Genomic DNA, 82,954 nt, shown 5'->3' on the forward strand with positions numbered 1-82,954 from the left:
GGGTTCATTGTTGTTGTGACCTGCGTTGATAGTGGTGTTGTCGGGCTCGGTATTGGTGTTTTCGTCGCCAGAGTGACCAGCGGAGGGGGTCAGCGATGGCATGCAGTGGTGTGAGGACGAGGATCGTGAAGAGTTTGCGGAACTCGTTGACCGACAACCGGATCAGTCCAGGTTCTGAGGGTTGGGCCAGGCGTTCAGTGGCGGTATGCACGGCCAGGAAGGCGTGCGCAGCCATGACCAAGGTAATCCAGCGGTGCCAGGACGTCCACGTCCGCACTTGATGCTGATCCAGACCGGTCAGGCCTTTGCCGCTCTGGAACGATTCCTCGACCGTCCACCGCCGCCCGGCGACTCGGACGTACTGGTTCAGCGGCACCGGTGCCGGGCTGTAGCAGCGATAGAAGGCGAGCTCGCCGGAGCTATCGTTGCGCCGCACCAACACGTGACAGAGGCCAACATCGGGACGCTCGGTGGTCGCGATCAAGGCCCAGGAGTACCAGCGGTGTCCTTTGCTACCGGCGCCGGCAGACATCTTGTGCCAGGACCGCGGCGGTAGATTCTCAGCAAGGGCATCGACCCGGATCTTCCCGGCGGCTGTGGGGACCTGCCGATTGCATCCGACGGCCAGGACGTAGCCGATCTGTCTGTTGTGCAACGCTTTTCGTAGGTTCGGGTCTGCGCCGTACACTTCATCGCCAGCGACCCACGAGGCCGGAACGTCGGCGTCGAGGGCCGCCTCGACCAGCGTGGTTGCCAGGGCTGGTTTGGTAGCGAACTCGACCGTGTCAGGGACCCCGGCCTTGGTCCTTCGCTGCGGGTCGGTGGCCCAGGTGTGCTGCGGCAGGTACAGCGCTCGGTCGATCAGGGTGTGTCCGCGAGCGGCGGCGTAGGTCAGGTAGACCGCGACCTGACAGTTCTCCGTGCGTCCGGCGGTTCCGGTGTACTGGCGTTGTACCCCAACGGTGTTGGTGCCCTTCTTCAAGTCGCCGGTCTCATCAACGACAAGCACCGCATCAGGGTCGGCCAGGTGGTCGATGACATAGCTGCGAACGTCATCGCGGACCAGATCAGCGTCCCATTTAGCGCGGGACAGCAAGTGCTGCAGTCGGTCAGGGGTGCCATGGCCCGATAGTTCGGCGATAGTCCAGCAGTTCTTGGAACCTATATCGGCCAGCAAACCCAGCACCAGCGCACCGGCGTTGCGTCGTGCTTCGACCCGCGCGAACCGCGACGAGAACGACTCCAACAACCCATCCAGGCCCGCATGCCACCGCTCATGGTCTACCCTCAGTGCTGCGGTTGCCGCAGCTGATCTGGATGTCTTCACAAACTCGAGATCATGCCGCGGCAACCGCGCCTACCAGCGCAAACACGCCGAAACTACCTATCTACGGCTGTAGTACTAAGAAGTCATTTTTCCACTATTAGCGCGGAGGGTTCTTTCGCGCTATGCTGGCGGCCGATAGGCGGCCACTATGAATATGCTTGTTCGTGTTGGGTGCCGAATCCATCAATGAAAGTCTCGGAGCCATCACGAATGGAGCACAATGGCTAAGAAAGTTACGGTCACGCTGGTCGATGATGTCGACGACAGCAAGACGGCGGATGAGACCGTGGAGTTCGGCGTCGATGGCGTCACCTACGAGATTGATCTGTCCACCAAGAATGCGGACAAGCTACGCGATGACGTCGCCAAATGGGCTGAGCACGCCCGTCGTGTGAGCGGCCGCAAGCGCGCCAAGGGTCTCGCGACCAAGGCCTCGGTGGATCGTGAGCAGACGGCAGCTATCCGTGACTGGGCACGGCGCAGCGGCCATCAGGTGTCCTCACGTGGGCGTATAGCCGCCGGCATCGTGGATGCTTACAACGAGGCCCACTAACCCCGGCTTTTGACAACGGATGTAGTCCGAAGAAACGAGCGACCCGCGTAATCGGGTCGCTCGTTTTCTGTCTGAACGGTCGATCGATTGAATTGTAGATGGCGCGAAAGCTCAAACAATCGAAAACAAATATGACCGTCGCGATCATTTGTGCACCTGTGTTACAAGAATTGATTTCGCCTCTTTAAGAAAGTTCTCGTTTGAGGATCTTGCCCGCGGCATTGCGAGGGAACTCTTCGACGAAGACAACCGATCGGGGAATCTTGAAGTTCGCCAGTTTCTCGCGAGCATGAGAGATGACGGAACCCTCATCTATGGATGCGCCGGGCGCCGTCGTGACATATGCCCGTCCTACTTCGCCCAGCCGATCGTCGGGGATGCCGATTACTGCGACTTCGGTCACGCCATTGATTCGCGCGAGAACCTGCTCGACCTCGGCGGGATAGACGTTGAATCCACCGCAGATGTACATGTCTTTGAGTCGATCTGTGATCGTCAGGTTCCCTTTTGCATCAATTGTTCCGATATCCCCGGTGTGCAGCCAGCCGTCCGGGTCGATGGCCTCCGCGGTCGCCTGGGGATCGTCCAGGTATCCGGCCATCACCATCTTTCCGCGGGCGAGCACCTCACCGGCGTCTGAGAGCTTGAACTCCATGCCGGCGAACGCCCGGCCGCAGGTGTTCGCGACCGTCTCGTTGTCGTCATCCGGGGTGCAAGTGGAGACGAACCCACTGGTCTCGGTCAGCCCGTAGGCGGTGATCACCGTCTCGATACCCAGATCGTTCTGCATTCTCTCCACCAGGACCACCGGAACGATCGCTGCGCCGGTGACGGCGAGACGTAGTGATGACAGGTCGTGGTCGGCGCGGTCGGGGGCGTCGAGGATCGTCTGGAAGATCGTGGGCGCACCGGGGAACACGGTGGCATGTCGGGTTTCGATGAGGCGCATGGCCTCGGTGGGCGAGTACACCGCCAGCGGCACCATGGTCGTGCCCATGAGCGTGCACGGGAGGATGCCGGCTTTGTAGCCGAAGGTGTGGAAGTACGGATTGGCCATCAGGTAGGTGTCCTGCGGCCCCAGTCGGCCGTTCTGGGCCCATGCCCGCGCGCCGGCGATGGTCTGCTGGTGCTCGGCCAGGGCGCCCTTCGACTTCCCGGTGGTGCCGGAGGTGAAGAGCACGTCGGAGATGGCGGTGGGGCTCACCGCGGACGCCCGTGCCCGCGCCTCCGTGGCGTCGTGATCGATGACCGATGCCAGGAAGTCGTTCCAGTCGACGCCGACGGTGCCGCGTTGATCGTCGGCTTCGAGCCGGATCCGGACGGCCACCGACAGGTTTGTCTGGGTGTCGAGATCGCCGCCTGCGGCTTCGACGAGGCGGGCAAGACGATCGGTGCCCAGAAAGCTGCCCGCGACGACCAGGGCGGTGGCGTCGGTCCGCTGGATGATCTCGAGCGCCTCGGACGCGGTGTAGCGCGTGTTGAGGGGTACGACGGTCGCGCCCGCGACATGTACGCCGAGAGCTGCGATCGGCCAATGGAAGCTGTTCGGCGACCAGATCGCGACGCGGTCCCCGGTGTTGATCCCGTGCTCGATGAGCGCTGTCGCGAACGTGTGGACTGTGTCTTGCAGCTCCGACCAGGTCAGTTCGACCGTGTCGCCCCACTGGTCGTCGATGATCGCCCGCTGGTCGGGCCACAGTCGGGCCGCGCGCTGCAGGGCCGCAGGGGTAGTGGTGACGTCTTCGACGTCGAGGACGTCTGCTGAACGATCTGGGGTCGCGGACACGAATTCCTCCCGGTGTTCACACCTGTTCGAATATGCTGCTCCCGTCGTGGTCGACGAGGGTTCTGAAGCAAAAACCTAGCACTTGCTTGGGTGGTCTGACCGAGCAAGTGCTTGGTCGGTTATGGTGGTCGACATGACGGCGATCAACCTCGCTGACCGAGGCGTGGACCTGGCGCAATGGGATGGAACAACGGCAGACTTCGCCGATTCCGTCCGAACGTGGCTGGACCAACATCTGTCGGGAGAATTCGAGAATCTCAAGTCCCGCGGCGGCCCGGGTAGCGAGCACGAGTTCTTCGCCCGCAGGCTCGAGTGGGACCGGCTGCTGGCCGAGGCGGGCTGGACGTGCCTGGGCTGGCCGACGGAGTACGGCGGCCGGGGGGCCTCGATCGAGCAGCGGATCCTGTTTCATCAGGAGTACGCGAGATCCGGTGCTCCGGCGCGGGTCAGTCATGTCGGCGAGGAGCTACTCGGCCCGACCTTGATCGCATTCGGTACCGACGAACAGAAGCGCCGCTTTCTGCCCGGCATCAGGGACGTCGAAGAACTCTGGGCGCAGGGGTATTCCGAGCCGGGGGCCGGGTCCGACCTCGCGAACATCTCGACGACCGCGCGCCTGGACGGCGACAAGTGGGTCATCAACGGCCAGAAGGTGTGGACGTCGTTGGCCCACGTGGCGCAGTGGGCCTTTGTCCTGTGCCGTACCGAACCGGGCTCGAGCCGGCACCAGGGCCTCAGCTTCCTGCTCGTACCGCTGGATCAACCGGGCGTGACCGTCCGTCCCATCCAGCAACTCACCGGGACCTCGGAGTTCAACGAGGTCTTCTTCGACGACGCCACCACGGAGGCATCGCTCGTGGTCGGCGAGCCCGGCGAAGGCTGGAAGGTGGCCATGGGGCTGCTGCAGTTCGAGCGTGGCGTCTCCACCCTCGGCCAGCAGGTCGGTTTCTCCCGCGAGTTGGATCACGTCGTCGAGATGGCCAAGGCAAACGGCACCGCGAGCGATCCCGTCATCCGGGAACGGATCGCCCGGGCCTCGCTGGAGCTGCGCGTGATGCGGGCGCATGCCCAGCGGACGTTGGCGATCGTGGACACCGGGGGTTCCGGTGGTGAGGCCTCGGTGGCGAAGTTGTTGTGGGCCAACTGGCATCGCGACCTCGGGGAGCTGGCGATGGCTGTGCAGGGTGCACCGTCGCTGATCGCACCGGACGCCACCAGCGAAGGCGTGCCGAACGACATCCGCGATCCGGAGCACCTCGAACTGGACCTGTGGCAAAGACTGTTCCTCTTCACCCGCGCCGACACCATCTATGGCGGGTCCAACGAAGTGCAACGCAACATCATCGCCGAGCGGGTGCTCGGACTACCTCGAGAGGCACGATCGTGACCGTTTCCGAACATCGGCCCAGTCCATTGGCCACCGCCCCCGACGAGATACCGGGCCACGGCTTGCTGGCCGGGCGAAAGGTGGTCGTCACCGCCGCTGCCGGAACAGGGATCGGGTTCGCCTCCGCGCGAAGGGCATTGCTCGAGGGCGCCGACGTGCTCGTCAGCGACTGGCATGAGAGGCGGCTGGGCGAGACCGCAGAGAAACTGCACGCCGAGTTCGGTGACCAGGTGGTGGCCCAGGCGGTGTGCAACGTCCAGAAGACCGCCGACGTGAACGAGCTGATCGCGAGTGCGGCAGATCAACTCGGCCGCATCGACATCCTGATCAACAATGCCGGCCTCGGCGGCGAGACCCCGGTGGTGGACATGGACGACGACGAGTGGGACCGCGTCATCGACATCACCCTCAACGGGACGTTCCGCGCGACCAGGGCCGCGTTGCGGTACTTCCGCGACGCTCCGCATGGCGGTGTCATCGTGAACAATGCCTCGGTTCTGGGCTGGCGCGCCCAGCACAGTCAATCCCATTACGCGGCAGCGAAAGCCGGAGTGATGGCGCTGACCCGCTGCGCCGCGATCGAGGCCGCGGAGTACGGGGTGCGCATCAACGCCGTCGCCCCGTCGATCGCCCGGCATCCGTTCCTCGCGAAGGTGACCAGCGAAGAGTTGCTCGCCGACCTCGCCTCCCGCGAGGCCTACGGCCGGGCAGCCGAGGTGTGGGAGATCGCCGCCACCATCGCCATGCTGGCCAGTGACTACACCACCTACCTGACCGGCGAGGTCGTCTCGATCTCCAGTCAGCGCGCCTGACCACCCAGTAGCGACTACCCAGAAGAATCTCAAGGAGCACAGCATGTCTGCACCACAGGCCTACATCGTCGAAGCATTACGGACCCCGGTGGGCAAGCGCAACGGCTCTCTCGCCGGGGTACATCCGGCCGACCTGGGGGCCCACGTCATCAAAGCCGTGGTCGAGCGCACCGGCATCGACCCCATGGTCGTCGACGACGTGATCTTCGGTTGCGTCGACACCATCGGTGCGCAGGCGGGCAACATCGCCCGCACCGCCTGGCTCACTGCGGGTCTGCCGCTGGACATCCCGGGAACCACGGTTGATCGCCAGTGCGGATCATCGCAGCAGGCAATCCATTTCGCCGCGCAGGCCGTGATGAGTGGCACCCAGGACGTCGTGATCGCCGGTGGCCTGCAGAACATGAGCGCCATCCCCATCTCGGCCGCGATGCTCGCCGGTCGGGAATACGGCTACTCCACCCCGACCGCCGAGTCCCCGGGCTGGACCGAGAGGTTCGGTGACGCAGAGATCTCGCAGTTCGTCGGTGCCGACATGATGGCCAAGAAGTGGGACATCAGTCGCCTCGACATGGAGCAGTGGGCGCTGCAGTCACATCAGCGGGCTCGCCGGGCGATCGACGAGGGCCACTTCGCCGCGGAGACCGTGCCTCTGGGGGAGTGCGTCGTCGACGAATGTCCCCGCGAGACGACACTGGAGAAGATGGCCGGCCTGAAGGTGCTGGCCGAAGGGTCGCAGTTGACCGCCGCGGTGGCATCGCAGATCTGCGACGGTGCGTCGGCGACGTTGGTGGTGTCCGAGGCAGCGCTCAAGGCCTACAACCTCACCCCGCGGGCGCGCATCCACCACATCTCGGTGCGCGGCGACGATCCGGTGATGATGTTGTCCGCACCGATCCCGGCCACCAAGTACGCGCTCGAGAAGACGGGCCTGAGCATCGACGACATCGACGTCGTTGAGATCAATGAGGCCTTCGCACCCGTGGTCCTGGCCTGGCTGAAGGAGACCGGCGCAGATCCGGCGCGGGTCAACCCGAACGGCGGCGGTATCGCACTCGGCCATCCACTGGGTGCAACCGGCGCGAAGCTGTTCGCCACCCTGCTGCACGAACTCGAGCGCACCGGCGGCCGCTACGGCCTGCAGACGATGTGTGAGGGCGGCGGCACCGCCAACGTCACGATCATCGAGCGCCTTTAGAAGTTCCTCCGGAAATGGGGCCTTTTGGCGAACAAATGCCCAGGTGGGCTTCGCCAGAAGGCCCCATGATCGGGGGCGCGGAGACGCAGGTGGCGCGGTATGTGTGAGTTGGCGCATACTGGTTTGCGACATACTTGGAAAATCGTTCCAACGTTTCGCATGCGAACCAGAAGCACTTGGAGGTCCCCGCCATGACCAAACCCGCAGACGTGGCAAAGAAACAGGTCAGCGAGAACACATCCGCCGACACCCTGTCGTTGCAGGCGTTGCTCGACCTGCAGCGAGCGGCATTCCTCCGGGACGGGATCCCTGACGCCGAGACCCGCATCGATCGCATCGTCCGGCTGCAGGCGATGCTGCTCGACAATGCCGAGGAGATCTCGGAAGCGTTGACCGCGGACTTCGGGTCCCGACCCCGTGAACTGTCGATCGCCGCCGACGTCGCCGGTTGCATGATCGACCTCAATCATCAGAAGCGGCACGTGAAGAAGTGGATGCAGACGTCCACGCCCGGCAAGGTGTTGGCCAAGGCCGGTCTGCGCCAGGAGGTCCGCCACGACCCCAAGGGCGTCGTCGGCATCATGGGTCCGTGGAACTTCCCGCTGCAGCTCACCATCGTCCCGGCGGGATCCGCACTCGCCGCCGGCAACCGCGTCTTGATGCGGCCGTCCTCCGTCACCGCCAAGACCACAGCGGTGCTCGCGAAGCTCGCACCCCGATATTTCGATCTCGAAGAACTCGCGGTGCTGACCAGTGCGCACGGTGGAGGCTCTGACTTCGCGAAGCTCGAGGTCGATCACATGTTCTTCACCGGTTCGCCAGAGGTCGGTGCGTCGGTTGCTGCCGAAGCCGGTAAGAATCTGGTGCCGGTGACGCTCGAACTCGGCGGTAAGAACCCCGTGGTCGTCGACGCCGACGCCGATATCGAGAAGGCGGCCACCCGGGTCGCTGATGCCCGTCTGGTCAATGGCGGTCAGGTCTGCCTGTGCCCCGACTACGTGTGGGTGCCGGAGGCGAAAGTCGGCGAGTTCACCGACCGGGTGCTGGCCCGCTGGCGTGCGAATCTGCCTGCCATCAAAGATAATCCGCAGTTCACCGCGACAATCAACGACAAGAACTTCGACCGCATCGTCGACCTGATCGACGACGCGGAATCGCTGGGCGCCACGAAGCACCAGGTGATCCCGGCGGGGGAGAAGCTGCCCGACGCGCAGACCCGCAAGATCGCGCCGACGCTGCTGACCGGTGTGAAGGCCGGGATGAAGATCGAAGAGGACGAGGTGTTCGGTCCGGTCCTGACCGTGTACCCGTACCGCGATCTCGACGAGGCGATCGCCCACATCACCAGTCATCCGCACCCGCTGACGATGTACTGGTACGGCGAATACAACGAGCGGTTCAGCAAGCTCGCCGACTCGACCAGGTCCGGATCCATCAACGGCAACGACTTCGCGATCAACATGTTCGGTCCGGATCTGCCGTTCGGTGGTGTCGGGCGAAGTGGCATGGGCAGCTACCACGGCAAGTACGGGTTCGAGACGTTCTCCCACGCGCGCGCTGTCGCGTTCTCGACGATGGGAATGGCGGTGTCGGAGATGATGACCGCGCCGTTCACGCCGAAGGACGTCAAGACCACCAACGTTCAGATGAAGCTCTGGAAGTTCTTCAACAACCGCGCGCGCAAGAAGCTCGGCCACAAGTTCTGAGCCCCACCCGAAACAAACCCAGTCGCTCCGGGTACACCCAGCTGTTGCAGTAGCTGGGTTTGCCTGGGACGGCTGGGTTTGTGCGTAGCCGCCGAGACAAGCAAGCGCTTGCTAGGCTGGGCGGGTGGCATCGAGACGCAGCGAGACGACATCTGTAGGGCCGTCGAGTGAGGGTACCCGGGTCTCGCGGCGCGATGAACTGCTCGCCGTCGCGAGTGGGTTGTTCGCCGAACGTGGGCTGCGCACCACCACGGTCCGCGACATCGCCGACGCCGCCGGGATTCTGTCGGGAAGTCTCTATCACCACTTCGATTCCAAAGAGACGATGGTCGACGAGATTCTCCAGGGGTTTCTGGATTCACTGTTCGAGAGCTATCGGGAGGTCGTGGCAGCCGGCCTGCCCGCCCGGGAGACGCTGACCAGTTTGGTGACCGTCTCCTTCGAGAGCATCGACCGTGATCACTCGGCCGTGGCGATCTATCAGGACGAGGCGAAGCGGCTGTCCGGGCAGGACCGGTTCGCCTACATCCGCGAACGAAACGTCGAGTTCCGCGCCCTGTGGAGCGATGTACTCACTAGCGGTGTCGCGGATGGCAGTTTTCGCCGAGATCTCGACACCGAACTCGTTTACCGATTCATGCGCGACACCGTCTGGGTCGCGGTGCGCTGGTATCGGCCGGGCGGCGAGATGACTGCCCAGCAGGTTGCCGACCAGTATCTGAGCGTCGTCCTCGACGGCATCGTTCCCCGCTGACCGTTCCCGGTGGTGGCAAGGTGTGCCCATGATGTTGTTACGGGTGGTCTCGCCTGCCGAGCACACACAATCGATCGCAGACCTGCTCACCGACGACACCGCTGTCAGTAATGTTGCAGTTCATCGGGGCGTCTCGGTGAAGCCGGCGGGCGACATCATCGAGGCAGACATCGCACGAGAAGGTGTCAACGAGATCGTCGATGTCCTCTTGCGCATGGACATCCACAAGTCCGGGACCATCCAACTCGCCGATGTCCCGACGTGGATGTCCCAGAAAGGCTTCGAGGCCGATCTCGTCACGCCCGGGGCCAGCGCGGACGCCGTGGTCTGGAGTGAGGTCACCCAGACCGCGTACGAGGACTCGGAGTTCAACTGGACCTTCGTCAGCTTCATGTTCCTGGCCACGGTGCTGGTGGCCATCGCCATCCTGTTGAACTCGACGATCCTGCTCATCGGGGCGATGGTCCTCGGGCCCGAGTTCGGCGCGGTCGCCGCGCTCGGCGTGGCACTGGTGCGCCGCCGCGGCACACTGCTGCGACGGGCCGCAGCCACGCTCGCCGGAGGCTTCGCGATCGCCATCGCGGCCACCACCGTCCTGGCGCTCATCGCGCGGGCACTGGGGTGGATCACGGTGGTCGACGTCGTCGAATCCCGTCCGGACACCGAGTTCATCTACTCCCCGGACAAATGGTCGTTCATCGTCGCAGTGCTCGCCGGGGCCGCCGGCGTACTGTCCGTGACCTCGGCGAAGCTGGGCGGGCTGTCAGGGGTGTTCATCTCCGTGACGACGATTCCCGCGGCAGGCAACGTCGCGCTCGGTCTCGCCTTCGGGCTCAGGGACACCGTCGTGGGAAGTGCTCTGCAACTGCTGCTCAATCTCGCGGGTATGGCGGTGGCGGGTTGGCTGACCCTGGCGCTGCAGCAGGCGAGTTGGGGCCGGGCATCGGCGTATCGGGCCAGATTGCTCAGAAACCGTCCGACGCGAGGACGGCCTGACCTCTAGTCATGTCGGCAGACTGCTCACAGCTTCCCGAGGCGCTCCAACCGATTCCACGCCTGCGTCATGATCGACTGGATGAGGTCGTCGCAGCTCGGGAGGTCGTCGATCATGCCGACCACCTGACCCGAGGCGAGTACGCCTGCCTCGGTGTTGCCCTCGACCAGGCCGGCGCGCAGCAGCATCGGGGTGTTTCCGGCCATGATGATCTGCTGCCACGTGCGTTCGCCGGACTTGCGCATGGTGCGGCCGTCCTTGAGCATAGTCGACCACTTCATGCCGGTCAGTTGCTTGAACTTGTTGGCGTTGTTCGTCGCAGCTGCCAGAGCTGTTGCACTGTTGCCCGATTCGAGCTTGTCGACGAGTTCGGTCCGCAGTACCCGGTGCGGCATCCCGTCGACCTTCGTGGAGACGACGGTGTCACCGAGGCCGCGCGCGATGTACTCCTTCTTGACGGCGTCGGGCACCGCGCTGTCCGACGTCAACAGGAATCGGGTCCCCATCGCGACACCTTCGGCGCCGTAGGACAGGGCGGCGACGAGCCCACGCCCGTCGAAGAAACCGCCGGCAGCTACGACCGGAATGCCCTCTGGACCAAGCGCATCGAGGACGCTCGGCAGCAGCAGGGTGGTCGCGACCGGTCCGGTGTGGCCGCCGCCCTCACCGCCCTGGACGATCACCGCGTCCGCACCCCAGGAGGCGACCTTGACCGCGTGCTTCGCTGCCCCGATCGACGGGATGACGACGATGCCGTGGTCCTTCAGCTTGGCGATCAGCTCAGGCTTGGGCGCCAGTGCGAACGATGCGACCTTGACCTTTTCGCGGATCAGCAGATCGATACGTTCGGGTGCGTCGGTGGCATCGGCACGAAGATTGACGCCGAAGGGCTTGTCCGTCAACGTTTTCGTCTTTGCGATCGCCGTCTCGAGCTCGGGATACGTCATCGTGGCCGATGCCAGGATGCCCAGGCCACCGGCGTTCGACGTCGCCGAGGTCAGCGAGGGCCCCGAGACCCAGCCCATCCCGGTCTGCACGATCGGATACTTGATCCCGACCAACTCGGTGAAACGCGTGGCGAGCGCCGGCGCGGGTTGTGGGGTGGTCACTTGGTCGCCTCCACGGGCTTGACTTCCTTCTCCCGCAGGCCTTTCGGGTCGATGACCTCGCGGATGAGCCGGAGTTCCTCGGCCGAGGGAAGGCGGGTCACCCCGGCGGTGTCGAGGCCCGCGACCTCGAAGCCGGTGTTGTCCGCGACCTCGTCCGCCTCGACGCCCGGATGCAGGCTGAGCGCGCGCATCGTGTGGTCGGGACCCCCGAAATCGAAGACGCCGAGGTTGGTCACCACCCGGTAGATGTTCAGATACTTGTAGGCGGGGTTTTCCGGATCGACCTTGTCGTAGCCGACCCCGGACACCACGTCCACCACACCGCCGAACACCCGGGAGGAGTGCTTGGCGACCCAGTAGCTCGTCGGATGGTTGATGGTGTTCCCGGGCGCTCCGCGCGACCCGAACATCTGGCGCGTCGGTTGCTGTAGTGGACCGAAGGCCGACAGGTTCTGATTACCGTAGCGATCGATCTGGTTGGCGCCCATCACCACATGGCGGCGGCCGGAGGCGACGACGTCGAAGACTTTCCGGAACGGCATGTAACCTTCGATGGCTCCGGACTTTCCGACGGCGGGGGTGTCGGCGAAGATGAGGGCCTCGCCGTCGGTGATCAGCAGGCCGGGCTCTGTGGTCAAGCGCGCCAGCCGGACTCCGATCAGGGGTGTGGTGGCCATCGGTGACGCCATGGTCTCGCCCGCGCCTGCGAAGATCTCGGCGCACGCGATGACGCAGCTCTCTGCTCGGGTCACGTCTGCGGCCTGGGGTGCGCTCATTTTCCGGACTCCTTCGCGATGGTCGCCTGTTCGGTGGCCCATGTGCTGATCTCGCTCTGGTATTGCGCTTCGTCGACGGCGAGGAAGCGGTCGGAGAAGGCCTGCCATGCCTCGGGGGTCTTGGCCGACTCCGCGTAGAACCGCTGGAATGCCTCATCCCGGCCGTAGTCGCCTGCGAACGTGAAATGGGCACCGTTCGGGGTGTGCACCACGCGGTCGACGTTGAGCCGATTGAGCAACACCCGTTGCAGCGGCACCGATTCGATCAGTTCCTCGGTGGACACCAGACGGTCGGTCTCGAGATACCGACGCTGGGCGGCCCCACAGTAGAGGTCGTCGAAGTAGGGATCGATACCGGTGTAGGCGGCGTTGCCGTGCTTGTCGGCGAGGTCGAGGTGCACGAACGCGGCATCGAGGTTGAGTGCGGGCATCGCGATGAGGGTCTGATGGCGACCGTCTTCATCGGGATACGGCGAAGTGACCGTGGACAATTCGCCGTCCCAGAAGTTGGGGACGTCGGAGCCGAGGCCGGCGCGGATCGGCAGGAACGGCAGTCGGGCTGCGGCGGCTTCGAGTCCGCACTTGACCATGCCCTCGTCCATCTCGCGGACCGTGATCGCTCCGGAGGTGCGGGCAGCGGCGAACCACGGGTCGTAGAACGGTGGCGAGTCCAGCGACACGAACCCGTAGTAGGCCTTGCTGACCTTCCCGGCAGCACAGAGCAATCCGAGGTCGGGTCCGCCGTAGGTGACCACGGTCAGGTCCGTCACGGTCGACCGGGCGAGGGCTCTCACCAGAGCCATCGGCTTGCGGCGTGAACCCCAGCCGCCGATGCCGATGGTCATGCCGCTCTCGATTTCGCCGATGACGTCGCCGAGTGTGCTCGTCTTGTCCCTTGCCCCTGTCTTGTCCCTTGCCATTGTTATTTCGACCCTCCGCCGCTGTGTGAACTCTGTTGAGGTGAACTCGTTTTGGGCTTGCCGGTCTCGACGAAGGCGTCGCGGTGCTCGTCGGCGACGCCCGCGAGGTTGAGCTCGAATGTGAAGCCCTGCTCGAAGCGGTAGCTGGACTTCACGTCCACCGGATCGATGCCGTTGAACGCTTCCTTCGCGGCCCTGATGACCCGCGCGTCCTTGGCCGCGATCTTGCGGGCGATCTCCAGCGCCGCGTTGTCGAGCTCCTCGCGTGGGACCACCTTCTGAACCGAACCGAAGTGCTCGAGCTGCTGGGCGGTGACGTTCTGCGCGGTGTAGTACAGGGCGCGCATCGTGTGCTGAGGAACGAGTCGCGAAAGGTGGGTGGCTGCGCCGAGGGCGCCGCGATCGACCTCGGGGAGACCGAAGACCGCGTCGTCGGAGGCAACGATGATGTCGGCGTTTCCGACGAGGCCGACCCCGCCCCCGACGCAGAAGCCGTTGACCGCCGCGATGACCGGGACGGCGCAGTCGTACACCCCGGAAAAGGCGACGGCGCATCCGCGGTTGGCGGCGATGAGCGCCCCGTAGCCCTCGGTCGCCTGCATCTCCTTGATGTCGACGCCGGCGTTGAAGCCCCGGCCCTCGGCCCGCAGGATCACGACGTGGGTGTCGTTGGCGCGTCCGGCCGCGAGTATCGCCTCCCCCAATTCGAACCAGGCCGCCGACGGCAAGGCGTTGACCGGCGGAAAGTCGACCGTGACCGAGACGATCCCTGGCTCGACGGTGGATGTGGTGATGGGCATCGATGCTCCTCGCGTACCGTACGTCTGTAGACCAACCAAGCAATTGCTTGGTACCTTAACACCCTTGTGGTCATGACAGATGGGGCAGTGGATGGACTTGGGATTGTCAGGGCAGGTGGTGCTCGTGACCGGAGGCGTGCGCGGAGTGGGCGCGGGTATCAGTGCGGTCCTGACGAGTCTGGGCGCAACGGTGGTGGCGTGTGCCAGACGCCCCGCCGACGAAGGATCGCCGGCGCCCTATGCCGAGTTCGTCAGCTGCGACATCCGTGACGCAGACGCCGTGACCGCCATGACCGAGCAGGTGGTGGAGCAGCACGGCCGGCTCGACGGGGTCGTGAACAATGCCGGTGGTGCGCCGTTCGCCATGGCAGCGGATGCCTCACCGCGCTTTCATTCGAAGATCGTGGAACTCAACCTGCTCGCTCCGCTGATCATCGCGCAGGCTGCCAACAAGGTCATGCAGCAACAGGACTCCGGCGGCTCGATCGTCAACGTGTCCAGCATGTCCGGACGTAGGCCGTCGCCGGGAACCGCGGGTTACGGGGCCGCCAAAGCAGGGCTCGACTCGTTGACCGGGTCGCTGGCGGTGGAGTGGGCTCCGCGGGTACGGGTCAACTCCGTGGTCGCAGGTGCGGTACGCACCGAGCTCGCGGACATGTTCTACGGCGATGACGACGGCGTCGCAGCTGTGGCGCGGACCATCCCGATGGGGCGCCTGGCGCTCCCCGAAGACGTCGGCAATGCTGTGGCATTCTTGTTGTCCCCGTTGGCTTCCTACATGACCGGATCGACGATGGAAGTTCACGGTGGCGGCGAACGCCTTGCCTTCTGGGACGTCGGATCCAACGAGATCCCCAGCTGATCGGCGGGCTCAGAACTCAATGACGACATCGACAAACCGAAGGAGCTGATTTGATGAGTGGAATCGTGGCCGGCCGAGTGGTCATCGTGACCGGGGCGGGCCGGGGCATCGGCCGTGAGCACGCACTGGCCTTCGCGGCCGAGGGCGCCAAGGTCGTTGTGAACGACATCGGGGCCGGTCTGGACGGATCGAACACCGGCGAGAGTCCCGCCGAGCAGGTGGTGGCGGAGATCAAGGCAACGGGCGGCGAGGCCGTGGTCAACGGTGATGATGTCGCCAGCTGGGCCGGCGCCGAGAACCTGGTACGGACAGCAATTGATTCCTTTGGGGCGCTGGATATTCTGGTCAACAACGCCGGATTCCTCCGCGACAAGATGCTCGTCTCGATGAGTGAAGAGGACTGGGACAACGTGATCCGGGTCCACTTGAAGGGGCACTTCGCGACCTTGCGGCACGCAGCTGCATACTGGCGAGCCGAATCGAAGGCCGGCAATCCGCGGGAGGCGCGGGTGATCAACACGTCCTCGGGTGCGGGGCTGTACGGCTCTGTGGGACAAGGTAACTACTCCGCGGCGAAGGCCGCGATCGCGGAACTGACGATTCAGGCGGCAGCCGAGATGAAGGCATATGGTGTGACGGTGAACGCCATCGCCCCGTCGGCCCGGACCCGGATGACCACGAGTTCCGGTGACGCGATGGCCGCGCAGATGGCCGCACCTGAGGACGGCTCGTTCGACGCGATGGATCCGGCAAACGTCTCGCCCCTGGTCGTCTGGCTGGGCTCGGTCGAAGCGGGTTCGGTCAGCGGACGGGTCTTCGAGGTCGAGGGCGGCACCGTGTCGGTGACCGACGGTTGGCAGCGAAGCGTCAAACGCGACAAGGGTGCTCGGTGGGACCCTGCCGAACTGGGGCCTGTGGTCAAGGAGATCCTGGCCGAAGCCCCGACCCCGATGCCGGTGTACGGAGCACGATAGAGGCAGGCACGATAGAGGGCAGGCACGATAGAAGGGCGGGCGCGATGAGCACGGATACCGATCTGATCGCTGCGGCGAAGTCGTACGTCGACGCGCTCGTCAGCCACGACCCCGCGGCGGTCCCGTTCCATCCCGACTGCACGCGCATCGAGCTGGGCGTCAAGACCGGACGCAGTGGTGATCATCTGCGGCGCAGCCTTGCGAAGGGGCCGCAGTACCGGGTGATCCACACCGTCAGCGACTTCACCCCGCGGGTGGAAGGGCCGGTGGTGCACGTGACCTTCTATGTCCACGTGCAGCCGAAGCCGCTGGGATTGGCCGCGAAGGTGACCGAGAGCTTCGAGTTCGACGATGACGGCAGAATCGTCAAGATCATCGCGAAGTTCGGCATCCCGCGGCGCCGTACCCCCTAGCCCCCAGACGCTCCACAAATGCGAAGACGCGCCACCTGTTGGTGGCGCGTCTTCGTGTAAGTGAAGCGTATGGGTGTCAGGAACCGGGCGCGCGGATGACCAGGGGGACACCGGGGAAGTAGGCGGCCAGTTCGGACCTCGAACGACGCAGGGCTGAAGTGCCGTAGCCCTTCTTGCGGTGCTCGGGGGCGATCCAGATCCGAACGTGGACCTCACCGTCGGAGAGTTCGCCGAACACGAGTCCGATCTTGTCCGACCCTTCGGTGGCTACCAGCCAGACGGCCTCTTCGGCGTGCATCCGGCTGTTGGCGGCCGAGATCTCGTCGGCGATTCCCGAAGCGGGAGAACCGCTCCCGTCGCCGGCGGCACCCACGTCGGAGGTCCGCTTCTCGAAGATGTCGGCATCGGCGTCGGTGAACTGGCGCAGCGCGAGGGTTTCGGAGGTGCTGGCCGGGCGCTCGGTCTGCGTGAACGTCAGCTGTGAGTTGAGATCCTCGAGTTCGGCAGCATTCTCGCGCCGGGCCGTGACCGTCAAGCGGTCGAAGGGCATCCCCAGGACGGCCTCGGCACCGATCGCGGGGACCGAGAGCAGGGTGGCGATGGAGTTGATGGCCGACGCGCGGTCCTCGGCCTCGACGATCGCGTCGAGGACTTCGTGGCGTCGTTCGAAGGCGGCTTCGAGGGCGGCGGTGATGTCGCGGCGCGTCGCCGCACGGTCTGGAGCAGTCATGCAGCCGAGTCTATTGCGAATGCCTCCGAGTGGTCGGCTGACCCCGGTAAAGCTCACCCAACGGTCATCGGGTGGTTCTGCGACCCGACTCGAAACATCAGCGGAGTCGTTCCGTCCCACGTTTCGGCGGCCACCGAACCGGTGGCGCCCACGGGGATGGTCACCGACCCGTTGGTGCGGGCGACGTGGTCGGCGATGGTGTCGCTGCGTTTGACATCGACGTGCAGTGACACCGGGAGACCGATGCCCGTGAGCTACCCGGCCGCGCGTCCGACCGGACTGACCTGCTGCGCGCCGCTGGCGACCCGCCAGGACTGGCCGTACCGCTGGCCTGACCGCGGGTCGTCACGATTGTTGACGAAATACCAGTCCATCTGGGTCGCAGCCTCGGTCACCGTGAGCACCGCATAACCGTGCGCATCGGTGTCGACCCAGCGCAGGTGCCGGTTCACGTTGGTCAGTGCAGCTGCCGCGACGTTGCCCACCGTGTACTCCGGTGCCCCGACGAGATCGTCGACGTTGCTGGACGTCACCGAGGGCGTCACCAACTCGGTGCCTACCGTGCCGGCCCCCGGATAGTTCGCGGGGTCGTTCGGTAGGTTGCATGCGAACGACATGTGGATGTCGCCGGTGATGAAGACCGTGTTCTGGGTGTCGTTGTCGCGCAACGCCTGATAGAGACGCTGGCGGTCGGCGGTGTAGCCGTCCCACGGGTCCGAGCTGAGCGGGATGCCGGCCCTTGGCACGCCGAGCAGGTCGGTGAGCGCGGCGGTGGTGCGGGGTTCCAGCGGCGGGATGAGGATGGGGCTGATCATCACCGGGTTGCCGACGATCTTCCACCGCGTCGGCGAGGACACGACACCGTTGGTCAGCCAAGACATCTGGGCGGCACCGGTGATGGTGGCCGCGGGATTGTCGGCGGCGTTCGAGGTCGTGCCTGGTTGTTCGGTCCGATAGGTCCGCAGGTCCAGCATCGACAATTCGAGCAGGTTGCCATACCGCAACCTGCGGTAGAGGTGCCTGCCTCCGGCGTCGGGAACCGGGCGCACGGGCATCCACTCGTAGTAGGCCTGTTCCGCGGCGGCTTTGCGGGCAGGCCAATCGCCCTCGGCGGCACTGTGGTTCTCCGCGCCGGAGGCCCAGGCGTCGTTGGCGGCCTCGTGATCGTCCCAGGTGCAGATCCACGGCACGTCTCGGTGGGCCAACTGCAGATCGGGATCGGTTTTGTACTGGGCGTGCCGGATCCGGTAGTCCGCCACGGAGACGATCTCGTGCGCTGGGTCATGGCGTCGGACCGGACCGTTCTTTCCGGTGTATTCGCCGATTCCGTACTCGTAGATGTAGTCGCCGAGATGCACGATCGCGTCGAGGTTCGGCTGCGCGGCGAGGTGCCGGTACGCGCTGAAGTATCCGGCTTCCCAATTGGCGCAGGACACCACCCCGAACCGGACCTTGGCGACCTCTGCGGCGGTGTCGGGCGCGGTCTTCGTGCGCCCTACCGGCGAGACGGTTCCCGCAGCCGGGCCGTCGACGACGTGGAAGCGGAAGTGGTAGCCGGTGTTCGGGCTCAGTCCTCCGGCGTCCACCTTGACCGTGAGGTCTCGACCGGCGTCGGTGGTCGTGGTGCCCGACGACACCACCGACCCGAAGCCCGGATCGGTCGCCACTTCCCAGCGGATCGTCGTCGCGCTGCCGCGGCCTGATCCCGGGGTTGCATCGGCTGTCGGCGTCACGCGGGTCCACAGGATGACGCGATCAGGCAGTGGGTCGCCGGACGCGATCCCGTGGCGGAACACGTCCGCCGGAGGCGCGGCCGCAGCACTCCCGGCGTACACCGTTCCGAGGACGCCGACGGTGCCGATGGCGGCTCCGCCGAGGAACGCGCGACGTGACGGCTGGGTCCAGGATGGCTGTGGGACCGGCTCAGGGCGGGAGTTTGGATTCGATGTCATTGCGCATCGAATCCTGGCATACCTGGTGGCCTCGGGTGCACCGACCGGTGACCTTTGCGAAGAATTCTTGTCGTCGCTGCGATGAACTCTCCGCTCACCGGCCGGGCCCGTCGAGACCCTCGTTCAGCGCGGTTCGCAGATGATCACCGGAATCTTGCGGTCGGTCCATTCCTGGTACTGGTTGAAATCGGCGTAGACATCGACGAGTGCGGGCCACAGTCGTTCCCGCTCGGCGTCGTCGGCTTCGCGGGCCCGCATCACCGATGTCTTCTTGCCCTCCTGGATGCTCACATCGGGATTGGCGGTGATGTTGAGATACCACGCAGGATTGGACGCCATGCCACCCTGCGAGGCCACGACCACCACGTTCGCGCCGTCCCGGAGAAAGATCAGCGGCACGGTGCGCGGCTTGCCGGACTTACGGCCGATGGTGGTCAGGAGGATCACCGGCACCGGATCCTTGAACCCCGCCCCCACGCGCCACTTGGCGCCGACCTTGCCTCCGGTGAGTTTGTAGATCTTGGTGTTCGCCCGTGACGACAGCTTGACGATCGTGCTGACGGCCTTGGAGTTGAGGGCCTTGGGTGGTTCCTGGTTGGGCACCGGGCCTCAGATCCGCTCGATGATGGTGCCGCTCGAGAGCGCGCCGCCGGCGCACATCGTGATGAGGGCGGTCGATTTGTCCGACCGCTCCAGCTCGTGCAGCGCGGTGGTGATGAGCCGGGACCCGGTGGATCCCACGGGATGCCCGATGGCGATGGCGCCGCCGTTGACGTTGACTTTGTCCATGTCGGGATTATGCACCGAGGCCCACGACAGCAGCACGGAGGCGAACGCCTCGTTGACCTCGAACAGGTCGATGTCGGAGATGCTCATCCCGGACTTCGACAGCACGCGCTCGGTGGCCTGCACCGGTCCGTCCAGGTGGTAGTACGGTTCGGCGCCGACCAGTGCCTGCGAGACGAAACGGGCACGGGGCTTGAGGCCCAGCGCTTTCGCTTTGTCCTCGTCCATGATGAGAACGGCGGCGGCGCCGTCGGAGACCTGCGAGGAGGTACCCGCCGTGTGGATGCCACCGTCGATGACCGGACGGAGTTTGCCGAGCGACTCCAGGGTGGTGTCGCGCAGTCCCTGGTCGCGGTTCACGTCGAGGATGTTGCCGGTGAGCTCGCCCTCTTTGGTGCGTTCGGGGGCCTTCAGGGAGAACACCTCGCGGTCGAAACGGCCCTCGTCCCACGCCTGCTTCGCCAGCCGCTGACTGCGCTCACCGAGCCCGTCGACGTCCGCGCGGGTGATGCCGCGACGGGTCGCGATCCGCTCGGCCGCCTCGAACTGATTGGGCATGTCGATGTCCCAGGATTCGGGCCGCCGCAGCCCGGCGTTCTCGACCATGACGTTCGCACCCAGCGGCACGGTGGTCATGGACTCGACGCCGCAGGCGATGCCGGCGTCGATGGTGCCGGTCGCGATGAGGCCGGCGATCAGATGATTGGCTTGTTGGGCCGAACCGCACTGGCAGTCGATCGTGGTCGCGCCGGTCTGCCACGGCAGTCCCGCGTGGAGCCAAGCCGTACGGGTGATGTTGTTCGACTGTGCGCCCACCTGCATGACGCAGCCGCCGATTACCTGCTCGATTTCGGACGGGTCGATCTCGGCTCTTTCGATCACGGCCTTCTGTGCAGCGCCGAGAAGTTCAGCGGGATGAAGACCCGACAGCCACCCCGCTCGCTTGCCGATCGGAGTGCGGGTGGCCTCGACTATTACCGGTTTTCCCATGTCAATCCCTTCGAGTGCGTGGATGCCTGAATTCGAAACTAGAACAAGTTGCCAACTGGACACAAGTCCTATTGCAGCAGGTAGTAGCCATTGTTCAGCATTGTGCTCTACCATCGAACTAGAACACGTTCATGTCTAGCATTTAGGTGGTTGCAATGACGCAGGCCGAGAAGGTGTGCCCGTTCGCAGAGGGTTTCGATTTCACCAGCCCTGACCTGTTGGAACAAGGGATCCCGGTGACGGAATTCGCAGAGCTGCGGAAGACGTCGCCGGTCTGGTGGAACGCTCAAGCCGAGGGTAAAGGCGGTGGCTTCAACGACGGCGGTTATTGGGTCGTCAGCAAGCACGAGGATGTGCGTGCGATCTCGAAGAACAACGAGAACTGGTCCACCAACGAAAACGGTGTGATCATGCGGTTCGACGACGCGATGACGTCTGAGCAGCTCGACATCACCAAAGCTCTGCTGATCAACCATGACCCGCCCGAGCACACCCGCCTGCGCAAGCTGATCTCGAAGCTGTTCACGCCCAAGGCGGTGCATGCGATCGAAGAGAAGCTCGAGGACGCGGCACAGAAGATCGTCAAGGATGCCGCGGCAAAGGGCAACGGCGACTTCGTCGAAGACGTCGCGATCAACCTGCCGTTGATGGCGATCGCCGATCTGCTCGGCGTCCCTGAGGACGACCGCGAGAAGCTGTACCACTGGTCGAACAACATGATGAACGCGGACGATCCGGAGTTCAACGAGGTCGATGACGAATCCGGGCTGACCCCGGCCCAGCTGTCCTCGGCCGAGATCCTCGGATACGCGTACACGATGGCCGAGGAACGCAAGAAGTGTCCGGCCGACGACATCGTCACCGCACTCGTCAACGCGGACATCGACGGACAGTCGCTCGACGAGATCGAGTTCGGCTACTTCGTGATCCTGCTGACCGTCGCCGGCAACGAGACCACCCGTAACGCCATCAGCCACGGCATGAATGCGTTCCTCGACAACCCGGACCAGTGGGAGCTCTTCAAGCGTGATCGCCCGGCCACCACCGCGGACGAGATCGTCCGGTGGGCCACCCCGGTCAACGCTTTCCAGCGCACTGCCCGTCATGACCTGGTTCTCGGTGGCCAGGAGATCAAGAAGGGCCAGCGCGTCGGAATGTTCTATGGTTCGGCGAACTTCGACGAGGACGTCTTCGAGAAGCCGTTCGAGTTCAACATCCTGCGTGACCCGAACCCGCACGTCGGCTTCGGTGGCCACGGTGCCCACTACTGTGTCGGCGCCAACTTGGCCCGCATGGAGATCAACCTGATCTTCAACGCGATCGCCGATCACATGCCCGACATCACCAAGCTGGCCGAGCCCCGCCGGCTCCGGCACGGCTGGATCAACGGAGTCAAGGAACTGTCGGTCAACTACGGCAGCTAGACACACGAGAAAGCCCCCCGTCCGAAAGGATGGGGGGCTTCTTCGTGTCTCGAAAATGGTGGGTTTTGGTGAGCATCACCTGGGGAAATGCTCGCCAAAACCCACCAAGATCGGGGCTTGGGCTAGGCCTTGCGGACGGAGTTGATCGTCTTCTCGACTTCCCAGAACGCACGCAGCGCAGCGAGTTTGCCGTCGTCGTTCGCGCGGTAGGTGAACACCCCGCGGGCTTCGGAGATGTGGCCGTGGATATGGGTGATGATCTTGCCGATGTAGGCGACCTCGTTGCCGCAGATGATCTCTTCATCGAAGGCGAATTCGATCTGCTCGGTGGTCCCGATCGACAGGTCCCAGAAATCGCTGATGCGATCGTGCCCGGTGAACCCGATGCCTTCTTCGTCGAACATCGACGGGCCTACCGGGTCCTGGACGATGCCATCCTCGGCGAAGAGATTGACCCAGGCCGCCTTGTTCCGCGACCCGACGTATTCGCGGGACAGTCGTCCGGCGACGACCGCCGGGTTGTTTGCCCGGTCGATGTTCATGTAGGCGGGTTCTGCTTTGGTCATGTCAGTCCGATCAGTGGGTGGGTTTGTCGCCGGGTCAGTGGGTGGGTTTGTCACTGCCGACGAGCCACATCGAGAAGTACTGGGAGCCACCGCCGTAGGCGTGTCCAAGCGCCTTGCGGGCATCCTTGACCTGATGATCGCCCGCCTTGCCCTGCACCTGGATGGCGGCCTCGGCGAAGCGGATCATGCCGGAGGCGCCGATCGGGTTGGACGAGAGCACACCACCGGAGGCGTTGACCGGCAGTTTGCCGCCGATCGCGGTCTCGCCGGACTCGGTGAGTTTCCAGCCATCGCCTTCCGCCGCGAATCCCAGATTTTCCAGCCACATCGGCTCGAACCAGGAGAACGGAACGTAGATCTCCGCGGTGTCGATCTCCTCGAGCGGGTTGGAGATTCCGCCGGCCTTCCAGAGGGCGGCCGCGGCGTCGCGGCCGGCCTGTGGACTGACGGTGTCGCGGTGCGAGTAGGACAGTGGTTCGGTGCGCATCGCCGACGCGTGGATCCAGGCGACCGGAATCCCTTTGGCCACAGCATCGTCGGCGGTCTGCTCGTCCGCGATGACCACGGCGCAGGCACCGTCGGACGACGGGCAGGTCTCGTCGTAGCGGATCGGATCCCACAGCATCTTCGACTCCATCACGCTCTCCATGGTGATGTCGGGCTGATGCAGATGCGCAAGAGGATTGAGGGCACCGTTCTGGCGGTCCTTCGCGGCGACGATGGCGCCGATGTGATCGGGAGCGCCGGTCCGCCGGATGTAGGAGCGGATGTGCGGCGCGAAGAATCCACCGGCTCCGGCTCCGACCGGCATGGTGAACGGAACCGGGATCGACAACGCCCACATGGCATTCGACTCCGACTGCTTCTCCCACGCGATGGCGAGCACCCGCTGGTGGACTCCTGAGGTGACCAGGGAGGCGCCGACGTTGGCGGTGGACCCGCCGACGGAGCCGGCGGTGTGCACACGGATCATCCGCTTGCCTTCGGCGCCCAGCGACTGCGCCAGTGCGAGCTCGGGCATCATCGCGCCCTCGAAGAAGTCGGGCGCTTTGCCGATGACGATGGCGTCGATGTCGTCCATCGACACCTGGGCGTCGATGAGCGCCTTGTCGATGGCCTCGCGACACAGGCCGGCCATCGAGACATCACTGCGCTTGGCAACGTATTTGGTCTGACCGGTGCCGAGCACCGCCGCGCGATAACGCCCCATCAGTTCTTTCCTTCGCGTGATTCGGGCTTGCTTCCGGCAAGGGCGACAACCATGTTCTGCTGCAGGAGCGGACCGCTCGTGGCGTGGGCCAGCGCGGTGCCGGCATCGCCGTTCAGGATCGCGGTGGCGGCGAAGCCGATGCGCTCGAGTCCGGCGGAGAACAGTGGGTTGGCGGCCAGTGCGCCGCCCGACGGGTTGATGTTCACGGAATCATCCAGACCGAGTTCGGCTTTGAGGATCAGTTCCTGGTGCGTGTACGGCGCGTGCAACTCGGCGACGTCGAACTTGCGGTTGCTCCCGAGTGCGGTGTCGCCTGCGAGTTTCGTCGACGGGGACTTCGTCAGATCGCGGGCCCCGAAGTTGGGGGTGTCGATCCGATGGTCCCAGCCGGTGATCCACGCCGGGTTGGCGACGAGCTCGCGGGCCTTGTGCTCGCTGGCCAGGATGATCGCCGCTGCACCGTCGGTGTAGCGGCAGGTGTCATGGGCGCGAAGAGGATTGGCGACGTAGTCGTTCTTCAGCAGATCCTCTGCGGAGGAACCGGAGCCGCGCGCTGCCACCGCGGCCATGTCGGCCTCGGTCCAGGCGCCGGAGTCGATACCGGCGCGGGCCTGCAGCGCTGCCAGCGACCGGGCGTCCGGCCACAGCGGAGCGACGGTGATCGGATCGGTCTGCAGGGTGAGGACCTGATCGGTGTTCGACGCCGACGGCTTGCCGAACCCGTACGCGAGCGCGAGGTCGACCTCGCCGGTGGCGATCTTCACCCAGGCCTCGTAGAGCGCCCAGGCGGCGTCCATCTCGACGTGCGACTCGTTGATCGGCGGCACGGCGCCGATCGAGTCGATCGCCGAGATGAACGAGAAGGCGCGGCCGGCAAGGTAATCGGACGATCCGGAGCACCAGAAGTCGATGTCGGTGCGGACGATGCCGAGGTCGGCGTAGAGCTTCTGGAAGCAGGGGACCAGCATCTCGACACCGTTGGTGGTGCCCCAGGTCTGATCGACGTGCGGACTGTGTGCGAAGCCGATGACTGCGATCGGCGGTATCTCGCGATGGGTGCTGGTCACAGGTGATCCTTGTACGAGTCGTAGTCGGCGTCGGGTTCGCCCGACGGACGGAAGTGGCTGATGTTGCGCAGCGTGTGGTCCCACTCCTCGCGGGGCCGCCAGACCGCCTCGACCCGCATCCCCATGTTCACGTCTGCGGCCTCGACATCGAGGATCAGGTGCAGGAACGGGATATCGGAACCATCGAGCAGAACGTAGGCCGCGACGTACGGCGGCTTGATCTGCTGACCGAGGAAGGGCACGTTGACGATGCAGAACGTGGTGATGACGCCTTTGTCGGAGATCTCCACACGTTCCGCGGTCGGATGGCCGTCCGTGGGGTCGGCGCCGCGCGGCGGGAAGTAGACGGGGGCGTCGGGACCGGTGCGGCCGCCGTAGAGCCTGCCTTCTTTGAGACCCTGCAGGTACCAGGTCTCCTCGACCGAGGCGGTGTGGTCGATCGTCAGGCCCAGGGGAGTGGTGATCATGATGCCGTCGGTATCGGACGGCTCACCCGTCCTCGGTGCTGCGGGTTCGGGATCGTCGCCGAGGGCGAAGTGCGCGATGTCGTCGATGCGGCCGGTGCGTTCGGTCTTCCAGACCGCGTGGACGCGGGCTCCGGTGCTCAGGTCATCCGGACCATCGGCCGCAACCGCGTGCAGCAGGCTGGTGCCCGCGCCATCGAGCTCGATCAGGGCCCATCCGAACGGCTTTGAGAAGGGCTGACCCTCGATCGGCTCTGCCATCCAGCTCCACGACTTGACGGTGCCCACCTCGGACACCTCGACGAAGTCGTCGATCTGGGCGCGGGTGACGGGATCGAACTCGTCGGGAGGGACGTAGACGGTGCCGTCCGCGCTGCGTCCACCGATGATCTTGCCGTCGATCAGACCCTGGGCGAAGCGCCCTAGTACTGGTCCGAGCGACCGTGTGTAATCAAAGGCGTTGTGCAGTGGCGCGGACAGGACTGGATCGTCCGGGTCCTCGATCGGTGCGACTACGGCTGCGAATCCTGCGGATATCTGGCTGACGCTCACAGAATCGAGTAGAACAGGTTCTAGATTTGTTCGCAAGGACTTGATCGATCAGGAGGTCACGGGCGCATGAAGCTGGGTTTGCAATTGGGGTATTGGGGTGCCGCGCCGATACCTGACGCACCGGCGCTCATCGCGGCCGCAGAGGCCGCCGGCTACGACGCGGTGTTCACCGCTGAGTCGTGGGGATCGGATGCCTACACCCCGCTCGCCTGGTGGGGTTCGCAGACGTCCACGATCAAACTGGGGACCGGCATCGCCCAACTGTCGGCGCGGCCCCCGACGTCGGCGGCGATGCACGCATTGACACTCGACCATCTGTCCGGCGGACGGCACATCCTCGGATTGGGGGTCTCGGGCCCGCAGGTGGTCGAAGGTTGGTATGGCGAACCCTTCGCCAAGCCGCTTGCCCGTACCCGTGAATACGTTCAGGTGATCCGCGACGTGCTCGCCCGGGAAGGGCGCGTCACCAACGCCGGGCCGCACTATCCGTTGCCCTATCCCGCCGATGCCCCTGGGTCGACCGGCTTGGGCAAGTCGCTGAAGCCGATCACGCATCCGTTGCGGGCTGACCTGCCCATCTGGCTCGGTGCCGAGGGGCCCAAGAACGTTGCGCTCAGCGCCGAGATCGCCGACGGGTGGCTCGCGATCTACTACACCCCGAGGCTGTCGGACATGTACGAGGAATGGCTCGCCGAAGGCTTCGCCCGTGCCGGTGCGCGGCGTACCCGGGACACCTTCGAAGTCGCCGCCACGGTCCAGGTGGAGATCACCGACAACGTCGCCGCCGTCATCGACGCCTACCGTCCGTCGACCGCGCTATACGTCGGCGGGATGGGCGCCAAGGAACAGAACTTCCACGCCGAGGTCTACCGCCGGATGGGCTACGCCGACGTGGTCCAGGAGATCGGCGAGAAGTTCTTGTCGGGCCGCAAGGAAGAAGCCATCGCCGCGGTGCCCGACGAGATGGTTCTCGAGACCCTCATCGTCGGCGACGAGGAGTCGGTCCGCGGTCAGATCAAACGTTGGGAACAAGCGGGCGTCAGCATGCTGATGGTCACCACCCGAGACGTCGAGCAGATCACCCGTCTGGGCGCCCTCGTCTGAGTGAACATGTTCTAAATTGGCTCGCGCCCGCCTCGGTGCCCGACGCCCGTGTTCAAACATGGGCGTCGCGCTTTTTGGTGGGCGCGCGGTCACGCAACCCGTGAGTGCGAGAGCGCATGGCGGATACGGTTCGCGACCAGAAGCGGTGTGTCGAGATCCGTGGACGACCACCGAACGATCCGCCAGCCCTGCTCGACGATTCGGTCGGCGCGATACTTTTCTCGGAGCACCGATCGGACGTCATCGTTTTTGTACTTGACCACTCCGTCGGCCTCTCCGATCACCCGGTGCTCGACCCAGGCGAAATCGACGCGGGCGAGAAATCGTCCGTGATTGTCGAGGACCTCGTATTGGAGTGTGGGCATCGGAAGTCGGGCATCGTGCATCGACACTCGGCTTCGACTCTCCAGCGCTGATTCGCTCCGCGCGTCCATCATCTCGACGGCCCGCCGTGCTTTCGGATGGCCGGGGAAGCCGGCGATCACGTCGAGTTCGGCGAGCAACTCCGCGGGCGGTGCACAGTCCGCGGTGAAGTGCCGCGTCACCCGTCACAACTGCGGATGCGGTCGACGACAGACGCGCCAGGTCGACGATCGCGCGTGCTGGGCTGCTGACCAGGACACCGTTGATCCGCATCGAGGCGGTCCGGCGTGCGTCGCGGTGAATCCGGATGCGCTTGGAGTTCCGGGACCCGGTCCCGGAGTTGGTGGTCGGTTGAACGAGGTGAACGACCCGCGGATCCACGCCCCAGAGCGGTAATCCGTAGACCGCCGCCGCGGATTGCGCGCCGAGAACATAGTTGCCACCGAGTTTGCGCAACGTTGCCTTGCTGAGTTCGCCGTGGCGCGTCTCCATCGGCTCGTTCCACAACGCCGGACTCGCGTAGATGCCAGGCGCGAGGGACCTCATCGTGGCGAGAGTGAGGTCAACGCCGCCGAATACGCAGTCGCAGTCCTGATGGCATCAGGGTGAGGCGTTCGGTGATGGCCAATTCGTAGCCGGGATCGGCGGGTTCGAAGTCGTATCGCTGGAGCAGGCGAGCAAGGAGCAAGACGGATTCGTGGAGTGCGAATTGCCTGCCGATGCAGGCCCGTTCGCCGGTGCCGAAGGGTTTGTACGAATGGGCGGGTCGCTTCTTGACTTCGGCGGCAAGGAAGCGGTCGGGGTCGAAACGTGCGGGTTCGGTCCAGACAGCGGGGTCGCGATGCAACTTCGGCAAGTGCACGATGGCCCAATCGCCCGGCGCCATCTCGTATCTCCCGGCGACTGTGGTGGGCTCGATCGGTCCGCGGGAGAAACCCGGAGCGGTGGGCCACAGGCGTAATGATTCGTCGACGATGCGTCGGAGCAGGCGGAACTTGGCCACCTGCTCGAACGCCGGTTCCGCGTCTGCATCGAGGATCGAGTCGACCTCCGCATGGGCGCGAGCAAGTAGTTCTCTGTCCTGCGCCAGATGGTGTAGGGCGAATGACAGTGCACCAGAGGTCGTCTCATGTCCGGCAACGAGAAAGGTGAGGATCTGGTAGCCGATGTTGCCGTCATCGAGCACGTCGTGCTCCCGTGCGGCGTTCTGGGTGAGCATGATCGCCAAGAGGTCGGTCTCACCGCCATCCCCACGTCGGCGACGACCGGCGACCAGCTCTTCGAGCATCGTGTCGATGTAACGCTGGTGGCGGGCGTTCGCCCGGATCATCAACGCGGACAGTGCTCTCGCACCGGGAAGTCCCGAGAGACCTCCTGTGCGCTGGCCCGTCTTGAGTGCGGCGATCATCGCAGATACGAAAGCGTGTGGGGTGTCGCGTTCGAATGACCCGAGATCCTCACCGAACGCGGCCCGGCTGATGGTCTCCAGCGTCAGCCGCGTCATATCGGGTGCGACATCGATGACATCGCCGCGCCGTTCCCAGAAGGTGAAGAGTTCGGAGATCGCGTCGAGCATCAGCGGGTGGTAGTTCTGCATCGCCGACTTGGTGAAGGCAGGCATCAGGAGATCGTGCGCCAGTCGCCAATTGGGCTCGTCGGTCGCGGCGGTGAACAGCCCGTCGCCGGCGAAGGAACGCAGCGCCGCGACCCCCGGCGTCAGCACCTTCTCGAACCGGGACTCGTCGCAGAGCTCCGCCGCGATCTCGGCGCTGCCCGCGAACACGAATCGCTGCCGGAACGCCTGGAACTGCACAATCGGCCAGACCTCTTCGGGCCAGTCGAGCATGCTCAGGACCGGGCCGCCGATCTTGATCGAGCGGACGTCGCCGAGTAGGCGGAGCCGGCCGGGTGGGTGGGGGAACTGCTGTCCCCAGTTGTTCGGGCCGACGAGGTCACGCGGCGTGGGCAGCTCGGTGGTTGCGGCCATGACGCTCCTTATTGGAGTTGGGTTCAATAGCGATTGTGTGCCGCTATTGAACCTGTGTCAAGTAATATGGGATCGGTGGCCGCCCGTACTCGTCTGTCTCCCGAGGAACGCCGCAGGCAGTTGCTGGATCTGGGCGCTCAGCTCTTCGCGGACCAGCACTATGACGACGTCCACATAGAGCAAGTTGCCGAGCTGGCGGGAGTCTCCCGGGGCCTGCTGTATCACTACTTCCCGACCAAGCGTGCGTTCTTCGCCGAGCTCGTCAGGCGTGAGACCCAGGCGATGATGGCCGACTCGACCCCAGATCCTGCGTTGGGTGTCCTCGACCAACTCCGGCACGGCATCGACGTCTACCTCGCCAACTGCCTCACCAATCGGTATGGGGCACAAGCCATTTATCAGGGAGCCGCCAGTTCGGATCCCGACGTCCTCGCCATCATCGAAGAATCGACCCGAGTGCAGGAAGAACGCATCCTGGCCGCCCTCGATCCCGGTGGGTCGCACCCGCGGCTGCTGCAGATCGCCGTGCGCAGTTGGCTCGTCATGATCCGTACCGCCTGCCATACGTGGCTGTCCGATCCCGATGACGGAGTGGACGCCGTCGATCTTCGCCAGATGGCCGAGCACGCACTGCTGGGTGCCCTGTTCGGTTTGCCCGACGCCGCCCGGCCGGCGAACTTGGCTGTGTTGATCGATGACGCCGCACGACGCGGGCCGACTGATGGCTGACCGCGCCGATCGTGGCCAGAAGCTGGGCCGGGTGGTGGCCGGGCACGCGATGAGGTCCACGACGGCCAAATTGAGCGCGCCGCTGCGCAGTGATGCCGCAAATGCTCGCAAGCGCGACGACGCCATCCTGCGCTTCGCCGACGAACTCGTCACCGTGATCGGCAGCATGAAGGGCGCGGCGCTCAAGCTCGGTCAGATGTTGTCGATGTTCGACGTGGGTTTGAGCTCGCCGGCCACTCGGGCCGAGTTCGCGGCCCGGCTGGCACCGTTGTTCGACAGCGCGCCTGCCGTCGATGACGCCGTCATGTTGTCGATCCTCGATGCCCAGTTGGGCAAGGCGGCACGCGCGCGGCTCACGGTGACCCCGATTCCCATCGCGGCGGCGTCGATCGGGCAGGTCTATCGGGCCACCCTCGACGGCAACGAGGACGGGGGCGGCCGTGAGGTCGCGATCAAGATCCAGTACCCGGACATCGGTTCTGCCGTCCGGGCCGATCTGAAGAATCTGGCGTTGGTGGTGCGGCTCGGTCGCGGCAGGCTGCCCGGCGTCGACCTCGATCCGATCGTCGCCGAGGTCAGCAGGCGAGTGCTCGCAGAGCTCGACTATCGCACCGAGTTGGCCAATCACCTTCGGATGTATGACTTCTATCGCGACCATCCGAGCTGGCGGATACCCGAGCCGATCGCCGAACTGTCCACCGATCGGGTGCTGGTCACCGAATACCTCGACGGGATGAGCTTCGCCGAGGCCATCGATCTGCCTGTCGCGGAAAGGGATCGGATCGGTGAGGCCGTGTACCGCTTCTACTGCGGCGGTGTCTATGAACTCGGTGAGTTCTGCGCTGATCCGCACCCCGGCAATGTCCTCATCCTGCCGGACGGAAAGCTGGGCTTCCTCGACTTCGGTCTGTATCCCAGGATGGACCGTGGCGATATGGCATTGCAGCGCAACGCCTTCAGGGCCCTGATGGAGGGGCGTGATGCCGACGTCTACCAGATGATCGTCGAAGCCGGTTTCATCGCGGACCCGGCTGTGATGGGTATGGAGGACGCCGTCGGCTACATGCGAAGCGTGGCGGGGTGGCACCTGGTTCCGCAGCCGGTCACCATGACCGACGAACTCGCACGGCGGGTGTTCGCGTCCGCGGTGTTGCCCGGCTCGGGACATTTCGGGCAGATCCGTCAGCAGAACCTGCTCGACACCCACGCGTTCTCGCGCCGCACGGAGATGAGCGTGTGCGCCCTGCTCGGCCGGTTGCGTGCAACCGCGCCGTGGGGGGCGATCGCGCGAGAATGGCTCTACGAACCGCGGCCTGCCACGCCGATGGGTGAGTCGATTGCCCAATGGCGCCGTAAGAATGCGGGATAAACTCCGCCCGTCGGTCGTCGGCGCCGCAAAGGCTTCGATAGTGTTGACCGCGACGAGAGGTAGAGCATGACGTTGGTTGGAAATCGCCGTGGCAAGAAGGTTGCTGCAGTGGAAAAGGTTGTCGCAGGCGTGGCGTCGAAGAACCCGACAGTGATCGCGGTGAAAACCGCCGATTCGGTGCTCCCGAGGATCATCGGTGCGGGAATTGCCGGTACCGGAGTGGCGCATTTCGTCCGCCCCCAATTGTTCGAATCGATCACCAGGCCGGCTTTTCCAGAGAACACCCGGGAATGGATATATGCGAACGGGGCGACGGAAACCGTGATCGGGCTGGCGATTGCCAACCGGTCGACCAGATTGTTCGGGCTGGTTGGTCTGGTCGGCTACGTCGGCTTCCTGGGCAGCCGGATCGCCTCGGCCTGAACGCTCCCTGATGACAGACCAACCCCCCGCGCGCCGTCCCCGCGGCCGCCCCAAGGTCGAAGGTCTGGCTGACCAACGTCGCACCCAGATCATCGAGGCCGCGTTCGAGGTCCTGACCGAACGCGGCTACCACGGGACGTCCATCGCGGAGATCGCCCAGCAGGCCGGAATCGGCCAGGGCACCGTATACCGATACGTGAGCAGCAAACGAGAGTTGCTGGATCAGGTCTTCGACTGGGCGGTCGAACGCGCGTTCGCGACCGTGGACCCCAATGCGCTGCTGGCCGCCGACCCCGACTCCGCGCAGGACATGGTCACGCAGATCGGTGTCGTGAGCGAGCGGCTCTACGCGATGATCGACAAAGAGCCTGCGATGCTGAAGTTGATCGGGGTGCAAGCCAGCGCGATCGACAAGGAATTGAAGGCGCGCGTCGTGGGGCTCGAGGCGATGATCAACTCGATGGTCTCGCAGTCGCTGACCCGGGCGATCGACAAGGGCTGGCTCGAGCTGTCCGCCGAGCAGAAGCCGATCATCGCGCGATTGCTGATGATGATGGCGATGCCGGGTCTGGTCAGATCGATCATCTCGGACGATGATGCCGACAAGCGTGCGCAATTCGTCAGCGGCGCCAGCGACATCGCGTTCCATGGGTTGATGAAGCGCGGGGCGTAGAGACTGATGGCGCAACCCGTGGTCGGCTCAGGCGCAGGTCGGTCCGACACCAGGCGGACCCGGATTCGTCGTATCCAATTGCTCGACGCTGCTCTGGAGACGTTTGTCGAGTACGGCTACGGCGAGGTCGGCGTGGCAGAGATCGTCGCCCGCATCGGCTGCAGCCACGGCACGTTCTACAACTACTTCGACAACAAGCGAGACGCCCTCGACGCGCTGCTGTCCCGGGAGCTGTCCGAACTGGTCTCGGTGGCCGAGCTGCATCGACCACGTCCGCGGTCGGAATCGGAGTTCGTGGACGCCCTCGGCACGCTGGTCCGCAGGCTCGTCGAGTACGCGAACGAACGTCCGCATGTGCTGACGTTCCTCGCGATGGAGGCTCCGGGCATCGATGAGGCCGCGCTGAAGACCATGGTCGGCAGTTACGGCCAGCTCGGGCAGCTGTGCGGTCAGTACATCCGGTACGGGATCGAGGACGGGTACCTGCGCGAGGACATCAACGTCGAGTTCGCCGGCGAGGCCGTGGTCTCGTGCCTGATGGGTGCGGTCTTGCCACTCATCCTGGACAACACGGCACTCGTCGACGTGGACTCGACCGTTCAGACGGTGGTCGGATTCCTCTGTTACGGCACCAACGCGCAATAGCGGGAACCGGTTCGGTTGGCCAACCCGCGCTACTCCCCGGTGAAGACCGGGGTCTGCTTCTCCGCGAACGCCTTCGGGCCGATCTTGGCGTCTTTGCTCATGAACACCTTGGCGCCGAGGTCACCGTCGAGTTTGAAGGCGTCTTTCTCGTGCATGCCCTCGGTGTCGCGGATCGTCTTGAGGATCGCCTGGACGGCGACGGGTCCGTTGGCCGCGATCTGGGCGGCGAGTTCGAGTGCTTTGTCCAGTGCGGTCCCGTCGGGGACGACGTGGCCGATCAAGCCGTAGTCGAGTGCTTCGGTCGCGGTGATGTGACGTCCGGTCAGCAGAATCTCTGCGGCGACGGTGTACGGGATCTGTCGGACGAGGCGGACAGCTGAGCCGCCCAGCGGATAAAGGCCCCACTTGGCCTCGGACACACCGAACTTCGCGCTCTCGCCGGCCACCCGGATGTCGGTGCCCTGCAAGATCTCGGTACCGCCCGCGATCGCCGGGCCCTCGACTGCTGCGATCAGCGGCTTGGTCAGACGACGGCCCTTGAGGAGTGCGTCGAGGATGCTCGGATCGAATCCCTTGCTCTTGAAGGAGTCGCCGGGGGCGGACTTGTTCATGTTCTTGAGATCGGCTCCGGCGCAGAAATACCCGCCGGCGCCGGTCAAGATCGCAACCCGGATGTCGCTGTCGGAGTCGACCTGATCCCACGCGGTGTTCATGATCCCCAGCATCTCGCCGGAGAGTGCATTGCGCGCTTCGGGCCGGTTCATCGTCACGATCAGCGTGTGATCGCGCTTTTCGACGAGACAATGGGGGGCGGCATCAGACATTTTTGCTCCTGATTTTGACAGCACTCGGCGACCGGTGGCGCCTGTGACGTGTATCTCGCGGGGCCTTGCCATCAAACGGTAACACGTTCTAGTTTTGACGGTATGGCTTACAACATTGCCGACCTCATCGAGCATGCCGTCGACTTGATGGGCGACCGGATCGCGCTCGAAACCGACGGCCGACACGAGACGTACACCGAACTGGACCAGCGGGCCAACGGCCTCGCACACACCCTGCGGCGCCTGGGCGTCGAGCCCGGCGAGTCGGTGGGGTTGTACAGCAGGAACAACATCGAAGCCGTCGAATCCATGGTCGCGATCTTCAAGGCGCGCGCGGTGATGGTCAACGTCAATTTCCGCTACGTCGAGAGCGAACTCGAACACATCTTCACCGACTCCGACATGAAGGTGCTCATCGTCGAGCGCCAGTACGTGGGCAAGGTCGCGAACGTGTTGCCGAAAGCACCGAAGTTGACATCGGTGATCGTGGTGGAAGACGGCAGCGACCTCGACACGGCGGCTGTCGACGGGCTGCCGTACGAGCAGGCGATCGCCGACGGTGGCGCCGAACGCGACTTCGAGCCGCGGTCGAACGACGACGTGTACATGCTCTACACCGGTGGCACGACCGGCAATCCCAAAGGCGTTGTGTGGCGGCAGGAAGACGTCTTCCGGGTCCTCGGCGGTGGCATCGACTGGTACACCGGCGACCCCGTCACCGATGAATGGCACTTCGCGAAGACCGGCGCCGACGGCGGACAGCTGGTGCGCTTCCCGATCCCGCCGTTCATCCACGGTGGCTCACAGTGGGCGGTGTTCCAGGCCCTGTTCCAGGGCGGCAAGGCCATCGTGTACCCCGAGTTCGGCGCCCACCAGACCTGGGAGATCGTCGAGCGGCACAAGGTGAACGTCATCTTCATCACCGGTGATGCGATGGGTCGCCCGATGATCGACGCGCTCGAGGAGAAGGACTACGACATCAGCTCGGTGGTCTCGGTCGCGTCGTCCGCGGCGCTGTTCTCGGCGTCGGTGAAGGATCAATTCATCGAGAAGTTCCCCAACGCGATCATCATCGATGCCATCGGCTCGTCGGAGACGGGCTTCTCCGGTATGGGTGTCATCTCCAAGGAGACCTCGCACAGCGGCGGCGGCCCCCGGGTCAAAGCCGACCTGTCGACGGTCGTTCTCCGCGAGGACGGTTCGGTCATCGAGCCCGGCAAGGGCGAGGTCGGGATCCTGGCCCGCACCGGCCACATCCCGCTGCGCTACTACAACGACCCGGTCAAGACCGACAAGACGTTCAAGACGTACAACGGCATCCGCTACTCGATTCCCGGCGATCAGGCCCGCGTCGAGGACGACGGCACCGTCACGATGCTCGGCCGCGGTTCCGTCAGCATCAACTCCGGCGGCGAGAAGATCCACCCCGAAGAGGTGGAGTCGGCGCTCAAGGCACATCCGGATGTCTTCGACACCGTCGTGGTCGGGGTTCCCGACGAACGTTACGGACAGCGCGTTGCCGCGATCGTCGCCACCCGGGACGGACTGCGTCCCACCCTCGATGAGATCAATGCCGTTGCACGGCAGGACATCGCCGGCTACAAATGTCCGCGCTCGATCTGGTTCGTCGACGAGATCAAGCGGTCACCTGCCGGTAAACCCAACTATCGCTGGGGTGTCGAGATCGCCGAATCCCGGCCCGCCGACGAGACTCTCGCAACCGCGTCACGAAAGGCCTGACCCACATGCGTACCTCACTGTCCGACGAGTTCGGAATCGAATACCCCATCTTCGGATTCACGCCGTCCGAACACGTCGCCGCGGCGATCAGCCGGGCCGGCGGGCTCGGAGTGCTGGGCTGCGTCCGCTTCAACGAGGCCGACGAGCTCGACGCCACCCTGGATTGGATGCGCGAGAACACCGACGGGAAACCGTTCGGCGTCGACATCGTGATGCCGGCGAAGATCCCGACGGAAGGGTCGCAGGTCGATCTGGACTCGATGATCCCGCCGGAGCACCGGGCTTTCGTCGAGCGCACCCTCGACGATCTCGGCGTCCCACGGCTACCCGAAGGCGACCGCGTGAACGCAGGCGTCCTCGGCTGGCTGCATTCGGTGGCCCGCTCGCACGTGGACGTCGCGATGACCCACGCGGACAAGTACGGCCAGATCAAGCTGATCGCCAACGCGCTGGGGTCACCGCCGGACGACGTGATCGCGAATGTGCATGCGCACGGGATCAAGGTTGCCGCACTGGCGGGCGCAAAGGAGCACGCTCTGCGGCACGTCGCCGCCGGAGTCGATCTGGTCATCGCCCAGGGGTACGAGGCAGGAGGGCACACCGGGGAGGTGACGTCCATGATCCTGTGGCCCGAGATCGTCGACGCGGTTGGCGATGCGGCGCACGTGCTGGCAGCTGGAGGGGTCGGCAGCGGTCGTCAGATCGCTGCCGCGCTGGCACTGGGCGCTACGGGGGTCTGGATGGGCACGTACTGGCTGACGGCCGCCGAGTACCAGCTCGGGGTGCGGGGAGTCGGGCCTTCGGTCATCCAGCAGGCCATCCTGAACGCCACGTCGCGGGACACCGTGCGCCGGCGGATCTACTCCGGCAAGCCGGCTCGCCTGCTCAAGACCAAGTGGACCGACGCCTGGGACGCGGCGGGCGCCCCTGAGCCGTTGCCGATGCCGCTGCAGAACATCTTGGTCGCCGAGGCGCACGCGCGGATCTCCGCCGCCGACGACCCCGGTGTGGTCGCGATGCCGGCCGGTCAGATCGTCGGCCGGATGGACGCCATCACCCCGACCGAGGATCTCATCAAGGACCTGGTCAGCGAATACGACGTCGCGGTGGAGCGGATGCAAAAGGCTCGCTAGCCTCGCGGTATGGCGAGTGATCTGACACGGTTTCATGACGCGCAGGCGGCGGTGTACGACGACGTCACCGCCGAACTGCGCGCGGGACGCAAGCGTTCGCACTGGATGTGGTTCGTCTTTCCGCAGCTGGATGGCCTGGCACACAGTGGGACGGCCCGCCGGTATGCGATCAAAGATCTGGACGAGGCCCGAGAGTTTTTGGCGGACGACGTGCTCGGCGCCCGGCTCCGCGAGTGTGCCGGGCTCGTGGTCGACATCGATGGGTCGTCGGTCGAGGAGATCTTCGGGTACCCGGACAACCTGAAACTGCGGTCGTCGATGACACTGTTCGCCGCTGCCGCCGTCGATGATGCCGTGTTCGTCGCGGTGCTCGACAAGTACTTCGGCGGTCAAGGCGATGGCCGGACCCTGGAACTGCTCGAGTAGGGGAACTGCTCGGCTGAGGCCGGCACTTCTGCCGACGGCTGTGATCAGATATGGTCGCAGCCGTCGGCTTTTTCCAGCGCAGGAGGTAGGACCATGTCCGAGGGCGTCGATCTGGTGCTGTCCGAGCGGGTCCCGACCGAGGCAGGTGCCACGGTGGTGGTCACCCTCAACCGGCCTGATGCCCGAAACGCGTTGACCGGCACCCTGATCGTCCAACTGCGGGAGGCGCTCGCCGCTGCCGATGCCGACGACAGCGTCGGCGCCGTGGTGTTGACCGGCGCCGACCCCGCGTTCTGTGCGGGTGTCGATCTGCGGATGCTGGGTAGTGAGGGTGGCTGGGACGACGTCAACGTCCCCGGCGTGCCCACCGGGTTTCCCTGGGTGCTGCTGAGCAAGCCGATCATCGGTGCGATCAACGGCGCGACGGTCACCGGAGGATTGGAATTGGCCCTGGCCTGCGACATCCTCATCGCCTCGGACAAGGCCCGCTTCGCCGATACCCACGCTCGCGTCGCGATGGTGCCCGCCTGGGGTCTGACCGGACGGCTACCCGCTGCCGTCGGCTGGGGATTCGCCCGCCGGATGAGCTTGAGCGGCAATTTCGTCGATGCCGAGACGGCGCTGCGCGTCGGATTGGTCACCGAAGTGGTCGGGCACGCAGAACTGCTGCCGAGCGCCTTGGCGCTGGCCGCGGACATCGGGGGCAACAACCAACGCGCAGTCGGAGCGCTGCTGACCTCGTACCGAGAAGCGACACAGCATGGTCTCGGTCCCGAATTGGACACCGAGGCAGCGCATTCCGAGGCCTGGATGGCGGCCTTCGATCCCTCGCAGGTCGCAGCCGCGCGTGAGAAGGTCATGGATCGTGGCCGCAAGCAGATGAAGTGAGGATGCGATGAGCAGGTCGGGTAGCACCGCGCGGTTGTCGGCGCGCAAGCGCAGAGGCCAGGCGATCACGGTGCGAGACAAGGTGGTTGTCATCACCGGAGGTGGGCGGGGGATCGGCCTGGCCACCGCGGAGTTGTTGCAGCAGCGGGGCGCCAGGGTGGTTCTCGGGGACATCGATGACGAGGTCGTCGCGAAGGCCGCGGCCAACCTCGGTTGTGAGGGATACCCGCTCGATGTCACGAGTGAGGAATCGTTCGGAGAGTTTCTCGACCGGGTGGAGACCGAGTTCGGCCGCATCGACGTCTTGATCAACAACGCCGGGATCATGCCCACCGGACCGTTTCTCGACTTCCCGGACTCGGTGATCGCCCGCAACTTCGAGATCGACCTGCTCGGTGTCGTCCGGGGCAGCAAACTCGTGGCCCGTCGGATGGTCGAGCGCGGAGCGGGTCAGATCGTGAACGTGTCGTCGGTGGCCGGGCTGGTGCCGCTGCCGGGGTTGAGCATCTACAGCGCGGCCAAAGCCGGTGTCATCGCGTTCTCCGAAGCGCTCGACGGCGAGTTGAGTCCTGCGGGCGTCCGGGTGCTCGCGGTGATGCCGAACTTCACCAAGACCGGCCTGATCGACGGGTTGCAGACGACGGCCATCATGCCGCCGATCGAGCCCGACGACGTTGCCCGCCAGATCGTTCAGACGATCGAGACCAATCGCGATCGGGTCGTCATCCCGCGACAGAGCATGTCGGTGCTCGGCTGGATGGTGACGCCGCGGTTCCTCAAGAACATCTACGGCAAGCGATTCGGTTTCGACACCATGTTCATGGACTTCGACCGCGAGCAACGCGCCAAATACCTCGACCGGGTCACCCGCAGCTGACCCTGGCCCCCCGATAATGGGTCCTTTTGGCGAACAAAAGCCCAGGTGGGCGCCGCCAAAACGACCCATTTCCGGAGGGCTGGAGGCGATCAGGGGGTGATGTACTCCAGGGAGCGGTCGGTGCGGACCCATGTCGGTGGTGCGTCGTCGGCTGCGAGGGTTCGTTTGAGGATCTTGAACGTGTCGGTCCGTGGCAGGTCACTGACCACTCGCACCCGGCTCGGCCATTGTTTCGGTCCGAGATCGGTCTGTGCGGAGAGGAATTCGGTCAGCTCGGCTGCGGTGAGGTCGGGCGCGACGAGGGCGGCGGCCAGTTCGTCGCCGATGTCGGCGCGGACCCCGTAGACAGCGGCCATCGCGATGCCGGGATGGCGGAGCAACACCCGCTCGATGGGCCCGGTGCCCATGTTCTCCCCGTCGACGCGGACCCAATCCCCGAGACGTCCGGCGAAATAGACGTAGCCGTCGGCGTCGACGTATCCGAGGTCGCCGCTGTGGTAGATCCCGTCGCGCATGCGCTCGGCATCGGCCTCTGGATTGCGGTAGTAGCCGGTGAAGAGGCCGCCTCCTGAGCTGTTGACGATCTCGCCGACCGCCTCGTCGGCATTGATGAGCCGTCCGTGGTCATCGAACAGTGCTGTGGCGCAGGCCCTGCCGGTGACCGGATCGCGGATCTCGTTCGGCGGCGTCAGTGGGCCGAGCGCATCCGGGGGAGTGTCAGGAGTGCGGGCGATGGCGACGCCACCTTCGGTGGAGCCGAAACCGTCGACCACCCGGACGTCGAATCGCTTTGATACGGCGACGATGTCGGCGGCCGAGGCCTCGTTGCCGTACAGGATGCGCAGGGGATTGTCGGCGTCGTCGGGTCTGTCCGGGGTAGCCAGCACGTACGAGAGAGGCTTGCCGACGTAGTTCGCATAGGTCGCCCCGAACCGGCGGATGTCGTCGAAGAACGCACTGGCAGAGAACTTCCGGCGCAGAGCCACCGACGATCCGCCTGCGACCGCGACCATCCAGCCGGCGATGATCGCGTTGGAATGGAACAGCGGCATCGACAGGTAGACGACGTCACTCGGGCCCAACCCGAAACGTGTGGACAGCATCGCCCCGCTTGCTGCGAACTTGCGGTGACTGCACTGCACGGCTTTCGGGTCGCCGCTGGTACCGGAGGTGAAGATAAGCATGAGGAGCGCATCCGGATCGGTTGCGGCGAACTCGGGACGTTGCCCGGAATGGGGCGCCAGCAACTCGGCCCACTCCGGCCGGTCGACGTTCAACACGGTCACCCCCGGCAGGTCGACCCCGGCCAGCAGATCTGCTGTGGCGTCCTCCACCAGGACGATCTGGCAGTCGGCGGTGGCGATGTCGCCGGCGAGCGCCGCGCCCCGCCTGGTCGGGTTGAGTCCGACGACCACGAGGTCACCCAGGACGGCCGCGCCGAGCAGGTAGCTGAACTCGGGGATGTTGTCGAGAAGCAGTGCCATATGACGGGGCCTGTCGAGATCGACCAGTCGACGCAGCGCGGAAGCCCGACAGGCCGATAGCCGCAGATGGTCTCGCCAGCAGACGAATTCGTCCTCGAAATGAAGTCCGGCTCCGGTGACGTCCGTCAGCGGCTCGAGTAGTTCAGCGACAGTGGTCGGGCTCTGGACCATTCCTCAGGCCGGTTCGGCGGCGAGCGCGGCTCCGATGCGCCGCAGCTGGGTCGGTGCCGAACCGAGGTTGAACTCGTTCTGCTTGGCCCGCAGGAAGTAACGGTGCACCGGATGGTCGACGTCGATGCCGACACCGCCGTGCACGTGCACGGCGGTGTGCGCGACCCGGTGGCCGGCGTCGGCCGCCCAGAACTTCGCGGTCGCCAGTTCCGTGGTCGCATCGAGGTGTTCGGAGAGCAGCCAGGCGGCCTGCAGGGTGGTGAGCTTGAGTCCCCGGACGTCGATGTAGGCGTCGGCGAGCCGTTGCGCGACCGCTTGGAACGAACCGATCGCGCGGCCGAACTGCTCGCGCTCGCGCCCGTAGTCGGCCGTGAGTTCCAGGGCCCGTTCGAGGATTCCGGTTTGTTCGGCGCACAGCGCGAGTGTCATGCGGTCCCTCAGGAACCCGACGACCTGCTCACCGTCGTCGCCCAACACGTGATCCGCGGGCACTCGGACGCCGTCGAATTCCACCAGGGCACTCGGTCCCTGGCCGGTGGACAGGGCGGGGGTGATCGTGACCCCGGCATCGGCGGCGCCGACCAGCAGAGCCAGCACACCCTGTGGGCCTTGCGCGTTGACGATGAGAGCGTCGGAGAATTCACCGAACGGCACGTTGATCTTCGCGCCCGACAGCACCCAGCCTTCGCCGTCGGCAGTCGCGGTGGTCACAGGCGCGAGCGGGTCGTCGTTGAGATCCTCGTCGAGGCCCACGGTGATCACCTTCTCGCCAGAGATGACGGGGCCGAGCCACTGTGTGGTCAGGGACTGCGCACCGAACTCCGCTATCGCCGGAGCGGCGGCGAAGGCAACCGGCCCGAACGGGACGAGTGCGAGAGCACGACCCAATTCCTCTGCGACCGCGACATTCTCGAGCACCGACAGGCCTGCGCCACCGTCGTCCTCGGTGACCTCGAGGCCGAGCAGGCCCGAGGCCGCCAACTGCGACCAGAGGGTGGGGTCGAAGGCGCCCTGTTTCGCCCCGGGGGCGTCGCCGGTCTGTTCCAACTGCACGAGGCGGTCGGTGGTGACGAGCTTTTTGACGATGTCGCGGGTGAGCCCGGCGAGATCGGTGGTCTGTTCGCTGCGATGGAAATCCATGATGTGGTCCCTTTACCTTGTCTCTCAGCGCCGGGCGGGGGGCTGGCCGAGGGCGAGCATGGCGATGATGTCGCGCTGGATCTCGTTGGTGCCGCCACCGAAGGTGAGGATCAGAGACGAGCGGTGGAAACGTTCGAGTCGGCCCCGCAGGTGGGTGCCTGCACTGCCCTGCCGCAGGGTCGCGGCGGGCCCGAGGACCTCCATCAGCAGGCGGTAGGCCTCGGTGGCGAACTCCGTGCCGAAGACCTTCGTCGCAGAGGCGTCTGCGGGCGACGGGGAACCGCCGCCGGTCGCTTCCGACGCGATGTTCCAGTTGATCAACTTCAGGAACTCGACCTTGGCGTGCACCTTGGCGAGGTTCATCTGGACCCACTCGGAGTCGATGACTCGATTGCCGCGAGCGTCCTTGGTGTTCTGCGCCCACTCGATGGTCTCGCGCAGCGCGGTCTGGATGGGCGCGGCGCTACACAGCGACACCCGCTCGTTGTTGAGCTGGTTGGTCACCAGCGGCCATCCGCCGTTCAGTTCGCCCACCAGAGAATCCGCAGGTACCCGGACGTCCTGGTAATAGGTGGCGCTGGTGTCGACCCCCGACATCGTGTGGACGGGCGTGTACGAGAAACCCTCGGCGTCGGTCGGGACGATGAGCATGGAGATGCCCTTGTGCTTCTTGGCCTCCGGGTCCGTCCGGACCGCCAGCCAGATGTAGTCGGCGTACTGGATGAGGCTGGTCCACATCTTCTGGCCGTTGATCACGAAATCGTCCCCGTCGCGGACGGCAGTTGTCCGCAAGGCCGCGAGGTCGGTGCCGGCGCCGGGTTCGGAATAACCGATGGAGAAGTGCACGTCGCCCGAAGCGATCCGAGGCAGGTACTTGGCCTTCTGCTTGTCGGTGCCGAAATGCATGATGGTCGGTGCCACCGAGTTGATCGTCAGGAAGGGCACCGGTGCGCCCGCGATGGCGGCCTCGTCGGTGAAGATCAGCTGATCCATCATCGAACGGTCCTGGCCGCCATACTGCTTCGGCCAGCCGAGAGCCAGCCAGCCGTCGCGGCCCATCTCCGCCACGACCTCGCGGTAGACGTTGCCCTCGCCGAATTCGCCACTTGTCGAAGACAGGGCCAGGCGGCGCTCTGGCGTGATCAACTGGGAGAAGTAAGACCGGAGTTCGCGCCGGAGTTCCTGCTGCTGGTCGGTGTAAGCAATTCGCATCGGGGCTCCCGCTTTCTCCGCGCGTGAGGCTGAGACCGGGGACCCGGTCGCGCAGTTCTATAACACGTTCTAACCTGTTAGTTGGTTGCTCGTCAACATGCGACACCACCTGGTACTGCGATGGAAGGAATCTGAACCGATGAAGATCAAAGCTGATTTCGATCTCTGCGAGTCGAACGGGGTGTGCGTGGGCATGGCCCCAGATGTTTTCGATCTCGACGATGACGACTACCTGGTCATTCTGGAATCCGACGTTCCAGAGGACCGCCGCGAGGAGATGCGCCAGGTTGTCGGTAGCTGCCCCAAATCGGCGCTGTCGATCGAAGACTGACCTGGCCCGACCCCGGCGCGCGGGCCCGCTGCGCGCCGGTCGGTTCGCGATCGATTTTCGCCGATAGTTGTCCTAGACCGAGAACACGTTCTACATTTGGTTCACAGCCGCCGGGATTCCGAGCCCGAACTCCCGGCGAGTACTTGATGGAGGACAGTGATGAGCCAATCAGCAAGTGGGGATCTCGGCGGGAAAGTCGCGGTCGTGACGGGTGCCGGTGCGGGACTCGGCCGGGCCGAGGCGATCGGGCTCGGCGCGCTGGGCGCGACGGTGGTCGTGAATGACCTGTCCGCTGCGCTCGACCGCAGCGACGTCCTCGACGAGATCAAGGCGGCAGGCGGTGTGGGTGTCCCGGTCGCCGGCGACATCTCGGACTCCGCGACCACGACGGAGATCATGAGGGTGGCGACCGAGGAGCTCGGTGGACTGCACGTCGTGATGAACAACGCGGGTCTCGTCCGCGACAAGATGCTGTTCAACATGGCCGACGATGACTGGGATCTCGTCATCCGGGTGCACCTGCGTGGCCACTTTCTGATGAGCCGCAACGCCGGGGCGTACTGGCGCGCGCAATCGAAGGCTGCCGGGGCTCCCATCTATGGACGGCTCATCAACACCTCGAGCGAGGCCGGCCTGTCCGGGCCGGTGGGGCAAGCCAACTACGGGGCCGCGAAGGCTGGGATCACGTCACTGACTCTCACCGCTGCGCGCGGACTGGCGGCGTACGGGGTGCGCTCGAATGCGATCTGCCCGCGCGCGCGTACGGCGATGACAGAAGGCACTTTCGGGGACGCACCCGACGGCAGCGTGGACCCGTTGTCGACCGATCACGTCGTCACACTGGTGCAGTTCCTGGCAGGGCCCGACTCCGACGGTGTCAACGGTCAGGTGTTCGTCGTCTACGGCCCGAAGGTGACCTTGATGGCGGCGCCGACGGTGGAGCAGAGCTTCGTTTCCGCGCAGGACGCGTGGGACCGGAGCGACCTCACGAAGACACTCTCCCAGTACTTCGTCGGCCGTGACCCGGAGCAGACTTTTTCCGCAGGTAAAGCCCTTTTCGCATAGGTCAACTTATGGTGCGGGGAGTGCCGTTGAATCGCAGATTATGTGAACTGGACGTGTGATAAGTTCGCGATCATCTGCTGGCTCGCAGCACCGGTTCCGTAGGTATCTCGAGCGGTGGAACATGTTTCAGTTATATGGCGTCGGGGTGGTCGTCGGAAGGCGGAACTTTCCTGCTTGCAAGTGTCGAGAATCATCGATATCAGAACTAGAACACGTTATGATCGAGCGGCTTCGCTCGAACCGGGAACGCCTCATGCTGAAGGAGAGTTGGTGAACCGCAGACTGGCAGTCCCGTTCGAAGGCGTTGGCGATTTCGTCTCGATGAGCGTCAGCGCTGCGCGGGAACTGTTCCGGCCACCTTTTCAGTGGCGCGAAACCATCGAACAGTCGTGGGCGATCGCCAGGGTGTCGATGGTGCCGACGGTCCTCGTCGCCATCCCGTTCACCGTGCTGGTCAGTTTCACCCTCAACATCCTTCTCCGCGAACTCGGCGCCCAGGATCTGTCGGGCGCCGGCGCGGCACTGGGCACCATCACCCAGATCGGGCCGATCGTCACCGTGCTGATCGTCGCGGGCGCCGGGGCGACCGCGATCTGCGCCGACCTCGGCGCCCGCACCATCCGCGAGGAGATCGACGCACTGCAGGTGCTCGGCATCGACCCGATCCACCGGCTGGTCGTACCCCGCGTGATCGCCTCGACCATGGTCGCGATCCTGCTCAACAGTCTGGTCTGCACCATCGGCATCGGCGGCGGGTTCGTCTTCTCGGTGTACTTGCAGGACGTCAACCCTGGTGCGTTCATCGCCAACCTGACCCTGCTGACCGGATTCCCCGAACTGATGATCTCGATGGTCAAGGCCGCACTGTTCGGACTGGCTGCCGGCCTGGTCGGTTGCTACCGGGGACTGCACGTCGCGGGCGGCGCCAAGGGCGTCGGCGACGCCGTCAACGAGACCGTCGTCTACTCGTTCATGGCGCTGTTCGTCGTGAACGTGGTCATGACCGCGGTCGGCCTCAAAGCGACGGCGGGGTAGAGCGATGATTCTTCCTCACACGGTCCGACTACGCTCCACACGTGTGGCGTTCAAACGGGCCAGTGGCGGTTGGAACCGCATCGGCGACCAAGCCTTCTTCTACTGGGACAGCCTCGTTGCCATTCCGCGAGCGCTCCGTGCGTACAAGAAAGAGACCCTGCGGCTGATCGCCGAGATCTCGATGGGCTCGGGTGCGCTCGCCCTCATCGGCGGCACCGTCGTCGTGGTCGGGTTCTTGACACTGTTCACCGGCGGCACCATCGCGGTCCAGGGATACAGCTCACTGTCCAACATCGGGGTCGAGGCCCTGACGGGGTTCTTCTCGGCTTTCATCAACGTGCGCATCGCGGTGCCGGTGATCGCGGGGATCGGGCTGGCGGCGACCATCGGTGCCGGCGCCACGGCGCAGCTCGGTGCGATGCGGGTCAGCGAGGAGATCGATGCCCTCGAGGCGATGTCGATCGCGTCGATCCCGTACCTGGTCAGCACCCGGATCGTGGCGGGTCTCATCGCGATCATCCCGCTCTACTCCCTCGCCTCGGTCGCCTCGTTCCTGGCAAGCCGGTTCGCGACCGTCTTCTTGTACGGCCAGTCCTCGGGCGTCTACGACCATTACTTCTCGACGTTCCTCATATCCACCGACATCCTGTGGTCATTCGTACAGGCCATCTGTATGGCCGTGGCCGTCATGATGATTCACACCTACTACGGGTTCAACGCGTCCGGCGGCCCCGTCGGGGTCGGGATCGCCGTCGGTAACGCGGTGCGGGCCTCCCTGGTCGTCGTCGTCGTGATCACGCTGCTGACATCGCTGGCGATCTATGGCGTCGACGGAAAGTTCAACCTCTCGGGGTAGGGCCATGGCACAGTCAATCGAACGTCCCAGTTGGGCCAAGAAATTGGCCGCCACCTTCATGGTGGCCTCCCTGGTCGCGGTGTGCGCGCTCGCCGCACTGCAGTTCCTCGGCAGTTTCCAGTCCACGGTGCCGGTGACGCTGACCGCGGACCGCGCCGGCCTCGTGATGAACCCCGACGCCAAGGTCCGCCTGCGAGGTGTGGTGGTCGGCCGGGTCGGCGACATCAGCGAATCGACCGACGGGGTCACCCTGAAACTGGACATGAACCCCGATCAGTTGAAGTACATCCCGGCGAATGTGCGTGCGGACATCAAGTCCAACACCGTGTTCGGCGCGAAATCGGTCAACCTGGAGATCCCCGACAACCCGTCGAAGGCCCGGCTCTCCGGTGGTTCGACGATCGAGACCGAAGACGTCGTGGTGGAACTGAACACCATCTACCAGCGGCTCGTGGACGTGCTCGCCGAGGTGCAGCCAGAGAAGCTCAACGCCACGATCGGTGTCATCGACACCGCGCTGTCCGGACGGGGTGAGCAGATCGGGCAGGGCTTCGCCGATCTGTCAGATCTGCTGCGCAAGACCAATCCGCATCTGGACGCGCTGAGCCGCGACATCGAGGCGGCCGCGGAGTTCACCAACGTCTACGCCGATGTGATGCCGGATCTGCTCAAGGTCGTCGACAACTTCACCTTCACGGGAAACACGCTGGTGGACAATGCCTCCGATCTCGACGCGCTCCTGATGAACGTCACCGGCATGGCGGACACGATCAACGGGGTGATCGCCCCGTCGAAAGCCGACATCATCTCCACGCTCGCGAACCTGAACCCGACCGCGCGCTTGCTCGGCTACCAGTCGCCGGGGCTTGCGTGCTTCATCGAATCAACGGCGGCCGCCGGCCAGAAGGCATTGCCGGTCTTCGGTATCGAGACCGGATACGTGGCCCTGAACGCAGGCCTGCTCCCGGGTAAGGAACCGTACCGGTATCCCGAGGACCTGCCGCGCGTGAACGTCGACGGGCCACCGACGTGCCAGGACGGCCTCAGCGATCCGGACTCGGCCGCCCACACCGACTTCTACGTCGGCGACAACGCTGCGTACCCGTACCAGCCGCGGACCACCCCGAAAGCCGACCCGACCAAGCTCTTCCAGGTCATGTTCGGCCCGGCGCCGCGGGGATGAGAACCAGGATGACGATCAACATGCGAACGGAGGTGTGAGATGGCAGTGTCGAGGGAGCGCGCGTTTCGCGCCACCGTCATCAAGCTGGGCACCTTCGCAGTGGTCATGGTGCTGATCTTCGTGGCCCTTGTCGTTGTGTTCAGTCAGTACCGCAGTGGGTCCACCTACGGCTACAGGGCGACGTTCACCAGTGCGTCCCAGCTGAAGTCGGGTAGCAAGGTGCGTATCGCCGGTGTCGAGGTCGGCAAGGTGGGCTCGGTCGGTCTCAACCCCGACAACGAGGCCGTGGTCGAGTTCGACGTCAGCGAGAAGTACCGGCTCCCGAAGGCTGCCCGCGCGCTCATCCGGTACGAGAACCTCACCGGCGATCGGTTCCTGGAACTGCAGGAGGGGACCGGGGATCCCACCGAACTCATCGGTGACGGCGGGTCGATCCCGATCACCCAGACCGAGCCGGCGCTCGACCTCGACAAGCTCCTCGGCGGTTTCAAGCCGCTGTTCCGCACCCTCGATCCGAAAGAGGTCAACGAGTTGTCGGCGTCTTTGGTCCAGGTGTTCCAGGGACAGGGACCTGCTTTGAACGAGTTGCTGAGCAATACAGCGACATTCACCGATTCGCTGGCCGACCGCGATCAGTTGATCGGCCAGGTGATCGACAATCTCAACACCACGCTCGGCATCATCGACGCCGACAACGCCGGGTTCGACAGCTCCCTCAATCAGCTCCAGTTGCTGATCTCGGGTCTGGACTCACAGCGTGACGTCATCGGAGAAGCGGTCACCAACACCTCCGAGGTCACCAACGATCTCAACGACGTCCTGGCCACGAACCGCGCCGATCTGAAGTCCATGATCACCGCAACCGGCCAGGTCTCGAGCGAGGTCCTCAAAGGCGAGGATTACGTCCGCGGACTGATCAGTCGACTGCCCGGCGACTTCAAGGCGCTGTCGAACCTGGGCAGTTACGGTGCTTGGCTGCAGATCTGGCTCTGCAAGGTGAACATCATCTTCACCGCCCCCGGCGGCCAGGAGATCGTGTGGAACAACATCGACACCACCGGCGTCAAGCAGAACCCGGGCGGGAGGTGTGACCCCATATGATGGCCGCTCTGTTCAAAGGACAACGCACGACAGCCGATCAGGCCGACGATGCCCGGCGCCTCAAGCGCGGTGAGCCCGATCGCGCACGCGTCGGTTTCATCGGTGTCGTGATCGCCGCCCTGGTCGTCATCGTCGCGCTGCAGATGGACAAGCTGCCGTTCCTGGCGAACGGCAGTGTCTACACGGCCTACTTCGATGATGCGGGCGGTCTGGCCAGCGGTGACATCGTGGTGGTCTCAGGGGTGAACGTCGGCACCATCCAGGGGATTTCACTGGCGAGCACCGACGACGGCACCAAAGCCAAGGTCACCTTCAACATGCAGGACAAGGTCCGGGTCGGCAGTGACAGTGAGGCCGCCATCAAGACCGAGACCGTCCTCGGCCGCCGTAACCTGACATTGATTCCGCGTGGAACCGGACAGCTGAAGCCGGGCGATGAGATCGGCAGCCAGAACACAGTGGCGCCTTATTCGCTCACCGATGCGCTCGAAGGTGCCACCGACACCCTCGAAGAGACCGACACCGATCAGCTCAACGACGCGTTGAACACACTGTCCGACACGTTCTCCGACACGCCGAAGTCTGTGCGCTCGGCGGTCGACGGCATCGCACGTCTGTCGAAGGCGATCGCTGACCGGGACGAATCGCTGGAGCAACTCCTGAGCCGGGCCAGCAGTGTCACGGATGTGATCGCCGAGCGCAGCGGCCAGATCAACACCCTGCTGCTGGATGCCAACTCCCTGCTCGGCGAATTGCAGGCCCGTCGATACGCACTCGGACAACTGATCTCGGGTACCGAGAACGTCACGGCCCAGATCAGTGGCTTCATCGCCGACAACAACGCCCAACTCAAGCCGGTCCTGGAACAGCTGAACGGTGTCCTCGCGATCTTGCAGGACAATCAGGTGACGCTGGGACAGACCCTCGATGAATTGGGGCCGTACGCAAACACTCTCGGTGAAGCGGTGGCCAGTGGTCCGTACTTCTCGTCACTGGTCGGCATCGCGACCTTCGGCGACTACACCGACGTCTTCCTGAACGTCATGCAGCAGAAATATCCTGAGGCGTATCGGGCGTTCCAGTTCGCCTTTCCGATCCCGCCGGCGATCACGACCCGCCCGGACGCGGCCAACGATCCGAACTCGACGATCGCACCCGCCCCGGCACCCCGCTATCCAGGACCGAACGGGTGATGGGGATGGGACGATTGAGCAAGCGTTTCTGGATGTCGACCGCGATCGTGGTTGCCGTGGTCGTCGCACTCGCGGTTGTGTATGTCGGCTACCAGAAGGTCAGCTACAAGACGTACAACGCGTACTTCTCCACCGTCAACGCGATGTACGAGGGAGACGCCGTCAAGGTGCTCGGTGTCACGGTCGGGACGGTCGGGAAGATCACCCCGCGCGACGGCGATGTGAAGGTGGAACTGAAGGTCGACCGCGATCAGGAGATCCCGGCCGATGCCGAGGCGGTCGTGGTCGCGCAGTCGCTGGTGTCCGGCCGGTTCGTCCAGTTGACGCCGGTGTTCGAAGGCGGTCCCGCTCTGAAGAACGGCGGCACCATCCCGATGGAGCGGACAGCGGTGCCGGTCGAATGGGATGAGGTCAAGGCCGAGCTGAGCAAGCTCACCGAGGCCGTCGGTCCCGACGGCGCCGACCCCGGCTCGGTCGCCAACCTCGTCGACGTCGCCGACGAGAACCTCAACGGCAATGGCACCGCCATACGGCAGTCACTGCAACAGCTCTCGGACGTGACGAGCACCTTGGCCAACGGTCGCGACGACCTGTTCAACTCCATCCGCAATCTGCAGACCCTCACCGAGGCGTTGTCGCAGAGCTCCGAGCAGCTGGTCCAGTTCAACGGTCGGATCGCTTCCGTCAGCCAGGTGCTGGCCGACAACACGGACAGTCTGAACGGCGCCCTCACCAATCTCGATACCGCGCTGACCGATGTGAAATCGTTCATCCAGACCAACGGCGCCACCCTCAGCGACTCCATCGCGCGCCTCGGTGACGCCACCAACGTGCTGGCACAGAAGGACGAGGAGATCCGGGGACTGCTCCACTCCGGACCAACCCAGCTGTCGAACTTCTACAACATCTACAACCCGCTCCAGGGCTCGCTCTCCGGCATCTTCGGACTCGGCATGGGCGGCAACCTGATCAACCTGTTGTGCGGTGCCATCCAGGCGAACGACCGGCCCGGTCAAGAAGCCGACGTCGAGAAGTGCGTCGACGTGCTCGCGCCGGTGCTGGCCTCCATATCGGTCAACTATCCGCCGGCGCTGATCAATCCGGTGTCCGGCATCGATGCCAGGCCCGACCAGATCCAGTACCAGAACGCCAGCGTGAAAGCCCGTGCACAGCAGAGCATTCGCGATCAGGACGCAGAGACCCGCAAGAAGTACAACAACCCGGGACTCGCGCAACTGCTGGTGCCGTTCGGGGGTGAGGGCTGATGCGCGGGATCTCACGCCACCGGGTCGCTCTGCGCAACGTCGTGGGTGCAGTGGTGGTCAGTTCAGCTCTCGTCGTCACCGGCTGTTCGTTCGACGGGCTGAACTCACTGCCGGTGCCGGGTGCCGAGGGCACGGGCGATGGTTCCTATGAGTTGATGGCCATGATCCCCAACGCCGCCAACCTCGTTCAGAACGCACCGGTCCTGATCAACGACGCGACCGTCGGCAGCGTCGGCAAGATCGAGGTCAAGAATTGGCAGGCAGAGCTGACCCTGCGACTGAACAAGGGCACACAGGTCCCGGTCGGCTCCTATGTCATGGTCGGCCTCACCAGTGTGCTCGGGTCCCTGAACCTGCAGATCGTGCAGCCCGAGAACGCGGACAAGGGCACCATGGCGCCGGGCGAGCAGATACCTGCGACGAGTTGCCCCGAGCAGGAGAACATCGCACCGCCGACCAACGAAGAGCCGATCCCGGACATCAACTCGGCGCAGCAGGTTGCCGCATGTACGTACCCGACCACCGAGCAGGTGCTCAGCTCGCTGTCGGTCGTACTCAACGGTGGTGGGCTGGCGCAGGTCGGGGACATCGTGCACGAGATGAACGCCGCTCTGGCCGGGCGGCAGGATGTGCTGCGCGACCTGGTTCCGCGACTGAACACACTGGTCAGCGAATTGAACGACCAGCGCGAGAACATCATTCGCGCCATGGAAGGGCTCGACCGACTGACCGGGCAGATCAACGCGCAGGCGCCGGTCGTCGAAAAGGCGCTGGCCGACGGACCGAAGATCCTCAAACTGCTCGTCGATCAGCGGGTGCACTTCACCGATGCGCTAGGGGCGTTGAGCCGGATGAGCCGCACCACCGATGACATCCTGAAGGCGAACTCCGAGGACATCGAGGTGCTCACCAGTAACCTCGTCCCGGTTCTCGATCAACTGCAGTCCACGGGACCGTCCCTGACGCAGTCCCTGGGCATCCTGCTGACCTTCCCGTTCGCGGAGCAGGCCATCCCGCAGGTTGTCCGCGGCGACTACCTCAACGGCGTCATCAACCTGGACCTCACGTTCGGGCGCCTGCAACGCGGCGCTCTCGCGAGCGTCGGGGTCGCCAGCCAGTTCTACGGGCCCGAAGGCATGTTCGGCAAACCCGCCGGCGCCGCCGGGCGAGGCGACAACCCGTTCACCGGGCCGCTCGCCGACGATCCGCCACCGCAAACTCCTGCGCCCGACACAGCAGCACAGCCGGCCGGGGAGGAGGGCCCATGAGGATCACGCCTTTCGTCCGCATGCAGCTGATCATCTTCTCGATCGTCACAGTGATCGCGGTGATCGCAGTCGCCGTCTTCTACATCCGGGTCCCCAGCATGGTGGGGGTCGGGGAGTACAACGTCGAGGTCGAATTGCCCAGCACCGGTGGGCTGTACCAGAACGGAAACGTCAGCTACCGCGGTGTGGACGTGGGAAAGGTGCAATCGGTGACGCTGACCGAAGAGGGAGTGGTGGCGAAGCTGTCCATCAACTCCGACACCGAGATCCCGAACAATTCGATCGCGTCCGTGCACAGCGTCTCCGCGGTCGGCGAGCAGTACCTCGAGTTTCTGCCCGACCCGGAAACCGAGTCCACCGGAAACATCAAAGACGGCGCCGTGATCGAGAACGGAACGGTGCCGGTCGAGGTGGGCACCCTGCTCGATCAGACCAACAACCTGCTCGAGCAGGTTCAGGACACCCGACTCCGGCGCGTGATGGACGAGGCGTTCAACGCATTCAACGGCACCGGCGAAGACCTGCAGCGGCTGCTCGACTCCATGGCGCTGCTCGTCGGCGACGCGAACGAGAACTCCGAGGCGATCGTCAAGTTGATCGAGCAGGCGGCTCCCTTGCTCGAGACCCAGACGGAGACCGTCGGTGACATCCGTGCATGGACGGCGAACCTCGCCCAGGTGACCGACCAGCTGCGTGCCAACGACCCACAGCTCAAGGACATCCTGCAGAAGGGACCAGGCGTCGCGAAGCAGACCCAGGAACTGTTCGCGTCGATGAATCAGACGCTGCCGCTGCTGTTCTCGAACTTGAACACAGTGTCCCGGACCTTGGCGATCTACCATCCGAACCTGCGCCAGATCGTGGTGATCTACCCCCGGCTGATCGCGGCGCTGATCACCGCGCTCAACTCGGAGGACGCCCGTAACGGTGCCAACGTGGACTTTGCGCTCGGCTTCCAGGACCCCGGTACGTGCACTGTCGGGTATCTGCCGATGACGTCCGACCGCAACGCATCAGCGCAGACCCCGCGCGATCTGCCGCCCGGCATGCTCTGCCGCGTACCGCAGGACTCGAACCTCGGTGTCCGCGGTACCCGTAACTTCCCGTGCGTCGAACTCCCGGGTCGTCGCGCCCCGACCCCCGAAGAGTGCCGCACCGGCTATGTTCCGGTCGGTGAGAACGTTCCGCTGCCACAGGGACTCCCGGGAATCGATGTGCCGCAAGGCTTCCTGACCAATGCGAATCCAGGCGCGGACGACGGCAGCCCATCGGTGTACGCCACCACCTACGACCCCGTCAGCGGCGATTACATCGGTCCCGACGGCAAAACCTATAACGCTGGAACGGGGTCTGCGACGACTTCTGGTACGAGTGGTGGGGCCGGTGCACCACGTTCCGGATCCGCCGATACCGGCGCACAACCGCAGGAAGACAACAGCCAATGGCAGAGCCTGATCACGGGGACCGTGAGGTGACTCGCCCGTCGACGCAGCGTCGCCGGGCTCGTCGCCCCGCGGGTCCTCCAGAAGACGCCCAGCGCAGCAGGTCGACCCCTGCCGGCAAGTCGAGCCCCACAGGCAAGTCGAGCCCGACAGGTAAGCCGACTCCCGCCGGTAAGCCGGTCAAGTCGGCGCCGCTGGGTCGCAAGCGCAAGTCGGCGCCGAAATCTGAGTCGGTGGCAACGCCTCCTGTGGTTCCCACCGTGGACTTGAACAAGGTGGCCGAGCCGGAGTCGGCGCCAGAGACCGAAGACACCGCAGTCGTCGCGACCGGGGTGTCGTACCGGGAACGTCGGTCCGCGGGCCGTGGGCCCAGCGACGACGGGCCGCGCAAGAGCAGGGGATCACTGCGCAGGGGCAAGACCGGGCCCGGGAAGAAGCGAGCGAGGTTTCGTGGACTCGGGGTGGTGGTAGCGGCCGTGTCCGCCATCGCGCTCATCGCCGCGATGGTCGTCGCATCTACGTTCTTCGTGTTGGGCACCGCCAAGATCGACGATCGCAACGATCTGCGGGCTGAGTATTCGGCGTTCGCACGGCAGATGGTCACCAACCTCACGACTCTGAACCCGGAGAACATCGACGCCTCGATCAAGTCGTTCCAGGACGACACCAGCGGCAAGGCGATGGAGCAGGTCGGACAGTCGGTCGAGCAGACCGTCAACATGATCAAGTCCGAGAACGTTTCGACCAGGGGTGCGGTGATCTCCGAAGCCGTCACCGCAAGTGACGCCGACACTGCGACCGTCATCATGGTCTTCAGCTGGGAGATGAACCAGCCCAACGTCACAGAGCAGCAGACCGTGTTGCAGGTCTTCCGGTGGAAACTGGAGATCACCATGATCAACGGCGAACCCAAGCTCACCAACGTTGAGTGGGTGACCTAGATGTCGCGTCGATTCTGGGTATGGACCGTGTCCTTGCTGACGGTCGCCTTACTGGTGGCCGGAGCGGTCATCACGACGATCGTCGGTCTGGACTACCGCGACACCAAACTGGCCGAGGATGCCCGCGGTGAGGCGCTCGACGCCGGGAAGCAGACCGCGGCAGTGATGTTCGGGTATCAGCCCGACAACGTCGAGCAGCATGTGGCGGACACCAAGAAGTCCTTGTCGGGTGCTGCCGAGAAGCAATACGACGAGATCATCAAGGAGTCGAACCTCGTTGCCGAAGTGCAGAAGCAACAGGTCAAATCGGAGGTGTCCATTCAGGACGCCGGCGTGGTCAACTCCACCCGCGACACAGCTCTGCTGCTGATCTTCATGAACCAATCGGTCACCAAAGGCGGCAAGGACCTGGTTTCGGTCAATGCCAGCCGGCTGCAGTACTCGATGGAGCGGTCAGGTGATCAATGGAAGGTCACCAACATCGACATCCTCACCGACGACTCGGTGAAGGCCCGCCTCGCAGAGGAAGACGACAAGCCCGGTGCGTCTACCGTCCCGGCCCCGGCACCCGCGCCGGTTCCCACTCCCTGAGCGGATACCCCCAGACGCCAGTCAGGCCCTCCGATCGAAATCGGAGGGCCTGACTGGTGTCTGTCGCCTCGTCCTGAAACAGGAGGATGTGGGATTTCCTCCGGCTTTGGCTTTTTCCTCCGGCTGCAGCGGGAGGATGTGGCTGGAGTCGGAGGATGTGGCAATTCCTCCGACTTCACAACCCAAAGAGCCTGACTGCAGTCGGAGGAGATGCGAACTAAGCGTTCGGGTCGTATCCCATCGGCAAGATGACCGACTTGTGCTCGAGGTAGGACTCGAGGCCCTCGGGTCCGTTCTCACGGCCGATCCCGGAGTTCTTGTACCCACCGAAGGGGGAGCCCGGATCGATTGCGTACCAGTTGACGCCATAGGTTCCGGTGCGGATCTGGGCCGCGATCTGCAGTCCGTGTTCGACGTCGGCGGTCCACACCGTACCTGCGAGCCCGTATTCGGAATCGTTGGCGATCGCGACCGCTTCCTCTTCGGTCTCGTAGTCGATCACCGAGATGACCGGTCCGAAGATCTCCTCCCGAGCAATGGACATGTCATTGGTGACGCCCGTGAAAATAGTTGGGCTCAAGTAGTATCCGGAATCGAGGCCTTCCGGCCGTACGCTGTCGAGGACCGCGGTGGCGCCGGCTTCTTTGCCCTGGCGGATGTAGTCCTCGACCTTGTTGCGCTGCTTCTCGGTGATCAGGGGTCCGAGCTGGGCCTCGGGATCGTCGGGCAGGCCCGGCTTGAGGAGTTTGGCCGCCTCGATCATCGCGGCGACGATCTCGTCGCGCTTGGCGCTCGGCACCAGGACGCGGGTCTGGGCGACGCACGCCTGGCCCGTGTTCATCAGGCCGGTGAACGTCAACATGCCTGCGATCTCGGCGGGATCGGCGTCGGCCAGCACGATGGCGGCAGACTTGCCGCCCAACTCCAGCGAGCAACGCTTGAGCTGCTCACCACATGCTGCACCGATCGCACGGCCGGCTGCGGTCGATCCGGTGAAGGTGATCTTGTCGACGTCGGGATGTGCGACGAGCGCCTTACCGGTGTCGGGGCCGCCGGGGATCACTGACAGAACCCCTTCTGGCAGGCCGGCTTCGGTGAACAATTCAGCGATGAGGTTCGCCGACAACGGCGTTTCGGGGGCAGGCTTGAGCACCACGGAACAGCCCGCCGACAGGGCGGGGCCCAGCTTGTTGCAGATGAGGAACAGCGGGACGTTCCAGGCCGTGATCGCGCCGACGACACCTACCGGCTCGCGGGTGATCTGAGTCTTGCCGAACAGGCCGTCGCGATACTCGTGCCACGTGTAATTGACTGCGGCCTTGGCGTATTCGCGTAGGACCCCGGTGGCCGGTAGCTGCTGCAGGGTCGCGACCGCCAGCGGGGGAGCGCCCATCTCGGACGACACCAGCTCGGCGATCTCCGCGCCGCGCTCGTCGATCAGATCGGCTACCTTCGCGACAACTGCGGCCCGGTCCTCGGGCGAGGTGTTCCGCCAGACACCGGAGTCGAAGGCGGCTCGCGCGGTCTGCACTGCGGTGTCCACGTCGGTGGCGTCGGCCAGTGGAGTGCTGCCGACGCGCTGCCCGGTTGCCGGCGAGTACACCTCGAGGACCTCGGCTGAATGTGGGGCGGTCCATTTGCCGCCGATGTAGAGCTCGGTGAAGTCATTCGAGGTCGTGGGCGCAGCGTGCGCGGTGTCCGTCATTGGTCCTCCATTGGGTTATTGCTTTCGACCCAATGTTAGAACACGTTCCAGTTTTGCGGGAGGGGTTACAGGTTAGCGCGCAACCGCGCGATTTCGGAGCGAGACTGCACGACATCCGCGCTGTCCAGACCCTTGCTCGTTGCGATATCACTGCACAAGTCCAGAGCGCCGCGCACCACGGGTTTGCGTCGACGACGCTCAGCTCGATCACCACCGGCTTTGACATAGCGACGTTGCTGTCGCCACCCGCCGGCGGCGGTCACTTCTTCGTCCGTGAGGACACCGGCCTCGACCTCGGGGCCCAGCACGTCGCGCACGAAATGAGCTTCGCGCGGGTGCGCCCAGACGAAAGCGATCCACAGCGCTGTCAACGCGAAGACCACGCCACCTAAGAGCACGACAAACGTCAGAATCCCGTCCCCGCCCGAGATCGCCACCATCGAGTCCCAGACACCGTGAATGACGATCGGAGCGACGATGAGCGCCAGGCCCCGCCAGATCCGTCGCGGTTGTGCAGGCGAGCCCAACAGGTAGATCACTCCGGCGCAGAACAACGCCGTGAACAGCGGGTGAGAGATGACGTCGGAGTAGATCCGGGTGGCGATCGACCCCGCGAGACCGTCGGTCTGGTGGGCGCCGAAACCCTGCGTCGCGCCGACAATCGAGTAAAGGAAATCCTCACTCGTCTGGAATCCGAGACCGATGAACGCGCCCAGCAACAATCCGTCCGTGGGGGTCCGCACGAGTCGCGGCGCCAGGGCGATGAGAACGAGGATCCCGGCGCCCTTGGCCGTCTCCTCCACCAGCGGCGCCGACAGCCCGGCATGCCAGTCCTGGGCCCACACTTGCCCGAAGGCCTTGGCGTACAGCGAACCGAGCGCCGTGTTGCCTGGGATGGCGATGGCGAACGTCGCAGCCGTCGCACCCCAGATGAACGCGGTGGCAACCAGCTTGATGGGTTGACGTTCGTATCGGTCGATGTGCCGGAACCACCAGCCCCAAATAAGCAGACTGACCACTGCGACTACCCCGGCAACCAGGAGTGCTCGACCGAAATACCCGGAGTAGGGACTGAACATCTGCCATCCCTTGACGACTCCGGCCGTGCAGAGCCACAGGAAGATCCAGAAGACGACGTTGCGGGGCTGAAAGAAACGGAATTTCTCGCCCCAGGCAGTCTCTTCGAGCGCCTCGGTCCGGGCATCGATCAGCGTGGCGCTCACCGGGCGTCTCCTTCGGTGGTGCCGACACTGTCGATCATGGCGTCGATCTCCTGACCACGGTTCGCCAGCTGGTCAGGCGGACCGACCACCTGCACTCGGATGCCGTCGCCGCGCGCGACGAAGGTTGTCACGGAGCCGGCAGCGCGAGGGGTGTCGAAACGGATCTGCACGCCAGAGAGGCCGCCCTCGGTGGTGACCGGCTCGCGAGACCCGGAGAGCGCAAGGACCGACTGACCGTAGGTCGCCGAATCCACGGCGTCGATCTGCGACAGCAGTTCGTCGGCGGTACCGCTGAACTTGTCGGCCTCGACAGCGAACGTGATGCCGCTCTGGGTCAGTACGACGGCCGGAAGACTGTCGGATGCACCGCGTTCGCCGACGCGGAAGCCACTGTCGATGTTCCAGTCGGGCCCCACGGCGAGGGAGACCGTCGAAGTCACCTGCATCCGGTCACCGGCAGCGGTCGGATTGTCCGACGACACAGCCGAATCGATGGCGGGGACGATGATCGCCCACACCAGCCAGACCGCGAGTATGGCGGCGGCATAGGGGAACACGCGAGTGTCCAAGCCTAGAAAGCGGTGATCCGCCGGGGGACGGGCGCGATGATGTGCAGCGGGCGCACGGCCCGACCCTTCGTTCACGAAACGATTCTGGCGTACCGTCGAAGCGGTGTCCAACGCGGAGCCGGAGCCTTCGATCGAGGCAATTGTGGCGCGCCTACGAGCCGCTGGTTGCGTCTTCGCCGAGGACGAGGCCCGGATCTTGATCGATGCAGCCGACGATGAGATCGGGCTGGAGCAACTCGTCGTGCGCCGCGTGGCGGGGGAACCGCTCGAGTACATCGTCGGCGGGACCGAGTTCGGTGGGTTGATGATCGCGGTGGCGCCGGGCGTCTTCGTCCCGCGGCAGCGGTCGCTCCTGCTGGTCGAAACAGTGATCGATGTGGCCGGGCCGACTGCCCGGATCCTCGACCTGTGCTGCGGCTCGGCAGCGCTGGCAGCGGTTGTCGCCGACCGCCTACCGGACGCAACGGTCGCAGCGGCCGACATCGATCCAATTGCAGTTGCCTGCGCGGAACTCAATCTGGCCGGCCGGGGACAGGTGTATCGCGGCGATCTGTTCAGCCCATTGCCGTCGGCACTGCGGGGCGCCCTCGACGTCGTCGTCTGCAACGCCCCGTATGTCCCCACTGCAGCCATCGCGACCATGCCTCCGGAAGCCCGAGATCACGAGCGGCGCGCCACACTGGACGGCGGCGAAGACGGATTGGACCTGCTGCGGAGGGTGGCAGTCGCTGCACCTCACTGGCTGTCACGGCCAGGCCATCTCGTGATGGAAATCGGTGACAGTCAAGTTGATTCGGCGACGACCATCTTCTCCGACGCCGGATTCACGCCGACGATCCGAACCGACCGCGAACGCGGTGCGATCGCGGTCGTCGGATCAGTGGACTAGGTGGGCTTGACGTCCAGTACGACTTCGAATTCGAGCAGGTCGGCGCCGCTGGACACCGGCTTGGCGCGTTCCCCGGCGTGTGCCTCCCGGGCGGGTCCGGCGGCCCAGGCCGCGAAGGCCTCTTCCGATTCCCATTGCGTCACCACGAAATAGCGATCGTCGCCCTTGACCGGACGCAGGAGCTGGAAACCGAGGAAACCCGGAGACCCGTCCACGGAGTGCGCGCGATGCGCGAACCGCTTCTCCAACTCAGGTCCGGAACCTTCGGGAACGGAGATCGCGTTTATCTTCACAACAGCCATGGCGTCACATTACCGCCGGAGGCCGCCACGCTGACGTCTGCCGCGAAGGTGCGATGCCGATGCTGTCCCGTCCGGATAACGTTCTACCTCGTGAGTGCGGACACAGGGTTCATCGACTACGGCGGGATGCCAGATCAGCCGCCGATCGTCCTGGTGCACGGGCTGATGGGTCGCGGACGTACGTGGCAGCGGCAGATCCCCTGGTTGCGGCGGTACGGCCGGGTCTTCACCTTCGATGCGGCCTGGCACACCGGCCGCGACGTCGCACCGCCCGCGGCGCCGGAAGAGCTGTCCACCGAGCGGTTCGTCGCCGATCTCGCCGAGGTGCTGACCTGGATCGACATGGGACCCGCGGTCCTCATCGGCCACTCGATGGGCGCATTGCATTCCTGGTGCGTGGCAGCGGAGTACCCGGAATTGGTATCGGCGCTCGTCCTCGAGGACACGGCGCCTGACTTCCGGGGTCGCACCACCGAGGGCTGGCAGCCCTGGTTCGACTCGTGGCCGCCCGAGTCCAAGTCCCTGAAGCACGCGCAGGAGATGTTCGGCGACATCGCCGGGCGCTATTTCTACGAGGCGTTCGACGACGGAGTCCTGCACGGCCGGCTCGACATATGGGCGCAAATCGCCGAAGAGTGGGGCCAACGGGACTTTTGGGACCAGTGGCACCAGATCTCGGCGCCGAGTCTGCTGATCGAGGCAGGCAACAGCGTCGTCCCACCGGGTCAGATGGCGGGGATGGCCGAATCGAAGGACAACTCGACCTACATCAAGGTTGGCGGTGCGAGCCATCTCGTGCACGACGACGCCCCGGACGAGTACCGCGGTGCCGTCGAGGCGTTCCTGTGCGGACGGCCTGCGTCTTGGCGGAGCAGGCACCTCAAACCCTGACGGCCTTGATCACCTGACTCTGATTGAACTGCCAACGTTCGATCAGTCGGAAACCGAGAGCGGCAGGCACGAAAAATGCTGGATGACGGGCGAACTGAGGTCCCGGAGGCAGGGCGATCCCGGATTCGCGGTCGGTGAGCGTCGGATCCTTTTGCGAGACTGTCCAGATCACCTCGCAGGCCGCGATCTGCTCGCGCACCCGATCAGGTGGCAGGTTCTGATCCCACATCTTGCCGGTGGCACTGCCGCGTTTGCCGAGTCCGACGTCGACCATCGCATCGAACACGTCGGGGCGACTGGCGGTCATCGCTCTGATCGGTCCCGGCTTCCAGGTGACCGTATCGTCGAGCAACAGGCAGTCGCCCGGTCGGGCCTGTGCGTCGAGCAATGCGGCGACGTCACTGAAATCCATGCCCAACTTGGCGTGCTCGGTCCGTTGGTGCAGGTAGATCGGGGCCGCCGATGCTACGACGAGGCCGATACAGACGCCGACGCCGACCACGCTGCGGGTGAGGTTGTGGATGCTCAGGGCGAGGACGATCGCCAGACCCGGGGCAGTGAACGATAGGTATTTGTCGAGATAGATCGGGTCCGACACGGCCGAATAGAGCAGGATCGCCGCGGTCGGCACCGCCATCCACGCCACGGCGAAGATCCAGAGTTGTCGGTACGGGTTCGCCGACCATCGCCGCAGCGGCTCATGGCCGACCACGACGGCCGCCGACACCAGAATCGCCGCCGCGACAACAAACAACGACGAGTTGTCGGCGTACTGCCGAGCCACCCGGATCGGGGTCGGGAAGCCGAGGTCGGATATCCAGCCGACCTGACCGGATTGGGTACTGACGAACCAGACGAACGGTGCCGATATGAGCACGGCCGGCCCTGCGGAGCAGAGGAATCGGATCCGCGTGCGCCTCTCGGTGCCCATCGCCGCAAGCATGATGGCGTGTACCGGGACCAGCAGCACGGTGTAGACGAACAGCAGGCAGCCGACGACGATGAGCACGGCGTAGCCCAGCCACCGGATGCGCGAGCCCGATCGGACGGCGCCGACGAAGGAGAGCCCGAGGCAAGCCGCGAGCAACATCGTGAAGCTGTACGAGCGGACCTCGATTGCCGCCCAGGTGACCTGGGGGATCAGACCGAAGAGCAGGCCCGCGATCAGCCCGATCCGTCGACCCGCGAATCCCGAGACCAGCACGACGAGGGCGGCGGCTGTTGCCGAGACCGCGAGCAGACCGGGGATCCGTGCCCACCCCTCGGTGGCGGGTACGAGCTCGAACCAGCGACCCATGATCGTGTAATACACGCCGTGCACGGCGTCGAGACTGTGCACTAACTCCCACAACTCGCCGACGGTCCTGGTCGAACCGGACACGGTGGCGGCCTCGTCGGACCAGAACGACGGAGTCGGGAGGCGCACCGCGGAGATGGCCAATGCGGTGGCGGCCGCGATCGCCGGGTAGGTGAAGCGAGGGGGCGGGCGCACCGGAGCAATCTATCCTGGCGGCTCAGCCCTCGCCCGCGAGCGCGAATCGGCCGTCGGCGGTGATCTCGGCGAGGCCGTCGACCAGAAGCGAATCGAGTGCCCGATCGCGCTGGCCGGTGTCCTTGGTCCACACGATGTCGAGCTGATCTCGCGGGACGGGAATGTCGCTGCCGCGCAACACATCGAGCAGGAGGCCACGGACCTGCCGGTCGGTGCCTGCGAACTTCTGTACCTTCCGGGCCGGCCCGGAATGCGCCGGCGACCCCGCTGCCACCCACCGGCAGTCGGTCAGTGGGCAGCGCTCGCACCGCGGATTTTTCGCGACACACACGAGTGCCCCGAGTTCCATCAGGGCGGCCGAGAAGCGTGGGGCGCGAGAATCATCGGGCAGCAGCAGTTGGGCGTCGACGAGATCAGCGCGGGCCGGATTGCCTGGTTCAGCGCGGCCATGGACCGCCCTGGCGATCACTCGTCGCACGTTGGTGTCGACCACTGGAACGGACTGTCCGTAGGCGAAGCAGGCGATTGCTCGCGCTGTGTAATCGCCGATTCCGGGCAGGGTCAGCAGCACGTCCACGTCCGAGGGCACCACGTCGCCATGGTCGGCGGCCAGGACCGCGGAACAGGCGTGCAGCCGCATCGCCCGCCGCGGATAACCGAGCTTGCCCCACGCGCGCACCACCTCGCCGACCGACGCAGCCGCCATGGCTGAAGGCACCGGCCACCGCTCGACCCACTGCTCCCAGATGGGCGCCACCCGCGACACCGGGGTCTGCTGCAGCATGATCTCGCTGATCAGGATGTGCCAGGCGGACACCTCGTCCCGGCGCCACGGCAGGTCCCGCTCGGCGACGTCGAACCAGCCGAGGAGCTTGCTCGGCGCGACGGGATCGGGACGAGGCACAATGTCACCCATGGCTCAGACAACTCCGGCGCAGGCGTGGAAACAGCTGCGCGAAGGCAACGAACGTTTCGTGGCAGGCAAGTCGGCTCATCCCAGCCAGGGTATCGAGGACCGCCACCGGCTCACCGGCGGCCAGCATCCCAAGGCGGTGCTGTTCGGCTGCGCCGACTCGCGCGTGGCCGCCGAGATCATCTTCGACCAGGGACTCGGCGACATGTTCGTCATCCGCACGGCCGGTCACGTCATCGACTCGGCGGTGCTGGGTTCGATCGAGTACGCGACCGAGGTGCTCGGCGTGCCGCTAATCGCGATCCTCGGCCACGACAGCTGTGGTGCGGTCCGCGCGACCCTGGACGCACTCGACGACCTCCAGATCCCCGGCGGCTTCATCCGCGACGTCGTCGAACGCGTGACCCCGAGCATCCTGGCCGGCCGCAGCGAAGGCCTCACCCGCGTCGACGAGTTCGAGGCGCGCCACGTGAAAGAGACCGGGCGGCTGATGGTCCAGCGCAGTCGTTTCATCGCAGACCGCGTCGAGAAGGGTGAGGTCGGCATCGTCGGCCTGACGTACGAGCTGTCCGAGGGCAAGGTTCGGCTGAACGGCACCCTGGGCGACGTCGGCGAAGACGCCAGCGACCCGGAGACGCCCAGCCTCAACGCCTAGTCGAGCTCCGCTGCGCTGCGTCTCACACCACCGGTTCGAGCTCCGCTGCGCTGCGTCTCACACCACCGGTTCGAGCTCCGCTGCGCTGCGTCTCACAGGCCCCGATATGCGACACGCCGGGTCTGGTGACCCGGTGTGTGGCTACCGGCCACTAGCGTCAGGGTGTGCTAGATCCTCAGGGCCCTTTGCCACCGGAAATCTACTGGCGCCGACGCGCACTGGCGGTCGGCGTCCTGGTGGTCGTGCTCGCAGTGATCATCGGCCTGATCTTCTGGGTGACCAGCGACGGCGGCGGCAAGAACACCGCGAACTCCACTGATCTCTCCGGTACCCCCAGTTACGCACTGCCATCGGCGTACAGCGATCCGTCGGCATCGGCCTCGGGTGTCCCCGGGGTCAGCGGAGGCTCCGGCGGTGGCGGCGAGGTCGCGGCCCCCGGTGAGTCCCCTGCGGCAGGCGAACCGGGTATCCCCGGCGGCACCCCTGCCGGTGAGACACCGCAGCCGGTCCCCGCGAGCGGACTGTGCCCCGACCAGAACATCTCGGTGGTGCTCTACACCGACAAGCCCGCATACACAGAAGGCGAACAGCCGATCTTCACGATCGCCGTCACCAACGCCGGGCTCTCCGAATGCACGAGGGACGTCGGCAAGGCGATGCAGAGCGTCACGGTCCTCAACCTCGCCGGCGACCGCCGCATCTGGGCTTCAGGCGACTGCGCACCTGTCGAAGGTGTGAACAATCAGCTGCTCAAACCCGGACAACAGGTCAAGGACACCATCGACTGGTCCGGCACCACCAGCACCCCGGGCTGTGAGACCGTCCGTCAACCAGTCGCTCCCGGCTCCTACCAAGCGGTGGCCAGAATCGGTGAAAAACCCAGTGCGCCGATCACTTTCAATGTGAATCGCCCCGCCGCGCAGTAACCAGAACAAAAGCACATCGTTCAGTCAAAAGCACACGTTGCAACGTGTGCTTTTGACTGAACGATGTGCTTTTGTGGTGATCTAGTCGAAGCGTTCGATGCTCAGTTCCGCGAGGCGGGAGAGGCCCTCACGGATGTGGCGGGCCCAGATGCTGCCGATGCCTTCGACGGCTTGTAGATCAGCCGCGGTGGCCGCCAGCATCGCTTGCAGCGTGCCGTAGCTGCGCACCAGGCGGTCGATGTGCGCGAACTGCAGCCGGGGGATCCGCGCGAGCAAACGGTAGCCCCGGGGGCTCATCGCGATGTCCTGGGCGTCGATCGTGTTGGGATAGCCGAAAGCCCGGGCGAGTGCGGTCAGGTCCAGCAGGTCTACGTCGGTGAGTTCTTCCACCGCTGCCAAGGCCTGCTCGACTTCTTGCGTACTGGCGGGTTCGGGACTCGCGAAGTAGTCCCTGACCACCAGCTCTCGCTGAGAGTCGTTCTCGCCCACCAGTTCCTCGAGCTGCAGACTGAGCTGACGGCCGTTGACACCGAGTTCGAGGACGTAGTGCTGGATCTCGTCGCGAACCCGCCGGACCATCTCCAGGCGCTGCACGACGGTCATGGCGTCGCGCAGCGTCACGTAGTCCTCGATCTCCGACCGTGACAGCTGTGCGCTGACCTCGTCCAGGCGGGTCTTGTACCGCTCGAGGGTTGCCACCGCGAGGTTCGCGCGGGAGAGGATAGCGTCCGAACCTTCTACGACATAACGGATTCCGGCGACGTATGCGCTGACGATCGACATCGACGCACTGACCGAGATGACGGGATAACCGGTCTGGATCGCGGTCCGCTCGGCCGATCGGTGCCGGGTTCCGGACTCCTCGGTGGGGATCGACGGATCGGGGACGAGTTGCACGTTGGCGCGTACGATTCGGCTCCCGTCGGTCGAGAGCACCACGGCGCCGTCCATCTTCGAGAGCTCGCGAAGGCGGGTCGGGGCGAACGCGACGTCGAGGTGGAAGCCGCCGGCACAGATGCGTTCGACCTCGGGATCGTGCCCGATGACGATCAAGGCACCGGTACGGCCACGCAGGATACGTTCGAGGCCGTCTCGCAGCGGGGTGCCGGGCGCTAGCCGGGCGATCGTCGTGCGAAGCAGGTCCGAGGCCGGAACCTCAGCCATGAGGCGCCTTTCTGTCATGAAGCAGGTGGAGACTAGATTAGCTGTTTGTGAAAACCTCTTTCGTATTGCCTGACGAGCTGGTCCCTGCAACGCGCTCGCCGAAGGCCCCGGCGGCGGGTGGGGCAGTGCGGGCCCACAACCCGATGTGCTTCGGATGTGGAGAGGACGCACCGACCGGACTGCACATCAACGCCGTCGCCGGTGAAGGCGTTGACGTTACCGCTCGTATGCAGGTAGAGGCACGTTTCGAGGGCGGACCCGGGGTGATCCACGGTGGCATTCTCTCGACCGCGTTCGACGAGGCGATGGGCCTGGCGCAGTGGATGGTCGGCGCAATCGCGGTGACCGCTCACCTGGAAATCGACTTCGCCAAGCCGATTCCGATCGGCAGCGAGCTGCGCATCGAGGCCGAATGCATCGGCGAGGTCCGGCGCAAGCTGTACACCCGCGCGGTGGCCTACCTGGGTGACGAAACCGAGCCGGTCGGGGCCGCGCATGCGCTCTTCATCAAGATCAAGCCGCTGGAGCACTACAAGGACAGCTTCGCCGTCAGCGGGGCCGCAGACTTCTACGCGGACAAAATCGCCCGCAGAGAACGCAGCGGCGGAGCCTAGTAGTCCGACGCTAGAACGAGTAGGGGCTCGAGGGGCCCTTCAGGGCGACGCGCATGGCCGTCTGGAGATCAGCGACCTGCGTGATCTTGATGCCGGAGGGTAGGTCGAGTGATCCGGCCGGGACGATGGCGTGTTTGAAGCCCAGCCGCTTCGCCTCAGCCACCCGCCGGCCCACCCCCGCGACGCGGCGCACCTCACCGGCGAGACCGATCTCGCCGAGCGCGACCATCGACCCGGGCAGTGACCGCTCGGCCAGGATGGAACTGAGAGCGAGCGCGACGGCGAGGTCGGCGGCCGGTTCGCTGATCTTCATGCCGCCGACGGTCGCGACGTAGACATCCTGGTCGAACGTCGGAAGATTGGCGCGGGCGGCACAGACCGCCAAGATCATTGCCACTCTTGCCGAATCGATACCGACGACGGCGCGACGCGGGTTGGCCAAACTCGACTTCGACACCAGCGCCTGTACCTCTCCGAGTAGGGGCCGCTTGCCGTCCATCGCCACGGTGATCGCAGTGCCCGCCACGCCGATGTCGCGGTGGTGCAGGAACAATTCGGACGGATCGGTGACCTCGTGGATGCCGTCTTCGCGCTGTTCGAAACAGCCGACCTCATCGGCGGCCCCGAACCGGTTCTTGATCCCGCGCACCATCCGCAGGGTCGAGTGCTTGTCCCCTTCGAAGGACAGGACCACGTCGACGAGGTGTTCCAGAGACCTCGGCCCGGCGACGGTGCCGTCTTTGGTGACATGCCCGACGAGTACGACGGCGATACCCGAGTTCTTCGCCAGTGACGTCAGAGCGGTTGTGACAGCGCGGATCTGGGTGACGCCACCGTTGACGCCATCGACACTCTGCGCGACCATCGTCTGAACGGAGTCGACGATCATCAGCGAGGGCATGACGGCCTCGGCGTGGCCGAGGACAGCGCCGAGGTCGGATTCGGCGGCGAGATAGATCTCGTCGTGGACGGCTCCGGTGCGTTCAGCGCGCAGGCGCACCTGTCCTGCAGACTCTTCGCCGGTGACGTACAAGGCGCGCCTGCCCTGTAGCGCCCACTGTTTGACCGCCTCGAGCAACAGCGTGGACTTGCCGACACCGGGTTCGCCGGCGAGCAGTAGCACCGACCCGGGGACGATCCCTTTGCCCAGAACACGATCCAGCTCACCGATGCCGGTGGAGAAGGCCGCAGCGTTGGTGGCGTCGATCTGGGACATCGGCCGCGCAGGCGTCCCGGGAACCGTTGCGAGCGTGGGCGATTTGCCGCCACCGATCCCGGAGGCACCGGCGGCGATTGTCGCGACCTCGCCTACCGAACCCCACTCGCCGCAATCAGGGCAACGGCCAAGCCATTTCGCGACCTGATATCCACACGCGCTACACCGGTACGTTGTTTTGGTCTTGGCCACCGGGCAACTCTAGCGGCGCCGTCCGACAACCCGGAATTGGTGGCTTCTGGCGACGCCCACCTGGGGAAATACTCGCCAGAACCCACCAAGATCGGAGTGCTAGTGCGCTTCGCCCTCAGCCTCTTCGACCCCGCGCGGATGATCCTGGCGCGGGAGGATGGCGCCGGCGTCGACCGGGACGTCGATGGTGGTCTCGCCGGCCTTCTCGAAGTCGAAGACCATCGGGACGGTCAGTCCGGGGGTCAGGCTCGGCGGTGCGCCGGTCACGGTGACGGTGATGCGCTCTTCGCTGGGGTCGGTCGGCTCGTTGCTCGTGGTGAGCAGAAGCGCGGGCTCGCCGGCGCGCAGGGACTGGTTGGGTCCGATGGTCCTGCGGCCTTCGATCTCGACCTCGCCGCTGCCGTCGGCGAACGAGATGCCCTCGAGGGTGTCGGTGGTGTCGGGGCTGCCGTTGGAGATCAGGAATGCCATCTCCAGGGGGCCGCCGTCGACGAACGCCTGGGTGCTGCCGTCCTTCGGGAAGACGATGTGTACATCACGGAGTGCGAGAGGTCCGGCGTCGATTTCGTTGCCGTTGATCGCGGGGGCCTGGTCGGCCGTCTGCGCGATCTGCCCGGCGCCGCACGCGGAGGTGCCGATCAGCAGGCCTGACGCGATGGTTGCGGCGGCCACTGCCGAGACGAATCGACTGCGCCGGACGCTGCGCACCGACCGAGAACCCGTGGGTTGGGCCGAAACTTTCTGCACTGACACCGGTTTTCCTCCGAGGTAGGTCCTGATGCAACGCGCGCCCTGCGCCGGTCCGATCGCCGGGAGATCCCGGTGCGCCCGAACACACAGTGCGTGCACTACGGAGCGTAGTGGGCGTTGCCCGCGAAAGTCTGTCCGGGTCGCGAAATCGATGCATTTTCGTCTTTCGCCCGGTCTGCGACTCGTAGCTGACCTCGCCCGGTCCGGTTCCCGACCAGCGAGGCATGATGCTTCTCATGACTGAGAATGCCGCTACCGACATCGGGCCGTCATCACGCGTGACGTTGAGCAGCCACAGCTTCGCCTCCGACTTCGGTCTGGCCTCGTTCCAGCCGACCCGTGGGCGTTCGTTGATGCGCAGCGAGTTCACCGACAAGATGCGGTCGCCGGCCGGGACCGCCTCGCTCGGCTTCCTGCTGACGTTGGTCGACTACGTGACCTCGGATCCGGCATTGTCGGTCTCCGCGCCCGATTGGACCGCGACCCAGAACCTGTCCTTCCACGCAGCGGATGCTGTGCGGCAGGGGCCGGTCCTGATCGACAGCAACCTCGTCCGGGTCGGCAAGAAGGCGGTGGTGGTGTCCGCCGATGTGTACGACGGACGCGGCGTGACCGATCTCGGTGAGTTCGCGCGGACGATCGACGGCGCTGCAGCGTCAGGGGAGGGTCCGATTCTCGTCGGCCGGGCGCTGGTGACCTTCGCCCGATTGCCTCGTACCGCGGCGACCGGTGCGGACGATTACAAACCCGAGGAATGGATCGGCAAACTCCGCGAGCGCAACATCGAACCAGTGGAAGGAGACATCTACTCCCGTCTGGGAATGCGGGTCGTCGACTCGGCGGCCGGCGTCGTGGAACTGGACCTCTCTCCCTTTGTCGCCAACATGATCGGCACCATCCAGGGCGGTGCCCAGGCGCTGCTCGTCGAGGCGGCAGCGCACGCGATACGCCCGGGACTCGTCGCGACGGACATGCAGTTGCACTACCTCTCTCAGGTGCGGGTCGGACCGGCGAGGTCGTACGCCGACGTGGTCCGTGATGCGAGCGATCACTGCGTCGTGAACATCCGTTTGGTCGATGCCGGCGCCGGTGACCGTTTACTCGCGTTGACGACGGTCACCATGCGGCGTTCGGCAAGCTTGGACAAGCGTGTGGACAGGTGACCGATCTGCGGCCGACGCCTAGCCTCATCCAGCCGGTCGGCGGCCTGGTTCGAGCTATGTGCCAGCACACTTTTCAGGTGCCGTCAAGGTTTGCGAAACCGCTGGTATGCCGCTGACCTGCACCGTTGGCTGATGACCTGGAGCGCCCCGTGCTAGACTGGGCAAATCGAAAGGGGCATGGAACATTGAATTTCAAAGTTGGTGACACCGTTGTCTACCCCCATCACGGTGCCGCACTGGTCGAAGACATTGTGACCCGAACCATCAAGGGCGAGGCCGTCGAGTACCTCGTTCTTAAGGTGGCTGATGGTGACATGACAGTTCAGATTCCATCCACGAAGCTCGAGTACGTGGGTGTCCGCGACGTCGTCGGGGAAGAAGGACTGGGTAAGGTCTTCGACGTTCTCCGGGCGCCCCACACCGAGGAGCCCACGAACTGGGCGCGTCGGTTCAAGGCCAATCAGGAGAAGCTCATCTCGGGTGACATCATCAAGGTCGCCGAGATCGTGCGTGACCTGTGGCGTCGCGAGCAGGATCGGGGATTGTCCGCAGGTGAGAAGCGGATGCTGACCCGTGCTCGCCGTGTTCTGGTCGACGAGCTCTCGTTGGCACAGAACACCAACGACGAGAAAGCCTCCATCATCCTCGATGAGGTTCTCGCCGCCGCTTCCTGACCGAAGCAGCAAGGTTCTGGTGTCTACAGTCGCGCTGATCCCGGCCGCCGGCCGCGGAGAGCGGCTCGGCGCGGGACTTCCCAAAGCTTTCGTCGACCTCGCCGGTCACAGTATGTTGCATCACGCGGTGCGTGGTGTGCAGGCCAGCGGGGTCGTCGACGCGTTGGTTCTCTCTGTACCGGTCGACCTCGTCGAGCAGGTGCAGTCTCAGTTTCCCGAGGTGATTGTTGTCGCCGGTGGTGCGGAGCGCTCTGACTCCGTGCGTGCGGCCCTGGCTGCGGCGCCTCCGTCCGACGTGGTGCTCGTCCATGACGCTGCCCGCGCTCTGACCCCTCCATCTCTCTTTGCCGACGTCGTCGCCGCGGTGATGGCCGGCGCCCCCGCGGTCGTGCCCGGGTTGGCCGTCGTCGACACCATCAAGTCCGTCGATCCCGCAGGTGCGGTAACCGGCACGGTGGACCGTGGCCCTCTCCGGGCCGTGCAGACCCCGCAGGGGTTCGACTCCGCCATGCTCGGCGCCGCCTATGCCGCAGCGACTGCCGACTTCACCGATGACGCCGGTCTGGTCGAGGCACAGGGCACCCCGGTGCAGGTCATCCTCGGCGATCCCATGGCGTTCAAGATCACCACACCGTGGGACCTGCGGCTCGCGACGTGGCTGCTGCACGAACGGGCCCGTGCATGAGGGTTGGTATCGGGACCGACGTGCACCCGATCGCCGTGGGCAAACCGTGCGCGATGGCAGGGTTGCTGTTCCCTGACGACGACGGGTGCGAGGGTCACTCCGACGGCGACGTGGCTGTTCACGCCCTCTGTGACGCATTGCTCTCGGCCGCCGGGCTCGGCGACCTCGGGTCGGTGTTCGGTACCGGCAGGCCTGAATGGGACGGGGTCAGTGGCGCCAGGATGCTCACGCATGTCCGGGAGCTCTTCGAAGCAGCCGGATTCACACTGGGGAACGCCGCCGTCCAGGTCATCGGCAACCGCCCCAAGATCGGCCCCCGGCGCGCCGAGGCTCAGCACGTTCTCGGCGAGTTGCTCGGCGGACCGGTTTCGGTATCCGCCACCACCACCGACGGTCTGGGTTTGACCGGCCGCGGTGAGGGGATCGCTGCCGTGGCCACAGCCCTGTTACTCGACAAGTAAGATTGCGGATCGTGACCCTGCGCCTTTACGACTCCGCCACCCGAGACGTGCGTGAATTCACGCCGTTGCGTCCCGGCCATGTTTCGGTGTACCTGTGTGGCGCCACTGTCCAGGGGGTGCCCCACATCGGGCACGTCCGCAGCGGGATCGCGTTTGACGTCTTGCGGCGCTGGTTGGCGTACAAGGGCTTCGACGTGGCGTTCGTGCGCAATGTGACCGACATCGACGACAAGATCCTCCGCAAGGCCGCCGAAAACGAGCGTCCGTGGTGGGAGTGGGCGGCGACCCACGAACGCGAGTTCAACTGGGCCTACCACCAATTGGGCGTCTTGCCGCCGTCGGCCGAACCCCGGGCCACCGGCTTCATCACCCAGATGGTTGAGTACATGGAGCGGCTCATCGAACGCGGGCACGCCTACGCCTCCGACGGCAACGTCTATTTCGACGTATTGAGCCTGCCCGAGTACGGGTCCTTGTCCGGACACCGACTCGATGATGTCCACCAAGGAGAGAGTGTCGGCACCGGCAAGCGCGACGCCCGCGACTTCACCTTGTGGAAGAGCGCGAAACCCGACGAGCCGTCATGGCCGACCCCGTGGGGTCGCGGCCGGCCGGGCTGGCATCTCGAATGCTCGGCCATGGCGACGTCGCTGCTCGGTCCGGAGTTCGATATCCACTGTGGCGGAATGGATCTCGTGTTCCCGCACCACGAGAACGAGCTGGCGCAGAGCCATGGGGCCGGAGATCCGTTCGCGCGGTATTGGTTGCACAACGGCTGGGTCACCATGGGTGGCGAGAAGATGTCGAAGTCCTTGGGCAATGTCGTCGCCATTCCCGCCATGCTGCAACGCTTTCGGGCCGTCGAGCTGCGGTACTACCTCGGCAGTGCCCACTACCGGTCGATGCTCGAGTACTCCGAACATGCCGTCGAAGATGCCGCCCGGGCCTACCGCGGCTTGGAATCCTTTGTGCAGCGTACTGTTTCGCGAGTCGGTGCGGTTCCGGTCGGTGAGGTGCCTGCGGAGTTCGCGGCTGCGCTCGACGATGACCTCGGGGTGCCGGCTGCCCTGGCGCAGATCCACGGCACGGTCAAGACTGGCAACATCGCGCTCGAGAACGGCGATCACGCGACCGCGCTCGAATCTGCGTCGTCGGTGCGGGCGATGCTCGACATCCTCGGGGTCGACCCGCTCACGGAGCACTGGGCTGACGGTGACAGCGACACCGACATGACCGATGCGCTCGACGTGCTGGTGCGGGCCGAGCTCGATCGGCGCACCACCGCGCGTGCGGAGAAGAACTGGGCGGTCGCCGACGAAGTACGAGATCGGTTGGCCCGGGCGGGCATCGATGTCATCGACACCCCGGATGGCCCGCAGTGGTCGTTGGCCGAGAAGAAAGACAATCCAGAGGCAAGCCGATGATCGGCGGGCCACAAGGCACATTCAGCGGAAGGTGGTTGGCTGATGGCCGGCAATTCACGACGTAAGGGCGCGGTCCGTAAGGACGGCACCAAAAAAGGTCAGTCGGTGGGCTCGGGCGGTCAACGCCGCCGCGGCCTCGAAGCCAGGGGGGCAACCCCGAAAGCCGTTGACCGGACCTATCATCAGGCCCACAAGAAGGCCAAGGCCGCCGCCAGGAGCAATGCGACCTCCGGAGGCCGGACGCCGCGCGGCAAGACCCTGACCGAGCAGCCCGAGTACGTACTCGGCCGCAACCCGGTGGTCGAATGCCTGCGCGCCCAGGTACCCGCGACGGCGCTGTATGTCGTCCTCGGCGGCGATGCCGACGAGCGCGTCTCCGAGGCGGTGCAGCTCGCCGGGAACATGGGTATCTCGATTCTCGAGGTGCAGAAGCCCGAACTCGACCGGATGAGCACCAACGGCATGCACCAGGGGATCGCGCTGCAGGTGCCGCCGTACCGCTACGCCCACCCGACCGACCTGATGCAGTACGCGATCGATTCGGGGCAGCCCCCCTTGCTGGTGGCGCTCGACAACATCACCGATCCCCGCAACCTAGGCGCGGTGATCCGTTCGGTGGCTGCGTTCGGTGGACACGGAGTGGTGATCCCCGCTCGCCGCAGTGCGTCGGTGACAGCCGTCGCATGGCGGACCAGCGCAGGCGCCGCGGCCCGGCTGCAGGTGGCTCAGGCCACGAATCTGACCCGCACCCTGAAGGAGTGGGCAGAAACGGGTGTTCAGCTCGTCGGCCTGGACGCTGACGGTGATGTGACGCTCGACGACTACGACGGCTCCGGCCCGACGGTCATCGTCGTCGGCTCGGAGGGCAAGGGGCTCTCGCGCCTGGTGCGTGAGTCCTGCGACTCGATCCTGTCGATCCCGATGGCCGGCGACGTCGAGAGCCTCAACGCCTCAGTCGCAGCCGGAGTCGTCCTCGCGGAGTTCGCGAGACAGCGCCGCTCCTAGCCCACTCCTGAACCCCAAAAATGGGTCCTTCTGGCGAACAAACCGCAGGTCGGCTCGGCCAGAAGGACCCATTTCGGGTGGTGTGGATCAGGCTTTCGCCTTCTTCTTGTCGGGCACCAAAGCGTTCATCGCGACTTTGATGACGACACCGACGACGATGATGACGATGCCCAGAACCGTGCTCGTCGAATCGGTGATCAAGCCGGCTACACCGGTGATGATCACGAAGATCGGCACCCAGTCCCACAGCCGTGCCAGCGATTGCGGGACTGCATCCTCTCCGGCCTTCGCCATCTCTTTGGCAACGGCGTACTCGGGGTAGAACTCGGTGAACGAGATCGCGAAGATGGTGCCTGCCAAGCCGATGATCCAGCCTGTCCAGAAGTTGTTGTTGTCGTTCAGGACGGCGTCACCGTAGAACCCAGCCGCCGCGCCCACCCCGAATCCGAGGACCCAGGACCAGGTGATCATGTAGTTGATGTGGATGAACAATGGATTGTCCCACATCTCTTCGGGCTCAGACTCTTTCGCGTACTGCATGGTGAACGGTTGGCGAATGAGGATCGAGCCGAGGGCGAAGGACACCAGCGCGATGTTGGTCATCTCGCCGCCCCACATCTCGAGCCAGTCGACCACGCCGGCCGACGCGAACTGGGCGAGCAGCACCATCGAGGAGAAGTAGACGAGGTCGAAGACCTCGAGGAACTTGATTTTGCTACCGCGCCGATGGCTGCCGATGACGATGAGCAGAGAGAGGCCGAACGCGACTGCTGCGGCTTCCTCGAATCGCCCCGGGCCATTGATGAAACCCATCACGATCCATGGGGTCATACCAGCGAAAGGTGAATTCAGGAAGGCCGACAGACCTCGGCTGAACTTCGACTGGGGGACGACCGGCGAGACTGTGGTCTTATTCGGATCGATATTCTCTGTCACGGCTACGTGGCCTTATCTCGCGTTGATGCTGAGTTATTGGGGATGACGCTGGATCCAAAGTGATGATGCTCAGTGATCGTAACGGCAGACCGGTTTTGTTACTGCGCAAAAGCACTAAGCCGGATCGCCATTCAGGAAATTGATGATGACCGGATTGACAACGCCGGGGGTTTCGATCGGTATCAGGTGTGTACCAGGCAAGACCGCAAGTCGGGCGTTGGGCAAAACCCCGACGATTTCCGCGCTGTGCTCGAGGGTCACCTCGTCGTGATCGCCCTGCATCACCAGAGTCGGTGCGGTGATGACACTGAGATCTGAGAGCGCGATTTCGGGTTCATTCGCGATCATCGTGGTGGTCTTCTCGAATACGACAGGGAAATGGTCGTCACCTTCGGGTGCGGCCGCGGCGTAATCAGGGCGGAGGAATTGCACGATCTCGGAGTTGATGTCGTCGATGCTGTCAAGGAGTCCACCGGCGGCGCGGCCGGATGAGTTCAGGTACTGCCCGAGCACGACCATGCGATTCACCAGATCGGGTCGTTTGAGAGCAACCAGGAATGCGATGACGGCGCCGTCGCTCCAGCCGACGAGGTGAGCTGGACCGCCCACGACCTCATCGAGATAGACGATGGTCTCGTCGGCCATGGCCTCGTAGTGGAACGCGTCCATGACGTCCGCGCTGTGCCCGTGGCCGTGGCGTTCGGGTACGTACACCTTGAAGCCGGCGTCGACGATCGGTCGGTACTGGCCACCCCAGTCGGCTGCCGCGGAGAACGCGCCGTGCAGGAGAACCACCGGGGCGCCGTCGCCGTCGACCTGGTGCCAGATCTCCGTGTCCGGAACTGGATGGTTGATTTTCACGTATCCGGTGTACTCGGTGCTCATGTCGTCGATCCTTGCAGAAAACCGGACAGTCGACCTCCCAAATCAACCCATAGCGGGCGAGCGTCCGCTATCAGACCGATAGGGTCGAAAACATGGTGAGTGCAAGCACGAAGGTGACCCTGTCCGACGGTGTCGTCGAAGGAGTCCGAGACGGAGATTTCATTCGCTGGCGAGGCATCCCCTACGCTGCGCCTCCCGTCGGTGACCTGCGGTTCCGGTCTCCGGAACCGGCGATCCCGTGGAGTGGGGTGCTGGCTGCCGACAGCTTCGGCAACGCGGCTCCGCAGAACCCGAAGTACGCCGTCGTCGAGCGGGGCAAGCATCAGCCGGTCAGTGAGGACTCGCTGATCATCAACGTGGTGGCGCCCGGCCGGACGTCGGAGAAGCCGCGCGCGGTGATGGTCTTCATCCACGGCGGTGCGTACATCCTGGGCTCCACCGCGACTCCGCTCTACTACGGTCACGACCTGGTCAAGCGCGGCGACGTGATCTTCGTGTCGATGAACTACCGGCTCGGACCGCTGGGCTACGGCGACTTCAGCCAGTTCTCCACCGCGGACCGGGTCTTCGAGTCGAATCTGGGTCTGCGCGATCAGGTCAAGGCCCTCGAATGGGTACGCGACAACATCGCCGACTTCGGGGGCGATCCCGGCAACGTGACGATCTTCGGTGAGAGCGCGGGCGGCAACGCGGTCACCACGCTGATGGCGACCCCGGCGGCGGGTGGGCTCTTCCATCGCGCCATCGCCGAGAGTTCGGCCCCGATGCTCACTCTGCACAAACATTACGCAGATCGTTGGGCCCGCAAGCTCACCGAGTTGTTGTGCGCCGACATGGGTGTCGACGATGTGGTCACGGCGCTGACCACGGCCTCGCTCGCAGAGATGGGCCGTGCCGGGCACCGACTCGCGCGCTGGGTCACCAAGGACACACCCGGGCTGCTGCCGTACGGGCCGGTCGTCGACGGTGACTACCTTCCGGTGGCCCCGGTGGAGGCGTTTGCCGAGGGGACGGCGCATCAGGTCCCGATGATCATCGGGACCAACCGAAACGAGGGCACACTCTTCAAGCGGCTCCCGGATGGGATGCTGTCGACGGAGGAATCGATCTCGGCGATGTTCGCGAACACCGAACCCGATGCGCAGGAACGGATCACCGGTTCCTATGGGGAGAAGCTGACCTCGCGGAACATGGTGCAGTTCGGCGGCGACTACATCTTCTGGGTCGGTACGATTGCGGTCACCCAGGGCCACTCCGAGCATGCGCCGACGTACGCCTATCGCTACGATTTCGCGCCCCGTCTGATGAAGTGGCTGGGGCTCGGGGCCACCCACGCGTCCGAGTTGCTGGCGGTCTTCGGGGTCTACCGGGGGCGGGCCGGCCGATTGCTGACCGCGGTCGGCGACCGTCGTGACGCCTTGCGGGTCACGTCGGAGATGCAGGATCAGTGGCTCTCCTTCGCCAAAACTGGTGAACCGCTGGAAAGTTGGCCCAGGTACACTCCGAAGGTCCGGGCTACCCGGATCTTCGATCGGCATTCCTATGTGGAGGTCGACCCGTGGCGGGCACGTCGCGAGGCGTGGTCCGGGTTCGGCGATTATGCCGCCAAGATCCCCGGTGCGGCGAAGGCAACCGAGGAGATGGAGAACGTCTGATGCGGGTCTTCACGTCGGCTGAAGAAATCCTGGCCGCTGTCGGGACCGAGATCGGCAAGAGCGAGTGGCTGACCATCTCGCAAGAGCGGGTCAACCAGTTCGCCGAGGCGACCGGCGATCACCAGTGGATCCACCTCGACGTCGACCGGGCCAAGAAAGAGAGTCCGTACGGCGGGACCATCGCGCACGGCTTTCTGACCTTGTCCCTCGTTCCGTACCTCAGCGCCCAGATCTACAAGTTCGAGGGCGTCAAGATGGGCATCAACTACGGCAGCAACAAGGTCCGCTTCCCGTCGCCGGTGCTGGTGGGTTCGGCCATCCAGCTGACCAGCACCCTGTCCGAGGCGACCGACCTCGGAGACGGTGCATTGCAGAACACGTTCACCCAGACCATCGCGGTCGAGGGTGGCAGCAAGCCCGCGCTGGTCCTGGAGATGGTCACCCGGGTCATCTTTTGAGACGTGGCGTGTTCGCCGTGGGCCTGGTTCTCGCGGTGCTGACAATCGGCGGTTGCGGCGACGAGACCGCGTCCGCCGATCGTTCGACCATGAACACGACCACCACCTCCACGACCACCACGGCCACGACCACCGCGTTCACGCCGACGCCGGCGGAGCCGGTCTACGTCGCACCGTTCATCGATCGCGTCGAATGGGCGGCCACCGAGCAGGGCCCGAGCCTGCAGGTCTTCCCGACCGACGCGGGCCGGTACGTCCTGGGCGAAACCGAACTCGACCCCGCCTGGGCTGAAGTGGTGGCACTCGAACCCACCGCCGACAGTCCCGGGATGCGCGAACAGTTCGCCTGTCACTGGCGGTTCGCGAGGATCGTCGCCCCGGACAAGACGAGTTGGAACCTGGAACCGTGGCGTCCGGTGGTCACCGACCAGGAGATGATCGCGTCCCGCTGCAATCCCGGCGGCGCGGAAGAACAAATTCCCTGAACCCGGCGGGCGGGGGAGCGCGATCAGGCAGGAGTGATGGCCCGAACGACCTGGCCGACGCGCAGGACTCCCGCCGGATCGTGCTGGTCGGCGAGCGCACTGAGCCAGGCGAGGGTGTCCTCGTCGTAACAACGGGCGAGCCGCGCCGGATCGCTACCGGGTGAGAAGTTGGGCAGCTGACCCACCGACCACGGCGCGACGGAGTCCATGATGGCAGCGGCGTGGGGCGCGACATGCTCGGCGATCGGCGGCGCCAAGACACCGATCGTCGTCAGGTTGTAGGCGGCTCCGCGGTGACAGAAGGCGCCGCGCTGCTCCGCCGGCCGTGACATCGCCCCACCGAGCAGCCGCACCTCGACGACGACCTGAGGGGACTGCGAGTTCGGGCCTGCCAGGGCGACCAGGGCTTCGACGGCCTCGTCGCTGAGCTCTCCGAGCAGGGTGCTGTTCTCGTGTACGGGCATCGGGTCCACCGGGTCTGCGTGGATCGCTCCGATCGCTGCGTAGGGCATCGGGCCGACGATGTCGATCAACGGCTCGGCGATCGCACGGATGGGCGCGATCAGCGCTTCCGCCTCCGCATGGTCGGCCAGGGAGGCGTATCGGACGGCGAACGTGAGCTTGCCCGCCAACGGCGGCGGAACGGCCGGCAGCGGCGGCAGCTGCAGGAAAGCGATGGATGTGGTGGCGTGCTCGGGCAGGTCGACGCTCCACTCGCGCCATGCCCGCAACACGGCCGGCGCATCGGTTCCGTCGAAATAGATGGCCCCGCCGTAGATCTCGGAGATCGGTAGCAGGTCGATTTCGACCGACGTCACGATGCCGAGAGTGCTCTTGCCGCCGCGCAGTCCCCAGAAGAGTTCGGCGTGGTTCTCAGGGGATACCAGCAGGATCTCGCCCTGTCCGGTGACGAGCTCGAAGGAGCGGACGTGGTCGGACGAGAGCCCGACGGTGCGGACGAGGGGTCCGATGCCACCTCCGGTGAGGAAGCCGATCACCCCGACCCCGGGAGCCGAGCCGGCGAGCGCCGCCAGGCCGTGCGGGGCGGCCGCGTCGATGACCTGTTGCCAGCGCACGCCCGCACCGACTCGTGCGGTCCTGGCCTCGACATCGATGTCGAGGCCGCCGAGGCCTGCGGTGTGTACCAGGATGGTGCTGTTGTCGATCGGCAGCGCCCCGTGCCCGGTGGACTGCACCCCGACGGTCAGGCCATGGCGTCCGGCGATCCGGAGCGTCGCAGCGACGTCGGCCCCGGACTCGGCGAACACGATCGCGCAGGGATCGACCGGAACCGCGACGTTGAAGGGGATCGCTCGTTCGGATCCGGGTTCGCCCGGGCGGGTGACCAATCCGGCCACTGCTGCCTGCAGTTCCGCGGTGGGGTCTGCGTTGGTGCTGTTGGGGGTCGGGGGCGAGATGGTCATCTTCGGTGGGCCTTTCGTCAATGGTCTGCGAGCTGATGAAAGCCAGCATGCGCCGAGGCCCTTGGCAGGTTCTTGGTCCGCTCATCCAAGAATGTTTCAAGAAAGCGGGCGCTTTTCAGGCCGACGAAGCGATTCGCCGCACCTCTGTGACCAGGCCATTCATGCCCAGTGCGAAGGCGGCGCGCGCGATGTCGTCGAGTTCGCGCGTTCTCGCAGCCGACGGTGACTGCAGCGAGCATTCGAGTAGCCGACACCGCAGCGCCGAGGGGACCCCGCCGGTGTCCACCGCCAGGGTGCGAGCCTGATCGTTGAACCGGCGGGCTCGGTCGTCGTCGCCGGCACAGGCGTGCAGGCGCGCGAGCGCGAACGCCACCGGTCCGACGACCCCCACCTGACCGATGATCGCGATCCGATCGGCGAAGAGCTCCAGTTCGGTCAGGAATGCGTCGGCGTGCTCGACGAGCCCGTGGTCGGCGACGAGATGGGCCAGCAAGACAGCGTGTCCGAGTGTGGTCCAGACGTGGGCGGTACGCGCGGCGAGCCACTGCCGGATCATGGCGTCGGCGAGGTCGCGATCGACCGGGGTGCCGGTCGTGGTCGCCGCGCCGGCGGCCACCACACCTGCCAGCCCGGTGTCGCCGCCGGCGGCAATCAGCCCCCGAATCCATTGCACCAGTTCGGCTTCGTCCGCGACCGAACCGACGGTCACCAGACCCTGATCGCGGGACAGGGCCATGGTCGCGACCATGCCGCTGCCCGCCACATACAGCTCGGTCTGTTCGTGGACGCGCGCGGCGATCTCGTGGTGGCGACGGGTTTCCGTGAAATCGCCGCGCCAGAACGCGATCACCGCCTCCATCCACCGGAGTTGTGCTCGCAGCACCGGCAGGCCCAGGTCTTCGCTGCCCTCAATACCGTGCCGCAGATGTCGGGTGGCGGCGTCGACTTCGCCGAGATTCATCGTCGCCATGGTGGCGATCGAGTGGGCGATCACCGTGTCCACCCGGGACTGCCGATGACCGAGGGCAAAGAGTTGCTCGATCAGTTCCGGCACCTGGTGGCTGTGGGTCGCGACACCGGAGTAGGTGATCAACCGGGCCATCAGCACCTCTGCGGCGACGTCGGGATCTCCGAGTTCGGCGGCCAGGTCCATCGCCCGGGTGATGTATCCGGCTGCGACGTCGGGGTCTGGGTTGTAACAGTGACCGACGCTGAGGGCGCCTAGTACTACAGCCGTAGATAGGTAGTTTCGGCGTGTTTGCGCTGGTAGGCGCGGTTGCCGCGGCATGATCTCGAGTTTGTGAAGACATCCAGATCAGCTGCGGCAACCGCAGCACTGAGGGTAGACCATGAGCGGTGGCATGCGGGCCTGGATGGGTTGTTGGAGTCGTTCTCGTCGCGGTTCGCGCGGGTCGAAGCACGACGCAACGCCGGTGCGCTGGTGCTGGGTTTGCTGGCCGATATAGGTTCCAAGAACTGCTGGACTATCGCCGAACTATCGGGCCATGGCACCCCTGACCGACTGCAGCACTTGCTGTCCCGCGCTAAATGGGACGCTGATCTGGTCCGCGATGACGTTCGCAGCTATGTCATCGACCACCTGGCCGACCCTGATGCGGTGCTTGTCGTTGATGAGACCGGCGACTTGAAGAAGGGCACCAACACCGTTGGGGTACAACGCCAGTACACCGGAACCGCCGGACGCACGGAGAACTGTCAGGTCGCGGTCTACCTGACCTACGCCGCCGCTCGCGGACACACCCTGATCGACCGAGCGCTGTACCTGCCGCAGCACACCTGGGCCACCGACCCGCAGCGAAGGACCAAGGCCGGGGTCCCTGACACGGTCGAGTTCGCTACCAAACCAGCCCTGGCAACCACGCTGGTCGAGGCGGCCCTCGACGCCGACGTTCCGGCCTCGTGGGTCGCTGGCGATGAAGTGTACGGCGCAGACCCGAACCTACGAAAAGCGTTGCACAACAGACAGATCGGCTACGTCCTGGCCGTCGGATGCAATCGGCAGGTCCCCACAGCCGCCGGGAAGATCCGGGTCGATGCCCTTGCTGAGAATCTACCGCCGCGGTCCTGGCACAAGATGTCTGCCGGCGCCGGTAGCAAAGGACACCGCTGGTACTCCTGGGCCTTGATCGCGACCACCGAGCGTCCCGATGTTGGCCTCTGTCACGTGTTGGTGCGGCGCAACGATAGCTCCGGCGAGCTCGCCTTCTATCGCTGCTACAGCCCGGCACCGGTGCCGCTGAACCAGTACGTCCGAGTCGCCGGGCGGCGGTGGACGGTCGAGGAATCGTTCCAGAGCGGCAAAGGCCTGACCGGTCTGGATCAGCATCAAGTGCGGACGTGGACGTCCTGGCACCGCTGGATTACCTTGGTCATGGCTGCGCACGCCTTCCTGGCCGTGCATACCGCCACTGAACGCCTGGCCCAACCCTCAGAACCTGGACTGATCCGGTTGTCGGTCAACGAGTTCCGCAAACTCTTCACGATCCTCGTCCTCACACCACTGCATGCCATCGCTGACCCCCTCCGCTGGTCACTCTGGCGACGAAAACACCAATACCGAGCCCGACAACACCACTATCAACGCAGGTCACAACAACAATGAACCC

The 82,954-nt window shown here is 65.1% G+C and carries 83 protein-coding genes; 49 read left to right on the forward strand and 34 right to left on the reverse strand.

The genetic code is table 11. The annotated features are described in order from the left end of the window. Nucleotides 1–4: 4 nt before the first annotated feature. Nucleotides 5–1,246 carry an IS701 family transposase gene (locus BFL43_RS09935; protein WP_084889687.1) on the reverse strand — a complete coding sequence of 414 codons (1,242 nt, stop codon included), beginning with the start codon at nucleotides 1,244–1,246 and terminating at the stop codon, nucleotides 5–7. Nucleotides 1,247–1,547: 301 nt separating this feature from the next. On the opposite strand from BFL43_RS09935, the gene BFL43_RS09940 reads away from it, so the two are divergent. After that, nucleotides 1,548–1,880 carry an Lsr2 family protein gene (locus BFL43_RS09940; RefSeq protein WP_084892390.1) on the forward strand — a complete coding sequence of 111 codons (333 nt, stop codon included), beginning with the start codon at nucleotides 1,548–1,550 and terminating at the stop codon, nucleotides 1,878–1,880. A gap of 184 nt (nucleotides 1,881–2,064) precedes the next feature. On the opposite strand, the gene BFL43_RS09945 is transcribed toward BFL43_RS09940, so the two are convergent. Beyond that, on the reverse strand, nucleotides 2,065–3,666 hold the full coding sequence (locus BFL43_RS09945; RefSeq protein ID WP_084892391.1) for a FadD3 family acyl-CoA ligase: 1,602 nt from the start codon (nucleotides 3,664–3,666) through the stop codon (nucleotides 2,065–2,067). A 133-nt stretch (nucleotides 3,667–3,799) separates the two neighbouring features. Between BFL43_RS09945 and BFL43_RS09950 the strand changes: the two genes are divergently transcribed. From BFL43_RS09950 to BFL43_RS09975, 6 genes are all read left to right on the forward strand, one after another. Next, a complete protein-coding gene (locus BFL43_RS09950) occupies nucleotides 3,800–5,053 on the forward strand; it encodes an acyl-CoA dehydrogenase family protein (protein WP_084892458.1) in 1,254 nt (417 codons plus the stop codon). Continuing rightward, nucleotides 5,050–5,865, forward strand: coding sequence for an SDR family oxidoreductase (locus BFL43_RS09955; RefSeq protein ID WP_084892392.1), 816 nt, complete (start codon nucleotides 5,050–5,052; stop codon nucleotides 5,863–5,865). The genes BFL43_RS09950 and BFL43_RS09955 overlap by 4 nt, the downstream gene beginning before the upstream one ends. 43 nt (nucleotides 5,866–5,908) lie before the next feature. Continuing rightward, entirely contained in the window at nucleotides 5,909–7,063 is a 1,155-nt protein-coding gene (locus BFL43_RS09960) for an acetyl-CoA C-acetyltransferase (protein ID WP_084892393.1), read from the forward strand. Nucleotides 7,064–7,254: 191 nt separating this feature from the next. After that, nucleotides 7,255–8,769 (forward strand): aldehyde dehydrogenase family protein, encoded by a 1,515-nt coding sequence (locus BFL43_RS09965; protein WP_084892394.1) that lies wholly within the window; start codon nucleotides 7,255–7,257, stop codon nucleotides 8,767–8,769. Between the two features lie 124 nt (nucleotides 8,770–8,893). Further along, nucleotides 8,894–9,523: a TetR/AcrR family transcriptional regulator gene (locus BFL43_RS09970; protein WP_084892395.1), complete on the forward strand. Its 630-nt coding sequence runs from the start codon at nucleotides 8,894–8,896 to the stop codon at nucleotides 9,521–9,523. A gap of 28 nt (nucleotides 9,524–9,551) precedes the next feature. Continuing rightward, nucleotides 9,552–10,526, forward strand: coding sequence for a DUF389 domain-containing protein (locus BFL43_RS09975; protein WP_084892459.1), 975 nt, complete (start codon nucleotides 9,552–9,554; stop codon nucleotides 10,524–10,526). A 17-nt stretch (nucleotides 10,527–10,543) separates the two neighbouring features. Here the strand turns inward: BFL43_RS09975 and BFL43_RS09980 are convergent, their stop codons facing one another. Genes BFL43_RS09980 through BFL43_RS09995 form a run of 4 tightly spaced genes read right to left on the reverse strand, consistent with a single transcriptional unit; the run spans nucleotide 10,544 to nucleotide 14,122 of the window. Further along, the gene (locus tag BFL43_RS09980) at nucleotides 10,544–11,626 is read right to left on the reverse strand and encodes a nitronate monooxygenase (protein ID WP_084892396.1); all 1,083 of its coding nucleotides are present in this window, start codon (nucleotides 11,624–11,626) and stop codon (nucleotides 10,544–10,546) included. Continuing rightward, a complete protein-coding gene (locus BFL43_RS09985; RefSeq protein ID WP_084892397.1) occupies nucleotides 11,623–12,402 on the reverse strand; it encodes a CoA-transferase in 780 nt (259 codons plus the stop codon). The genes BFL43_RS09980 and BFL43_RS09985 overlap by 4 nt, the downstream gene beginning before the upstream one ends. Next, a complete protein-coding gene (locus tag BFL43_RS09990) occupies nucleotides 12,399–13,322 on the reverse strand; it encodes a CoA-transferase (RefSeq protein WP_084892398.1) in 924 nt (307 codons plus the stop codon). Before BFL43_RS09990 ends, BFL43_RS09985 begins: the two co-directional genes overlap by 4 nt. A gap of 2 nt (nucleotides 13,323–13,324) precedes the next feature. Beyond that, nucleotides 13,325–14,122: an enoyl-CoA hydratase family protein gene (locus BFL43_RS09995; protein ID WP_084892399.1), complete on the reverse strand. Its 798-nt coding sequence runs from the start codon at nucleotides 14,120–14,122 to the stop codon at nucleotides 13,325–13,327. A gap of 91 nt (nucleotides 14,123–14,213) precedes the next feature. On the opposite strand from BFL43_RS09995, the gene BFL43_RS10000 reads away from it, so the two are divergent. The 3 genes from BFL43_RS10000 to BFL43_RS10010 are packed head-to-tail and all read left to right on the forward strand — an operon-like array spanning nucleotide 14,214 to nucleotide 16,371. Further along, nucleotides 14,214–14,984 (forward strand): SDR family oxidoreductase, encoded by a 771-nt coding sequence (locus tag BFL43_RS10000; protein ID WP_084892460.1) that lies wholly within the window; start codon nucleotides 14,214–14,216, stop codon nucleotides 14,982–14,984. A gap of 53 nt (nucleotides 14,985–15,037) precedes the next feature. Continuing rightward, nucleotides 15,038–15,958 (forward strand): SDR family oxidoreductase, encoded by a 921-nt coding sequence (locus BFL43_RS10005; protein WP_084892400.1) that lies wholly within the window; start codon nucleotides 15,038–15,040, stop codon nucleotides 15,956–15,958. Nucleotides 15,959–16,002: 44 nt separating this feature from the next. Further along, complete coding sequence (locus BFL43_RS10010) at nucleotides 16,003–16,371, forward strand: nuclear transport factor 2 family protein (RefSeq protein ID WP_084892401.1); 369 nt, start codon at nucleotides 16,003–16,005, stop codon at nucleotides 16,369–16,371. Between the two features lie 76 nt (nucleotides 16,372–16,447). Here BFL43_RS10010 and BFL43_RS10015 read toward each other — a convergent pair whose 3' ends face one another. From BFL43_RS10015 to BFL43_RS10035, 5 genes are all read right to left on the reverse strand, one after another. Beyond that, on the reverse strand, nucleotides 16,448–17,101 hold the full coding sequence (locus tag BFL43_RS10015; RefSeq protein WP_084892402.1) for a GNAT family N-acetyltransferase: 654 nt from the start codon (nucleotides 17,099–17,101) through the stop codon (nucleotides 16,448–16,450). A gap of 53 nt (nucleotides 17,102–17,154) precedes the next feature. Further along, complete coding sequence (locus BFL43_RS10020; protein WP_084892403.1) at nucleotides 17,155–17,334, reverse strand: hypothetical protein; 180 nt, start codon at nucleotides 17,332–17,334, stop codon at nucleotides 17,155–17,157. 21 nt (nucleotides 17,335–17,355) lie between these two features. Continuing rightward, nucleotides 17,356–19,053 carry an alkaline phosphatase D family protein gene (locus tag BFL43_RS10025; RefSeq protein ID WP_084892404.1) on the reverse strand — a complete coding sequence of 566 codons (1,698 nt, stop codon included), beginning with the start codon at nucleotides 19,051–19,053 and terminating at the stop codon, nucleotides 17,356–17,358. Between the two features lie 123 nt (nucleotides 19,054–19,176). After that, nucleotides 19,177–19,656 (reverse strand): nitroreductase family deazaflavin-dependent oxidoreductase, encoded by a 480-nt coding sequence (locus BFL43_RS10030; protein ID WP_084892405.1) that lies wholly within the window; start codon nucleotides 19,654–19,656, stop codon nucleotides 19,177–19,179. 6 nt (nucleotides 19,657–19,662) lie between these two features. After that, nucleotides 19,663–20,829, reverse strand: coding sequence for a steroid 3-ketoacyl-CoA thiolase (locus BFL43_RS10035; protein WP_084892406.1), 1,167 nt, complete (start codon nucleotides 20,827–20,829; stop codon nucleotides 19,663–19,665). Nucleotides 20,830–20,984: 155 nt separating this feature from the next. Between BFL43_RS10035 and BFL43_RS10040 the strand changes: the two genes are divergently transcribed. Further along, the gene (locus BFL43_RS10040) at nucleotides 20,985–22,253 is read left to right on the forward strand and encodes a cytochrome P450 (protein WP_084892407.1); all 1,269 of its coding nucleotides are present in this window, start codon (nucleotides 20,985–20,987) and stop codon (nucleotides 22,251–22,253) included. 122 nt (nucleotides 22,254–22,375) lie between these two features. Here the strand turns inward: BFL43_RS10040 and BFL43_RS10045 are convergent, their stop codons facing one another. Genes BFL43_RS10045 through BFL43_RS10060 form a run of 4 tightly spaced genes read right to left on the reverse strand, consistent with a single transcriptional unit; the run spans nucleotide 22,376 to nucleotide 26,112 of the window. Further along, nucleotides 22,376–22,819 carry a nuclear transport factor 2 family protein gene (locus BFL43_RS10045; RefSeq protein ID WP_084892408.1) on the reverse strand — a complete coding sequence of 148 codons (444 nt, stop codon included), beginning with the start codon at nucleotides 22,817–22,819 and terminating at the stop codon, nucleotides 22,376–22,378. 34 nt (nucleotides 22,820–22,853) lie between these two features. After that, a complete protein-coding gene (locus tag BFL43_RS10050) occupies nucleotides 22,854–24,029 on the reverse strand; it encodes a thiolase domain-containing protein (RefSeq protein WP_084892409.1) in 1,176 nt (391 codons plus the stop codon). Then, nucleotides 24,029–25,096, reverse strand: a complete 1,068-nt coding sequence (locus BFL43_RS10055; RefSeq protein ID WP_084892410.1) for a thiolase domain-containing protein — start codon at nucleotides 25,094–25,096, stop codon at nucleotides 24,029–24,031. The genes BFL43_RS10050 and BFL43_RS10055 overlap by 1 nt, the downstream gene beginning before the upstream one ends. Continuing rightward, a complete protein-coding gene (locus BFL43_RS10060; RefSeq protein WP_084892411.1) occupies nucleotides 25,093–26,112 on the reverse strand; it encodes an OB-fold nucleic acid binding domain-containing protein in 1,020 nt (339 codons plus the stop codon). Before BFL43_RS10060 ends, BFL43_RS10055 begins: the two co-directional genes overlap by 4 nt. Nucleotides 26,113–26,178: 66 nt before the next feature. Between BFL43_RS10060 and BFL43_RS10065 the strand changes: the two genes are divergently transcribed. After that, nucleotides 26,179–27,216: an LLM class F420-dependent oxidoreductase gene (locus BFL43_RS10065; protein WP_084892412.1), complete on the forward strand. Its 1,038-nt coding sequence runs from the start codon at nucleotides 26,179–26,181 to the stop codon at nucleotides 27,214–27,216. An 89-nt stretch (nucleotides 27,217–27,305) separates the two neighbouring features. Here the strand turns inward: BFL43_RS10065 and BFL43_RS10070 are convergent, their stop codons facing one another. Further along, entirely contained in the window at nucleotides 27,306–27,761 is a 456-nt protein-coding gene (locus BFL43_RS10070) for a hypothetical protein (protein WP_084892413.1), read from the reverse strand. A gap of 380 nt (nucleotides 27,762–28,141) precedes the next feature. Further along, nucleotides 28,142–29,566 carry a cytochrome P450 gene (locus tag BFL43_RS10075; protein ID WP_084892414.1) on the reverse strand — a complete coding sequence of 475 codons (1,425 nt, stop codon included), beginning with the start codon at nucleotides 29,564–29,566 and terminating at the stop codon, nucleotides 28,142–28,144. A gap of 75 nt (nucleotides 29,567–29,641) precedes the next feature. Between BFL43_RS10075 and BFL43_RS10080 the strand changes: the two genes are divergently transcribed. The 5 genes from BFL43_RS10080 (at nucleotide 29,642) to BFL43_RS10100 (ending at nucleotide 33,405) form a co-directional block, all read left to right on the forward strand. Next, nucleotides 29,642–30,295, forward strand: a complete 654-nt coding sequence (locus tag BFL43_RS10080; protein WP_168176597.1) for a TetR/AcrR family transcriptional regulator — start codon at nucleotides 29,642–29,644, stop codon at nucleotides 30,293–30,295. After that, nucleotides 30,261–31,664 carry an AarF/ABC1/UbiB kinase family protein gene (locus tag BFL43_RS10085; protein ID WP_240498182.1) on the forward strand — a complete coding sequence of 468 codons (1,404 nt, stop codon included), beginning with the start codon at nucleotides 30,261–30,263 and terminating at the stop codon, nucleotides 31,662–31,664. Before BFL43_RS10080 ends, BFL43_RS10085 begins: the two co-directional genes overlap by 35 nt. A gap of 66 nt (nucleotides 31,665–31,730) precedes the next feature. Continuing rightward, on the forward strand, nucleotides 31,731–32,087 hold the full coding sequence (locus BFL43_RS10090) for a hypothetical protein (protein ID WP_237340938.1): 357 nt from the start codon (nucleotides 31,731–31,733) through the stop codon (nucleotides 32,085–32,087). Nucleotides 32,088–32,097: 10 nt separating this feature from the next. Beyond that, on the forward strand, nucleotides 32,098–32,760 hold the full coding sequence (locus tag BFL43_RS10095; protein WP_084892417.1) for a TetR/AcrR family transcriptional regulator: 663 nt from the start codon (nucleotides 32,098–32,100) through the stop codon (nucleotides 32,758–32,760). A gap of 6 nt (nucleotides 32,761–32,766) precedes the next feature. After that, nucleotides 32,767–33,405, forward strand: a complete 639-nt coding sequence (locus tag BFL43_RS10100; protein ID WP_084892418.1) for a TetR/AcrR family transcriptional regulator — start codon at nucleotides 32,767–32,769, stop codon at nucleotides 33,403–33,405. Between the two features lie 29 nt (nucleotides 33,406–33,434). Here BFL43_RS10100 and BFL43_RS10105 read toward each other — a convergent pair whose 3' ends face one another. Then, nucleotides 33,435–34,229 carry a crotonase/enoyl-CoA hydratase family protein gene (locus BFL43_RS10105; RefSeq protein ID WP_084892419.1) on the reverse strand — a complete coding sequence of 265 codons (795 nt, stop codon included), beginning with the start codon at nucleotides 34,227–34,229 and terminating at the stop codon, nucleotides 33,435–33,437. Nucleotides 34,230–34,331: 102 nt separating this feature from the next. Between BFL43_RS10105 and BFL43_RS10110 the strand changes: the two genes are divergently transcribed. The 5 genes from BFL43_RS10110 (at nucleotide 34,332) to BFL43_RS10130 (ending at nucleotide 39,293) form a co-directional block, all read left to right on the forward strand. Continuing rightward, entirely contained in the window at nucleotides 34,332–35,969 is a 1,638-nt protein-coding gene (locus tag BFL43_RS10110) for an acyl-CoA synthetase (protein ID WP_084892420.1), read from the forward strand. Nucleotides 35,970–35,974: 5 nt separating this feature from the next. Next, entirely contained in the window at nucleotides 35,975–37,102 is a 1,128-nt protein-coding gene (locus BFL43_RS10115) for a nitronate monooxygenase family protein (RefSeq protein ID WP_084892421.1), read from the forward strand. A 9-nt stretch (nucleotides 37,103–37,111) separates the two neighbouring features. Then, nucleotides 37,112–37,528: a DUF1810 domain-containing protein gene (locus BFL43_RS10120; RefSeq protein WP_084892422.1), complete on the forward strand. Its 417-nt coding sequence runs from the start codon at nucleotides 37,112–37,114 to the stop codon at nucleotides 37,526–37,528. Between the two features lie 93 nt (nucleotides 37,529–37,621). Continuing rightward, a complete protein-coding gene (locus BFL43_RS10125; RefSeq protein ID WP_084892423.1) occupies nucleotides 37,622–38,416 on the forward strand; it encodes an enoyl-CoA hydratase in 795 nt (264 codons plus the stop codon). Nucleotides 38,417–38,423: 7 nt separating this feature from the next. Then, complete coding sequence (locus BFL43_RS10130) at nucleotides 38,424–39,293, forward strand: SDR family oxidoreductase (protein WP_084892424.1); 870 nt, start codon at nucleotides 38,424–38,426, stop codon at nucleotides 39,291–39,293. 89 nt (nucleotides 39,294–39,382) lie between these two features. Here BFL43_RS10130 and BFL43_RS10135 read toward each other — a convergent pair whose 3' ends face one another. Genes BFL43_RS10135 through BFL43_RS10145 form a run of 3 tightly spaced genes read right to left on the reverse strand, consistent with a single transcriptional unit; the run spans nucleotide 39,383 to nucleotide 43,300 of the window. Then, nucleotides 39,383–40,948: a long-chain-fatty-acid--CoA ligase gene (locus BFL43_RS10135; protein WP_084892425.1), complete on the reverse strand. Its 1,566-nt coding sequence runs from the start codon at nucleotides 40,946–40,948 to the stop codon at nucleotides 39,383–39,385. A gap of 3 nt (nucleotides 40,949–40,951) precedes the next feature. Next, complete coding sequence (locus BFL43_RS10140; RefSeq protein WP_084892426.1) at nucleotides 40,952–42,088, reverse strand: acyl-CoA dehydrogenase family protein; 1,137 nt, start codon at nucleotides 42,086–42,088, stop codon at nucleotides 40,952–40,954. A gap of 24 nt (nucleotides 42,089–42,112) precedes the next feature. Then, on the reverse strand, nucleotides 42,113–43,300 hold the full coding sequence (locus tag BFL43_RS10145) for an acyl-CoA dehydrogenase family protein (protein ID WP_084892427.1): 1,188 nt from the start codon (nucleotides 43,298–43,300) through the stop codon (nucleotides 42,113–42,115). A gap of 139 nt (nucleotides 43,301–43,439) precedes the next feature. Here BFL43_RS10145 and BFL43_RS10150 point away from each other — a divergent pair, with 139 nt between their 5' ends. From BFL43_RS10150 to BFL43_RS10205, 12 genes are all read left to right on the forward strand, one after another. After that, the gene (locus tag BFL43_RS10150) at nucleotides 43,440–43,631 is read left to right on the forward strand and encodes a ferredoxin (RefSeq protein WP_084892462.1); all 192 of its coding nucleotides are present in this window, start codon (nucleotides 43,440–43,442) and stop codon (nucleotides 43,629–43,631) included. Between the two features lie 159 nt (nucleotides 43,632–43,790). Continuing rightward, nucleotides 43,791–44,696, forward strand: coding sequence for a 3-oxoacyl-ACP reductase (locus BFL43_RS10155; RefSeq protein ID WP_084892428.1), 906 nt, complete (start codon nucleotides 43,791–43,793; stop codon nucleotides 44,694–44,696). Nucleotides 44,697–44,966: 270 nt separating this feature from the next. Continuing rightward, nucleotides 44,967–45,731 carry an ABC transporter permease gene (locus tag BFL43_RS10160; protein ID WP_143695235.1) on the forward strand — a complete coding sequence of 255 codons (765 nt, stop codon included), beginning with the start codon at nucleotides 44,967–44,969 and terminating at the stop codon, nucleotides 45,729–45,731. 4 nt (nucleotides 45,732–45,735) lie between these two features. Continuing rightward, complete coding sequence (locus BFL43_RS10165; RefSeq protein ID WP_084837222.1) at nucleotides 45,736–46,587, forward strand: ABC transporter permease; 852 nt, start codon at nucleotides 45,736–45,738, stop codon at nucleotides 46,585–46,587. Nucleotides 46,588–46,591: 4 nt separating this feature from the next. Next, nucleotides 46,592–47,770, forward strand: a complete 1,179-nt coding sequence (locus BFL43_RS10170) for an MCE family protein (RefSeq protein ID WP_084892429.1) — start codon at nucleotides 46,592–46,594, stop codon at nucleotides 47,768–47,770. Nucleotides 47,771–47,809: 39 nt separating this feature from the next. Beyond that, a complete protein-coding gene (locus BFL43_RS10175; protein WP_084892430.1) occupies nucleotides 47,810–48,871 on the forward strand; it encodes an MCE family protein in 1,062 nt (353 codons plus the stop codon). Next, nucleotides 48,871–50,064: an MCE family protein gene (locus BFL43_RS10180; protein WP_084892431.1), complete on the forward strand. Its 1,194-nt coding sequence runs from the start codon at nucleotides 48,871–48,873 to the stop codon at nucleotides 50,062–50,064. Before BFL43_RS10175 ends, BFL43_RS10180 begins: the two co-directional genes overlap by 1 nt. A 32-nt stretch (nucleotides 50,065–50,096) precedes the next feature. Then, nucleotides 50,097–51,329 (forward strand): MCE family protein, encoded by a 1,233-nt coding sequence (locus BFL43_RS10185; protein WP_240498183.1) that lies wholly within the window; start codon nucleotides 50,097–50,099, stop codon nucleotides 51,327–51,329. Beyond that, a complete protein-coding gene (locus BFL43_RS10190) occupies nucleotides 51,329–52,597 on the forward strand; it encodes an MCE family protein (protein WP_084892433.1) in 1,269 nt (422 codons plus the stop codon). The genes BFL43_RS10185 and BFL43_RS10190 overlap by 1 nt, the downstream gene beginning before the upstream one ends. Next, complete coding sequence (locus BFL43_RS10195) at nucleotides 52,594–54,072, forward strand: MlaD family protein (protein ID WP_084892434.1); 1,479 nt, start codon at nucleotides 52,594–52,596, stop codon at nucleotides 54,070–54,072. The genes BFL43_RS10190 and BFL43_RS10195 overlap by 4 nt, the downstream gene beginning before the upstream one ends. Next, on the forward strand, nucleotides 54,039–54,980 hold the full coding sequence (locus BFL43_RS10200; RefSeq protein WP_143695236.1) for a hypothetical protein: 942 nt from the start codon (nucleotides 54,039–54,041) through the stop codon (nucleotides 54,978–54,980). The genes BFL43_RS10195 and BFL43_RS10200 overlap by 34 nt, the downstream gene beginning before the upstream one ends. Next, a complete protein-coding gene (locus tag BFL43_RS10205; RefSeq protein ID WP_084892436.1) occupies nucleotides 54,981–55,571 on the forward strand; it encodes a hypothetical protein in 591 nt (196 codons plus the stop codon). Between the two features lie 217 nt (nucleotides 55,572–55,788). Here BFL43_RS10205 and BFL43_RS10210 read toward each other — a convergent pair whose 3' ends face one another. The 3 genes from BFL43_RS10210 to BFL43_RS10220 form a co-directional block, all read right to left on the reverse strand. Then, nucleotides 55,789–57,276, reverse strand: coding sequence for an aldehyde dehydrogenase (locus BFL43_RS10210; protein ID WP_084892437.1), 1,488 nt, complete (start codon nucleotides 57,274–57,276; stop codon nucleotides 55,789–55,791). 65 nt (nucleotides 57,277–57,341) lie between these two features. Next, nucleotides 57,342–58,499, reverse strand: coding sequence for a PrsW family intramembrane metalloprotease (locus BFL43_RS10215; RefSeq protein WP_084892438.1), 1,158 nt, complete (start codon nucleotides 58,497–58,499; stop codon nucleotides 57,342–57,344). Then, nucleotides 58,496–59,056, reverse strand: a complete 561-nt coding sequence (locus BFL43_RS10220) for a hypothetical protein (protein WP_084892439.1) — start codon at nucleotides 59,054–59,056, stop codon at nucleotides 58,496–58,498. Before BFL43_RS10220 ends, BFL43_RS10215 begins: the two co-directional genes overlap by 4 nt. Before the next feature lie 115 nt (nucleotides 59,057–59,171). Between BFL43_RS10220 and BFL43_RS10225 the strand changes: the two genes are divergently transcribed. Next, nucleotides 59,172–59,957: a putative protein N(5)-glutamine methyltransferase gene (locus BFL43_RS10225; protein ID WP_084892440.1), complete on the forward strand. Its 786-nt coding sequence runs from the start codon at nucleotides 59,172–59,174 to the stop codon at nucleotides 59,955–59,957. Here BFL43_RS10225 and BFL43_RS10230 read toward each other — a convergent pair. Beyond that, nucleotides 59,954–60,259 carry an antibiotic biosynthesis monooxygenase gene (locus tag BFL43_RS10230; RefSeq protein WP_084892441.1) on the reverse strand — a complete coding sequence of 102 codons (306 nt, stop codon included), beginning with the start codon at nucleotides 60,257–60,259 and terminating at the stop codon, nucleotides 59,954–59,956. The two genes, BFL43_RS10225 and BFL43_RS10230, sit on opposite strands and share 4 nt — an antisense overlap. 126 nt (nucleotides 60,260–60,385) lie before the next feature. Here BFL43_RS10230 and BFL43_RS10235 point away from each other — a divergent pair, with 126 nt between their 5' ends. Next, on the forward strand, nucleotides 60,386–61,150 hold the full coding sequence (locus tag BFL43_RS10235) for an alpha/beta hydrolase (RefSeq protein ID WP_084892464.1): 765 nt from the start codon (nucleotides 60,386–60,388) through the stop codon (nucleotides 61,148–61,150). Here the strand turns inward: BFL43_RS10235 and BFL43_RS10240 are convergent. Beyond that, nucleotides 61,140–62,642 (reverse strand): glycosyltransferase family 39 protein, encoded by a 1,503-nt coding sequence (locus tag BFL43_RS10240; RefSeq protein ID WP_084892442.1) that lies wholly within the window; start codon nucleotides 62,640–62,642, stop codon nucleotides 61,140–61,142. The genes BFL43_RS10235 and BFL43_RS10240 overlap by 11 nt on opposite strands. A 22-nt stretch (nucleotides 62,643–62,664) precedes the next feature. Next, nucleotides 62,665–63,558: an A/G-specific adenine glycosylase gene (locus BFL43_RS10245; RefSeq protein ID WP_084892443.1), complete on the reverse strand. Its 894-nt coding sequence runs from the start codon at nucleotides 63,556–63,558 to the stop codon at nucleotides 62,665–62,667. On the opposite strand from BFL43_RS10245, the gene BFL43_RS10250 reads away from it, so the two are divergent. Both BFL43_RS10250 and BFL43_RS10255 read left to right on the forward strand, forming a co-directional pair. Further along, nucleotides 63,557–64,210, forward strand: coding sequence for a carbonic anhydrase (locus BFL43_RS10250; protein WP_084892444.1), 654 nt, complete (start codon nucleotides 63,557–63,559; stop codon nucleotides 64,208–64,210). The genes BFL43_RS10245 and BFL43_RS10250 overlap by 2 nt on opposite strands. Nucleotides 64,211–64,374: 164 nt before the next feature. After that, a complete protein-coding gene (locus BFL43_RS10255; protein ID WP_084892445.1) occupies nucleotides 64,375–65,136 on the forward strand; it encodes a hypothetical protein in 762 nt (253 codons plus the stop codon). A gap of 81 nt (nucleotides 65,137–65,217) precedes the next feature. Here BFL43_RS10255 and disA read toward each other — a convergent pair whose 3' ends face one another. Then, a complete protein-coding gene (disA, locus tag BFL43_RS10260) occupies nucleotides 65,218–66,300 on the reverse strand; it encodes a DNA integrity scanning diadenylate cyclase DisA (protein ID WP_206186648.1) in 1,083 nt (360 codons plus the stop codon). 47 nt (nucleotides 66,301–66,347) lie between these two features. Here disA and BFL43_RS10265 point away from each other — a divergent pair, with 47 nt between their 5' ends. Continuing rightward, the gene (locus tag BFL43_RS10265; protein WP_084892447.1) at nucleotides 66,348–66,914 is read left to right on the forward strand and encodes a PaaI family thioesterase; all 567 of its coding nucleotides are present in this window, start codon (nucleotides 66,348–66,350) and stop codon (nucleotides 66,912–66,914) included. Nucleotides 66,915–66,924: 10 nt separating this feature from the next. On the opposite strand, the gene radA is transcribed toward BFL43_RS10265, so the two are convergent. Together radA and BFL43_RS10275 are read right to left on the reverse strand one after the other, a co-directional pair. Then, nucleotides 66,925–68,322: a DNA repair protein RadA gene (gene radA, locus BFL43_RS10270; protein WP_084892448.1), complete on the reverse strand. Its 1,398-nt coding sequence runs from the start codon at nucleotides 68,320–68,322 to the stop codon at nucleotides 66,925–66,927. Nucleotides 68,323–68,421: 99 nt separating this feature from the next. Then, nucleotides 68,422–69,075: a hypothetical protein gene (locus tag BFL43_RS10275; RefSeq protein ID WP_168176598.1), complete on the reverse strand. Its 654-nt coding sequence runs from the start codon at nucleotides 69,073–69,075 to the stop codon at nucleotides 68,422–68,424. Between the two features lie 233 nt (nucleotides 69,076–69,308). Here BFL43_RS10275 and BFL43_RS10280 point away from each other — a divergent pair, with 233 nt between their 5' ends. The 6 genes from BFL43_RS10280 to rlmB all read left to right on the forward strand — a co-directional run bounded on the left by BFL43_RS10280 (nucleotide 69,309) and on the right by rlmB (nucleotide 74,484). Then, complete coding sequence (locus BFL43_RS10280; RefSeq protein ID WP_240498184.1) at nucleotides 69,309–70,235, forward strand: hypothetical protein; 927 nt, start codon at nucleotides 69,309–69,311, stop codon at nucleotides 70,233–70,235. A gap of 185 nt (nucleotides 70,236–70,420) precedes the next feature. Beyond that, a complete protein-coding gene (locus BFL43_RS10285) occupies nucleotides 70,421–70,909 on the forward strand; it encodes a CarD family transcriptional regulator (protein ID WP_020107769.1) in 489 nt (162 codons plus the stop codon). After that, nucleotides 70,884–71,594, forward strand: a complete 711-nt coding sequence (ispD, locus tag BFL43_RS10290; RefSeq protein ID WP_084892451.1) for a 2-C-methyl-D-erythritol 4-phosphate cytidylyltransferase — start codon at nucleotides 70,884–70,886, stop codon at nucleotides 71,592–71,594. Before BFL43_RS10285 ends, ispD begins: the two co-directional genes overlap by 26 nt. Further along, nucleotides 71,591–72,055 carry a 2-C-methyl-D-erythritol 2,4-cyclodiphosphate synthase gene (gene ispF, locus BFL43_RS10295; protein ID WP_084892452.1) on the forward strand — a complete coding sequence of 155 codons (465 nt, stop codon included), beginning with the start codon at nucleotides 71,591–71,593 and terminating at the stop codon, nucleotides 72,053–72,055. The genes ispD and ispF overlap by 4 nt, the downstream gene beginning before the upstream one ends. An 11-nt stretch (nucleotides 72,056–72,066) precedes the next feature. Further along, complete coding sequence (gene cysS / locus BFL43_RS10300; RefSeq protein WP_084892465.1) at nucleotides 72,067–73,479, forward strand: cysteine--tRNA ligase; 1,413 nt, start codon at nucleotides 72,067–72,069, stop codon at nucleotides 73,477–73,479. A 42-nt stretch (nucleotides 73,480–73,521) separates the two neighbouring features. Continuing rightward, nucleotides 73,522–74,484, forward strand: a complete 963-nt coding sequence (rlmB, locus tag BFL43_RS10305) for a 23S rRNA (guanosine(2251)-2'-O)-methyltransferase RlmB (RefSeq protein ID WP_084892453.1) — start codon at nucleotides 73,522–73,524, stop codon at nucleotides 74,482–74,484. An 87-nt stretch (nucleotides 74,485–74,571) separates the two neighbouring features. Here the strand turns inward: rlmB and BFL43_RS10310 are convergent, their stop codons facing one another. Further along, nucleotides 74,572–75,315 carry a hypothetical protein gene (locus BFL43_RS10310; RefSeq protein ID WP_143695238.1) on the reverse strand — a complete coding sequence of 248 codons (744 nt, stop codon included), beginning with the start codon at nucleotides 75,313–75,315 and terminating at the stop codon, nucleotides 74,572–74,574. 219 nt (nucleotides 75,316–75,534) lie between these two features. Next, nucleotides 75,535–76,305, reverse strand: a complete 771-nt coding sequence (locus tag BFL43_RS10315; protein ID WP_084892455.1) for an alpha/beta hydrolase — start codon at nucleotides 76,303–76,305, stop codon at nucleotides 75,535–75,537. A gap of 92 nt (nucleotides 76,306–76,397) precedes the next feature. On the opposite strand from BFL43_RS10315, the gene BFL43_RS10320 reads away from it, so the two are divergent. Genes BFL43_RS10320 through BFL43_RS10330 form a run of 3 tightly spaced genes read left to right on the forward strand, consistent with a single transcriptional unit; the run spans nucleotide 76,398 to nucleotide 78,903 of the window. Beyond that, on the forward strand, nucleotides 76,398–77,960 hold the full coding sequence (locus BFL43_RS10320; protein ID WP_240498185.1) for a carboxylesterase/lipase family protein: 1,563 nt from the start codon (nucleotides 76,398–76,400) through the stop codon (nucleotides 77,958–77,960). Next, nucleotides 77,960–78,418: a MaoC family dehydratase gene (locus tag BFL43_RS10325; RefSeq protein WP_084837247.1), complete on the forward strand. Its 459-nt coding sequence runs from the start codon at nucleotides 77,960–77,962 to the stop codon at nucleotides 78,416–78,418. The genes BFL43_RS10320 and BFL43_RS10325 overlap by 1 nt, the downstream gene beginning before the upstream one ends. An 8-nt stretch (nucleotides 78,419–78,426) precedes the next feature. After that, entirely contained in the window at nucleotides 78,427–78,903 is a 477-nt protein-coding gene (locus BFL43_RS10330; RefSeq protein ID WP_240498186.1) for a DUF2599 domain-containing protein, read from the forward strand. Nucleotides 78,904–78,926: 23 nt separating this feature from the next. Here BFL43_RS10330 and BFL43_RS10335 read toward each other — a convergent pair whose 3' ends face one another. Both BFL43_RS10335 and BFL43_RS10340 read right to left on the reverse strand, forming a co-directional pair. Next, complete coding sequence (locus BFL43_RS10335; RefSeq protein WP_084892456.1) at nucleotides 78,927–80,327, reverse strand: FAD-binding oxidoreductase; 1,401 nt, start codon at nucleotides 80,325–80,327, stop codon at nucleotides 78,927–78,929. Between the two features lie 115 nt (nucleotides 80,328–80,442). After that, on the reverse strand, nucleotides 80,443–81,615 hold the full coding sequence (locus BFL43_RS10340) for a hypothetical protein (RefSeq protein ID WP_143695239.1): 1,173 nt from the start codon (nucleotides 81,613–81,615) through the stop codon (nucleotides 80,443–80,445). Between the two features lie 93 nt (nucleotides 81,616–81,708). On the opposite strand from BFL43_RS10340, the gene BFL43_RS10345 reads away from it, so the two are divergent. Next, nucleotides 81,709–82,950, forward strand: a complete 1,242-nt coding sequence (locus tag BFL43_RS10345; RefSeq protein WP_084889687.1) for an IS701 family transposase — start codon at nucleotides 81,709–81,711, stop codon at nucleotides 82,948–82,950. The last annotated feature ends 4 nt before the right edge of the window (nucleotides 82,951–82,954 follow it).

The sequence above is a fragment of the Williamsia sp. 1135 genome (assembly GCF_002095395.1).
Classification (GTDB): Bacteria; Actinomycetota; Actinomycetes; order Mycobacteriales; family Mycobacteriaceae; genus Williamsia.

Bases quoted from the DNA above. Each gene is read 5' to 3' on its own strand.
- BFL43_RS09940 (WP_084892390.1), top strand. From the start codon at position 1,548: ATGGCTAAGAAAGTTACGGTCACGCTGGTCGATGATGTCGACGACAGC.
- BFL43_RS09950 (WP_084892458.1), top strand. From the start codon at position 3,800: ATGACGGCGATCAACCTCGCTGACCGAGGCGTGGACCTGGCGCAATGG.
- BFL43_RS09960 (WP_084892393.1), top strand. From the start codon at position 5,909: ATGTCTGCACCACAGGCCTACATCGTCGAAGCATTACGGACCCCGGTG.
- BFL43_RS09965 (WP_084892394.1), top strand. From the start codon at position 7,255: ATGACCAAACCCGCAGACGTGGCAAAGAAACAGGTCAGCGAGAACACA.
- BFL43_RS09975 (WP_084892459.1), top strand. From the start codon at position 9,552: ATGATGTTGTTACGGGTGGTCTCGCCTGCCGAGCACACACAATCGATC.
- BFL43_RS09985 (WP_084892397.1), bottom strand. From the start codon at position 12,402: ATGAGCGCACCCCAGGCCGCAGACGTGACCCGAGCAGAGAGCTGCGTC.
- BFL43_RS09990 (WP_084892398.1), bottom strand. From the start codon at position 13,322: ATGGCAAGGGACAAGACAGGGGCAAGGGACAAGACGAGCACACTCGGC.
- BFL43_RS09995 (WP_084892399.1), bottom strand. From the start codon at position 14,122: ATGCCCATCACCACATCCACCGTCGAGCCAGGGATCGTCTCGGTCACG.
- BFL43_RS10000 (WP_084892460.1), top strand. From the start codon at position 14,214: ATGGACTTGGGATTGTCAGGGCAGGTGGTGCTCGTGACCGGAGGCGTG.
- BFL43_RS10005 (WP_084892400.1), top strand. From the start codon at position 15,038: ATGAGTGGAATCGTGGCCGGCCGAGTGGTCATCGTGACCGGGGCGGGC.
- BFL43_RS10010 (WP_084892401.1), top strand. From the start codon at position 16,003: ATGAGCACGGATACCGATCTGATCGCTGCGGCGAAGTCGTACGTCGAC.
- BFL43_RS10015 (WP_084892402.1), bottom strand. From the start codon at position 17,101: ATGACTGCTCCAGACCGTGCGGCGACGCGCCGCGACATCACCGCCGCC.
- BFL43_RS10025 (WP_084892404.1), bottom strand. From the start codon at position 19,053: ATGACATCGAATCCAAACTCCCGCCCTGAGCCGGTCCCACAGCCATCC.
- BFL43_RS10035 (WP_084892406.1), bottom strand. From the start codon at position 20,829: ATGGGAAAACCGGTAATAGTCGAGGCCACCCGCACTCCGATCGGCAAG.
- BFL43_RS10040 (WP_084892407.1), top strand. From the start codon at position 20,985: ATGACGCAGGCCGAGAAGGTGTGCCCGTTCGCAGAGGGTTTCGATTTC.
- BFL43_RS10045 (WP_084892408.1), bottom strand. From the start codon at position 22,819: ATGACCAAAGCAGAACCCGCCTACATGAACATCGACCGGGCAAACAAC.
- BFL43_RS10050 (WP_084892409.1), bottom strand. From the start codon at position 24,029: ATGGGGCGTTATCGCGCGGCGGTGCTCGGCACCGGTCAGACCAAATAC.
- BFL43_RS10065 (WP_084892412.1), top strand. From the start codon at position 26,179: ATGAAGCTGGGTTTGCAATTGGGGTATTGGGGTGCCGCGCCGATACCT.
- BFL43_RS10075 (WP_084892414.1), bottom strand. From the start codon at position 29,566: ATGGCCGCAACCACCGAGCTGCCCACGCCGCGTGACCTCGTCGGCCCG.
- BFL43_RS10085 (WP_240498182.1), top strand. From the start codon at position 30,261: ATGACGCCGCACGACGCGGGCCGACTGATGGCTGACCGCGCCGATCGT.
- BFL43_RS10090 (WP_237340938.1), top strand. From the start codon at position 31,731: ATGACGTTGGTTGGAAATCGCCGTGGCAAGAAGGTTGCTGCAGTGGAA.
- BFL43_RS10095 (WP_084892417.1), top strand. From the start codon at position 32,098: ATGACAGACCAACCCCCCGCGCGCCGTCCCCGCGGCCGCCCCAAGGTC.
- BFL43_RS10100 (WP_084892418.1), top strand. From the start codon at position 32,767: ATGGCGCAACCCGTGGTCGGCTCAGGCGCAGGTCGGTCCGACACCAGG.
- BFL43_RS10105 (WP_084892419.1), bottom strand. From the start codon at position 34,229: ATGTCTGATGCCGCCCCCCATTGTCTCGTCGAAAAGCGCGATCACACG.
- BFL43_RS10110 (WP_084892420.1), top strand. From the start codon at position 34,332: ATGGCTTACAACATTGCCGACCTCATCGAGCATGCCGTCGACTTGATG.
- BFL43_RS10115 (WP_084892421.1), top strand. From the start codon at position 35,975: ATGCGTACCTCACTGTCCGACGAGTTCGGAATCGAATACCCCATCTTC.
- BFL43_RS10120 (WP_084892422.1), top strand. From the start codon at position 37,112: ATGGCGAGTGATCTGACACGGTTTCATGACGCGCAGGCGGCGGTGTAC.
- BFL43_RS10125 (WP_084892423.1), top strand. From the start codon at position 37,622: ATGTCCGAGGGCGTCGATCTGGTGCTGTCCGAGCGGGTCCCGACCGAG.
- BFL43_RS10130 (WP_084892424.1), top strand. From the start codon at position 38,424: ATGAGCAGGTCGGGTAGCACCGCGCGGTTGTCGGCGCGCAAGCGCAGA.
- BFL43_RS10135 (WP_084892425.1), bottom strand. From the start codon at position 40,948: ATGGTCCAGAGCCCGACCACTGTCGCTGAACTACTCGAGCCGCTGACG.
- BFL43_RS10140 (WP_084892426.1), bottom strand. From the start codon at position 42,088: ATGGATTTCCATCGCAGCGAACAGACCACCGATCTCGCCGGGCTCACC.
- BFL43_RS10145 (WP_084892427.1), bottom strand. From the start codon at position 43,300: ATGCGAATTGCTTACACCGACCAGCAGCAGGAACTCCGGCGCGAACTC.
- BFL43_RS10150 (WP_084892462.1), top strand. From the start codon at position 43,440: ATGAAGATCAAAGCTGATTTCGATCTCTGCGAGTCGAACGGGGTGTGC.
- BFL43_RS10155 (WP_084892428.1), top strand. From the start codon at position 43,791: ATGAGCCAATCAGCAAGTGGGGATCTCGGCGGGAAAGTCGCGGTCGTG.
- BFL43_RS10165 (WP_084837222.1), top strand. From the start codon at position 45,736: ATGATTCTTCCTCACACGGTCCGACTACGCTCCACACGTGTGGCGTTC.
- BFL43_RS10170 (WP_084892429.1), top strand. From the start codon at position 46,592: ATGGCACAGTCAATCGAACGTCCCAGTTGGGCCAAGAAATTGGCCGCC.
- BFL43_RS10175 (WP_084892430.1), top strand. From the start codon at position 47,810: ATGGCAGTGTCGAGGGAGCGCGCGTTTCGCGCCACCGTCATCAAGCTG.
- BFL43_RS10180 (WP_084892431.1), top strand. From the start codon at position 48,871: ATGGCCGCTCTGTTCAAAGGACAACGCACGACAGCCGATCAGGCCGAC.
- BFL43_RS10185 (WP_240498183.1), top strand. From the start codon at position 50,097: ATGTCGACCGCGATCGTGGTTGCCGTGGTCGTCGCACTCGCGGTTGTG.
- BFL43_RS10190 (WP_084892433.1), top strand. From the start codon at position 51,329: ATGCGCGGGATCTCACGCCACCGGGTCGCTCTGCGCAACGTCGTGGGT.
- BFL43_RS10195 (WP_084892434.1), top strand. From the start codon at position 52,594: ATGAGGATCACGCCTTTCGTCCGCATGCAGCTGATCATCTTCTCGATC.
- BFL43_RS10200 (WP_143695236.1), top strand. From the start codon at position 54,039: ATGGCAGAGCCTGATCACGGGGACCGTGAGGTGACTCGCCCGTCGACG.
- BFL43_RS10205 (WP_084892436.1), top strand. From the start codon at position 54,981: ATGTCGCGTCGATTCTGGGTATGGACCGTGTCCTTGCTGACGGTCGCC.
- BFL43_RS10210 (WP_084892437.1), bottom strand. From the start codon at position 57,276: ATGACGGACACCGCGCACGCTGCGCCCACGACCTCGAATGACTTCACC.
- BFL43_RS10230 (WP_084892441.1), bottom strand. From the start codon at position 60,259: ATGGCTGTTGTGAAGATAAACGCGATCTCCGTTCCCGAAGGTTCCGGA.
- BFL43_RS10235 (WP_084892464.1), top strand. From the start codon at position 60,386: ATGCCAGATCAGCCGCCGATCGTCCTGGTGCACGGGCTGATGGGTCGC.
- BFL43_RS10250 (WP_084892444.1), top strand. From the start codon at position 63,557: ATGGCTCAGACAACTCCGGCGCAGGCGTGGAAACAGCTGCGCGAAGGC.
- BFL43_RS10245 (WP_084892443.1), bottom strand. From the start codon at position 63,558: ATGGGTGACATTGTGCCTCGTCCCGATCCCGTCGCGCCGAGCAAGCTC.
- disA (WP_206186648.1), bottom strand. From the start codon at position 66,300: ATGGCTGAGGTTCCGGCCTCGGACCTGCTTCGCACGACGATCGCCCGG.
- BFL43_RS10280 (WP_240498184.1), top strand. From the start codon at position 69,309: ATGACTGAGAATGCCGCTACCGACATCGGGCCGTCATCACGCGTGACG.
- ispD (WP_084892451.1), top strand. From the start codon at position 70,884: ATGAGGTTCTCGCCGCCGCTTCCTGACCGAAGCAGCAAGGTTCTGGTG.
- ispF (WP_084892452.1), top strand. From the start codon at position 71,591: ATGAGGGTTGGTATCGGGACCGACGTGCACCCGATCGCCGTGGGCAAA.
- rlmB (WP_084892453.1), top strand. From the start codon at position 73,522: ATGGCCGGCAATTCACGACGTAAGGGCGCGGTCCGTAAGGACGGCACC.
- BFL43_RS10310 (WP_143695238.1), bottom strand. From the start codon at position 75,315: ATGACCCCATGGATCGTGATGGGTTTCATCAATGGCCCGGGGCGATTC.
- BFL43_RS10315 (WP_084892455.1), bottom strand. From the start codon at position 76,305: ATGAGCACCGAGTACACCGGATACGTGAAAATCAACCATCCAGTTCCG.
- BFL43_RS10320 (WP_240498185.1), top strand. From the start codon at position 76,398: ATGGTGAGTGCAAGCACGAAGGTGACCCTGTCCGACGGTGTCGTCGAA.
- BFL43_RS10325 (WP_084837247.1), top strand. From the start codon at position 77,960: ATGCGGGTCTTCACGTCGGCTGAAGAAATCCTGGCCGCTGTCGGGACC.
- BFL43_RS10335 (WP_084892456.1), bottom strand. From the start codon at position 80,327: ATGACCATCTCGCCCCCGACCCCCAACAGCACCAACGCAGACCCCACC.
- BFL43_RS10340 (WP_143695239.1), bottom strand. From the start codon at position 81,615: ATGCCGCGGCAACCGCGCCTACCAGCGCAAACACGCCGAAACTACCTA.